This is a genomic window from Chryseobacterium sp. PET-29, assembly GCF_025736815.1.
In the GTDB taxonomy this organism is placed as follows: domain Bacteria; phylum Bacteroidota; class Bacteroidia; order Flavobacteriales; family Weeksellaceae; genus Chryseobacterium; species Chryseobacterium nepalense.
This window is the reverse complement of sequence record NZ_CP107053.1, coordinates 2,191,516-2,306,858: the sequence shown is the minus strand read 5'-3', so window position 1 is coordinate 2,306,858 and position 115,343 is coordinate 2,191,516. Positions and strand designations below refer to the sequence as shown.

Genomic DNA, 115,343 nt, shown 5'->3' with positions numbered 1-115,343 from the left:
GCTCTCTTGAATTTTGCCGGTAGCTCCACCATGTGTAATGATCAGGTTCATTGTTAAAAAACCTGAAGCTGTCAATCAATTCACATTCATTGATGAAATTCGTCATCCATTCTCTTTCCATTGGTAAGAAGCCGGAAACATTCTTTAATCCGATTGGATTGTGAATGTCAATCGCTTCATGACAGATATTAAAATCGCCTGAAATAATAAGGTTGGGAATTTCCTTCTTTAAATTTTTAATATACTCTAAAAAGTCATAGCAGAACTGCATTTTAAAATCCAGCCTTTCGATATTGGAAGCAGACGGAACATAAACGGAAATTGCAGAAAACCCATTAAAATCAGCACGGATTATCCTTCCTTCGTTATCATAGCTTTCAATACCGCAGCCGTATTCCACGTGATTGGGCTTTATTTTAGAAGCTATTCCAACCCCGCTGTAGCCTTTTTTAACAGCCGAATGCCAGTAACTGTGATAACCCAGCTTTTCGAGGCTTTCGATATCAATCTGATCGTTTCCCGCTTTGCTTTCCTGAATACAGATGATGTCAGGATCCGCAGATTTCAGCCATCCTAAAAAATCTTTGGTGAAAGCAGCCCGTATTCCATTAACGTTATAAGTAATTAATCTCAAAATTTAATTTTTTTCAAAAATACAAAGTCTTTATGGTCTTAAAATAGTTTCGGGCGGAAAAATCGAAGATTTTTCCGCCCGAAACATGATATTGATAAAGCCATTGGCAAACTGCCAAAACCATCTGCTATTTAGGTTCCAGAATGCTGATCGGGATAATGCACTCTTCCAGTGAAATTCCTCCGTGCTGATAAGTCTCTTTGTAATAATTCACAAAATGATTGTAATTTTTAGGATAGGCAAGGAAGATATTATTCTTGGCAAAAATATACTTTGAGCTTAAATTTCCTTTTGGTAAAAATAATTTTTCAGGATTGGTAATAGCCCATACATCACTGCTGTCGTATGTTAAGCTTTTTCCTGTCTTATAACGGATGTTGGTTGAAGTTTCTCTGTCACCTACTACCTTGCTTGGTTTTTTAACGTAAACCGTTCCGTGGTCTGTGGTTATCACAAGTTTAAATCCGTTTTCAGCTGCAACTTTAATAATTTTCATTAATGAAGAATTTTCAAACCAGTTTAAAGTAAGTGATCGGAAAGTCTTATCATCACGGATCAATTGATCAACAATATGGTTGTCTGTTTTCGCATGAGAAAGAATATCAATGAAATTATACACGATCACTAAAAGGTCATTGTTTTTATGCTGGTTAAAATCATCATAAATCTTTCGCTCAAAATCTGCATTCAGGACTTTAAGGTATTTCATGGACTTGGAGCCAAGGCCAATCCTTTTCATCTGATCTTCTAGGAAATCACGCTCATATTCATTTTTATTTCCTTCTTCGTTATCGTTAAACCATTTATCCGGGAAACGTTTTTCAATTTCTGAAGGCATAAGCCCTGCAAAAAATGAATTTCTCGCATATTGGGTCGCCGTAGGAAGAATACTGTAATAATAGTCCTCAGAAATCTTGTTGTAATATTTAGTGAATAACGGCTCAATTACTTTCCACTGATCATAACGCAGATTGTCGACCATCAACAGCAGAACTTTTTCCTTTTCTACTTCAGGCTTTACTTTTTCTTTAAAAAGTGTATGGCTCATGATCGGTTTGTCAGAATCGTGGAGCCAGTCTTCGTAGTTGTTTTCGATAAACTTGGCAAACTGGATATTCGCTTCTTCTTTCTGCGATTGTAAAAGATCCGCAAATTCATTGTCTGTAACCTTATCGAATTTAATTTCCCAATTTAAAATTTTCTTATAATATTCTGCCCATTCCTGATAGGTTCTCAGGTAAGAGAGTTCCATCGAAAGATTCCTGAATTCCTGCTGGTACTGAAGAATCGTCTTCTGTTCCACAAGATTTTCCTGTTGAAGATTTTTCTTTAAAGAAAGCAAAATCTGGTTGGGATTCACTGGTTTGAGAATATAATCTGCAATCTGTGATCCGATGGCCTCCTCCATAATGTGTTCTTCTTCACTTTTGGTTACCATTACTATTTTTAAGGAATTATCTTTATCCTTAATCATAGGAATAGCTTCAAGTCCGGAGATTCCGGGCATATTTTCATCAATTAGCGTTAATGCGAATTTTTCAGAATCCATCAGCTCCAAAGCCTCATTAACATTGTTTACAGGGGTTACCTGATAGCCCTTTTTTTCAAGGAATACAATGTGAGGTTTAAGGAGATCAATTTCATCATCTATCCATAATATCTTTTCCGACATAAATTTATTTTTTTACATGGTTATTGTATCAAATTGCCGACCAACTAACATTAAAATCTGCCAAAATGAACATGTGTAAAGTTAAATATAAGTTAATGAAAACTGCAATATTTCCGGATAATAATTATTCAGGAATTTCGGTCCGATTTTTTAATAATGTTTTAAACCATGTTCAATTTTAAAATCCTTAAATTTGTTTCTAAATTCAGACGTTTTCCATGCAGAATAAACTCAAAATCATTAATGATCCGGTTCACGGTTTTATCAGAATCCCACACGAAATCTTATTTGATATTATTGAGCATCCTTATTTTCAGCGGTTAAGAAGAATCGGGCAAACGGGCCTTCTGAATCTTATTTTTCCGGGAGCAACGCATACAAGATTTCATCATGCACTGGGAGCGATGCATCTCATGTTCACAGCACTTGAAACATTGAAACAAAAAGGTGTGAAAATATCAGAAAATGAAGAAAAAGGAGCAATGCTGGCAATTTTAATGCACGATATCGGTCACGGCCCTTTCTCTCATGCTTTAGAGAGTATGCTGATGGACGACTGGCATCACGAGACGCTGTCACTGCTGTTGATGAATCGACTGAATGTTGAGTTTGAAGGAGCGCTTTCCTGCGCTATTGAGATGTTTCAGGGAAGATATCACCGGAAATTTTTCAATCAGCTGATTTCTTCGCAGTTGGATGTAGACAGGCTTGATTATCTGAAACGCGACAGCTTTTTTACAGGAGTTTCGGAAGGCAGTATCAATACCCAGCGCATCATTTCCATGATGAATGTTTGTGAGGAGGGAGAATTGGTAATTGATGCAAAAGGAGTATATTCTATAGAAAATTTTTTAACAGCCAGAATGTTCATGTACTGGCAGGTATATTATCATAAAACATCGGCGCTTGCTGAATTTTTACTGGTGAAAATTCTGGAGCGCGCCAAATATCTTGTTTCTCAGGGAATAGATCTTCCTGCCGGAGATAATCTCAAATATTTCCTTTATCGTGAAAAAAGTGCAGCTACTGATGAAGACGTAAAACGATTTACTCAGCTGGACGATAATGATATTATTCATGCAATGAAACTGTGGCAGAATGCAGAAGATCATATATTGTCATATTGGTGCAAATGTATCATACAGAGGAACATTCCCAGAACAATTATCTCATCACATCCTTTTGAACAGGAATTCATTAAAGAAAAAATAAAAAAAACCAATGATTTTTTCGGAATTGATAATGGAGAAGAGCTTGTTCATGAAATTAAAAGAAAACTTCTGCCTTATGATACAGAAAAACAGCCTATTTATCTCCTTCAGAAAAGCGGAAAAAAAATAAGACTTGAAGAGTCGGAAGATCAGCTTTTATCAGGACTTATGATAAATAAGACCCAACGCTATATTCTCATGTATCCAAGGGATATTTAGAATACATTTTCTTAAATATTATTAAAATTTTACTTTCCGAAAACCAAAAAATGTTTGCGAATTACAGAATTTCTTATCTTTGCAGAATATGGAATTTACAGCTTCGCAAATTGCAAGTTTTATTGACGGAAAAATAATAGGTGACGAAAGTGCACTTATTACTGGAGTTTCACCTATTGAAAGCGGGGAAACAGGACATCTTTCTTTTATAGCACAAGATAGATTTACGCATTATTTGGATACCTCAAAGTGCTCCGTTATCATTGTTTCAGAAAGTCTTATTACAAAAGATTCTTATAATTCTACCATTATATCGGTGAAAGATGCCTATCTTTCTTTTCAGATACTCATGAACCTTTATCAGGAAATGCAGGGAAAAAAAGAAGGTATAGAGAATGGCTCTTCAATCCATGAAACGGCAGTAATCGGTGATAAAGCCTATATCGGGGCTTTTACCTATGTTTCAGAGAAAGCAAAAATAGGGGAAGGATCTCAGATCTACCCTCATGTTTATATAGGGAAGGGGGTAAAAATCGGTAAAAACTGCAAAATAGACAGCGGCGCCAGAATTTATGACTACTGCATCATCGGGGACAACTGTGTGATTCACTCCAATACGGTAATAGGTGGAGATGGATTTGGTTTCCAGCCGACACCTGAAGGATTTAAAAAAATTCCGCAGTTGGGGAATGTAATCATTGAAGATGATGTGGAAATAGGATCAAACTGTAGTATTGACCGCGCAACCATCGGATCTACCGTTATAGGAAAAGGTACAAAAATAGACAATCTGATTCAGATTGCACATAATGTAAAGATCGGTAAAAATAATGTAATTGCTGCACAGGCCGGTATTGCAGGCTCTACAACCATTGGCGACTGGAACCAGATCGGCGGCCAGGTAGGTATCGTAGGTCATATTAAAATAGGAAGTCAGGTGAAAATTCAGGCCCAGAGTGGCGTAAATTCCAGCGTTAATGATAAAGAAACGTTGTACGGCTCACCGGCAATTAATTATAATGATTATCTGAGAAACTACATTCATTTCAGAAACTTTACTGAAATTGTTAATAGAATAAAAAATCTTGAGAATAACTCAAAAGATTAAACTAATGAGTGATATGCAAAAAACGCTTCAGCAAGAAGTAACACTTTCCGGGATCGGACTTCATACTGGTAAAGAAGTAAAACTGACCATGAAACCTGCCAAAGAAAATACAGGTTTTGTTTTTGTAAGAACAGACCTTGAAGGACATCCGCAGGTAGAAGCAGATGTTAATTATGTAGTAGCTACGGAAAGAGGGACAACATTAGAAAAATTAGGTGTTAAAATTACAACTTGCGAGCATCTTTTAGCCGCATTGGTAGGTTGTGATATCGATAATGCGATTCTTGAAATGGATGCTTCGGAGCCTCCGATTCTCGATGGATCTTCAAAGTATTTTGTTGAAGCGATTGAAAGTGTTGGTGTAGTTGAACAGAATATTGCAAGAGAATATCTTGTTGTAAAAGAAGTGCTTACATACAATGATCCTGCTACGGGATCTGAAATTACCATTATCCCTTCTGATACCTACGAAGTGACAACTATGGTAGACTTTGGGACTAAGGTTCTGGGGACACAAAATGCCACTCTTAAAAATATTTCAGAATTTAAAGATGAGATTTCCTCAGCAAGAACATTCAGTTTCTTACATGAGCTGGAAATGCTGTTGGATCACGGCCTTATCAAAGGAGGTGATATATCAAACGCTATTGTATATGTAGATAAGGATCTTACGCCGGAAACCACAGAAAAGCTTAAAAAAGCCTTCGGTAAGGATAATGTTTCTATAAGACCAAACGGAATTCTTGACAATTTAAATTTAAATTATCCTAATGAAGCTGCAAGACACAAATTACTGGATGTGATTGGGGATCTGGCTTTGGCAGGAGTAAAAATAAAAGGAAAAGTTATTGCCAACAAACCGGGACATTATGTAAATACCCAGTTTGCGAAAAAACTTAACCGCCAGTGGAAACTGCAGAAAAAGAAAAATGTTCCGGACTTTGATCTTACCAAAGAACCGGTTTTTGACATCAACGGGATCATGAGGCTGATGCCGCACAGACCACCGTTTTTGCTGATTGATAAAATTCTTGAACTTTCAGATTCCCATGTTGTAGGGCTGAAAAATGTAACGATGAACGAACCATTCTTCGTAGGACATTTTCCAAAAGAGCCTGTAATGCCGGGCGTTTTACAGGTGGAAGCATTGGCACAGACAGGAGGTATTCTTGTATTGGCAAGTGTTCCAGATCCTGAAAATTACTCTACCTATTTCATAAAAATTGATAAAGTAAAATTCAAAAGAAAAGTAGTGCCGGGAGATACCATTATTTTCAAGATTGAATTGATCGAGCCGATCAGAAGAGGAATCGTCCACATGCAGGGCTACGGATATGTAGGGGATGCGGTTGCCGTAGAAGCAGAATTAATGGCTCAAGTTGCAAAAAATAAAGTTGATTAAATGATTCATCAATTAGCAGCCGTAGATAAGCGTGCGAAAATCAGCAAAAATGTAATCGTAGAACCTTTCACTACCATTGCAGGGGACGTAGAAATAGGAGAAGGAACATGGATTGGTCCCAATGTTACCATCATGGATGGAGCAAGAATTGGTAAAAACTGCAGAATTTTCCCGGGAACCGTAATTTCGGCAATTCCTCAGGATTTGAAATTCGATGGTGAAGATACTCAGGTTATCATCGGGGATGAAACCACCATCAGAGAATGTGTTACCGTAAACCGAGGGACAAAAGCACTCGGATATACTAAAATCGGTACCAACTGTCTCATCATGGCAACGTCGCACATTGCACATGACTGTGTGATAGGAGACCACGTTATCATTGTAAACGGTTGCGGGATCGCCGGACATGTAGAAATTGGTGATTATACCGTAATGGGGGGATTATCCGCAGTGCATCAGTTTGGGAAAATCGGAAAACATGTAATGATTTCCGGAGGTACACTGGTAAGAAAAGATATTCCACCTTATGTAAAAGTTGCGAGAGAGCCGATGTCTTATGCAGGAATCAATTCTGTAGGATTAAGAAGAAGAGGATTTACTAATGAGAAGATATTTGAAATCCAGAAAATCTACAGAGCTATTTTTCAGATGAAAATGAATGTTTCCCAAGCGATTTCACATATTGAAAAAGAAATGCTTCCTACTGCAGAGAGAGATGAGATCCTTCAGTTCATCCAAAACTCTCCGAGAGGAATCGTAAAAGGCTACGGAACCGGAAAAGAGTAATCAGCAAAATTAAAATATGAAAATTTTAATCTTTTTTTTCATGCTTTCAGCGACTTCTGTGTTTGGACAGCAAACGGAAGGATTAAAAACTCAGAAAACAACAAAGAATTCCATCCTGGAAAGAAAACTTCCCGAGAAGTCTCAAGACAGCCTCGCCAGAAGTAATTTTAAATCTATCCTGAAAAAGGATAATTCAAGCTCCGTTTTTGGAACGGCGAATCCTTATAATTCGGAAGTTCAGATGAATGTGAACCGTTTGCAGAATAATGTAAACACTTTTAATAACAATACATTCAACAGAATGATACCGCAGGGGGAGGGAATACAATTTAACAAAAGAAAATAATTATATACAAAATTAATGGCAACAAGTAACGATATCAGAAAAGGGCTTTGTATTGAGTACAGCAACGATATTTATAAAGTTATCGAATTTCTTCACGTAAAACCGGGAAAAGGTCCTGCTTTCGTTAGAACAAAGTTAAAATCTGTAACCAACGGAAAAGTAATTGATAATACTTTCTCTGCAGGTCACAAAATCGACGAAGTAAAAGTAATCACCAGAAAATATCAGTATCTTTATGATGATGAGAACGGATTCCACTTCATGAATAATGACGATTTTTCTCAGCTTTACCTGAATAAGGAAATGATTGAAAATTCAAACCTTATGAAAGCCGGTGAAGAAGTTACTATCATTCTTAAAGAAGCAGATGAAACACCTTTATCTGCAGAATTACCACAGTCTGTTTACCTTGAAGTAGTAGAGGCTGATCCTGGAGTAAAAGGTAATACAGCAACCAATGCTCTTAAAAACGCCATCGTTGAAACAGGAGCAAGAGTAATGGTTCCTTTATTTATTGAGCCGGGAGACAAAATTAAAGTAAGTACGGAAGACGGTTCTTATTTAGAAAGAGTTAAAGAATAATTTTAATAAAATTTACAGAAATTCGGAATGTGAAAGCAGACCGAATTTTTGTTTATAAAAGTCTCGCATAGTCCCAAAAGGAAGATTTATAAAATCGGATATAAGTCCGATAATATTTTGATAAAATTTAAACCTCATTAAAAATATGAAGTTTCATCAGCCACAAAAACTTAGAACAATTGCTGATATTATCGGAGCTAAATTCATAGGTCCTGAAGATTTTGAAGTACTGGGAACAAACGAAATTCATATGGTAAAACCAGGTGATATTGTTTTTGTAAACCATCCGAAATATTATGACAAAGCCCTGAATTCCGCAGCTACCATTATTCTTATTGATAAAGAAGTGGAATGTCCTGAAGGAAAAGCTCTTTTGGTTTCTGAAGACCCTTTCAGGGATTTTAATAAGATCAATACCCATTTTACAAGAATTTATAACTTCACGGAAGAACTTCATGATGTTGAAATTGGTGAAGGAACGCATATTCATCGTTCGGCAGTCATAGGAAACAATGTTAAAATAGGAAAAAACACCCTTATCTTCCCGAATGTTGTGATTGGCGACAGAACAGTCATCGGCGACAATGTTGTCATTCAGTCGAATACGGTTTTAGGTGGTGATGCATTCTATTACAGAAAACTGGACGGTAACTTTGATCGTTTAATCTCTGTTGGAAATGTAGTCATTGAAAGTAACGTTGAAATTGGAAACGGATGTACAATTGACAGAGGTGTGACGGATTCTACGGTTATCGGTGAAGGTTCTGTTTTAGATAACCAGATCCAGATAGGACATGATACGGTAATCGGTAAAAGATGCCTTATTGCTTCCCAGACGGGAATTGCAGGATGCTGTATCATTGAAGATGAAGTAACCATCTGGGGGCAGGTGGGGATCGCATCTGGTCTCAGAATAGAAAAAGGGACCGTTTTACTCGCAAAAGCCGGAGTGAACAGAGATTTAACTAAAGGAACATACTTCGGTTTCCTTGCAGAAGACTTCAGAACCTATCTGAAAAAAGAGGTTAAACTGAGAAATCTCAAATAAACAAATTGTTTAGATTTATCTTTAATCAAAGAAATTTAATTAAATTTGTGTGCATTTAAAAATTAATAAATAAATTAAATAAATAATAAAATGTCAATTTTAGTAAACAAAGATTCTAAAGTAATTGTACAAGGATTTACGGGGAATGAAGGTACTTTCCACGCAAGCCAGATGATCGAATACGGAACCAACGTTGTAGGTGGTGTTACTCCGGGAAAAGGAGGAAGCGAGCACCTTGGGAAACCTGTATTCAATACTGTAGCTGATGCTGTGGCAAAAGCCGGAGCAAACGTGAGTATCATTTTCGTACCCCCTGCATTTGCTGCTGATGCCATTATGGAAGCTGCCGAAGCGGGCATTAAAGTAATTGTATGTATTACCGAAGGTATTCCTGTAGCAGATATGGTGAAAGTAAAATCTTATATTGCCGACAGAGACTGCAGATTAATCGGTCCGAACTGCCCGGGAATCATTACTTCTGAAGAAGCTAAAATTGGTATTATGCCAGGTTTCGTTTTCAAAAAAGGTAAAGTAGGTATCGTTTCAAAATCCGGTACGCTTACTTATGAAGCAGCAGATCAGGTAGTAAGAGCCGGTTTTGGTATTTCTACAGCGATTGGTATCGGTGGAGATCCTATTATCGGAACTACGACCAGAGAAGCTTTGGAATTATTCATCAATGATCCTGAAACGGAAGCAGTTGTAATGATCGGAGAAATCGGTGGGGGTCTTGAAGCAGAAGCAGCAAGATGGTACAAAGCCAGCGGTTCTACAAAGCCGGTAGTAGGTTTCATTGCAGGACAAACTGCTCCTAAAGGAAGAACAATGGGACATGCAGGTGCTATCGTTGGTGGCGCTGAAGACACAGCCCAGGCAAAGATGGAGATCATGAGAGAAAACGGTATCAATGTAGTAGATTCCCCTGCTGATATTGGTGTTACCGTGGCTAAGGTTTTAGCATAATTTAAAAAATATACACAATGAAAAAAATTTTATTATCCTCCGCCTTGTTATTGTCGGTGATGTCTTTCGCACAAATAGACTTCAGCAGTACAAGATTCGGGGTGTCTGCCGGAGGTAATCTTTCGGCAGTAAAAAATGCTCACAATCCCTCAGGAAGAAGACTTACGGTACAGGCAGGATTTCTTGCTCTGATTCCTGTAGGCAGCACTAATCAGTTTTTCCTTCAGCCTGAAATACAATATTTCGGGGCAGGAGAAACAGGAAAAGATAAAGATTTTAAAGGTAAAGATGGTTATGATGCTGTCTATGCCAATAATTATCTTAGTGTACCAATCAGTTTTAAGGCCTATTTCTCCGAGGCAGAATCAGAATTCTTCGGATTGATAGGACCAAGATTTAATTTTTTGATAGACCAGCGGACAAAAAACGCTCCCGTATCAAGACCTTATTACGACCCGGATGTTACGGTATCGTCTTTGCCTAATGTCAATGGAAAAGCGAATAGCTTTAACCTTGGAATCGGCTTTGGAGTAGGCTACAGCTATAAAAGACAACTGGAAGTAGCTGCAAGATATGATTTTGGACTTTCCAATACGTATCCCGGTCTTGATTATGAACCGCAGGGAACTACTAAAAATAAATCTGAACAGGTTCTCAGTATAAGTCTGAACTATATTTTTAGATAAAAATTATGTAATTCAAGCATAAAAAATCCCGAACTTTACTTCGGGATTTTTATTTTAACTCTATCTACATTCATTATCCTTTAATCCATTTCCAGAGCTCTTTTAAGGTCGCTTTATTTCCATACATCAGGATACCCACCCTATATATTTTTCCGGCTAAGAAAATCATAAAAATAGTAGTTCCCAAGAGTAGGGCGATTGATAAAGCAATCTGCCATGCAGGAACTCCAAAAGGTATTCTTGCAATCATGGCGACAGGAGAAGTGAAAGGAATAATGGACAGCCAGAAGCCCAGCGGACCATCCGGATTATTCATTAAAGAAAAACTGCCGTACATGCCCAGCATTAAAGGAAGAATGGCAAAAAGTGTGAATTGCTGTGTTTCCGTCTCATTATCCACCGCAGATCCAATCGCTGCATATATGGAACTGTAAAAAATGTATCCCAAAAGGAAAAACACGATAAATACAAAAATGATCAGCGGAAAATTAAGCTCCAGCAAACTGTGGGAAACCTGGGTGGCAATCTGTGTAACATCTAGCTTATTAGCCAGTTCTTCATTTCCTCCGGGGATGTTTTTCTGAATCGATGAAAATCCTGTATTCAGAACCAGAGCACCAATTACAGACATAGTGATCCAGACAACAAACTGCGTTAAGGCTACAAGCGTAACGCCTAATATTTTCCCCATCATCAGCTCAAAAGGTTTAACTGAAGAAATGATTATTTCCACCACACGGTTATTTTTTTCTTCCAGCACGCTACGCATTACCCTTACTCCGTAAATAATGATAAACATGAAAGTGACATACATCAGAAGGATGCTCAACCCGCTTTTTACCCCAAACGCAAGATCAGAATCTTCCTTATTGTTTTCAGAAACATTAATCGTTTTAAGGGTAAAGCTTTTATCAAGATTGATGAGCTGGGTTTCTGCAATACCTAATTGCTTTATTTTTTCTTTTTTAATAACTTCATTAATGTCAGAAACAATTTTTTGCTTGGTATCAAAGCCTATTTTATTATTAATAACAAGCCTTGTGTTTTTCTGAAGATCATCGAAGTTCTTATTTTTAAGTTTCGGTAATACTAAGATACCATCTAATGATTCGTTACCTTTTAGATTGTTAATTTTCGACTTTTCATCTGCTGCCGAAACAAAAATGTATTTCAGCTGGTCTGAAGATTTCAGCTTATGGGTAAATAATCCGCTTTTATCAACAACTTCAATAACGCTGTGAGACTCATTAGCTTTGAACATAAGGCCGATAACCGCTCCGAATGCAACAAGGAGAATAGGCGCCAGAATCGTCAGTATAATGAAGGATTTTTTATTAACCTGCGTCAGAAATTCCCTTTTTGTAATTAAAAAAATATTATTCATAATTAAATATTGCTGCTTACTGCATTAATAAAAACTTCATTCATACTCGGGATCTTCTCTTCAAACGAACGTACTTTTCCTATATGTACCAGTTCAAGGAGAATATCATTTTGATTCGTTTCGTTTTTAAGATCAAAGGAAATAAGATTGTTTTCATTTACAATATTGAAAAGATCATATTTTCTTTTAAAATTATCAAACTGAATATCCTGTACTTCCGAAAGTGTAATTCCAAAAATATTTTTTTTGAATTTTTCCCTCACATCAAATACTCTTCCGTCAATAATTTTTTTAGAGTTATTAATAAGCGCAACATAATCACACATTTCTTCCACGCTTTCCATACGGTGTGTTGAAAGAATTATCGTGGTGCCATTGTTTTTAAGATCAATAATCTGGTCCTTAATAAGATTGGCATTCACAGGATCAAAACCCGAGAAAGGTTCGTCCAGAATCAATAAATTAGGTCTGTGAAGAACAGTAACCACAAACTGTATCTTTTGTGCCATACCTTTGGAAAGCTCAGACAGTTTCTTTTTCCACCACTGATCGATATGCAGCTTATCAAACCATTTCTTTGCTTCGTTCAAAGCGTCATTTTTAGTCATGCCCTTAAGTTCCCCAAAGTAAAGAAGCTGATCTCCTACGGTCATGTTTTTATAAAGCCCTCTTTCTTCAGGCATGTAGCCGATATCTTTAATATGATCCGGATTGAGTTTTTGTCCATTGATCATAATGTCTCCGGAATCTGCCTGGGTAATCTGGTTGATGATGCGGATAAATGAAGTTTTTCCGGCTCCGTTCGGTCCTAAAAGACCATACACGCTTCCTTTCGGAACATGGATGCTGAAATCGTCCAATGCTACTTTTTTGCCCGCATTGTAAGTCTTTCTGATATGTTCAGCTTTTAGCATTAAATTGTTTTTACTGATTAGTATGAAAAAGTTCCGAAAGTTACGGAATTATTGAAAACAGATTAATCTAAAAGAAAAAATCCTGATGATTATCAGGATTTAATTATTGTTTTACGATTTGTGTAACCTTCATGGTGTTGTCGCTCAATATGTAGCGGATCAAATATTTTCCGGGTTTTAATTTTTCAATATTAATTTCCCCCGAATTCATATTTACAGCATAATTGGCAACCTGAGTTCCCAAAATGGAATAGAAGGTCACACTTTTAATTTTAAGATTAGAGTCCTTCGCCTTTATAATCAGAAAGTCCTTAGCAGGATTCGGATAGGCTACAAGGACACCATCATCAGCTTTCTGAGAAAATGCTGAAGGCTCCTTTATCTGAGCTTTTGCATTATTGGAAAATCCAACAAAAGCGCCTAAAAAGATAAATAAAAGTAAAAGTTTTTTCATCAAATTACAATTTCTATAAATATATTAAAACAAAAGTAAACAATTCTACAATCTCCTGCAATACTTTTTTGTTTAAGTTGTAGTAAATTTGCATTAAATTTCATTCAAAAAGTATTCCAAATGATACATTCAAGAAATAGAAGACTGAGAGTAAATGAATCTGTCAGAAGTCTGGTAAGAGAATGCTCCCTTACTACAAGTGATTTCGTAATGCCAATCTTCGTAATGGAGGGCGAGAATAAAGAAGAACCAATTGCGTCAATGCCGGGGATTTTCAGGCGAAGCATTGATCTGACAGTGAAAGAATGTAAGGAATTATTTTCTTTGGGAGTAAAAGCAGTCAATCTGTATATGAAAGTTTCGGATGATCTTAAGGATAATACCGGAAAAGAAGCATGGAACAAAAACGGATTAATGCAGAACACGATCAGAGCGATAAAAGATGCTGTTCCCGAAATGGTAGTGATGCCCGATGTAGCACTTGATCCCTACTCAATTTACGGACACGACGGGATCATTGAAAATGGTAAAATTGTGAATGATGCAACCAATGATGCTTTGGCAAGAATGTCTGTCTCTCATGCAGAAGCCGGAGCAGATATTGTGGCACCGAGCGATATGATGGACGGAAGAGTTCAGGTGATCCGCGAAGCGTTGGAAGAGAGCGGATTTACCGATGTGGGGATTTTAAGTTATGCGGCAAAATATGCGAGCTCATTTTACGGACCTTTCAGAAGTGCTTTAGACAGTGCGCCGAAAGATAATATGGAAATTCCGAAAGATAAAAAAACATACCAGATGGATTTTCATAATTCACGTGAAGCATTGAACGAAGTTTTCAAGGATATTGAAGAAGGCGCAGATATTATCATGATTAAACCGGGACTTCCATACTTGGATATCGTCTCTAAAGTTCGTGAAGCTATTGATCTTCCGATAGCGGTATATAATGTAAGTGGTGAATATGCAATGGTAAAAGCTGCCGCACAGAACGGCTGGCTGGACAATGATAAAACGATTGTAGAAAGTCTTACCTGCTTTAAAAGAGCGGGAGCAGATATGATCTTTACCTATTTTGCGAAAGAAGCGGCAGTGATTTTAAACAGATAATTCCATCAGTGATAATTACTAAAAAACACCTCAACTGAGGTGTTTTTTTTATCCGAAACAAGCCTTGTAAAAAGGTGATCCGGGAACAATGGGATTTGCTCCGCCATTATCATTCACACAAATATTCGTTGGACACAAATACCAGCCTGCCGGGCAATTTCCGTTAGCGTCAGGAGGTCTTATGTTTCCTCCGTTCACATTCATCAATTCTTTTCTAGATAATTTTTTCATGATAAATATAATTTGGTAGAGCTAAATTAATGATTTTTTTCACAGGTTGTTGATAAAAGTTTAGAATATAAAATTTTTATTTAATGAATTAAGTTATTTAAAAAGGTTTCACGTACCACGTTCTATGAGCAAATTATAATTTAAATAATCTCAGAAAGAGGTTATTAAAATATGCTAAAACTTTGTTGCAATCACAGCAATCTGAAAATTGAATTCAAAAAAACTTTATCTTTGCCCTTATGATTTTACGAGGAGAAAACTTAATCAAAGAATACGGTCCGAAAAAAGTTGTAAAAGGCGTATCTGTACAGGTTCAGCAGGGAGAGATTGTTGGATTGCTCGGTCCGAACGGAGCCGGAAAAACCACATCTTTTTACATGATTGTAGGATTGGTTAAGCCTACTTCGGGAAAAATTTTTCTAGACAAACAGGAAATCACAACGGATGCGATGTATCGCAGGGCCCAAAAAGGTATCGGATACCTTGCACAGGAAGCTTCTGTCTTCCGAAAACTCTCTGTGGAAGAAAATATTATGGGAGTTTTGCAGCTGACAAAACTTTCAAAACGTGAACAGCAGATCAAATGTGACGAGCTGATTGAAGAATTTTCGTTACAGCATGTCCGCAAAAACAGGGGAGATCTTCTGTCCGGAGGGGAGAGGCGTAGAACGGAAATTGCGCGGTGTCTTGCCACGGATCCGAGTTTTATCCTTCTGGACGAACCTTTTGCCGGAGTAGACCCAATTGCTGTTGAAGACATCCAAAAAATCGTAAGAAGCCTGGTAGATAAAAATATCGGAATCCTTATTACCGACCATAATGTACAGCAGACGCTGGCTATTACGAATAAGACTTACATTATGTTTGAAGGACGAATCCTGAAAGAAGGTCTTCCGGAAGATCTTGCCAATGATCCGCAGGTACGGGAAGCGTATTTGGGAGAAAACTTCGTTTATCAGAGTATTTTGGATAAGCCCAAAAAGAAAAGTTATGCCTATAATATCTGGGCCGGAAACTTCGATTCTAAGGCACAGCTGCAGGAATTTGTGAATCAGAATTTCGCACAATTCGATGATCTGAGGTTAATGTACGGTTTTGAAGATATCAGTTTCGCATCATTAGGAAATTCGGAGATTCAGCATATTTTCAATGATGTAGTGGATAAAACGGCCAATAATGCTTTTGTATTTCAGAAAAAAGAAATCAATTCCCAATACTCACTGGAACAGGCGGAGGCCGAATCTAAAGCTGCGAGCAGAGAGGAACTGCATTATCTGACAACTTACATGTTCGAAAATTAATTAAAGCAATTATTTGCTGAAAAATAGAATAAAACGTACCTTTTTCATTGTAAAACGGTACGTTTTCATTTAAAAGAATTTGTATGGCAAAACCATTCAACAGAACGGTAACCTTATTCGGAATTTATAAACAGCTGGTTCCCTTTATCAGGCCATACCGTCTGATGATTTACGGGACCTTGTTTCTTACATTTTTGGGAGCGCTTGCTGCCCAGGTAAATCCTTTGGTACTGAAATACACCGTAGATGAAGTTACAAAGCTTACCCGTCTTCCGCATCCGATGTCGGAAGGAATTCATGTGCTGGTGGTAATCTCGGTAATTTTATTAGGGAAAGAACTTGTGAATATTTTTATCAATTTCGGACAGAAATTTTACGGTGAAAAAATAAGGATTAATGTAAGCTCGGTGTTGGCTCAATCAGCCATCGACAAGATTCTTACCTATCGTGTTGCTTACTTTAATGATGAAAATCACGAATCGGGAAAGCTGCAGATCAGGATAGACAGGGGAATTGAAAGTTTAACCAGGCTGGTTCAAAACTTTTTCATTGATATGCTGCCTCTTTTTTCAAATGCAATTATCGCTCTAATTATCATGTACTTGCAGAATATGTACGTCGGAATAGTTTCTACGATTATTGTTCCCATTTATTTTTATATCAGTTCTTTACAGGCGAAAAAACTGAGTGGTGTAAGGAGAACATTGAGAAACCAGCGTGAGCAGAAAACTTCGGGATTATTAAATCTGATTAATTCCATCATGGTTATTAAAAGTTTTGTAAGAGAAAAATTTGAAGGTAAAAAGCAATATGATCTTCAGATGCAGCTTATGGAAAGCCAGATGTTTACCCGGAAAACGAATTTTATTTATGACGGATTAAAAACTTTTATCGAACAGTTTGGTGTGGTCCTGATTATCCTTTTAACTGTTTACTTAGTGCTGGATCAGCAGATGACCATCGGAGCGATCATGCTGCACATTATGCTTTTTAATAATGTTTCGGCACCCATTCGCCAGCTTCACAGGATTTATGACGATATGAACGATGCCATGATTTATGCCGAAGGGTATTTCGATATATTAAATGCTGACAATGAAAAAGAACCCAATGGAAATTTCGTTGAAAAAGACATCAAAGGAAATTTTGAACTGAAAAATATCAATTTTACTTACCCAAACGGAACCCAGGCTTTATATGATGTTTCCATGAAAATCGAAAATGGAAAAACAACGGCATTGGTGGGTCTCAGTGGAGCCGGAAAATCTACCATTATCAACCTTTTATGTAAATTTTATCTTCCCGATTCAGGAGAAATTCTTTTGGATGGAGTTGATTTAAATAATTTTGACAATACTTTTCTTAGAAATGATCTTGGCTTGGTACTGCAGAAAAACCATATTTTCCAGGGAAGCATTGAAGACAATATCCGGTATGGCAATATGGATGCAACATTTCGGGAAATTGAAGAGGCCGCCAAAAAAGCATATCTCCATGAGCAGATTCTGGATTTACCCAACGGTTATAATCACGATGCTACCCAGCTTTCCGGAGGACAGCAGCAGAGAATTGCCATTGCCAGACTATTCTTAAAAGATCCGCCGATTATTTTCCTTGATGAACCCACAGCAAGTCTTGATGCCATTGCAACAGAACAAATTAAAAATTCTCTGGATGCTATAAAAGAAGGCAGAACGGTAATTATCATTTCGCATTCTTTATCACAGATTTTAGATTCGGATAAAATATATGTCATGAAAAGAGGAAGGGTAGTGGAAAGCGGAACCCACGATGAATTGGTACAGATTAACGGAACTTACCGCGAAATTTTCGATGCTTCCGCGAGAAGTTTAAATCTGGATAAACTGGTTAATAGTTTTAAAGATAATTAGATGTTTAATAATTAAAAAGTAAAAAGTGAAAAGTGAAAAGTGAAAAGTATTTTTGTTAACTTCCAACTTCCAACTTCCAACTTCCAACTTCTCACCCCTAATTACCCATGAATGATCATTATCTCAAAAAACTTGACCGGGTAACCGCAATTCTTACCCAATTACAGTCGAAACCGGTTGTAAGAGCGCACGATTTGGCGGCGAAATTCGATGTAAGTGTAAGAACGATTTACCGGGATATCAAAACATTGGAAAATGCCGGGATTCCCATTATCGGAGAAGCCGGAAGCGGCTATTCTTTAATGGATGGTTATAAACTTCCGCCCGTGATGTTTACCAAAGAAGAAGTGCTGAGTTTCATCACGGCTGAAAAGCTGATGCAGAAATTTTCCCATCAGAGTCTGGGAAACCACTACAGAACAGCCATGGAAAAAGTGCGCTCTGTTTTGAAATATTCAGATAAAAACCTCATTCAGAATATTGAAAAACAGATTGATATCTTTAATTATTATCCTGAAACAGAAGATCATATTAAAGATATTCTTCCGATAGTTTTGGAAAGTATTGCTGAAAAACGACAGCTTACCATGGAATATAAAACGATTGACGGTAGCGTTTCGATGAGGACTATTGAAGCGGTAGGCGTTTTCTTTGAGTTTAACTATTGGTATATTATGGCTTTCTGTACGTTGAGGAACGATTTCAGACAATTCAGGGTCGACAGGATTTTACAGATCTTTAAAACCCAGAATCCTTTTCTTCAGGAATATGGACAGATCAACGACTACAGGCAAAATGGAAACGGAAATAAGACCATCGTCAAACTTCTGGTTGAAAAAAAGATCATCAACCATCTTTCCAACTCCAAAAAATATTACGGACTCATCGATGAAAAAGAAACCGATCTGGGGATGGAACTTACCTTTGAAACCGAATGGATTACAGACGGATTTCCACGCTGGCTCATCACTTTTGCAGATTATGCAACCATCCTGGAACCGGAAATTCTCAAAACCAGACTGGCCGAGCTCATTGAAAATATTTCCGTAAAACACCAAAAAACCTCAGCCAATAGTTGATGCTGAGGTTATTGCAAAATTTTAATAATAGAATTGTAAGATTTTAAACAAACGATGTTCTATGTGTATTGTTAATCAATACCCGTAATCTGTAGAGAGGCATCAGAAAGCTTAAAATCTCTCCCAAAAAAAAGGCGGTTCCATTCCAAGTGCTCTCAGATAAACGTAGCCTTGTCCGCGGTGATGGATTTCATTGTCTACGAAATACAGAATATTCTGATAAACAGGAAATTCGTATTGTCCGAATAAATTGAATGTTTCCTGAAAACGCTCTTCTGAGATTTGCGCGAAATAACGGTTGATCACTTCTGTTTCCTCATCCCATTTCTTCAGCAACTCTGCTTTTGTTGTAGGATTAAAGCCTTCTTCATTGTAGCCTTCCATGTTTTTCTCTACAATTCCTTTTAAAGCAGGACCGCCGATACTGATGAGTTCAACCACAAGTTTTGCAAAAGGTCTCATTCCGCCAATGGAAAATTCAAAAAGCTCTTTTTCCGGGAAGGCCTCAATTACTCTTCTTGTAAGATTTCTGTGTCCCTGCCAATGTTCAAGTAGCTGTCCGGAAGTCATGAATTGGGTAGTGTTAATTGCTGTAGTTGTCATAATTTAATTTGTTTGTTATTGTTGATACAAAGATAAAACCGGTTGATGACAACAGTTTGTCAGTAGGAATTTCAGTATTGAAAATTTTTTAATTGTCTAAAATATTCTGCAGGTTTTTTGCGTTACAATTATGTATTATGCAATGTTAGGTAAATAATAATTTGAGAAGTGATCGGTCGCAGGGCCGGTCATTTATTTTAATTCGGAAAAGTGGAACTTCTAAGAACAATTTGATATCTACAAGCCGTTGATTATTTTATTTGAAGCTTTTCCTGCTCTCCGCACTCGCTTTTTTTATTTTCAGGCTGCGGCGGCGAAGCCGCCGCAGCCCGAAAATAAAAAAGAGCTCAGACAATTGCTGTGATCAGGGCTAGGGTATTTGTCGATGATACAAATACTGGTGAAAATCTTGAATAGAAACCGTTGATTGACTTTATAACATAACAACTGATGGCTGACTTAATATCTAACAGCCCGGGGACTGAGGCTCTCGAAGTCACCGATTCTTAATCAGAACTTGTAAACCTTGCCGGAAAAAAGTAATTTAGTACAATGAAAATTTACACGAAAACAGGAGACAAAGGTCAGACTGCATTGTACGGCGGAACAAGAGTTTCAAAAGCCAGTGCAAGAGTCGACAGTTACGGAAATATAGATGAGCTGAATTCATTCATCGGAATTGCCAAAAGCCATATCGGGGACGAAGAAGTTTTAAAACAACTGAAGAAAATTCAGTTTGATTTATTTACAGTTGGTTCAGAGGCGGCAACTCCGGTTGACAAACTGATGTTAGCCAACGGAAAATCCCGACTGCCATTGGTAATTTCCGATACCGAAATAGAAGAGCTGGAAAATTGGATGGATGCCTTCGACGAAAAATTAGAGCCGCTCCAGTATTTCATTCTTCCCGGTGGCGGAAAAGCAGCGACTTTTTTACATGCAGCAAGAACAATTTGCCGAAGAGCAGAGCGTTCTCTGGTTTTCCTGAATGAATCAGAAGAAGTAAGACCCGAGCTGATAAAGTATCTGAACAGGCTTTCAGATTATCTGTTCGTTCTCGCGAGATATATTTCAAAAATCAACAACGAACCGGAAGAATACTGGAACCCGAATGAAAGATAAAGCCTTACTTTTCATTAATGGCGACGTCCCGAAATCATTTCCCGATCCTGATGAATACAATCTCATTGCCTGTACAGACGGAGCCTTTCATTATCTGAAAGAACTTAATTTTCCTTTGGAAAAACTGGATTTTATTTCCGGGGATTTTGATTCACATTCGGGTTCAGATGAAAATATTTACCAGGACAAATTCATTTATACTCCGGATCAGGATAAAACCGATTTTCAGAAAGCGCTGGAAATCATCGCGGAAAAAGACATTGCCAGTGTTGATGTTTTCGGAGGAAGCGGAGGAGAGCAGGATCATTTTTTAGGAAATCTTACGGTAGCTTTTGGTTTTAAAGATCAGCTAAACATAAGTTTTTATGATGAATTTTCTGAATATTATTTTATTCCGAAAAAATTTACTGTAAAAAATCTAAAAGGTAAAATGGTTTCATTATATCCCTTTCCTTCCGTTGAAAATATTACAACCAAAGGGTTGAACTGGCCTCTAACTAATGGAAATTTAAGTATTACATCCAATATAGGAACCCGGAATTTTGCCGTTCATGATGAAGTTTCTGTTGAATATGAAAAGGGAGATTTATTAATTTTCATTGGTAAAAATTACCTGTAATTAATAATTTTAAACTTTAGGCATAAATTACGTGTAAATCAGCGTAATCTGTGGAAATTAAAATTTGTTCATAACTAACAGTTATTATTCAATTAAATAAATTCTAATCTGTGTAAATCCGTGAAACTAGCGGATTTAAAAAGCAATTAGCTTTACAGAATCAAAAAATGAAAAATTTAATCAAAATACTTTTTCTCATTGTTTCAATATATTGCGTAAGCTCATGCAAAACGCAAAACTTCTCTGCTCCTGAGTACGGAAGAAATATAAGTGAAAAAAATATCAAAATTAAAGAGGTTCATAATTTCAGATCTGTCAGTAACATCAGAAATATTGAGGGAAGAATCCTGAAAAGTGGAAAATTTTACCGAAGCGGAAATCTTCATCAACTGAAAAGAAAATCCTTTAAAGAATTGGAAAATCTTGGAATAAAAGAAACGATCGACCTAAGAAATTCCAGAGAAATTGCACAGAAACCGGATCATCTTCCGGAGCAGATGGTTTACAAAAATTATTCTGCTTTTGAGGATGAAGGCGATCAGTTGGACAAGGCTAGAAAATTAGTGCTGAAAGGAAAAGTAAAAGGTGAAGATGCCGACAGAAGAATGCTTGATTTTTACAGAGAATATATCACAGAAAATCCTGAAATAATCAGGGAAATTATCACTGAAATTTTAGATTCTGATCAGCCTGTTCTGTACCACTGTACTGCCGGAAAAGACCGTACAGGAATCATTACAGCACTTATTTTAACCATACTGAAATTCGATAAACAAACTATTTATAACGATTATCTGCTATCAAATAATTATAGAAAAAACTTAGTTAATCAAAGACTTAAACTTGCCAGAAATCTACATTTTCTGTACCCTAAGATGGATATTAGTGTACTTGAAAAACTCAGTTGGGTAGAAAAGGCTTATCTGGATGCTGCATTTAATGAAATCAATAAAAAATATGGTTCTGAAGATGCTTATATTCAACAGGTTTTAAAAATAAATGAAAATAAACGGGAAGAATATATCAGGAAGTTCACGGATTAATAATTAGCGCTGATTTCAAGATCGAAAACGATAAAAATTTATAATAACTTTAACGCTAAAAAACCAAACTTTTTTAGCAATTTTGCATTTCTTAATTCACTTGTTTAGAAATGAAAATAAAATACTCGGAACTAATTGATCAGACATTGTATTTTCCAACAGAAGAATTCAATGTATCTGAGAACAATTTGTTGTTTCACGACATTCCGTTGATGGATGTTGTTGAAAAATTTGGCACCCCGCTAAAAATTAGCTACCTGCCGAGAATTTCTCAAAATATCCAGAAGGCGAAAAGCTGGTTTAAGGAAGCTTTTGAGAAAACCGAATATAAAAAAAATTATACTTATTGCTACTGTACAAAATCAAGTCATTTCAAATTTGTACTGGAAGAAGCACTCAAAAATGATATTTCCATAGAAACTTCTTCCGCTTACGATATGGATATCGTAAAATCTCTTTACGAGAATGGAAAAGTGGATAAAAATATTGAAGTAATCTGCAACGGTTTCAAAACAGATGATTATCTGGCCAAGATTTCGGATATGATCAATAGCGGTTTTGAAAATATTACCCCGATTCTTGATAATTACCGTGAACTGGATAAACTTACGGAAAGCATTGATACTACATTCGACATCGGAATCAGAATTGCTTCTGAGGAAGAACCGAAGTTTGAATTTTATACCTCAAGGTTGGGAATAGGATACAAGGATATTATTCCTTATTACAGCCAGAAAATTGCAGAACACCCGAATGCAAGGCTTAAAATGCTTCACTTCTTCATTAATACCGGAATCAAAGACACTGCGTATTACTGGAATGAACTCTACAAATGTCTTCGTGTATATGCACGTCTGAAAAAAATCGCGCCGGAAGTTGATTCCTTAAATATTGGTGGCGGCTTTCCTATCAAAACTTCCCTGAACTTTGATTATGACTATCAGTACATGGTAGAGGAAATTGTTTCCCAGATCAAAAAATTCTGTGAAGAAGAAGGGGTTGAAGAACCTAATATTTACACAGAGTTCGGAAGCTTTACCGTAGGGGAAAGTGGCGCGAATATTTATAAGATCATTTCTCAGAAACGTCAAAACGATAGAGAAAAGTGGAATATGATCGACTCATCGTTTATGACCACGCTTCCTGATACCTGGGCCATTTCAAGACACTTCATCATGCTTCCGCTGAACCGTTGGGAAGATACCTATGAAAGAGTGTTTTTGGGTGGTCTGACTTGTGATTCGGATGATTATTATAATTCTGAGCAGCATACCAATGCCATTTATCTGCCTGTGTTCAGTGATACAAAACCTTTATATATCGGATTTTTCCACACGGGAGCATATCAGGAAACCATCAGTGGTTTTGGAGGAATTCACCACTGTCTGATGCCGCAGCCAAGACACGTCCTGATTCAGAAAGATGAAAACGGGGAGCTGCAATACGAGATTTTCCGTGAAAAGCAGGAGCCGGAAGATGTATTGAAAATCCTTGGGTATAAATAACTGTAAATTGTCATTGCAAGAAGCGAAGCGACGAAGCAATCTCAAAAATAGAGAAATTCTTTATCCCACACGTTCATTCAGAATGACAGCAATGAAATATAATAAAAAGCTCTCAGAACCAGACTGAGAGCTTTTTGCGTTTAAAAATATTGCGAGATTTTATCAATCTGAAGATCTTCGTAATCCGAAACTACCGTATCCGCCAATGTATAATCCTGGTTTTTAGAATGCGGACTTCTATATGCGGCACAGAAAATTTTTGCCCGGTGTGCCGCTAAAATACCATTGGTAGAATCTTCAATTACCATGCAGTTTTCAACGGGGTGTCCTGCCATTTCCGCAGCCAGCAGGAAAACCTCGGGATGAGGCTTTGATTCTTTCAAATCGGCACCGCTTATTTTACCGCTGAAATATTTTTCAAGCTCAAATTTCTCAAAAACCATATCAATAGTGGTCATCGTTGCAGACGATGCAAGAATCAGGGTGATGCCGTTTTCATAATAATGCTCAATCAGTTCTTTCACTCCGGAAATCAGGTCGAATTCCTCATCATTATAAAAATAATCCTTAAAATACTCCCTTTTAATTTTTGCTATTTCTTCAAAGGTTTGTTTTAGATTGAAATTTTTAATCAATGTATCACACACTCTTTTGGTAGAAGCTCCCGTAAATGAAGCATACAATTCCTCGGAAACATCAATTCCCAGTTCTTTAAATGTTTTAAAATAGGCTTTTCTGTGCAAGGGTTCTGTATCCACAATAACGCCATCCATATCGAACAGCACAGCTTTTAACGACATACAATTTTGTTTTTGTAAAGGTAAGGATTTTGGTGGGAAGCGGGAAGTTGGAGAATGGAAGTTTAAAATTGGAGGGCGTAATTTTATTAGGTTAATTATTTGAATTTAAAAATGATTTAGATCTAAAATTTCAACATTAATTATTCTTCATTATGTAAAACTTCCAGCACCTATCTTCCAGCTTCCCTCCACTTCTCCAAACTTCTTTGTATCTTTGCCGAAATCATTTAATTTCAGATAAAACATGAAAACATACGCAGGAATTCCTGAAGAAAATGCATCACTGGAAAACTCGAAAGTAGTGTTGGTAACGGTCCCTTACGATGGAACATCTACATGGGGAAAAGGAGCCGACAAAGGACCGGAATTGTTCCTGAACGCTTCAGAAAATATGGAACTTTACGATATTGAAACACAGACTGAACCTTATCTTGAAGGCGTGTATTTAGCAGGCGAAGTTTCTGAAAAAGCTACTCCTGAAGCCATGACGGAAGCGGTTTATCAAAAAACAAAAGAACTTTTAAGTCATGACGATAAATTGTTTACCCTTTTTGGCGGGGAACATTCCGTTTCTATCGGTTCGATTCGTGCAGTAGGAGAGAAGTTTGAGAATTTAACGGTTCTTCAGCTGGATGCTCACACCGACTTACGTCCGGAATTCCACGGTTCTACTTCCAATCACGCATGTGCAGTTTTTGAAGCCAGCCAGAAACATAACCTGGTACAGGTGGGAATCCGTTCTATGGATATTGAGGAAGCACAATATCTGCCGGAAGGAAGAGTGTTTTTTGCTCACGAAATTGCCAACAACGAAAATTGGGTAAATGATGTATTGGAAAAAGTTTCAGGTAATGTATATATCACCATCGATCTTGATGCTTTTGATCCTTCCATCGCACCTTCAACAGGAACACCGGAACCTGGAGGCTTACAATGGTATCCGACTTTGGAATTATTGAGAAAAGTATTTGAAAAATGTAATGTGGTGGCATTTGATATTGTAGAATTAATGGATTCTCCGATGGCAAAACCAAGTGCATTCCTTGCTGCAAAGCTTTACTACAAAATGCTTGCGTATTATCACCTTTATAAAAACAACTAAAATTCCGCAGGAATCGGATTTTTTCTACCGGATCTTCTTCGGAAATTTGTGAGGTAAAATTAATGATATGTCCACACAAAATCAGTTAGATTACGAAAGAATTGCCAAAGCGATAGAATATATCCGCAGCAATTTTAAGCTTCAGCCAAGTTTGGAAGAAGTGGCGGAGAAAATACACCTGAGTCCTGCACATTTTCAGAAAATGTTTTCGGATTGGGCAGGGACAAGTCCGAAGAAATTTCTACAGTTCATCAGCCTGGAGCACGCCAAATCTTTATTGAAAGAAGAAAAGGCAAGTTTATTTGATACGGCTTTTGAAACAGGTTTCTCCAGTACGAGCCGGCTGCACGATCTGTTTGTGAAAATCGAAGGAATGTCTCCTGCAGAATATAAAAATGGCGGAAAGAATCTGAACATCAATTACAGTTTTTCAGACAGCCCTTTTGGAAAATTAATTGCAGCTTCCACAGAAAAAGGAATCTGCTATATGGCTTTTGAAAATGATATCTATAAAGCATTGGGAGATTTACAGTCAAGATTTCCCAATGCTTCTTTTATTGAAAGGCCGGACGAGCTTCAGGCCAATGCCCTGTCCATATTCAATAAAGACTGGACTAAGCTAAATACCGTAAAATTACATTTAAAAGGCACGGATTTTCAGCTGAAAGTTTGGGAAAGCCTTCTTACCATTCCGATGGGGAAACTCTCTACTTATGGAAGCTTAGCCGGGAAAATAGGGCACCCGAATGCTTCAAGAGCGGTAGGGACGGCAATAGGCAGTAATCCTGTTGCGTTTTTGATCCCTTGTCACCGCGTGATCCAATCTTCCGGAAATATCGGGGGTTACATGTGGGGAACTGACCGAAAGCAGCTAATGATTGGCTGGGAAAGCTCGCAGGTTTATTCGGATTTTTAAACATAAAGGACGCAAATTTTCACGAATAAATACAAATTGATTTATTTAAATTTATAAAGCCAATAATTTCATCAATAGGAACGGGCTTTAGCCCATTTTAAAGATATAAATCAGAACCGGCTTTAGCCAAACTTCAACACGTCTTCATCTTCACCATTGTATAAGAATTAAGGTTTATGTATTAGATGTTAATTTTAATAATATCTTGCCTGGATTCTTACAGAATAACAAGATGAGATAATAAACATAAACCCTAAACACAAAACTCAGATTGTTATGCTCAATTTATTCGAAGATATATCAGATTATCCTTTAAACCTTCTTCCTGATGATGGAATCGCTCATTATTACGGAAAAATATTTTCCGGAGAAAAATCTGATTTTTATTATGATTATTTATTGAAAGAAATTCCGTGGGAAAATGACGAAGCCCTGATTTTCGGAAAATTGATCTTAACCAAAAGAAAAGTGGCGTGGTTTGGAGAGAAACCATTTGAGTACACGTATTCGAAAAGAACAAAGTATGCGAAGCCGTGGACGCCTGAACTGCTGGAATTAAAAAATAAATGTGAGCAGATGACAGGAGAAACCTATAATTCATGCCTTCTGAATTTATATCACGACGGCAGTGAAGGAATGGCTTACCACAGTGATGCCGAAAAGGATCTTAAAAAACATGGAGCCATTGCATCGCTGACATTCGGTGCAGAAAGAAAGTTCTTGTTTAAACATAAAACAACGAAAGAAAAAGTAGAAATATTCCTGGAAAACGGAAGTTTGCTCGTGATGAAAGGAACAACACAGGATCACTGGCTGCACAGGCTTCCGCCAACAACAAAAGTGAAAACCCCAAGAGTAAACCTGACTTTCAGAACGATTGAGGAGTAAAAATGGTGGCTGAGGTTCTCGAAGCCACCATTTTTAGGTGTAATTTAAAATATAACAATCTCGCTATCGGTGCTTAGGTCCTCGAAACCACAGTTCCATTTTTATTTCAACACCTTGACCTTGATCACAAAGTTTTTTATTTAAGCTTATTAAACGACCTGTCGCGGATCTTTGCTCCTTAAAAAGTATCCAATTATAATAGATCTTTGCATTTAGATAAGAAATAAAAAAAACAAAAAGCTGTTCAGACCGAACAGCTTTTAGAAATTTATTTCAAAACCTCAACTTCAATCGCACTGTCATCAAAAACTTTGATGAATGCTTTTGTGTAATCCTCTTTCGTCGCAAAATTTGGATTGTCTAAAAATTTTTGCGGATTGACTGCAAAAAGCGGAAACCAGGTTGAAGAAATCTGAATCTGAATTTTATGCCCCTTTTTAAAAGTATGAACAACATCCTGAAGTCTGAAATTCACAGCCGTTTTCTGGTCCGGAACCAAAGCTTCTGCTTTTTCTCTCGAATTCCTGAATCTTGCAGGCATAATTTCGCTGCGTACCATCTGATGGTAATTTCCGTAAATCACGCCTTCTTTTTTTGCGGCAGGCTTGAAATCTTCAGGATAAATATCAATCAGCTTCACGGCAAAATCTGCGTCGGTGGATGTAGAGGCAATATTTAATTTAGCCATGATCTCTCCTGCAAAAGTAACGTCTTCCGTCAGTACATCTGTTGTGAAAGTCAGAACGTCCGGTCTGCCCTCTGCAAAACGCTGGTCTTCCGACATGTAATTTTTCGGGGTAAAACCATTAAAATCTTTAAGCTTATCAGAACTTAAAACAGGATTATTCGGATCACTGTAATATTCCGAGAAACCTTGTCCTGCAGTGTTCTTCAATGTGCCGCCAGACAAATAGAAATTCACTTTCTGTGCTTCTTTCGGAGGGTATGTTGCAAATTCTCTCCATTGTTTGGCGCCGGTATCGTACATCAGTGCTTCCGGTAAGCCTGCATCCTGTTTTGCATTTCCTTTCAGATAATGACTGAAAAACTTTGTTTCCACATTTTTCTGATAATATGTTGCAATGCTGTCCCCAAAATAGATGTCATTATGAAAATGTTTTCCCTGTTCATAAGCCCAGGCCCCGTGTGAAAACGGTCCCATTACAATTGTATTTTTAGCTTTCGGGCTTGTCTTTTCAATGGTTTTATAAATATTCAGCGGTCCGGAAAGATCTTCCGCATCAAACCATCCGCCAACAGTCATTACCGCATGGTTTACATTTTTAAGATGAGGAAGAAGACTTCTTTTCTGCCAGAATTCATCGTAATTCGGATGATTCATAATTTCGGTCATAAAGAAATTATCCTTGTAGTATTTCTCGTACCCGTCTTTCAAAGTTCCCATATCTCTGTAAAATTTAAGGCCATCTTCAGAAGTAGGTTTAATCATGGTGTCGTTGTACCATGCTTTATTTTCCGGTTTTGTTTTCTGAACGCCGAAAACCGGGAAGGTCCTGAAATAGCCTAGCATTACTTTTCCGTTATGGAGAAAATCGTCATTCCAGAAATCTGAAATCGGAGCTTGCGGGGAAGAGGCAACCAAAGCAGGATGTTGTGCCAGAATTCCTGCAGCAGTATAAAATCCGGGATAAGAAGTTCCGTACTGGCCTACTTTTCCATTGTTTCCTTTGATGTTTTTCAGAAGATATTCGATGGTATCGTAAGTGTCCGTACTTTCATCGACATCTTTTTTGGTTTTCCGGTCAACCTGCGGGGTCATATTGGTAAATGTTCCTTCACTCATATATCTTCCACGTACATCCTGAAGTACAAAAATATATTTATCCTGCATCAGGTATTTGTTGGGACCAAGCCTTTCTCTGTATTCATTTTCACCGTATGGCGCAATACTGTAGCAGGTTCTCTGCATCAGGAAAGGATATTTGTTTTTATTGGAAATATCTTTCGGAACGTAGACCGCTGTATAAAGTTTCACCCCGTCACGCATCGGAATGTAAAATTCCTTTTTTGTAAAGTTATCTTTCACAAAATGATCTTCATCATCCGGATTCTGTGCGTTTCCAAAGACGAATAATAAAATAAACAAAATTGAAAAATGAATCTTCATATATAAAATTTGTGGCTAATTTAATGATAAATGATTTTATTTACTGTTGACTGGGACAAGATTCTGAAGAATTGGTATTAATAACCTTTGCTATAAGCAAAAACTTTGATAGGTCTTTCATTTGTTTTGATAACCGTTCCAACCTGTCAGAAGTAATGTTCATGCATTTTGTTGAAACGATCAATCGCTTCGATGAAACGTTCAGGCATTCCGAATAGGCGATCAACCGGTCCGGAGAAGCAACCAACTGGTCCGGAGAAGTAATCAATCGGTCCGAAGAGGCAATCAACTACTCCGGAGAGGCAATCAACCAGTCCGAAGAGGCGATCAAGTACAAATTGTTATATTTCAGTGTTTTATAGCTTGTTTTTAAATAGTGTTAATGATAGATATGCCTACTTACAAACCAAAAAAAAGCATCCCCGAAAAGAGGATGCCGCTGTGTAAATAATTTTAATCTATTGGGTTTTTGTCTTTTTTCCTGCGAATTTATTAAGCTTCATCGTTAGCGAGAACATGACATAACGCTTTAGGATCAGATCGTCACGGTCTTCAAAATACGTGTTTGAAATCACTCTTCTTACACTCTGGTTTTGATTTAATACATCATAGACTTTTACTTTGGCGGTCAGCTGCTTATTAAAGAATGAATAGCCTACGCTGGTGTTCCAGAAATAAAAATCTCTTTTAAAGCCGGGTGCAATATTGGTGCTGGTATTATATTCCACATCATTTCCTAAGATCAGCCTGCTTTTAAAAATGTAGTTGGTAAGTTCCAGCTTAAAAGCCTGATTGGTGGTATTTACATCATCGATGCTGTAATTTTTATATTTTGAAAAATTATATCCTATCGTATAAGAAGGTTTTACCGTTAGTTTTTCTTTGATTTCGTACGTTAAATTGATCCCGGGATTGATGTTGTATGACTGGCTTGTAAATTCCTGGCCGTTCACGAAACCTTTATTGAATGCATAATTGGTATTGAGTCTTGGGTTGATCGTCAGTTTATTTTCTTTCCATTTGAATGTTTTGCTGAAACCTCCTCCCAGGTTGAAATTTTTATTACCGCTGATATTGGCATAGGTGATCAGCTGCCTTCCGCTTTCATCGAATGAAGAGTAATTGATGATATCATTGTTCTTATAAGTAAATCCAATATTAAAGTAATAGCTGATAGTTTTTACCATATTAAAATTGTTGAAATAAAGATACGTGGAATTGCTCCATGTGTTTTTCAGATCCGGATTTCCCTGAAAGGCTACCAAAGGATTTGAAATATCCCGGTAAGGAGTAAGCTGTTCTGCAGTCGGGATGGTAAAGTCTGAATAATGATAAAGATTTAATCTTTTATTCTGGGAAAACTGATAGTTTAGTCCCACATTATAACCTGGAAGAATGAAGTTTTTCTGCAGATCGTAATTCTGACCGGTAAAGCTTGAATTGACGTTCATGTTCGAAATATCTGCATTCAGAGCTCCCCAGGCACTTATTTTCTTTTTGTTGAGTTCAAATGATAATTCGGGAGTAAACTCATCGATCTTCTGATTCATCCTGTTTGATAAAATATCGTTGTAGCTGGAATAATCCTGTGTTGCCGCATTGAAATCATTTACATCACGCAGGTTTCTCATATTCGATGAATTATAGCGTATGCCCAGGCCAATATTCAACGAGTCCGAAAGAGGCTCTGAATATCCTAAATTGAAGCGATAATTGTTGTTGAGATTTTTCCTTACAGAATACTGGTTTCTGTTATCAAAAGATTGAGGCTGTGTATAGAAAATATTTTCAGATCTGTTCAGTACATTTTCCTTTTTTTCTGAGATGCTGCTGCTCATACTCGCGTGCATTTCCCTGCCTTTTTTCCGGAATTTCTTTGAGAAATAAATATTTGGGCTAAAGGAGTTGTTCTCAGAATCTGTTTTGGTGTAATTATCACTTGTGTTCAGCAGGTCGTTGTCTTTGAATGTACGGGAATTGGAAGCGCTGAAATTATGTATCTCATTTCTTGAGAATGAAGGAGAGAAATAAATGCTTGTGAGAGAATCCAGTCGAATTCTTGCTGAGAGATCGAAATTATACTGCTTCGATTCATTTTCACCATTGTTTTCGGAATCTGTTTTTAAAATATAATCTGGCAATAAGGTTGTTCTTGATACTTTGGATCTTGTTTCGAGATTATTGTTGATGTGGATTAAGCTGAGGTTGTCCAGGTCGGTATCTTTTCCGAATTTATCACTGTAATTGAATCCAATAGTCGTTGACTTCTGAATACCTTTGGTGTTAGGTCCTGCTGAAGAATAATAGGTAACACCTCCGGAAGTGTATACGGAACCACCCTGCATCAGCCACGAATTTCTTCCGCGACCCATACTGTCGAAAACCTCATCGCTGGAAAAGCCCTGAGAATTTATATTATTTGAAGCCGCCAGGATACTTATTTTGGTGTCGTTTTTAAAATAACTCAGCAGTCCGCTGCCTTCATATCTCTTGTCAGAGCCATAGCCCAACGTAAGTCGTGAAATGAGCCCTTTGTTTTTCTTTTCATCAATATTGAAATTAATGGTGGCGTTGTTTGACTTTGATGCCTTGCCGCTCAGTTCCTCTTCTTTGGTTTTTGTAGTGGTAAACTGGATGTTTTTGATAATATCCGCAGGAAGATTCTGCAGTGCTATTCTCCCGTTTTTGTCAAAGAAAGGCTTTCCGTTGATGGTAATCTGGTCAACCTCTTTACCATTGATCGTGATTTTTCCGTCGTTATCAATCTGAACGCCGGGAATCTGCTTAAGAAGTTCTTCAATTTTACTGTCAGGACGAACCTTTATGGATGAAGCATTAAATTCAATCGTATCCTTTTTAATCTTTACCGGCGATGCCGTAAGCCTAACTTCCTCAATATTAGTTATCGAGTTTTTCTCCATCTCGATATCTCCTAACGAAAAAGATTTTTCAATTTTTTCAAGACGCTTGGAAAAAGAAAGCATTTTGTCGGCATCTATTTTCAGAATGCTGGGTTCGTTCAGTTCGTCTGCTTTCAGGGAAAACTTTCCCTCGCGGTTGGTTGCAGTATAATTGATAATAGAAGAATCTTTTTCCTTGAGAAGATAAACCGTTGCATTTTCAATAGGTTTTTTTTCTAGGCCGAGTATTTTTCCGTCGATGTTTAATTTTTGAGCGTTAAGAATCAAAATATTGAATGTCAGGATAAGCAGGATTGCTAATTTCTTCATGTATCATAGATTATTAGAGCTGCAAAAGTATAAAAAACATTATTTAATTCACAATTAATAGAGTTAAATACAGTTAATTTTTCCCCTGAAATTGGGGGTTAACTGTTAATTTTCCATAAAAATAAAACATCCCTTTGACAAAGGATGTTTTTTAATTATATAGATTGAGGATACTAAGCTCTCAAATATCTTGAATAAGCATAGCCCTCCTGTCCGTCAGAAGTTTTCACTTTCCACCAGTCATCGGAAGTCTGTTCTACAAGCGTGATGGAAGAACCTTTGCTTACTTTTCCGATAATAGCTGCATCCGTAGAAGGTTCCTGTCTGATATTGAGATTAGAATCATCCGTTGCTACAGTGAGTGCCGTTCCTTTAGTAAGTCCGGAAACCTGTACATCAATATTAATATCTGAAGCGGAATAAGTGGAATCAATGGTTCCCAAAGCATTCCATACCGCATCTTTGGCAGCGGTGTTTGAGGCACTTCCCGAAACATACAGAATACCATCCTGTTCCTGAACTTTAAGATCAGAAATTCCTGCAGCCTGTGCCGCAGAAACCACACTTGAATATTTGTCTTCTAAAGTACTCATCTCGTTATTTTTTAACTGTATAATTATAGTTTACCTTTCCTACTTTTAAAGCATCTACCGATTCTTTTACTTTTCTTGCATCTGAAGCAGAAATAGTTCCGGTTAAGGTTAGTTCTCCGTTTATGACCTCCAATTTTACTCCGGGAATATCTTTTACGGCATCCTGTAATTTTTGCTGTACGGCAGGATCCACAGCAGACTGCGTTTCTACAGGAGCAGGTGTTGCTGCGGCTGCAGGAGCTACCGTTGCCATATCATGTACGTCTTTAATTCCGTTGATGGCTTTAAGCTGTGTGATCATAGCGTCTTTTTCTTCCTGGGTTTCAAAGGTGCCACTGAGATGTGCAACACCATCTTTTACTTCTACAGAAGCTCCAGGATTAGAGGTTACCACCGTAGTAGCCTGCGTCTGCAGGTCGGTATCAGAAACCTTTTTTTTGCATGAAACTGATCCCAAAGAGATAGCTACAGCTAAGGCAGCCATTGCGATAGTTTTTTTCATAGTTGTATATTTTGATGTATTTAATATGATCAAGATAACAATAAAATTTATACCAAAAGATCATATTTAGGATTTATTTTCATGAAATTAAAAAAGAAATGTAATTCAGATTGATAAAATTGTTCTTTAAATAAAGACATTCTGAACTTAATATCTGATAACGGCTGTATTATATCTGATGTGGGATTGGAAGCAATTCTAAAAATATTATATTTGCCAAACTTGAATTATCTATATGAAAGGACAGAATAAACTATTTATAGCCATCGTTGTTGCCTTGATTCTGGGTGTGGCCATCGGCGGATTTGTACACATCCGTTATCCTGAAAGCGCAGAACCGTTTTCTAAAAACATAAAACTCTTAGGAACTGTTTTCATTCGTCTGGTGCAGATGATTATCGCACCTTTGGTATTTACGACCCTGGTGGTGGGAATTGCCAAAATGAGTGATATTAAGATGATCGGAAGGGTAGGTACAAAAGCGATGTTATGGTTCATCTCTGCTTCCTTGGTATCTCTGTTTATTGGTCTTATGTTGGTAAACTGGCTGGAGCCGGGACACGTCACAACACTCCCTATTCAGGATGCGGCTTCCGCAGATGAACTTCTGAAAAGCAGCAAAGGATTTTCCATGGAAGATTTTGTAAAGCACATTATTCCTAAAAGTGTTTTTGAAGCTTTTGCTACCAATGAAGTGCTGCAGATTGTGGTATTTTCTATCATGTTTGGGATTGCACTGGCCAATTTGGGAGACGAATATGCACAACCTGTTGTAAAGCTGTTTGATATTATCGCCCACGGAATCCTGAAAATGGTAGGTTATATTATGTGGTTTGCACCGCTGGGTGTCCTGGGAGCTATTGCAGCAGTAGTGGCAACCAATGGTTTTGAAATCTTTAAGGTGTATGCCATTTATCTCAGGGATTTTTTCTTTGCACTGGGCATTCTCTGGCTGGTTCTCTTACTTGTAGGATATTTAATCATCGGCAACCGGCTTTTTGAATTGCTGAGAAGAATTAAAGAACCTTTGCTTATTGCCTTTTCCACCACCAGTTCTGAAGCAGTTTTCCCAAAACTGGTAGAAGAGCTTGAGAGATTCGGCTGTAATAACAGGGTGGTATCATTTATTTTACCGTTAGGCTATTCTTTTAATCTGGATGGGAGTATGATGTACATGACCTTTGCTTCCATTTTCATTGCCCAGATTTATGGAATTGAAATGAGTATTGGTCAGCAAATCACTATGCTTTTAGTATTGATGCTTACTTCAAAAGGAATTGCAGGTGTTCCGAGAGCTTCTCTGGTAATCATTGTGGCCACATGTTCCATGTTCGGAATTCCTCCTGAAGGAATCGCCCTGATCCTTCCGATTGACCATTTCTGTGATATGGGAAGAAGTATGACCAACGTTCTTGGAAATGCTTTGGCAACTTCAGCAGTTTCCAAATGGGAAGGACAGCTGGATAATCATGGTGGTGATCTTTAAAATATGTAGTAAATAAAAAAAATGGTCAATAGTGCATTCACTGTTGGCTATTTTTTTAGGAGCTATTTGAATTGTATTTGTGAATTTTTTTAAGGAGCAGTTTGATTGCTTTGAAAAACAATATATTTTTGTTGGAACCTTTTTGACTTCGTCGAATTGTATTTATGAATTTTTTTTAGGAGCAGTTTCCCGCTCTCACTACTCGCTTTTCCGAGTTCTTTTCGCGGCGGCTTTGCCGCCGCGAAAAGAACTCGGAAAGAGCTCAGACATGCCGTTCGATCGGGGCTAATTGGTCATGCCGGAACTTTTCTTCATGAAATTATTACAAAATCATGAATTCTTTATAAGTCATACAATCCGTCATCCGCGGGAGAAAAAACATAAATTTTGAGTTATTATCCCTTTAATATTACGCTTTAAGCGAAGTCTTTTTTAAAATACTCTTGTTGAGATCCTTTCAGGATGACAAAATTGCTGCATGATTCCTAATTCAAAACAGTAATAACAGAGAATCTGCAAAATCTATGTGATCATTAAAAGAAAATCTTTGCATCTTTGCTTTTCAAAAAACTGTTTTTTAGAAAATGAATTTAGACCATCATAAAAACTCAATACAGGAAAATGGCTTTACCGTAATTAACAACGTTTTTTCGGAAGAAGAAATTAAAAAGATCGGAGAAATCATTCAAAATATAGATACCTCGAAAGAGACATTCAGAAAATCAGACGATCTTTTCGCGATCAGGCAGTTTTTAAAAGAAATTCCTCAAGTCAGGGAGCTGGTTTTCAATGAAAACATAAAGAACATCATCACAGAAATTTTCGGAGAAAAATATTTTGTGGTGAAAAGCATTTACTTTGATAAGCCTGAAAAATCAAATTGGTATGTGGCATATCATCAGGATCTTACGATTTCTGTTGATAAAAAAACAGATCTTCAGGGATTTGGTCCGTGGACTACGAAGCAGAATCAGTTTGCCGTTCAGCCGCCGATTGACATTCTGGAAAATATTTTTACTATTAGAATTCATCTGGATGATACCGATGAATACAACGGTGCGTTAAAAGTAATTCCAAAATCACACGCGAAAGGAATTTACCGGCCCGAAACCATCGACTGGTCCGTAGAAACAGAAACCATCTGCAAGGTGCATAAAGGCGGAATAATGCTCATGAAGCCTTTACTTCTTCATGGATCAAACCGTACTACAAATGGAAAGAAAAGAAGGGTGATTCATATCGAATTTTCAGACAGACAATTGCCGGAAGAGCTGAAGTGGTCGGAAAATATGAATTAAAATAAAAACCTCTTTCAAAAAAAGAGGTTTAGTTTTTTACCATTCAAAATTGATTATTTCTCCATATTTTGTATTGATATTATCCGGAAGGTATAAAAGTAATATCAAAAATTCTTCTCCGGGTTTATGATCGAAGAACATAGGGGTGTCGATAATCATATTCCTTTTAAGAATGTTTTCAATTTCCTGCTCTTTATCTCCGAAAGTTGTGACCGGAGTCAGTTCCTCAATTTTAGAATAATCATTAACTTTTACCTTATAAATTGCAAACGGATTTTTCGGCGAAAAGTTTTTTATTGCTGAAAGATCAGATTTGTCACCTTTTTGTAATTCATCAAAGCACGTCGCAAATTGCAGTCCTGTGAAAGCAAATTTATTTTTATCAATATAGGCGAATGTTTTTTCCAAAACTTCAGATGTTGCTTTTTCCTTCTCCATATCAAACCTGTATTTCGGAGAACAGGACGAAATAGAATATTCACCATTGTATTTATTCAATAAAATAAGATAGGTTTCACCAGGCTGTACATCTGTTTCGCATGCTCCTGAATACGGATTTCCGATAAGACCCCTTACAGTAAGCGTTTGGAATTCCTTACCTTTATAAATCTTTTCAAATTTTATATCTGCCTTATAAGTTCTCTGTTCCGCATTTTCGCCGTAGACCTTTATAATTCTGATAATTCCCGCAACATCTGCAGCCAGATAGTTTTCTGCTAACGGATCTGTTTTACATTTGCAGGCGTACAACGTTACAACGTTTAAAACTAAAAAGAAAAAAAATAACAGTTTTTTCATGATCAGTATTATTTCACGGAAATTTCATCCACAAAAATATAAGCATCGCCGCCCGCTCCCTGGTGCCATTCCGGAAGTTTACCGAAATGATAAGCTTTTACTTTGATAAATCGAGCCTGTGTAGGCAATACCTCAGCTGAAAAATCTTTTATCTGAACGGTTTCGTCTTTCGGATCAAGTGTATTGTCTACCGTTTTTAGCAGAATGTAATCTTTGCCGTTGTTTGAAACATAATATTCTACTTTTTTCGGCATTAAAATCCAAGCTCTGCTATCCTGAAGATAGGTGGAAGACAATTTTGTGAATTGCTGTGGAGATCTCATATCGATAACGGCTTCAAAAGTCTGTCCCTGGTAACCCAGCCATTCCCCTTTTCGCCAGTTGGTATCACCGCTGATGCCGTCAATTAAAGATAATTTTCCACTTGCGGTATACTGTGGAGTAGGATGGGAAAGTACCGAAATGTCCCAATTATTAGGTCTTCTGTTGAAGTCGGCTCTTACAATAGAGCTTTTTTCTCCTTTTCGCTCTGCGTAAGCGGCAACCTGCGTTGTTTTGGTAATGGTGAACGGACCTTTGTAAGGCATGAACATTTTTCTAACATTAGCATCTCCTTCGTCGAGTGTCATGTAGTAAATTTTATCATCAGGATTCATGGCAGTGATTTCTACTTTCGTATTAAGATCAAAGATTCTTGCTGCTGCAATCACGGGCGAAGCTGTTAATTCATCATATTTAAAATCTTTGTAGGATTTTGCATTTTCAAAACCAAGTTTTTTAAGTTCTTCTTTGCCTGTATTCTTAGTGATGGTTCTTGTGGTTCCGTCTTCCAGATGAATTTTAACCTCATCAAAATAAGGTTTTGTGGTCTGCCATTCGGGTAATCCGGGTGTTACGGAATAAATTCCCAGGGCACTCAGAATGTACCATGCGCTCATCTGTCCGCAGTCTTCATTTCCGATCAGGCCGTCCGGAGTATTTTTATAATAGTTATCGAGAATGAATTTAATCTTCGCATCTGTTTTTTCCGGCTTATCGACATAATTGTAAAGGTACGCAATATGGTGGCTCGGTTCATTTCCCTGGGCATATTGCCCGATCAGTCCGGTGATATCCACCTGTTCTCTTCCTGTGGTTTTATCCGGTGCAGAAAAAATAGCGTCAATAAACTGCTCAAACTTTTCCTTTCCGCCATGAGCTGCAATTAATCCCGGAATATCCTGCTGAACAGAATAAGAATAATGCCATGAATTTCCTTCCGTATAGTTATTGTTCACTTCACGAGGTTCAAAAGGCTCGTACCAGTTTCCGTTTTTTCTCGGCTGCATAAATCCGTTTTTAGGATTGTAGAGGTTTTTCCAGTTCTGAGAGCGCTTCATAAAATACTGGTAATCTTCTTTTTTGCCTAAAATTTTAGCCATTTGCGCAATACACCAGTCGTCATAGGCATATTCCACCGTTTTGGAAACACTTTCATGTTCATCATCAATACTGATGAAATTATTCTGTTTGTAGGCATTTAACCCGAAGATATCCAGCATGGCAGAATGTTTGGAAGCCTCGAATGCTTTTTCATAATCAAAACCGGTGATTCCCTTTGCCATGGCATCGGCAATAACCGATACTGCGTGATAACCGATCATACATTCCGTTTCGTTGGAAGCCAGTTCCCAAACGGGAAGTTTTCCGCCCTGCTCATACTGTTTGATAAAAGTATTGATGAAATCTGCCGTTCTTTTTCTGTCAATCAGTGTCATCAGAGGATGTGCTGCTCTGAAGGTGTCCCACAGTGAAAAAACCGAATAATAATCAAAACCGTTGGCCATATAGAATTTGTTGTCGCGGCCTCTGTATTTTCCGTCAACATCCATATTAATGTTCGGCTGTGTGAAAACATGATACATAGCTGTGTAAAAAACAGCTAGCTTATCTTTATTCGAAGATTTAACTTCGATTTTAGATAATTCTTTATCCCAGTCAGCTATGGCCTGTTTTCTTATCGCTTCAAAATCATTTGATTTACCTTCTGCAAGCATATTTTTGGTAGCGCCTTCATAACCGGTAGTGGAAATTGATACTTTTACGAGAATTTTCTCTCCTTTTTTAACTTTATTTGAAAAAGCAATCTGTATCTCATTCCCGTAATAAAAGTTATTTTCCTGCATCATGCCTCTTGGTGTAGCATTATGAGATTGTATTAATTTTGATTCGAGCATCGGTTTTGAAAACTCAATTCTGGCATAGATGTACTGGTTGGTTGCCCAGGCTTCACTTCTGCGGAAAACTTCGATCGTTTTGTCATTGATAATTCTTACCTCACCTTGCAATAATTTATCCCTGTGATTTAAGTCTAAAATAATATTGGCATTTCCGGCATTATTGAATGTGTATTCATGGTAACCTACTCTTTTTGTAGTGGTTAAACGTACATCAATATTGTGCTTATCTAATTTAACCGCATAAAATCCTGCTGAAGCTTTTTCGTTTTTATGTGAAAATTTCGAAGAATATTCTTTTGGAGTAAGTCCCGGGTTTCCCATCGTTGGCATCAGCATAATATCTCCGTAATCCGAAACTCCCGTTCCGTTAAGATGCGTATGAGAAAATCCATAAATCACGGAATCTGAGTAATGATAGCCGCTGCAGCCGTCCCAGCTTCCGTCGATTCTTGTATCCGGAGATAGCTGCACCATTCCGAAGGGAACAATTGCTCCCGGAAAAGTATGTCCGTGGCCGCCTGTTCCGATAAACGGATTCACATATTGCGAATAATTTTGTGAAAATGTATTATGGAATAAAATTCCTAAAAGAACGATGAATATTCTTTTCATGATCTATAAATTAAAATTCCCCTAAAATACTATAAAATTAGCTTTCGCAAAAGAAAATATCTATCTGTGTCTTTACTTATTCTAAATAGGTTAATTTTTCGTAAATTTGTGGACAATTTATTAGTTTATGTTGACGAAAGACAAGGTTCAGAATTTCCTTAAAGATATAGAAGTAGATGATTTGGTAAACAATCTTCAGATCATGGGTAATGAGGTTTATATTGATATGACGGCTCATTCACCTGCCATGCATGAAAAGAAAAAGCTTGAAGCAGCCATGAAACAGGCTTTTGCAAGCGAATTCGGAGAAGAAGTAAACCTGAAACTGAAAATCGTTTCTCCGGAACCGAGTGAAATTCAGCAAAGCCAGATTAAAGGAAAACAGATTCCCGGAATCCAGAACATCATTGCTATTGCTTCAGGAAAAGGAGGGGTAGGAAAGTCTACCGTTTCTGCGAACATAGCGGTAACACTGGCAAAAATGGGTTTCAAAGTAGGATTGCTGGATGCTGATATTTACGGTCCATCTGTTCCTACGATGTTTGATACGGAAGGGCAAAAACCGATTTCTGTAGAAATTGAAGGCAAAAATCTAATGAAACCGATCGAGAACTATGGTGTAAAAATGCTTTCTATAGGATACTTTTCAGGAGCAAATCAGGCGGTAGTTTGGAGAGGTCCGATGGCTTCAAAGGCATTAAACCAGATGATCAGAGATGCAGCGTGGGGAGAACTTGATTTTTTATTAATTGACCTTCCTCCGGGAACCGGAGACATTCACCTGTCTATTATCCAGGAAGTGCCTGTAACGGGTGCCGTGATTGTGAGCACACCGCAGCATGTAGCTTTGGCAGACGTAAGAAAAGGTATTGCAATGTTCCAAATGGAAAGTATTAATATTCCAGTTCTTGGATTAATCGAAAATATGGCGTACTTTACACCGGAAGAATTGCCTGAAAATAAATATTATATTTTTGGAAAACAAGGCGCTCAGTATCTTGCAGAAGATCTTGGTATTCCTGTACTGGGGGAAATTCCTTTGATTCAGAGCATCAGGGAAGCTGGAGATGTAGGAAGACCGGCAGCATTGCAGGAAAATTCTGTAATTGCAGAGGTGTATACGGAAACTGCCCGAAGAATGGTGGAAAGCCTTGTAGAAAGAAACAAAAATCTGCCTCCTACGGAAGCGGTTAAGATCACTACGATGGCAGGATGCTCCCCAAAAGCAAAATAATTTCAATAGTAATTGAAACCAAATTGAACTGAAAAAAATATGGAAACAAATATAACACACGAAGATACAGTAACAAGGGTATTGGAAGCTTTGGAAAGTATCCGTCCGTTTCTCAATAAAGACGGAGGGGATATCGAGCTTATCGATGTGAAGGATAATCTGGTTTATGTAAAACTTTTAGGAAACTGTTCCGGATGTTCGTTAAATTTTTCTACCCTGAAACTGGGTGTTGAGAACACGATTAAGCAGCATGCTCCGGAGATAGAAAAAGTTGTAAGCGTAGAATAAAAGAAAAAATTAAATATATTTTTCAGCAGACCTTTAATATTTAGAGGTCTGTTTTTTTATTTTAGATTTTTCATATACTTATAACTTTTAAAATTGCCAATCTTTACGCAGGATTTATCTTTACAAGGAAGGGATTTGAACAAAGATTCGGTTGGTTTTAAATTTATCACACTATTTTGATTTTTATGTGTAATCGTTTTCACTTGATTTATAAGAAATTATTTAGAAAATTTATGAAATATTTATAGTAATATTTCTACATGCCCATGAATATTTTATGTATTATTTTTGTAGAAAATATTTACAGCGCTAAGATAAGGATGAATGCTTGTAACATACTTTTTTATTCATTTAATTTATATGTTTAATAATTTTTAAAGATTTTATAAAAATTATTTTCAATTATTAGGTTCCTGAATTTCCGGAATCATAAAACCGTTGTAATAACTTTAATAAAACTCCTGATAGAAAGGTATGGATAGAAATGTATATGGTATTTGGTCTGTAACTTGTATTGAAAACATAACAATAAAGAGAAGCTGTTTCCCGTTTGACTGGGACTTTTATTTAAAAAACTAACTCTATGAAAAATATACTCATTGCTGACGGTCACTATGTAGTAAGAACAGGTACAGCTCTGGTGCTAAAGTCAAAACTCCAATATCATTGTAATATAGATTTTGCTGAAACATACTCCGATACAAAGGATATGGTTTCTGAAAAGGTATATGATCTTTTAATTATTGATATTGATATACCGGGAAGTATTTTTAGGGCAATGGTAAAAGATCTTAAGAAAAAGCAAAAACACCTTAAGATTTTATTTTTTTCAACTTATGATGACAATGTAGGGATACAATACATAGAAGAGGGAGCTGCCGGATATCTCAACAAAGGAGCCTCAGAATCTGAAATCATTACCGCGGTAAATTCCATGTTTGAGGAAGGCTATTATTATACCGTGGATATGATGAAGAAGCTGGTTACTCATACTGCGGGCAGCCATTCTGTAGAAAGACTTTCTAAAAGAGAATTTCAGATTTTTAAACTTCTCGCACAGGGAAACGGGAATATAGAAATTTCAAACATACTGAACCTTAAGATGTCTACCATAAGTACTTATAAGAAAAAAATCTTTGAAAAGCTGCAGGTGAAAAATGTAGTTGATCTTGTAAGAATTTATGACGATATGCATTAATTATAAATCCCGGCAGAGAAATTCGCCGGGATTGATTTTTTTAAAGAATATTTATTTTAAGGATAAAAAAGCCCGGTAAAGGGCTTATTCAAATCAACTAAATAATGTATTCTATTTTACAACAACTCTTTTTGTTTGTCCTTCTGAAGTTTTCAAAAGATAAACTCCTGTAGAAAGTTCAGAAGTATCAATAGTTAAAGCCTTTTTATCTTTTCTGATTAATTTTCCGGACATGTCGTACAGCTCATAATCCTGCATTCTGTTGAAATAAAGAGTATTTCCTTTGGTAACAGGATTTGGGAATACATTAAAGGTAGTCTTTTCTGTTTTTATCTCACCTGTTGCCAGAGTAGGGGCGCCCGCAACTTCATACATGGATAAAGTTCCGCTTATTTCGTTGGCGATGATTACATAGCCTTTACCTGTTGTTGTATTTTCAGGAGCTACGTAGATAATTCCTTCAGGTCCGTTATCGCCACCATAAGCAGAAGTCATACGCGAATGTTTGTAATCGGTAAATGTTGGATTATTAGGGTCTGTAATATTGTAAACCATCACACCGCCGGTTCTTTCCAAAGTAATAAAAGCATAAGTCTGCCCATTGATCGTTCCTAGAGCCACACCTTCCGGCTCCGGGCCTTTCGCGCGGCTTCTGTTCTTTACAGTATTTGATTCATTATCAGCATTGAAGATCAAAGGATGATTAGCTGCAATATACCGCTCAAACTGATCTCCACTGTCGTAAACAATCTGTCTTGTATCTGCATTAAATATAGAAAAAGAACGTGCGCCTAACGCTGCAATCTCTTCAAAATCTGCGTCGCCATCTGTATTTCCTGTAGCATTAGAAACTCTGAATCTGCCCAAATTATAAGAAGCTTTCAAAATCGCTGCCTGAGGAAACAAAGCTGGATCAGGACTATAATTATTTGCTCCCACCGTTGTTCTTTCGCTGAAGCCTGAAAGATCTTTTTCATCTCCTTCGTTGGCCGTAACAATATAATGAGTATTCCCCACTTTATAATTCTGAACCGCATCCGGAGTGTAGTACGCTTTTACAGGCCAGTTGGCGATTAAAATTTCATTATTGTTATCCGATGCATCGAAGCCGTTTCCGGGAATGCTCATGTCTTTTTTACCCAGTCCCCAGATTCCGGTAATTGTTTTTGTCGCTAAATTCACCTCTGCTACCGCATTGTTTTCCTGAAGCGTAACCCATGCTTTCTGACTGTCTGAACTGATCGTAATATATTCCGGTTCCAGATCCTGGGAAAGGGTGTTGTTCGTTCTCACTTTTCTTAGGCCTGTTGCTGTTAAAGCAGCAACCTGAGCATCAAATGCATTAAAATTTAGGGTTGTTACATTAGATTGGGTAAGGTTTGCAATTCCGCCTGAAATATCAATGATGCTGATTGTACCTTCAGGATCAACGGTGTAAGCATCATTCGGTTCTCCTTCGTTAGCGGTCATTACTTTTGTACCGTCCGGTGAGAAAGTAATCATATCCGGCAAAGCACCTACGGTTACCTGTTTCAGGAAATTCCCGTTGATATCAAAGAAAACTACGGAGCCATTCTGTTGCGGATTGGTATTCGGAGAAGCGGCAGCGATGATTCCGTTTTTTACGGCAATACTGGTAATACCTCCGTACGGAGCCATGTTGATAGTATTGATTACTGTTGGGGTTGTAGGATTGCTAAAGTTAATAATATCAAAAACATCCGTAATGGAGCTGATGGTAAATAATCTCTGAGTTGCGGGATCATGAACAACAATTTCCGTAGAACTGTTGTTGTTTCCGGAAGGATCAAAACTTCCGATATAGTTTAGGGCAATCTGATTTGACGGAACAGGTGCCTGCTTGTCGTTATCAATAATATAAATTGTTGCATTATTGTCTCCGGAAATGGTTGCCCCAACAGGACTTTCAAGACTCACTACAAAATATTCTGCCTGCTGTTCTTCAGCTATATCATCAATGATCGGAATATTCACGGTATAGCTTGTTGTAGAAGGATTAATCGTAATGGTCTGATTGGCCAATGTAAAATCATTACTGTCCGCAGTACTGAACGGAGCAGGTTTTACCACAAGATTCACGGTACCATTTGATGGATTTGCAATATTTAGCTTAAATGCTAATGTTCCTGCATTTTCATTGACTTTAATAAAATTTTTATCTAATGAAACGGAAGTTCCCGCAGTAGTAAAAGTGGAAGAAGTCACCGTACTTACGGCATTGTCACTCGTATCCTCAACGGTATTCGGCTTTAAAGCCAGAAAATAAGTCTGATTGGTCGCTAAACCAGAAACAGGAATTATGGTGATTGTATTATTCGCAAATGTTGTAGTGAAAGGAACCTGTGCTCCCAAAGCATCTGTTAACCGGAAATCAACCAGATTTTGTGCATTAGCATTGGTAATTGCAGAATTATCCAGCAGCCTTACATTTTCGTTGAATGTGATAGTAGGATTTGCGGTAGAAGAAGCATTATTTGTATTATTTGCCGGAAGATACGTTACTGTTGGTGGCGTTGTGTCGGCTCCGTTTACAGCAGTTGCATCTACGGTAAAATTATCAAACCGGTTATTTCCCACACTTCCGCCGCCAGTTGGAGAGAATTCAACTTTAAGCTTAAAATTTGGGTTGTTGGAAACGCCGCTCACTCCGGAAAAATCAAATGTAATCAGCTGCGGGTTGGCATCCTGCGGGGAAATGGTCTGGTATGTCTGAAATATCGTTCCGTCCGTAGAATAAGACCATGTCTGTGTTCCCGCTCCGGAACCGGATCTTCTTGTTGTAAATTTTACAACTACATTTTGATACCCTGTCGTAGGTAGATTGAACTGCAGGTTTCCGTTAATAGGGAAGTTATATCGTAAATGGGTTCCTGCGGCATCTCCGTTTCTGGCATTCAGATTTTCAACATTGAAATTCTGTCCTGTTCCGCCTGCAAAATCGATCTCTGTCGTCCCATTAATCACTGCGTTCAGTGATCCTCCTGTTAAGCTTACTGTAGGAGTGGTAATGGCAGCAACAGAAGTATTATTGTTAAAATTCCAGTAGTGGATAAGGGATGTCTGTCCAAAAACCGCTCCCTGAAGGAAAAATGCAGCTATAACAGAACCTTTCAAAAAATAGTTATTAATCATTTTTGCTGATATTAAATTTATGCAAAAATGGGGTTTCTACTTTTTAAATATTTTAAGGTAATTTTAATAAATGATTAATAAATAGGTTTAAGATGAATGGAAAAATATTACATCGCAGGCGATGAACCGTCATCAGAATTCTCTAAAACGATCTTTGAACTTCACGAAATATTAGTTTTTCCTACTTGGACACATGGCCCGAAAAATTCAGATTTTTTCCCGTTGCTTTTCTCCCGTCAAGAGGATGTTTCTGCATATAGAAAAAACCCGAAATAGCAGTCAGAACCAATAAAATAAAAGCAACCAGAAAAATTCTTTTTATCATTCCTTTCATATCGCCAGATTTTTAATGTCCTTGATTTCTAATGTTGAGGTGGGGTATCCTTTTTGTACTGCGTTGATCATTGCTCTACCCACTTCATGTAAAGTTAATGATTTTGAAGGAAATATCACCGGAAAAAATAAAATAAAAGGTTTAAAAAACCATTTTACATTCTTCTGCCCCTCAACAGGTTTCATAAATCCGGGCCGGAAATTGTATGCAGCACTGAATCCAAGCTTCCTCAACGTATTTTCCGTTTTCCCCTTTACTCTTGCCCACATGATCTTTCCGCTCTCTGTACTATCGGTATATGCACCTGAAACGTAGTTAAATACCATATCCGGATTCTGGCTGAGTGCAGCCTTGGCAAAATGGATCGTTGTATCAAAGGTTATTCTGGTATATTCCTCTTCGCTCATTCCCATACTGCTTATTCCTGCGCAAAAGAAAACAGCGTCATAACCTTTTAGGTTTTCATCATGAAGATTCATGGCGAGAAAATCGGGAATGATATATTCTTTCAGTTTAGCATGCTTTTTTCCGCTGGTCTTACGGCTTACACTCAGAACTTCCGAAATATTGGGGTTTTCAAGGCATTCCATCAGAACACCTTCGCCCACCATTCCGGTGGCTCCTGTGAGAATTACTTTAATTGAGTTCATTATTTAATATTGTATTATTGCTGACGTTCCGAACCCCAATTTTACTTTATGGAAGATGAAAAATTATATATATTGAGTTTTTTTAATTCCGTCGAATTGTATTTGTTATTTTTTTTAAGGAGTAATTTGATTGCATCGAAAAGCAATATATTTTTTTATTGGAAGCTTTTTGACTCCGTCGAATTGTATTTGTTATTTTTTTAAGGAGCAATTAGATTGCATCGAAAAGCAATATATTTTTTTATTGGAAGCTTTTTCTTGCTTTCGCTACTCGCTTTTTCCATTTCCATTTTGCGGCGGCTTCGCCGCCGCAAAATGGAAATGGAAAAGAGCTCAAACATACCGCTCAATCAAGGCTAGGGTGGTTGTCACTTCTTCACTATTTAAAAAAGAAACAAATTGAATCAACAAAAAAACCGATCACTGACCGGTTTTAATTCTATTGAGATAATTATTTTTTGTCCTGTAAAGTACTGTAAATATTATGGATCAAACCGTCTGCTACAGAGATCTTAGGGACAAAAATCCTATTGATTTCAGACCATGTCATCACGTTATTGAAAATTTTTAAGGCATGAACCAGCACATCTGCTCTGTCTTCGCGGAGATTGTATTTTGTCATTCTTTCATCCACGGTAAGGTCATTGAACTCTTTGTAGACTTTCTTAAGATGTGATGAGGACATCGGTTTGCCGTCTTTCGTTTTGCTCATCGAAAAAACTTTATTGATGTTCCCGCCTGAACCGATCGCAACAACAGGCTTTTTGCTGTTGATATTTTTCCTGATCTCTTCCTTCATGTCCTTCCAGTTATCGGGGGTTACCAAATTATTCAGTAAGCGGATCGTCCCGATGTTGAAAGATTTCTCATACAGCATTTTGCCGTTTTCATAGAAGGTAAGTTCAGTAGAGCCACCGCCAACATCAATGTAAAGGTAGGCAAAATCTTTATCAAGGCCTTCTGCAATGTGATTTTCAAAAACCAGGGAAGCTTCTTCGTCTCCCGAAATAATTTCAATATCAATTCCGGAGGTTTTTTTTACTTCATCAATGATGTCCCGGCCATTGGCAGCATCACGCATGGCACTTGTCGCGCAGGCTCTGTAATGTTCTACCTTATAAATTTTCATCAGGTCACTGAAGATCTTCATAGAATCAATCACCATTTTCTCACGCTCCTCACCGATTTTTCCAAGGGTGAACACATCCATTCCCAGTCTCAGAGGAATTCTCAAGAGATTGAGCTTGATGAATTCAGGCTGTTTATTATTAATCTTTACTTCATTAATCAGCAGTCTGGCCGCATTACTTCCGATGTCTATGGCTGCAATCTTCATTTTTTGTTTGTTTTAGCATGTAAGTATCGATAGGTTTCAATCTGGGAACGGCATTCTTCTTTATCATTATGAATGTACTCGTTACTCAATTTTTTGTCTAAAATACGAGCTTTTACATTATCTTTCAACTGTATGTCAAGAATATCTTTCAGTTCTTTCTTAAGGTTTTTATCGGTGACTTTGGCAGCGGCTTCAATTCTGTAATCCAAATTTCTGGTCATCCAGTCTGCTGATGAAATATACATATCTTCAGCACCTTTATTATAAAAATACATGACTCTGGCATGTTCCAGATATTCATCTACAATACTGATCGCCTTAATTTTTTCTTTAAAATCCTTCTGGTTTACCGCACAGTAAATACCTCTTACGATCATTCTGATATGAACTCCGGCGTTAGCAGCCTCATACAATTTTTCAATCAGCGATCTGTCACTCACCGAATTGGCTTTAATGATCATCTCCGCATGTCTTCCTGCTTTTGCTTCTTCAATTTCTTTATCGATATGATGAACGATCTTTTCCCTCATGAATTGCGGACATACCAAAAGATTTTTGCAGGTTTTAAGAACAGGCAGAAAGTCAACCTTTGGTTTTTTAAGGATATTGAACACTTTATTGATATCTGCCATGATTCCGCGGTCGGCTGTCATCAGCAAATGATCGCCGTAAATTCTTGCTGTTTTTTCATTAAAATTTCCGGTACTTATAAACCCGTACTGAATGGTTTTGTTGTGGGATCTTTTTTTGATGATACACAATTTGGCATGTACTTTCTTGTTCGGAATACCTATCAATACTGTAATTCCTTCCGGTTCCAGCATTTCTTTCCATTCGAGGTTAGACTCTTCATCAAACCTTGCCTGCAGCTCAAGCATAACGGTAACCTCTTTGCCGTTTCTTGCGGCATAAATTAATGCGTTGATTATTTTTGAATTACTCGCCAGACGATATGCCGTAATCTGAATGGATTTTACATCAGGGTCCATCGCCGCCTCCCGAAGGAGGTCAATAACGGGATTGTATTTATGATAAGGAAATGTTAAAAGAACATCCTGTTTTAAAATAACGTCTGTTACACGGTTACCGTTTTCAAAGTCAGGATGGGTAAAAGAAGTTCTTTCTACAGGCCTTTCATATTTCTCGAAAACATCCGGGAAATCCATAAAATGTTTGAAATTATGAATCTTTCCACCAGGAATAATACTGTCCTTTTTGGATAAATTCAATTTTCGGATCAGCATCTCGAGAAGTGCTTTATCCATATCTTTATCAAAAACAAAACGGGTAGGTTTTCCCTTTCTCCTGTTTTTTAATCCTTTTTCGATTTTTTCGGCAAAATTGGTTCTGATATCATTATCAAGATCCAGTTCCGCATCTTTGGTTACTTTAAAAGCATTCGCCGAAAATTCATCATATCCGAAATACGAAAAAATATGCGGTAGGTTGAACGTAATCACGTCTTCCAGAAGCATGACATCTTTTTCCTGCGGATCTTCAGTCGGAAGCAGGACAAATCTTCCTACAAAACGCGATGGAATCTCTATAATGGCATAATTGCTGGAATACTGCCAATCCTTTTTTCTCATGGCAACACCTAGATAGAGACTTTTGTCTCTCATATAAGGCATTGGGGTATTTTCATGGAGCAGAATCGGGATCACGTTTGATTCTACCACTTCATCAAAATAGTTTCTTACAAACTCTTTCTGTTTTGGGGTTAAGTTTTTGGGAGCTTTGATGAATACATGATGATCCGCCATTTCGCCCTGGATTTTCTTCCACGTTTTATCAAAATTCTGTTGCTGCCTCATAACAATATCATTGATTTTCTGAAGAATTTTTGAAGGAGGCTGATAAAAAGATTCGGCAATTACTTTTTCTTTGAAATCCATGGCACGTTTTAACCCGGCAACGCGAACTCTGAAAAATTCATCTAAATTATTTGAAAAAATTCCTAAAAAACGGATTCTCAAATGCAAAGGAACTTTCTCGTCCATTGCTTCCTGTAGCACCCTCTCATTGAAGGCAAGCCAGGTAATATCTCTCGGATTAAAATGTAATGACATTCGCTAGTTTATAATTTATCAAAAATAATAATTCACCTTTTTTTATTGAAGTATTTCAACGTTAAGCTTTAATTAAATTTAATAAAGCCCGATGCAATTAATTTTTTATAGTGATTAAAGTTATTAAAAAAACCTATGGAATAGAAATATGCTTATGAAATTAATAATATAAATTAAAAAGTGACATTTTGAACAGCAATACTGGTTAAAATCCACCTTTACAGTATCGTTATCATATGATCGGTTAGCTTTAAAATCTCATTGTTATTGCTGATTTCAAATGGGGTGTGTCAATTTGTCATAAAAATTTGAATGGTACAAATATTGAGAAATACAGAATGTAAATTAAAATTAAAAATAGAAAAAATAAAAATATTATGAGTAAAATAATCGGAATTGACTTAGGTACAACCAACTCTTGTGTTGCTGTAATGGAGGGCAAAGACCCTGTTGTTATCCCTAACGCAGAAGGTAAAAGAACAACTCCTTCTATTGTAGCATTTACAGAAGATGGTGAAAGAAAAGTGGGGGATCCTGCGAAAAGACAAGCAGTTACTAACCCTACAAAAACGGTGTACTCTATCAAAAGATTTATCGGAACACATTTTAAAGATGATGCCTCTGAAATCTCAAGAGTACCTTATAAAGTAGTAAGCGGGCCAAACGATACCGTAAAAGTAAAAATCGACGACAGAGAATATACTCCGCAGGAAATTTCTGCAATGACCCTTCAGAAAATGAAGAAAACTGCAGAAGATTATCTTGGTCAGGAAGTGACAAGAGCGGTAATTACTGTTCCTGCATACTTCAATGATGCACAAAGACAGGCTACCAAAGAAGCCGGTGAAATTGCAGGTCTTAAAGTAGAAAGAATTATCAACGAGCCTACTGCTGCAGCGTTAGCGTATGGTCTTGATAAAAACCATAAAGATCAGAAAATCGCAGTATATGACCTTGGTGGTGGTACTTTCGATATTTCTATCCTTGATTTAGGAGACGGTGTATTTGAAGTATTGTCTACAAATGGTGATACGCACTTAGGAGGTGACGACTTTGATGATGTGATCATCAACTGGATGGCAGATGAATTCAAAGCTGAAGAAGGCGTTGATTTAAAATCTGATGCTATCGCATTACAGAGATTAAAAGAAGCTGCTGAAAAAGCAAAAATCGAATTATCTTCTTCTCCACAAACAGAAATCAACCTTCCATATATTACCGCTACCGCTACAGGTCCTAAACACTTAGTGAAGACTTTAACGAAAGCGAAATTTGAGCAGTTATCTGCAGATCTTGTTAGAAGATCTATGGAGCCGGTTGCTAAAGCATTGAAAGATGCAGGTTTATCAACTTCAGATATCGATGAAGTAATCCTGGTAGGTGGTTCTACGAGAATCCCGATCATTCAGGAAGAAGTGGAAAAATTCTTCGGTAAAAAACCGTCTAAAGGAGTTAACCCGGATGAGGTTGTGGCAATTGGTGCTGCTATCCAGGGAGGGGTTTTAACAGGAGATGTAAAAGACGTTCTTTTATTAGACGTTACGCCGCTTTCTTTAGGTATCGAAACAATGGGTTCTGTTTTCACTAAATTAATTGAAGCAAACACAACGATCCCAACTAAAAAATCTGAAGTATTCTCAACAGCTTCTGATAATCAGCCTGCTGTAAGCATCAGAGTAGGACAGGGTGAAAGACCAATGTTCAATGATAACAAGGAAATCGGTAGATTCGATCTTACAGATATTCCACCGGCACCAAGAGGAGTTCCTCAAATTGAAGTAACTTTCGATATTGATGCGAATGGTATCCTAAGTGTTTCTGCGAAAGATAAAGGAACAGGTAAAGAGCAGTCTATCAAAATCCAGGCTTCTTCAGGTCTTTCTGATGAGGAAATCGAAAGAATGAAAAAAGAAGCTCAGGAAAATGCTTCTGCTGATGCTAAGAAAAAAGAAGAAGTTGAAATCTTCAATAAAGCAGACGGATTGATCTTCCAGACTGAAAAGCAACTGAAAGAGTTTGGTGATAAGTTATCTGCAGACAAAAAAGCAGCAATCGAAACTGCTCATGCAGAATTGAAAACCGCTTTTGAAGCTAAAAATGCAGATGATGTAAAAGCTAAAACAGAAGCACTTGATGCAGCATGGATGGCAGCTTCAGAAGAATTGTATGCAGCAGGACAGCAGCCTGGTGCCGATGCAGGAGCTCAAAACCCTGGTGGTAACAATGCAGGAGCAGATGATGTACAGGATGCAGACTTTGAAGAAGTAAAATAAGCATAACTTCATAAAAATAAAGGCCGCTTTAAACGCAAGTTTAAAGCGGTTTTTTTATGCTGGAAATTGACTTTATGACGTTAAAGATCATTATGTTTTATAACTCAGACACTTATAAAATTATAAATCGGAATTGGCTTAAAAACATTCACCAATAAACAAAATCTGCAGGATTTGTAATCGTGGTATGTTGCAAATTTTAATGCAAATTCAGTATAAATACTTAATTCAGCTAATACGGTAATGTTTAATTTTATCGGGAAAATAATTGCTGAGTCATATTGCTTTAAAAATGAATATAAATTAGAAATAATAAATTATTAACTAATTTTTTTTAATAAATAGCAATTATGTCAATAATAAATTTAAATTTGTAATAAGATGTGATTACTGTAAAGCAGTTTATCACTCATAAAACTAAAAAACTAAAATAAATAATCATGAAAATCATAGTAAACTATTCTTTTCCAAATTAATATCACATTTTCGGGACTAATAAGATCGTAAAATACGGGCTTTCAAACATTGTTTGAATTTTACTGTATGGATGCTTCTTTCACTCCGACATCTGCTGACAGCTTAACAATTTATTCAGGTTGGGATTCTATTTATCATTCTCCTGAGTAGGTTATACTTTAATAAATTTTCATTTTAAAAACAATAATTATGGACGGAACAATTGGAGAAATCCGACTTTTTGCCGCAAACTTTGCTCCCAAATCATGGCAGTATTGTAATGGCGCTTTATTGGCTATCAGGTCAAATACGGCCTTGTTTTCACTTCTAGGAAATACCTATGGAGGAGATGGGATAACTACCTTCGGTCTCCCGAACCTTGCGGGAAGGTCGGCTGTAGGTGCAGGGCAGGGTCCCGGTTTATCATATTACAGTTTGGGAGAAGCGACAGGTACAAACTCTGTAACTCTCACCATGTCAAATTTGCCTGCTCATACCCATAATTTGTCAGGGAATGTTGTAATTCCTGCTTATTCGGATGAAGGGGATTCGGGAACTCCGGCGAACAATATCCTCGCATCAAAGGCATCGATGTACAGCAATCAGGGTACCGACTCTACGACAAAACCAATTCCGATGGCATTGCAGGTAGGTGTTTCGGGGGGGAATAACGCGCTCACTATTGTTCAGCCTTCACTTGGAATGAATTATATTATTTGCCTTTACGGGACTTTTCCTCCAAGAGGATAATTACTGAAATTTAAAATAAAATTAATAACAATTAAAGATATCATTATGGAAGGTTATATAGGAGAAGTGCGTTTATTTGGTGGAAATTTTGCTCCGCTTGGCTGGGCTTTCTGCGACGGAACACTTTATAGTATCTCACAATTTGAGGCAGTATACACAATATTAGGAACTACTTTCGGTGGCGATGGCCGCAATACGTTCGGCGTTCCGGATCTTCGAGGAAGAGTTGCTGTAGGAACAGGCCAGGGAGCTGGTCTTACTCCTATAGATTTAGGAGAGGTAGGCGGAACTGAAACGGTTACCATGACTACCGCGCAAATGCCTGCGCACAGCCATACCGCAGCAGCAACAATTGCATTTCCATGTTTTTCAGATGAAGGTAATACGGGATCTCCGGCAGGTAACGTACTCGCAGGTTCAGCTGCAGCATATTCCACTCAGGCACCAGATACTTTTATCGCACCGGCTACCACAACAGGTTCTATATCTGCTGTTGGAAGCAATGTTCCATTTAGTATTATACAGCCTGTATTGGCAACCAACTACATTATTTGTCTTGAAGGGTATTATCCACCAAGACAGGATTAATTCATTTAACTATTAATAGAAAAACGATTATTATGGAAGGAACCATGTCAGAAATAAGAATGTTTGCCGGAAATTTTGCTCCCAAGTATTGGGCGTTTTGTCAGGGGCAGACAATATCGATTAGTACTAACCAGGCACTTTTTGCGCTTTTGGGTACAATGTACGGAGGTAACGGGACAACAACCTTCATGCTGCCGAATTTTGCAGGAAGAACAGCTGTGGGAACCGGTACCGGAGCAGGAACCAAAGTATTTCAATTAGGAATGACAGCAGGTACTGAAACGGTAACCTGCGATATACAGCACATGCCAACGCATACGCACACTGCAGGGTCTGAAACAGTTTCAATAAAAACATTTTCAGATGAAGGAAATACAGGTTCTCCTGCAGGCAGTACACTTGCATCATTACAGGGTTTGTATTCTAGCGAGCAGCCAGACAGCACCATGAAAGCAATACCTAATGCATTCGCGTTAAGCGTTTCAGGAGCAGGGCAGCCGATGAGTATTCGTCAGCCTTATCTGGGAATGAATTACATCATCTGTATGTACGGGATTTTTCCGTCAAGATCTTAATTAGCATTTATTAATTCAGTCTGCGGCAAAACAGTTTGCCGCAGACTGACTTTATTAAGAATATGAAAATAGCTTTACTTTTACCGCGCTCTGTTATTTATCCGTCTATTTCATTTGATATTATGGACGGTTTCAAACAATCCCTTAAGAATATGGGACTGGAAGGATACCATGAAATCATTTCAGCAGGAATTGGGGTTGCTGCAAAAAACGAGGAAATTTATGATCATTGCGAACAGTTTTTGCTCGCCGGTACAGATGTCATAATAGGATATATGAATCCTTTTTCAGCAGAATTTATACATCCTCTTTTTGAATCTTCGGGAAAAACCCTCATCGTTCTTGATAGTGGTTATCATTTTCCTAAATTCAGCAAAAAGCTTTCAAATGCATGGTTTATCTCTCTTCAGGGTGGCCTTTGTACACGTGTAATAACACATAAAGCCATTGAAGACGGATTCAGGAATTTTGCATTCAGCTGCTCTTTTTATGATGCAGGATACCGTCCTTCTTATGTATATGCAGCTGCTGCTGAAGAAAAAGGAGGATCTATAGTTTTTAACCACATTACTTCTTTAAAGCGTTCTGATTTTACATTGAAACCACTTACGGAATTTCTTGAAAAAGAACAGAACACTGCGGTACTTGCAACTTTTTGTGGTGATATGGCTGAAGACTTTTTTGCGGGAAGCAGCGAAATGTCCGGCCATTATAAAGTATATGGTACGGGATTTACTGCGGATGAAACCTGGTTGGGAAAAATACCATATCCCGGATATGATTGGAGTACAGCAATAGCCTGGTCAAGAAATTTGAAGATTCCTGAAAATGAAACTTTTGTAAATATAATGGATGGAATTAAATATGGTAAAGCCAACCTTTTCTCTTTATTGGGATGGGAAGCTGCACAGTTGATAGGACTGGAAAATACAGAGTTTAATGAAATGACCATTCATTCACCACGTGGAAAAGTATATATGAATCCTGAAAACGGATTTTCGGAGACTGAAGTTTATTATGCGACCGTTTCAAAAGATGACAAAACAGGAAACTGTCTTTTAAAAGACTGTTATGCAGCCTCGGTTACAGAAATGGAACGCGAAGCGTTAGAAAGGAATATTGAATATATAAGAACTGTAGAGGCCAATACGTGGCTTAATGCATATGCGTGCTTAGAATCATGACAGGTCCATTTAAAATAGCAGTTTTATGTAATAACCGGATGGCATTTCCGGCTTTGCAGGCTTTACATGCTGCAGGCCGGCTTTGTGCGTTAGGAGTGCCTGATAAGAATCCGGAAGTTATCGAATTTTGCTCCATGCTTTCAAAGCAGTCAGGAATACCTCTTTTTATTATGACATCCGAAAGCTGCACCGGTCAGATAAAAAATATGATGGAGGTTTCCGGCGCCAATACCGTTTTTACCATGACTTTTCCCTGGAAAATTTCTTCTGAAATTCTTGCGCTTTATTCTGGTAAATTTTACAACTTTCATTACGGGCTTTTGCCGGAAATGCGAGGGGCAGATCCTGTCTTTGAAACCATAAGAAGCCGTTCTGGACAATCGGGAATTACTGTTCATGTTATTGATCGGTATATCGATAAAGGAGCCATTATTCTTAAAAAAAATATTCCTGTTACTGCGGAAATGACACATGGGGCATTATGCACTCACTTGTCGTGGTTAGGCGCCAATCTTTTAAATGAACTTTTAAACCTTTTACAAAGAAATTTTTTAGGAACGGAACAAAACGAAGAAATGGCCCGGTATTATCCGAAACCAGGTGCTACAGATGTTTGTATTTCCTGGGAGAAGCAGGATGCTGAAACCATTGAAGCATTAATAAGAGCATGTAATCCCTGGAATAAAGGAGCGTATACTCAATGGAACGGATGGAATATCAGGCTAGTGGAAGCTACGTCCGTTGAGATTGCAAATCATCATACGGGAACTCCCGGAACCATACTTTCTTTGGATAAGGAAAATGGGTTAATTGTTAAATGTAATGATAATTCACATCTGAGACTAGATATCGTCTACGTCGAAGAGGGCTTCATGAGCGGACATAAATTATCTGCTTTCGGGCTTAGAAATGGTGAACAATTTTTGAACTTATAACTTAAATATAATTAAAAATGAAAAATTTTTATTCTACAATTAGAACGCTGGCGAAAACAGTCGTCATTATGGGAGCGTCGTTGCTGGGATATGCCCAGGCTCAGACGACGCTCTCTCCCGGAGGGATTGCGTTTACCTCTTATGATTCGAGTTCTACTTCGGTAGATGTATTTTCATTTGTTTTGCTTGCCCCTATTTCAAGCGGAACACAAATAAGCTTTACCGATCGGGGATATCAGGGAAGCAATGCCTGGCAAGCAGCCGGATCAACAGAATCTGCAATTACATGGACCAGCGGTACTGCGTTGCCGGCCGGTACTGAAGTGTATATTTCAGCGTTGTCAGCTTCTGTTTATAATCCTGCAACAAGTACATCTATACCCAATGGTACTGTAGCGCTTACCGACGGAACATCTTCCAATGGATTGGTTTTATCATCTGTGGGAGATCAGATTATAGCTTTCCAGGGAGGAAACGGTAGTGTTACAGGTGCTAATGTGACTTGTATTGCCGGTATCAATTATTTTTATACAGCAGGATCTACAACAGCTGCATGGAATAGTGATGCGGTTGGAAGTCCCAATGCTTCATTAATGCCACCAGGACTTACGGGAGGTACGAATGCATTTTATACAGGGCCGGTATCTGGTGTCACAGTGGCTAGATCCGGAAAGTTTAACTGTACCGGTGTTCCAACATCAACAGTTGCCAATATAAGAACAGCGGTCATGAATAATGCCAACTGGACACTTAGTACTGCTGCAGGATCGCAGTATTCAGGGTGTACGTTCTTGGCCAGTAATCCTGTAATTACGGCAAGTCCGGCAAACAGAACTATATGTGCAGGAGGCACTACTACCTTTACGGTTGCTGCTTCAGGGGCTAGTTCTTACCAGTGGTATCAGAATTCTGGTAGTGGATTTATTGCTTTGACTAACACCGCTCCTTATTCAGGAGTTACAACCAATACTTTGACCATCACGGGAGCTACTTCAGCCATGAACGGCTATCAGTATCGTGCCGTGGCTATCGGTTCAGGCTCTGCTACTTCTAATGCTGCTACATTAACGGTTGTAAGCATAAGTACCACAGGAAGCAAAACTGATGTATCCTGTAATGGCGGGTCCAATGGTGTTGCTACGGTAGTACCATCAGGTGGTGTTGCACCTTATACATATTCTTGGGCACCTTTCGGTGGCACCGCTGCAACGGCTACAGGTTTATCTGCCGGAACTTATACTGTAACGGTAACGGATAATTTGGGATGCCAATCTACAAGAACATTTACGATTGATCAGCCAGCAAGTGCAGTAAGCGGAACAACGGTAGTAACGAATGTAGCATGTAACGGCGCTTCTAATGGCGCGATCAACTTGACTCCGGCAGGAGGAACAGCACCTTATACATTCAACTGGGGTGGAGGAATCACAACCGAAGACAGAACAGGGCTAGCTGCCGGAACATACACGGTAATCATCACTGATGCCAACGGATGTACCGCAACAGTTAATGCCACAGTAACGCAGCCAGCAAGTGCAGTAAGCGGAACAACGGTAGTAACGAATGTAGCATGTAACGGCGCTTCCAACGGAGCGATCAACTTGACTCCGGCAGGAGGAACAGCACCTTATACATTCAACTGGGGTGGAGGAATCACAACGGAAGACAGAACAGGACTAGCTGCCGGAACATATACGGTAATCATCACTGATGCCAATGGATGTACTGCAACAGTTAATGCCACAGTAACGCAGCCAGCAAGTGCAGTAAGCGGAACAACGGTAGTAACGAATGTAGCATGTAACGGCGCTTCTAACGGCGCGATCAACTTGACTCCAGCAGGAGGAACAGCACCTTATACATTCAACTGGGGTGGTGGAATCACAACGGAAGACAGAACAGGACTAGCTGCCGGAACATACACGGTAATCATCACTGATGCCAACGGATGCACCGCAACAGTTAATGCCACAGTAACGCAGCCAGCAAGTGCAGTAAGCGGAACAACGGTAGTAACAAACGTAGCATGTAACGGAGCTTCCAACGGAGCGATCAACTTGACTCCGGCAGGAGGAACAGCACCTTATACATTCAACTGGGGTGGTGGAATCACAACGGAAGACAGAACAGGACTAGCTGCCGGAACATACACGGTAACTATCACTGATGCCAACGGATGTACTGCAACAGTTAATGCCACAGTAACGCAGCCAGCAAGTGCAGTAAGCGGAACAACGGTAGTAACAAACGTAGCATGTAACGGAGCTTCCAACGGAGCGATCAACTTAACTCCGGCAGGAGGAACAGCACCTTATACATTCAACTGGGGTGGTGGAATCACAACGGAAGACAGAACAGGACTAGCTGCCGGAACATACACGGTAACTATTACTGATGCCAACGGATGTACCGCAACAGTGAGTAGAACAGTGACCCAGCCTACAGCTCTTAGTGCCACTACTTCCCAGACGAATATCGCATGTAATGGGGGGTCTACAGGAGTAGCAACTGTTAACGTTTCAGGAGGAACAGCACCTTATACGTATTCATGGTCTCCATCAGGAGGAACAGCTGCAACGGCTACAGGATTATCTGCCGGAACTTACACCGTGACTGTTACTGATGCTAATGCATGTACATTAACCAGAACATTCACTATTACTCAGCCTACAGCTCTTAGTGCCACTACTTCCCAGACGAATATCGCATGTAATGGCGGATCTACAGGAGTAGCAACTGTTAACGTTTCAGGAGGAACAGCGCCTTATACGTATTCATGGTCTCCATCAGGAGGAACAGCTGCAACGGCTACAGGATTATCTGCCGGAACTTACACCGTGACTGTTACTGATGCTAATGCATGTACATTAACAAGAACATTCACTATTACTCAGCCTACAGCTCTTAGTGCCACTACTTCCCAGACGAATATCGCATGTAATGGCGGGTCTACAGGAGTAGCAACTGTTAACGTTTCAGGAGGAACAGCACCTTATACGTATTCATGGTCTCCATCAGGGGGAACAGCTGCAACGGCTACGGGCTTATCTGCCGGAACTTACACCGTGACTGTTACTGATGCTAATGCATGTACATTAACCAGAACATTCACTATTACTCAGCCTACAGCACTTAGTGCTACTACTTCCCAGACGAATATCGCATGTAATGGCGGGTCTACAGGAGTAGCAACTGTTAACGTTTCAGGAGGAACAGCACCTTATACGTATTCATGGTCTCCATCAGGGGGAACAGCTGCAACGGCTACGGGCTTATCTGCCGGAACTTATACAGTAACTGTTACTGATGCTAACGCATGTACCTTAACCAGAACATTCACTATTACACAGCCAACGGCTCTTAGTGCTACTACTTCCCAGACAAATATCGCATGTAATGGCGGATCTACAGGAGTAGCAACTGTTAACGTTTCAGGAGGAACAGCACCTTATACGTATTCATGGTCTCCATCAGGAGGAACAGCTGCAACGGCTACAGGATTATCAGCTGGAACCTATACTGTGACTGTTACTAGTGCAAATGGATGTACATTAACAAGAACATTCACTATTACGCAGCCAGCAAGTGCAGTAAGCGGAACAACGGTAGTAACAAACGTAGCATGTAACGGCGCTTCCAACGGAGCGATCAACTTGACTCCGGCAGGAGGAACAGCACCTTATACATTCAACTGGGGTGGAGGAATCACAACCGAAGACAGAACAGGGCTAGCTGCCGGAACATACACGGTAATCATCACTGATGCCAACGGATGTACCGCAACAGTTAATGCCACAGTAACGCAGCCAGCAAGTGCAGTAAGCGGAACAACGGTAGTAACAAACGTAGCATGTAACGGCGCTTCCAACGGCGCGATCAACTTGACTCCAGCAGGAGGAACAGCACCTTATACATTCAACTGGGGTGGTGGAATCACAACCGAAGACAGAACAGGACTAGCTGCCGGAACATACACGGTAATCATCACTGATGCCAACGGATGTACCGCAACAGTTAATGCCACAGTAACGCAGCCAGCAAGTGCAGTAAGCGGAACAACGGTAGTAACAAACGTAGCATGTAACGGCGCTTCCAACGGAGCGATCAACTTGACTCCGGCAGGAGGAACAGCACCTTATACATTCAACTGGGGTGGAGGAATCACAACTGAAGACAGAACAGGACTAGCTGCCGGAACATATACGGTAATCATCACTGATGCCAATGGATGTACTGCAACAGTTAATGCCACAGTAACGCAGCCAGCAAGTGCAGTAAGCGGAACAACGGTAGTAACGAATGTAGCATGTAACGGCGCTTCTAACGGCGCGATCAACTTGACTCCAGCAGGAGGAACAGCACCTTATACATTCAACTGGGGTGGAGGAATCACAACCGAAGACAGAACAGGGCTAGCTGCCGGAACATATACGGTAATCATCACTGATGCCAACGGATGTACTGCAACAGTTAGTAGAATAGTAACGCAGCCTACAGCTCTTAGTGCCACTACTTCCCAGACGAATATCGCATGTAATGGCGGATCTACAGGAGTAGCAACTGTTAACGTTTCAGGAGGAACAGCACCTTATACGTATTCATGGTCTCCATCAGGAGGAACAGCTGCAACGGCTACAGGCTTATCTGCCGGAACTTACACCGTGACTGTTACTGATGCTAATGCATGTACTTTAACCAGAACATTCACTATTACTCAGCCTACAGCACTTAGTGCCACTACTTCCCAGACGAATATCGCATGTAATGGCGGATCTACAGGAGTAGCAACTGTTAACGTTTCAGGAGGAACAGCACCTTATACGTATTCATGGTCTCCATCAGGAGGAACAGCTGCGACGGCTACAGGATTATCAGCTGGAACTTACACTGTGACTGTTACTGATGCTAATGCATGTACTTTAACCAGAACATTCACTATTACACAATCAGCTCCGGTAGCGGCTCCGACAGGAACTTCACCTCAGAATTTTGCTCCTGGAAGTACTCTGAGTGCTTTGGTAGTAACTGGTCAGAATATCAAGTGGTATGCTTCATCTTCAGACGCACAGAACCATGTAAACAGTCTGCCGCTTAGCACAGCTTTGGTGCACAATACTACTTATTATGCTACACAGACTGTAGGATCATGTGAGTCTATAGCTTCTTTAGCAGTAGTGGCAATTAATACTACTCTTGGTGTTGCTGATAATACAAAAACAAAATCTCAGCTTCAGATTTATCCTAATCCGGTAAGAGATATTTTGAATTTCAGCGGACAGGAAGTGATCACCAAAGCAGTAATTTTTGCTGCAGATGGAAGAAGAGTAACTGAAAAGAAACTACAATCAGGGGAAAGAAGCATTGATGTTCACGCTTTACCTCAGGGAGTATATCTGATTCAGGTATTTACAGATAATGGTATGCAAACCTTTAAATTCATTAAGAAATAGTTTCATACATTTAATCAATTATAATAAAGGGACTGTCTAATTTTAGGCAGTCCTTTTTATTAATCTTAGATATTATTATGAAATATTTGGTAAACCTGTATAATGGTTCCGTAAATTCAGGAGTGGCGAGGTAATTTTCACTCATAATTCATAATTTTTTTAATAGTTTTCTAAAATAATATGATTTATTCATAAAGTGAAATAATGTCAGTACTTAAAAGAAGAACTCTTAACTTTAGTAATCTATTCATATGCTATGACTTACAATATACCTGAAAACTTAAAAGGACTTACAGAAGCCGAAGTTGAACTTTCCAGAAAAAAATACGGATACAACACTTTGGGAGAAGTTCAGAAAGAAACATGGATGAATGTTCTTGTCAGCATTCTGAAGGAACCGATGCTTATTTTACTGATTTGTGTTTCATTTATTTATATTCTGATAGGAGATTACGGGGAAGCGCTATTTATGTTTGCTGCCATACTTGCCGTTACGGCAATCTCTTTTTATCAGGATAACCGAAGCAAAAAAGCGCTGAAAGAACTGGAAAAGCTTAATGAACCTTTAAGCAAAGTAATCCGGAATTCAAAAATCATAGAAATTCCAACTTTTGAAATTGTGGTGGGGGATTTATGTATTACTGAAGAAGGAAATCTGATTAATGCAGACGGAAGAATTGTACACAGTAATGATTTCTCAGTCAATGAATCTTCTCTTACCGGAGAAAGTTATTCTGTATTTAAAGACAGCGAATCTGAAGATAATGAGATATTCAGCGGAACAGTAACCGTTTCCGGTCTTGCAGTATATAGGGTAGACCGTATTGGCAGAGAAACGAGAGTAGGAAAAATAGGACAGTCTATTATCAATATCAAAGAAGAAGAATCGCCGCTGCAGATCCAGATCCGGAAGTTTGTAAAAGGAATGGCGATCATCGGAATCATTATTTTTCTGGGAGTCTGTACTTTCAGTTTCATCAAAACGGGAAATTTTCTTGGCAGTCTTTTGAACGGTCTTACGCTGGCTATGTCCGTGCTTCCTGAGGAAATTCCTGTGGCTTTTACAACTTTTATGGCATTGGGAGCCTGGAAGCTGATGCGAAACGGTATTATCATCAAGCGGAGCAGTATTGTGGAAACTTTGGGAAGTGTAACGGTAATCTGCACCGATAAAACAGGAACAATCACTGAAAATGTTATGCAGCTTAAATATCTTTATGATTACCGCTCAGATATGGTGTACGGACAGGAAGAATTTAATTCGGAAAAACTAAACCGGCTGATTGATTATGCTATGTGGAGCAGTGAGCCTGTTCCTTTTGATCCTATGGAAATTACGCTTCACAAAACCTATGAGCAGAACCGTCCTGATGATGAAAGAAAAAGCTATAAACTTTTTCATGAATATCCGTTGGAAGGTAAGCCTCCGATGATGACCCATCTGTTTGAAAATGAACAGAAAGAAAGAATTGTTGCTGCGAAAGGAGCACCGGAAGCTATCATTAATGTTTCCAGACTTTCAGAAGAAGAAAAAATTAAAATACGTGGAGTAGTAAAAAAATTCGGAGAACAGGGATACCGGGTTTTGGGAGTGTCGATGTCAGGCTTTGAAGGAAATGATTTCCCGGAAAAACAACAGGATTTCAGTTTTGACTTCCTTGGATTAACCGTATTTTATGATCCTCCTAAAAAAGAAATTAAAAAAGTATTGGAACAGATCTATAATGCGGGGATAAAAATAAAAGTAATTACAGGAGATAATAGCGATACAACACAGGCTATCGCCCTGCAGGCGGGAATTAAAAACAGTACGGCCGCGGTGAACGGTAATGATGTTGCATCGGCTTCAGAAGAGGGATTGATGAAAATTGCCGAAGAGAAAACCTTATTTACCAGAATGTTTCCTGAAGCAAAACTTAAAATAATCACGGCCTTAAAAAAGCAGGGTCAGGTAGTAGCCATGCTTGGAGACGGTGTAAATGACGGACCGGCCTTAAAAGCAGCACATATTGGTGTGGCAATGGGAAATAAGGGAACTGAAATTGCCAAATCGGCAGCAGCAATGGTGCTTATGAATGATGATCTGGAAAAATTGGTTGTTGGGATTGCTGCGGGGCGGAGAATTTATGCCAATATTAAAAAAGCGGTTCAGTATATTATTTCTATTCACATTCCCATTATACTTACCGTTTCGCTGCCTCTGTTTTTAGGCTGGGTATTTCCCGGTATTTTTACTCCGGTACATGTTATATTTTTAGAGCTGGTTATGGGACCTGCCTGCTCTATTGTCTACGAAAATGAACCTATGGAGAAAAATACCATGAATAATCCGCCAAGAAACCTTACGGATACTTTCCTCAACTGGAAAGAACTTACCATAAGTATTATTCAGGGATTGGTAATAACGGCCGGAATATTAGGCATCTATCAATATTCCGTCTATCTTGGAAATGATGAAATCAAAACCAGGGCGCTCGTTTTCAGTACTCTGATTTTTGCCAATATATTGCTCAGTCTTGTAAACAGGTCTTTTTATTACAGCTTTATAGAAAGTTTTAAAAACCGTAATTCGCTGCTTGCGGGGATTACGGTATTGGTATTGGTACTGCTTTTTGTTATTCTGTATATAGATCCTGTTTCAAGGTTCTTTAATGTAACATCTCTGAATATCAATGAGCTATTGCTGGTAGTGGCTACAGCTGCTGTTTCGGTACTATGGTTTGAACTTTATAAATTTGTTAAAAGAATTTCAGTTTGATATCGACAATATTATCATTACATTATGGATTATATTAAAACTTCGGGCGGAACCAAAGGTTCCGCCCGAAGTTTATTGTAAATACTTTATTTACCGAAAAATAGTTTGTCTTGTTTTCGTTGCTCATCATAAATTTCCTGGAAGCTTACCGGCATATATTGATAAAGAAGTTTCCAATGCTGAATTTTAGCATGTTTTTTAAAACTTTCAAAAGATCTTACAAAGAGATTTTCAATGATATCTTTTATGTAAGAATTCCCGTTTCGGTAGATCAGATGCATCAGTTTCATATGATGGGAAATGATATTTATCTTTGCTTCCAACAGGAGACTTTTCAAATAATTGATAGTGGCCTGAATGATACCTGCAAAATTATTCTGTACGGAAAGTTGGGAGATTTCGGTGCGCAACGGCGGGTAAAAAAACTTTAAATATTCAACAGCTATTTTTTGATCAATAGTTTGCATTGGTGCATTCATCATAATTAATTTCAAGTACTTTATTTAAACGAAAACCGTACCAAAGTTTATAAATTCTGTGGAAACAGTCTGAAAATAAAATATAATCAGATACTGTGGCTGTAAATCTGTCGGGCATACACTTTTTGAAGGTCAGGTGAAAGACGACTGAAAATCAGATCACGGTATTCTTTAGCACAGAAAGCGGTACAGCTGTCCAGTGAATACACAAAAGAATTTTCAATTGCACTTTTTACCATCTTATCTCCTTTGTTGTACAATTCATTCATTTTTCCAAGGCATTTAAATAAACAGCTGGTGTTGTTCTGCCGGATCATGTTTTTTACTTTATCGGTTAAAAAACCAATAATATGATACGAATTCTCTATTTTTTTTTCATTAAGATCATTGCAGATTTCCGGAATTGCAACGGTTATTTCCTGAGTGGCTTGTAAATAGTTCATATATTTTGTGGTTGGTTAAAAAAATATTATCAATAGATTTAATAATAGTTGAAAGGCTATCAGAAGGATATTCACAATCATAATGCCAAATTTCAGGTTGGTGTGGGGTATTCAAATGTATTGTTTTGATAGTCAGGTTATTATTTATAAATAGCTAATCCGGTCACCAGACCGGCCACTCCCAAATTGACAAGGTTTTTTTATCAAAATGAAATGGTGCTGATTCTCTGATATTATTAATATCTTTGCAGTCCAAAAATATTCAGGAGATGTTTTCAAAAATCGTAATGCACAGAGTAGGAAATAAAATCAACGGAGAATCGTTAATGCTTTCTCAGGAAGAACTTCAGCTTGATGAGGGAATGGCAGAGCTGCTGGAGAATTATTTTCTTGGATCTTTCAAATCAGAAGAAACGTTTCATTTTTACAGCGATTCTTATCTGGTGAATAATCCGGTCTACAGTTCCGTATCTGAAATTTTTGATGACAAGGCCAAATTTCTCTGGGAAGCGGAAAATATTGCCAAACATCTTTTTGAAGCAGCCGAAAATCCAAGAGTTCAGGGAGGAGAATTATTTATCATTTATTTTGAAGATGAAAGAGAAGGCACTGAAAAAGTTGACAAAATCGGGATCTTTAAAATGGAAAAAAGAGAATCTTTCCTTAAAATTTCTCCTCAGGAAGACAGTTTCGTGATAGAAAAAGATCAGGGTATCGGTCTTTCCAAAATAGATAAGGCGGCTCTTATTTATAATAATGATAAAGAAACGGGGTACGTACTTTCTGTAGTGGACAACAATAAAAACGGGGATATGTATTACTGGTTTGAAGATTTTCTGAAGGTAAAACAGCGTGATGACGAATATTTCCACACCCAGGAAGCATTGATGGTATATAAAGATTATATCACCAAGCAGCTTCCGCAGGAATTTGAAGTTTCCAGGGCAGATCAGGCAGATTTTCTAAACAAATCCATCAATTTCTTTAAAGAAAAAGAAGAATTTAATCTGGATGATTTTAATAAAGAAGTACTTCAGGATGAGCATGTTATTGAAAGTTTTGTGAATTTTAAAACCGATTATGAGCAGGATATGCAGATCAATATCGCAGAAGAATTCCCGATCAACGAAACGGCTGTCAAGAAAACCCAGAGGCATTTTAAAAGCATTATTAAATTAGACAAGAATTTCCATATCTATATCCACGGCGACCGCCAAAAAATCGCACAGGGAGAAGATGAAAAAGGAAAATATTATATGCTATACTTCGAAAAAGAAGTGTAATGTTAACAGTTGTGTATTTTGCAAAATAGTTAGCGAACAAGCTGCTACGGCAAAAATGTTGCTATTTTAAAATAAACCAAATAAAAAAGGCTATTAAACTGTATATAAATTATTCCATTAAAAATAGAAAGCTGAATAATTTTTTTCTAATTTTTTTAATCGATTATCACAGTTTAGAGTAATATTTTTTGTGTGGTATCTCTTTCATTTAAAAAAATACCACAGCTTTAAAATTTTTTTTATATTTGATTGATCAAAGTATTATATGAATTTTGTAGAGTGTCATGAAGAGCCTATCCATATTCCGGGCTACGTACAAAGTTTTGGCTATCTGATTGGCATTGACGCAGAATCTCATTCCATCACTTTTTTCAGCAAGAATATTGAGGATATTTTTAAAATCGAAAGTTCTGAAGAGCTTTTCGGTAAAAAACTTACGGATTTTCCGGAAGCTTTCGGCAGTATTATTAGCTCCGATATATTTAAATCCCTACCTAATTTCACGCGGAGAGATAATGAAACGTTCTTTGATAAAGTATTTATCGGAGACAATCAGTATCACTTATCGGCATTCAGAAGTAAAGGGAATATTTTTCTTGAATTTGAAAAGGTTCTTGTAAATCCCAATAAGCAGATTACCAACAAATATGATAATTTTTATATTGTTGAAAATGAACAGGAAATTTGGGATCAGCTGCTTAATATATTATCTAAAATTGTGAATTATGACCGTATGATGGTCTACAAATTCATGATGGACGGTTCCGGGAAAGTTGTGGCAGAAAAAACAAACGATAACCTCGAAAGCTATCTTGGCCTTCACTATCCGGAATCTGATATTCCCATCCAGGCGAGAGAATTGTATCTTAAAAAAAGAAAAAGAATATTCAGCAATGTGCATGAGGAACCGGTACCGCTGCTAAGCAGAACGAAGGAAAGTATAGACCTTACTTATTCAACTTCACGGGCCATGTCTCCCATCCACGGACAGTATATTAAAAATTCGGGTGCGTCTTCAAGTTTCAGTGTTTCCATTATTATTGATGATTATCTCTGGGGTCTTGTTACCTGCCAGAATTCGGAACCAAAGCATATTGATCTGGAAGACCGTGTGCAGGCCGGGATTTTCACGGCACTGGCATCCAATGCTTTTTCATCTTTCAAATCGAAAAATGAACTGAATTACCGCCTCCAGCTTAATGAGGAAGTTTTACGTCTAAAAGCGGAATTTTTAAAACACGATACTTTACTTGAGTCCTTAACGGAAAATAAGGCGGAACTAAGAAAACTTCTTGATGCAGACGGTCTTGCAGTGGTTGCAGATGAACATACCATCACAGAAGGAATCACGCCCGAACCATCTGTCATTGAAAAAATCACCAAATGGGCCCATGAAAATATTGAAGACACTATTTACCTGAGCCGAAGTTTCCTTAAAGACTACGGTCAGCAACTTGGGCTTGATGAAAGGGCCGCGGGTGTTATTATTTATTTCATGGAACGGAATAAAAACAATGTCCTGATCTGGTTCCGTAAAGAGTTTGATGAACACATCAACTGGGCTGGGAATCCGGAGAAAAAAGTTGAGGTGGTGAATAACAACGGAGAAGAAAAAATGATGGTTTCCCCGAGGACCTCTTTCAAAATATTTACAGAAGATATTAAAGGAAGTTCTAAAAGATGGAGTTCCAGGAATATTCTGGCGCTTCAGGGAGTGCGGGACCTTATTTTAGAAGCATTACACAAAGACTATAATACGATTAAAAGGCTCAACGACGAGCTTAAAAAAGTAAATGAAGAACTCGACAGTTTTTCATATACTATTTCTCATGACCTGGGAACACCGCTTACGGTGATGAAGCTGAATGCACAGATGCTTCTTAAAACTTTGATAGACGAATCTGAGAAAAGCCGTAATAAAATTAATTCTATCATCGAAGAGATAGACAATATGGCGGAAATGATGCATGATGTTTTACAGCTCAGCCGTGCTAAACATAGTGAAATCCAGCTTGAAAAACTTGAAACGGTGCAAACCATCGAAAAGATTTGTGAAAATGCCAAAATTACTTTCGGAACTCCGAAAAGTGAAGTTATCATTAAGGCATGTCCGGAAGTTCTTGCTGATAAAACAATGCTCCATCAGGTGTTTTTAAATATCATCAACAACGCGATAAAATACTCTTCCCAACAGGAAAAACCGGTGGTGGAGATTGAAGGGACCGAACAGGGCGAGATGGTGATCTACAGAATTTCAGACAACGGAATCGGTATTCCTGAAGAAAATAAACACAAAATGTTTAAAATTTTCAACAGGATGGATAATGCCAAAAAATTCAAAGGAAATGGAGTAGGGCTATCAATTGTCCACAGAATTATGAAACGGATCGGCGGTAATGTAGAATACGAAAGTTCTCCGGAAGGCACTTCATTTATCCTAACATTTAAAAAACCTTAATGATTATTTAGGGAATATCAAAATCCTTATGACTGTATCAGAATATTTAAAACAAAATACGGCATCATATCACGATGCTGCCGAAAAGCTTTTCAACTCAAAAAAAATTTTCAGTAAAACATTTACTCTTGAAGATTATAAAAAAATTATTCACAGCAATTATTTGATGCTTTTGCATTCTGAAGATAAGATCTTTAAGAAACTTGACAAATATTCGGAAAAGCTGCAGCTCAGCGACAGAATGAAGCTGCCTTTAATTGAGAAAGATCTTAAAAGCCTTTTACTGAAAAAAGCTGTTGCCGGCAGTGAACTGGAATTGACCAGTCAGCATGAAGCACTTGGAGCCATGTATGTGATAGAAGGTTCAACTTTGGGTGGAAATGTCATTGCTAAACAACTTTCCAAAACCGACGGCTTTGATGGAATTACCTTCAACTTTTTCGGCTGTTACCACGAAAACACCGGTGCTATGTGGAAAAGCTTCAAAGAAACCCTTGATGCCGAAGTCCATGAAAATAATTATGATGAGGTATTATCCGGTGCCAAAAAGCTTTATTCATTCCTGCTGAACGTCAGCTAAACAGATTTTATATTCTAAATAACGTTTTTAAGATAATTAAATTCCTGAAAGATTGCTCAATTTTTCAGGAATTGTTAAATTTGGGAGCTTTCAATTTTAAGCTAAATAAATAATTCTAATAAATAATTTAAAAGTTATATTATGAAACGGTAAAGTTCATAATACCTTTAAAAACAATAAATAAATATAAATATATTATGAAAGTAACTGTAGTAGGTGCAGGCGCTGTAGGAGCAAGCTGTGCAGAATACATCGCTATGAAAAACTTCTGTTCGGAAGTGGTTTTGGTAGATATTAAAGAAGGATTTGCTGAAGGTAAGGCAATGGATCTGATGCAGACGGCATCTCTTAACGGATTCGATACGAAAATTACCGGTACAACAGGAGATTACAGCAAAACTGCAGGTTCTCATGTAGCCGTTATTACATCTGGTATTCCAAGAAAACCTGGGATGACGAGAGAAGAACTGATCGGTATCAATGCAGGAATTGTAAAAGAAGTTACTGAAAATTTAGTAAAACATTCTCCGGAGGTAATCATCATTGTTGTTTCCAATCCAATGGATACAATGGCTTACCTTGTACACAAAACTTCCGGTCTTCCTAAGCACAAAATCATCGGAATGGGTGGAGCGCTGGATTCTGCAAGATTCAAATACAGATTGGCTGAAGCATTAGAAGCTCCAATTTCTGACGTAGACGGAATGGTAATCGCTGCTCACAGTGATACAGGAATGCTTCCTCTATTGAGTAAAGCTACAAGAAACGGGGTTCCTGTAACTGAATTCCTTGATGCCGAACAACAAAAATATGTAATCGAAGAAACAAAAGTAGGAGGCGCAACGCTTACCAAATTATTGGGAACTTCTGCATGGTATGCTCCCGGAGCTGCTGTTTCCGTAATGGTTCAGGCAATCGCTTGCGATCAGAAAAAAATGATCCCTTGTTCATTAATGCTTGAAGGAGAATACGGACAAAATGATATCTGTCTTGGTGTTCCTGCCATCATCGGAGCAAACGGTGTTGAAAAAATCGTAAACGTAACCCTTACTGCTGAAGAGCAATTGAAATTCGCTGAAGCAGCCAATGCAGTAAGAGAAGTGAACGGAGATCTTAAGTTTTAATAGATAAACTTTTTACCTTATATATGAACTCCGCGCCCGAAGGGCGCGGAGTTTTATTGAATACATTCATAATTCTTATACAATGCTTTCACATAAATCTTTTAATTAAAAATTACAGGGGCGTAAGAGCAGTATTTGCAGAAACTTTAATCATATTCTCCTGAGAAGTATACCAACCTACAAATCTTTCATATTCTTCCTTATGTGAACTTAGCCATGTAGTAAAAGCCTCCTTATCCCCCATTTGAAAAATATAAAAATTGTAAGCATCGAATACTTTATTATCTTCCATTTTTTTGAAATAATCAAATAAAACATTTGGATAATCTTTTTTTAATTTATCATTGTAAAGAATAAGGAATTTATTTCGGATTTCAGCAAAACTATTGAGACTGAATTCTTTTTGATCTATTGCAGCCAAAGCGAGATTAGCTTCAAACAACATACAAAAAGGCATTTTTAATTTTTTCTCAGGATAAAGCTTAATCGACTTACATATCGATATTTCTAAAGACTTACTATTTTTAAAATTTATCGAAGCTTTATAAGTGTCATAAAGCTTTTTGCTCATTTCCTGTGACCTTTTAGTCGTTCTTTCAAGGTTTAAAAATATTTCGCCATAAATGAGTCCGGATAATTTATTATCAGAATTTAAGAAAATATTTGCAGCCCTATAATAATTTGAAGAATACATTGGTTCGGCTTTCATTCCTTGCTCATACAATTCTATTGCAGTATTATAATCTTGATCCGATTCAAAAATTACTCCCTTTTCAAGATATAATCTTCCTGAATTCGGAAACTTTTTCAGGCCTTCGTCATAAATAGCTATTGCCTTTTTAGGATTGTTATCATAATCATATGTATTTCCTAAAAGTTGATAATAATCTGATTTTATGTCTTGGTAATTCTTAATTTTTTCGAGTTTTGAGATAGCACTTTTATATTCTTTTTTACCTATTAAAGCGTAAGCAATTTCGTAGGGATAGGTATAATCACTGGAATCAACTTTTTCACATTCTTCAAGAATAGCAATGGCTTCATCAAATTCTGACTGATCAATGAGCTTAACTGCATCATATACTTTCTCACATTTGAAAGTTTTTTTCTGGGCATTGCAAAAATGGAAAGAAGTAATTATTATTACAATTAAAGTAGTTTTCATGAAATTAGCTTTGCCCAAAACTACACAAATTTAAATAATCGTAGTGCTTTTGATTGAAAATATTTTCAATCTACTGTTAACCTCAACCCCGCAGCTCCGAGGGCGAAATACCAAATTCTTTTTTAAAGACATAAGAAAAATGGGAAAGATCCTCGAAACCCAGGTCAATATAAATATCCGAAGGTTTCCGATGCTCCTTATCCAGAAGAAAGTATGCTTCCTGAAGGCGTTTTTTAATGAGCCATTTGCCCGGAGCCATATTGAAGGCCGCTTTGAAATCCCTTTTAAAGGTAGATAAACTTCTGCCAGTCATAAATGCAAAGCGCTCTAAACTGATATTGAATTTATAATTCTCATTCATGAAATGCTCCAGGTTTATTTTATGCGGAATACTGAAATTGAAAAAAATATTCTTAAGTTCCGGATTGTTCTTCAGCAGAATCATCATGAGCTCTTCCCGTTTGATGTCTACAAAATAATCATCAAGCTGTTCCGTACCATCATAGTAAGGTTCCAGAGAACGGATAAAATTTTTAACCAAATGATCTTCTTTAATGAAGATAAATGAATCGTCGTTATCTGCTGTTTCAGCAGTGTAGGAATGGCGCTCCAGAAATTTTTTAAGGAAAGCCTCATCGAAAGTTATAATTACTTTTTCAAACTGCCCTTCGTCTTTATATTTGGTGTACCGCACCAGATGGTTTTTCCGGGCAATACAATAATCACCGGGCTGTATCTGGTAATGTTTGTTTCCGTCATAGGCGATCATCGAACCTTTTAGCAGAAACAAAAAGAAATGCTCCGGAATGAACTGTTCCGGAGAAATTTCAGGTCCTAAATGGCAAGACTGCAGATTGTTGAATTTCATGTTGTATTAAAGATACGATAAATCTATCAATGATTCATAAGACTATCAGCGCTTGCCAGTAGTGCCTCCTCTCTGCTTCTGGGGTTCCAGTGGAGTATTGTTGTTGCTTTTTTGTTGGATATCTGTTTATAGAATTCATCACCAATCGGTTCCAGTTTTTTAATATGAGAAGTATATTGTGGCCTTTGTTTTTTAAACAGTTCGGCAACATCGTAAAAACTCATCACACCTTCTGCGGTTGCAATAAAACGCTCTCCCGCAGCTTCAGGATTTAGCATAGCTTTTATATGAATATCTGCAACATCTCTTACATCTACGATACCCATGGTAAAAGTAGGAGTATATTCCAGATTACCTTCCAAAATGCCGGAAACGGCAATATCCAGTGAAGCAGAGGTAATTCCGCCAAGTGCAGGACCGAATATTCCTACAGGATTAATAACGGATAATTCCAGTCCATTTCCTTCTTTTTCAATAAATTCCCAGGCTGCTTTTTCTGCCACGGTTTTCGATTTGATGTAAGCCGGAAGCTCTGTATTGATATCCGTCCAGTCATTTTCTGTAAAAACATGATTTTCAGTATTAATGCTGTAACCGACTGCCGCAAAAGATGAGGTTAAAACCACTCTTTTAACACCGGCGTTTCTTGCTGCTTTCAATACACGCAAAGCACCGTCTCTTGCCGGAATGATCAGTTCATTTTCATCTTTCGGGTCCTGAGCCGGGAAAGGGGAGGCCACATGAAGAATATAGTCACAGCCTTTTACAGCTTCATCCCAATTGTTGTCACTGGTGAGATCCGCTTCAAAGAAAGTGAGGTTTGAAAAATCTGAAATTCCGCCTTCTTCCAACGCTTTAATGATGCTGTCCTTTTTTGAAAGTGAACGAAGTGTCGTTCTCACATCATATCCTTGCTGTAATAATTGTAATACAGTATGAACTCCAAGAAATCCTGTTCCTCCCGTCACCAAAACTGTTGTCTTTGTATTTTCCATTATTTTAAATTTTACAATACAAAGTTGGGTAATATCCGGAGTTAAGAATTTGTTGTACGGTTCAAATTTTGTTTGTTGTGGAGTTCAGATTAATACAAAATCTCCTACGGGAAAATCCGCAGGAGAAAAATATATGAAATCTAACTTCGATCAGTTTTGTTTAATTCTTATTAAAAGTGACAAAAGCATCTTCGGCAGCGGCAAAAAAGTTATCGTATAACACTCCTGTATTTCCAACACGAATTTCATAAATATCTTCCTGAAGGGCTTTCACCAGATCGTTCGCAACATCCGAAGCCGGAATTCCGTTTTCCCGACCACCGATTTCTACGGAAAAATCTGTATTTACCAAAGGCGGCATCAGTTCGAAAACTTTTACGTTGGTGTCTTTTGCCAGTTCATATCTCAACGATTGGGTATGAGAGTGCAGCGCTGCTTTGGAATCTGAATACGTTGGAAGATAAACACCGGGAACAAAACCCACAATAGATGAAACATTTACGATAGCCGCTTCGCTTTGCTGTTTTAGTAGCGGAAGAAATTTTTCCGATAATCTGATGGGCGCAAAATAATTGGTGGTGAACTCCGTAACCGCTTTACTGTAAGCGTCCCCGTCTTTTGCAACATTGTATACATAGGCGCTGCCGGCGTTGTTAATTAAGATATTCAGCCCGCCAAAATTTATTTTCACTTCTTCCACCAGACGGTCTATATCTTTTTCGTTGGTTATATCAGCCTGGATCGTGTGAACATTGTGCAGGTCTTTCGCTGCGGCTTCTAATTTTTCTTTTGTTCTGCCGACGATAATAATGGTATTGTCCGGACTCAATGCTTTGGCAATTGCTAATCCGATCCCGGAACCTCCTCCGGTAATTAAAATGGTGTTGTTTGTAAGGTTCATAATAATTTGCTTTTTTTAAAGTTATCTGATTTGTAAATTGTACTATTTGGTACAAAATTGATTAAAGTTTATTAATATTTAAGAGTTGTAAGTATAGGATGGTATTAAATTATATTTAAAATTAGGGTATCTTTATTCGAGGATTCTCAAATTCATTTCAATCATCGATCTGAGTGTTTCGTGGGAGGCTTCCATGCGTCTTGTTACATGAATTCCGTTCCAGAGATTGGTAAGATGCCATGCCAGAACTTCAGGATCATCACTGTTTTCAAGCGTTCCGTTTTCTTGGGCTTTACGAATGACTGTTGCAAAAATTTTCTGGAGGTTTTTTAATAATCCTGCAGTGATTTTTTTAATATCCTCGTCTTTCTCAGAAAGCTGAACCAGTGCATTTCCAAGATAGCAGCCTCTGTCTATATCACAGTTTTCAGCATCAGCCAGAACCAAAAAAAAACGTCTGATAAACTGGATCTGATCATCCGAATGTTCAATTGCAGAAATAATTTTTTTACTAAATTCTTCAGCGAATTGCTTTAATGAACGAATATAAAGTTCCTGCTTTCCCCCTTTGAAGGCAAGGTAAAAACTGCCTTTACCGATTCCCATGGCATTTAGCAGCTCATCTGCGGAAGCCGTATCGTAGCCTTTATTTCTAAAGACTTCTGTTGCTTTATCTATCGCTTCTTTTTCGTCGAATATTTTCGGTCTTCCTGCCATTTTTGTATTTTGTTGAGACAAAGGTATTAAATTGTACTGTTTAGTACAAAATTAATTTTCAAATATCTTTTATAGTTTTTGTCGATAATTATTGAAGTGAATTTAAAACCCTTTCGAACTCAAGGTCACGGTTATCGAGAATATCCTGATCCGTATATTTGATTAATTCATTGATTCTGATTCCTTTTTGCTGAGTCTGCGAATTATCAGGATAAAAGATTCCATTTCCAGTAAATTCCAGAAGGTAATCACCGGGAAGATTGATTTTAACCACATCTCCATCTGCACCTGAAGTTTGCTGCCCGATTGTTATCGATTGTGGGAAAATTTTCTGCAGGCTCATAGAATACCATTCACTTGCACTGCGTGTATCGGGATTTACAAGTATAAAGACTTTTCCGGAATAGGAATGCGTTGTTTTATTTTCAATTTCCGGATAATTATATTTTGGATCCCGGAGATTAAAGGTGCCTAAATTTTTCAAATCAGGTTCATAATATTTATAAAAATAATTTTCGACAGGCGAGAAGTATTTATAAACATAATGAAAAATGAAGCCACCCCAATCCGGATAACCCCTCATATCAAAAACAATGGCCTTTTTACGCGAGGCATTTTCCAGAATGCTGTCCATTTTGGCATCTAATTTATCATCGTCAACATTCTCCATGAAATGCATCGTTGCATCGGTTTTAAAATAGGCAATATCCTTGTTGTCTAAACGGCGGTTTTCTATTGTCCTGTTTTTATGGTTGATATAATTAACAAGAGCAGAAACTTGTGATTTATCAGTTGCATTGATTAATTCAATTTCTGTAGAGAATTTTTTGGAACCGGAGCGTACCGCTAAAGTTTTCCTGGGTAAATTATCGGGCCAGATCAAATTGTATTCGTAGGTTGAAAGAACGTATAGTAATTTCTGATGATTGGAAACCGAAAGTAATCTCCCTTTTTCCTTAATAATTTCAGAGACTTTTTTTCCATTAATTTCAGTTATCTTATCACCGGTTTTTATACCGGCTTTATTGCATATTTCAGGGAAAATGAGATGTGTAACCAACAAATGATCTCCCACAATCTGAAAATCAAATGGTGAATAATATGAAACATTGAATAATATCCCGTCTTTGTAATTGAGCTGACGGTAAAAAGAAAAAGCGTGACTATCCTGAAATTGTGAAACGGTTTTTGCTAAGACCCTTTCAAAATCTTTCCGTGTTGATGATTGTACAGCTTCATCCAGTAAAATATTAAAGTAAGAATCGAAATTTTTATCCATTAAATATTTGTGTGGAAAAAGATAATCAACAGTACCCTGTATTTTTGCCATGGTCAATAGCCTGTACTTCAGCGGTAGATTTTCTTCTTTGGGGAAGGGGTATTCTTTCTCATCACTTACTGATTTTCCTTTTGGTAAAAGTCCGTAATCAAAGCGGTTTTTGTAGATGTTGTTCAAAAGGTTTTTATTTTCTGCCGTAATCTTTTTATTTTTTTGAAACCAGTCGAAATTTTGATTTACAAAAAGGATATCTTTATTGTTATCAATAATAGGTGGCGAAGAAAATTGGGTATTTAAATTCTGTGTTATTAAAGTAATGATTTCGTTGAAATTCTGTTTCGGCTTAACTTTTTCGATATTGACTAAAAACAAACTATCGGCATCGATTTTTCCACTGGCAAGATCGCGATGATAATATTTCACGAAATTCCATGTCTTAATGAAATCTGCATATTGATTTTTCTGGGCGAAAATAAATTGCTGAATTGTAATAAATAGTGTAAAAATGGCTATTTTTTTCATGATAATAAGTAGTTTATAAATATAGTATATATATTTTAATAAAAATTATTTATTACCATAATGGGCTGAGTGTTCTTATATTAATAGATCAAAACTCATAAAAATTGCCGTTTCAGTAGAATCATTGTATAGTTTTGTGTTGATACCGGTTATTGAAAATCCGGCTTTCTGAAAGAATTTGATCGCATGGTAATTGGTGTTTTGGGTTTCAACTTCTACCATCCGGCATTGTAAATACCGTGCTTCACGATTAATTGCTTTAATGAGCAGCTTTCCGATATTCTGTCCTCTGAAGTCTTCACTTACCAAAAGGGTTTCAATAAAAAGACTATTGTTCCATGCTCTGAAATCACAAACCGTCCAGGCTATCAGCTCTCCGTTATGGAACGCTCCGAAAGAATGTCCCCGGCTGATAATGGAGTTGAGCCGTTCAAAATTCTCCTCATGATTCCAAATTTTACTGTAATACTGGTTTTTTTCTCTTAAACTGAATTCAAAAGTATTTCCTGCTTCAATAGCAGATACTACATATATTTTATCGGTAGTATAGCCGTCTAAGCTCCAATCCAGTATGGGACTGCCGGGAAAGCTTTCAAGTTTTCGTATTTCCATCGATGAAATGAGGATGTTGATTGATTCTATTTGAAACCATTTCTAGCGCGTAGTTTTGGTACTGAACATATTGCTGCCCGTTACATAAAGCAAAACCTGTAAAATAATAAGAACCGAAATTACAGCTACCCTGATCATCGCGTTTTCGGCAAACCGGTTTCTGATGGTTTCCATATAGTTGATCTTCTCGATCGCAAATTCCTTAAGGCGGGCAATGTCCGTAAATTCATTTACTTTTTTGATCTCCGAATTGATTTCAGCTTCGTTGAGTGTGGTGGCCACATTGATCAGGTTGATATTGCTTATAAAAAGCCATGCAAATAAAATGATGGAAACTGATAAAAGAAAAGGTCGGAGAAGTTTCATTTTTCTGTGTATTAATAAGGATTTGATATTTCTCAAATTTAACTAATTTGAAACAAACTCCATACAAATAATATACCTTAAACTTTTTTAAGACAATTATTTACCATTTTAAAAGGAAAAATTACCGAATAATACATCTTATAAACAGCAGGAAACTGAAATTTAAACAAAATTTCATATACCAAAAATTCAAAACCCGTAAATTTGCTCACAATAAAATGTAATTCAATGCTTAGGAAAATTTCGATTGCAACAGCAGTTATTGTATCTGTAACGGCAATCAACGCGCAGAAGATTAAAAATTCCAGACTGGAAAGGCCGAAGTTGGTGGTAGGACTGGTGGTAGACCAGATGAGATGGGATTATTTATACCGTTATTATAACAAATACGGCAATGATGGTTTTAAAAGATTACTGAATACGGGCTATTCTCTGAATAACGTTCATATCCCTTATATACCCACTGTTACGGCATTGGGACACACCTGCATCTATACGGGATCAGTTCCGGCCATTCACGGTATTGCGGGAAATGACTGGACAGATAAGGAAACCGGCAAAAATGTGTACTGTACCACAGACGAGTCGGTAACACCGGTTGGGACTACCAATACAAAAGTAGGAAGCCACTCTCCGAAGAATTTATGGTCAACCACTATCAGTGACGAACTGAGAATGGCTACTAATTTTCAGGGTAAAGTAATTGGTGTTTCTCTTAAAGACAGGGCTTCTATTCTACCGGCAGGTCATAACCCGAACGGTGCTTTCTGGTTTGATGATTCTACGGGAGATTTTATTACGAGCAGCTGGTATATGAATGATCTTCCGCAGTGGGTAAAAGCTTTCAATGCGCAGAAAATGCCGGAAAAATTGGTTGCTAATGGATGGAGTACCCTTCTTCCTATTGATCAGTATACTGAAAGCTCACCGGATAATTCTGCGTGGGAAGGATTATTAGGAAGTGCAAAAACACCTGTTTTTCCTTACAGCAATCTGGCTTCGGATTATAAAGATAAAAAAGATAATATCCGGTATACGCCATTCGGGAATACACTGACCCTGAAACTTGCCGAAGCGGCAGTAGAAGGAGAAAAGCTGGGAAGTGATGATGTGGTGGATATGTTGGCCGTAAACCTTGCTTCCACAGATTACGCAGGACATAAATTCGGACCCAACTCTATTGAGGTTGAAGATGTATATTTAAGGCTGGATCAAGATCTTGCAAAGTTTTTTAATTATCTTGACTCTAAAGTAGGAAAAGGGCAGTACACTGTTTTTCTTTCCGCAGATCATGGCGGTGCACATTCTGTAGGCTTTCTGCAGGAACATAAAATTACTACCGGATTTTTTGGCGACGGAATGGAAAAAAATATGAATGATAAGCTGAAAGAAAAATTCGGAGTTGATAAACTTATTAATGCCATTGATAATTATCAGATCTATTTCGACAGGAAACTTCTTAAAGAACATAAACTTGATCTGGATGTGGTAAGAGATTTCACCGTTGAGGAAATTGAAAATGATCCGAATGACCTTTACGCCGTTTCGGTGACAAAGGTACAGCAATCTACGATTCCGGAACCGATTAAACAAAGAATTATCAACGGGATCAACAGACAGCGAAGCGGAGATATTCAGCTGATCTCACACGATTCAATGCTTCCGCCTTATTCTAAAACAGGAACAACGCATAGTGTATGGAATTCTTATGATTCACATATTCCTTTGATTTTTATGGGCTGGGGAATTCAACATGGCGAAAGCAATAAAGCATATTTCATGACGGATATTGCTCCTACGGTTTCTTCTTTACTGAAAATACAGTTTCCAAGCGGGAACATAGGAAATCCCATAACGGAAGTAATCGGGAAATAATTTTTTTGAAAAACTGTCTAAGCTTTTTACCTCAAAAAGTACAAAGAATAATATAGTTTTAAAGCTTATCATTGCGTGATTAAAAGAATCTCAAAGTTTTAAAAATCTTTGATTTTTATTTTTTTGAAAGCTTTATTAACGAAGATTTGCAATAACTTTTGTCTCTTTTGCGGTTAAAAATATATTAGCATAAAAAATCCTTAACAAATTTGTTAAGGATTTTTTTATTCAGACGAATATTTTAGTGCCGTCTATTTTCAGCATATTCTGTTTCTCCATCTTTTTAATGGCCCGGATCACCGTTTCTATCCGCATTCCGGTAAGTGATGCAAGCTGCTGCCTGGTATACGGAATATGAAATGAAAATTTGTCATTAAACCCGAAATGGTTTTTCACATGGTTCAAAATAAGATTGAGCTTCGTTACGGGATCCTGAAAAGAAAACGGTGCAGAGGTAATGTGCTTATAACGCATACGGTCTGCCGTATAAGAGTACATGCTGAAGATCAGCTGAGGCTTTTTCAGAAGGAGTTCAATTAGTCTGTTCTTTTCAAGTTTTATAATTTCGCAGTAAGTAACGGCAATTGCATTAACCGCATATTTTTTATCATGAAAAAGATAGGTTTCGGCCAGACAATGACCATCGAAAGGTATCCCGTGGATAAACTCTTTACCGTCTTCCAGGAAGCTGCTTATTTTTACAGTACCGGTTTTTATTTGCAAATAATACTTCGGAGTGCTCTCTTCTTCAAAGATATATTCACCGGAATTATAATTTTGTTGCTCGGCACCATGTGAAAACAAGAGGTTTTCGCATATGATCATATTCTAACTGTTATTTGTTTGAGATAAAATTAACAAATAAACATGTTGATTAAAAATTTATTAATACCACATACATGCCTTATACAGGGAGATACAGAGAATAACTCTAAAAATTGAAATACCTATTATGAACGGTATGATAACAACCATTTTTTGTATATTATTGATTAGTTCATACCAAACGGATAAAATTAAATGGCAGTACACAATCTGTATACCGCCATTTAGATTTTATAGAATTATAAAAAATTAATCTTCATCATCTTCAGGTTCGTCTTCATCATCGTATTGCTCCAGAAAATACGTAAAAGTAAATTCTTCCATCTGATCTTCCGCATCTTCCAGTACGGTAAGAAGATCTTCAAAAATTTCGAGCTGATCCACCGTCATATTAACGAATTCAATATGAATCGGCATTTCAAGTCCGCCGGTAATAATATCCGATAGCGCATCCAAATTATCTCCGAAATATTCCGGAAGCGGAAGCTTTGTTTTTAATTGTGCATAGAAGTCTTCATAATCTCCTATGTCTGTAAAATCAATATATATTGTTTTCATATTCAACTGAATTTCCAGTTTTTATTCATTAAAATTTGTTTGCATTTTTTACAAAATTCCTTTTCTTCATCAGTAGGGTTTTTACCTTCTGCATTCCTCATAAAACATTTTTTTTCAGGACAATGCTGCAGTCCCTGTGTATGGCCAAGCTTATGTATTGCAACTTTAAAAAACTGCTCGTTCCGGTTCTTTTTATTAAGCCTGAAACTTGATGCAACGCAGGCAGTTCCCGGTCTGAAACCTAATCCCATAATCCCGAAATCTTTTATATTTCCTTTGGCCGCACTAATGTCTTTTGATGTTAAACCAATCGTTACAAAATTGTGGTTTGTATTTTTGCTTAAAAAAGAAATGATTGAATCTGCACGGTAACGATTTCGGGGTTTATAATAGCAATTTTTCGGCAAATCGATAGGATCGAGTATTTTTACTTTTGGATACATTTTTTTAATTTCTTTTACCAAAAATTCTACATCTCCGGAATTCATATCTTTAAAAGGCTGTACTAAAATCGTAACAGCTTCAATATCTTTTATTGCTTTTTCCCTTTGTTCTGAACATGAGCATAAAGCATATAAATACAATAGATAAACTAAAATAGTCCTGAATCTTAAAATCTTTTTAGTCTTGTCCATTACTGCTTTTCAAAGCTTTTGTAATGATTTTTTGTGAGATACACATCACCGTTTTTTGTAAAAATAATACGGTCTGCATTTCTGTTTCCGCAATGATAATTAACATCGGCCTCAAAATAGATTTGTCCTTCAGGTAAAGCTTTTTCCCGGTTCCCGAATGAATCTCCGCCAATCGCTTTTCCAGGCAATACTTCGCAAAGATTTCCTTCAGAAGGCTTCCATCCCATTTTTCTGGCTTCACTTTTAGTAATGTAATAGTCCGGAAGCTTATGATTTTGCTTAACAAACCGGATAACCGTATTTTGTTCCGTAAGCTGATCTACAGATTGCTGCTGTTCTGAAGAATTATCTGGTGCTGAAGACCCGGCACTGCTGTATTCTACAACGGGTTTTGCATGATCTTTTTGATCTTCAATGAAATTCCGGTAAATATACATCGCCGACATCCCGAAAAGAAGTCCGAGGCAGATGAAAAACAGAGATCTTGTTTTACTGTTCATAGTTTTTAATTTAAAAAAAATATAACAATCTAAGAATCTAACAATGTAAAAATTAAAAGATGTAATAATATTTAATAAAATAACTAAAGATCCTCAGAGTTTGAAAACTCACTTTATTACATTGTTACACTATCAAATTGTTCCATTAAATTATCCTCTCCATTCTTCCGGAATATCACAGATCGGAATAGGAACCATTTTATGTTTTGCCGCTTTATGCATTCTGTCGAAGATCATGAATACTTCCTTCTCGCGGCCTTCATAATCTTCCACCGCTTTTATGCCGTATTCTTTCTGAATTTTTTCAAGCTCGGGATAAGTTGCTCCAATCTGGTCTTCATCAGTTCTGTCTGCATCCCAAAGTCCGTCGGTAGGAATCGCATTCTGAATACTTTCTATAAGGTTAAGAGATCTTGCCAGCTCGTACACCTCAGTTTTATAAAGATCGGCGATAGGCGAAACATCTACACCGCCGTCTCCGTATTTTGTGTAAAATCCTATTCCGAAATCTTCCACTTTATTTCCCGTTCCGCAAACCAGAAGTCCGTGAAGCTGCCCGAAATAATAAAGCGTAAGCATTCTGAAACGCGATCTTGTATTGGCCAGAGCCAGATTATTGCTCCATCTTCCTTCCACATGATCATGAACAATTCCTTCAAAACTTTCGAAAACTGGAGTCAGGTTAATGGTTTTTCCCTGCACATTAGGAAATTTTTTCTTTAGATCTTCAATATGATCCTGTGCGCGGTTTACCTGGTCTTCTTTCTGACGGATAGGCATTTCCAACAGTAAAACCTCAAGTCCTGTCATTGCGCAAAGGGTAGAAACCACTCCGGAATCCACACCTCCCGAAACCCCGATTACATATCCTTTTGCATTAGCTTTTACCGCATAATCTTTCAGCCAGTTGACAATATGGTCTATTACTTTTTGTGTCTGCATTGTTATATTTTTTAATCTGTTTATAAGAATTTCAAAATTAAATGTTTTGAAAATAGTATTAAAAATAATTTTTATGATTCAGCTCGTACCAGAAACAAATACCGTCCGGTTCTGTAAAATCTCCGGTTTTTATGAAACCCAGTTTTTTCAGAACATAATGGGAAGCATGGTTTTCAGAATGAGCATGGGCGTAAATAACATCAATTTTTAAACCATTAAAGCCAAAATCAAGCGAAGCCCTTGCAGATTCTGAGGCATATCCTTTTCCCCAATATTCAGGCATGAAACGATAGCCGAGATCATAAACATTTTTATAGCCGTTCACTTCCCGGGTTAGAAATTTAAGTCCGCTCCATCCGATCAACAGTCCGCTTTGTTTTTCGATAACGGCAAGTCTTCCCACTCCATAATCTTTATATTGCTGCCGGATCATGGTAATAATGTTTTCAGTTTCACGGATATGGGTGAGAGTTGGCATTCCGATGTATTTCATGACTTCAGGACGGGAATCCATCAGAAACATACGCTCTGCGTCTGTTTCTTCAAATTTTCTCATGATCAGTCTTTCGGTTTCCAGTTGCATTTTTATTGTTGGTGAAATCCAAAAATGGTCACATCTTTAGCTCCTTTTTTAATATCATCTTCCCGGATGGGATTTTGTTTTATATTCAGGGTTTCTAAATTCGGATTTTGAGAAATGTCCAGTTTTCGGATAAAATTATGTTCCAGATTTATATTTTTAAGATTTCTAAGGCCGCTGATATCAATGGCTTTAATTTTATTTAAAGATACGGTTAATTGGGTAATTGCAGGAGTTGATTTCAATAAAATATTTTGAATCATATTATCATCAAGATACAGCGAGGTAAGGTTTTTAAGGTTTTCGGCACTGAAGGAAGAAATCTTACACCGGGTACAGGAAAACAGCCTGAGGCTGCCCATGTTTTTTACAGAAATTACGGAAATCTTATTATCATCCAATACGATCATTTTTGCATTCTTAAAATACGGAAGGTCTTCCGTTGAGGTAATGCCTTTTCCTACCAGAAAAAGATTTTCAACGTGATCGGCTTCAGACTGAACAATATTTCCGTCTTTATTAAGATCAAAGTTTTCGATAATGGCTTTTTCAAAGTTTTTATCTTTAAATATAATTTTCTGAGCATTGAAAAAAGGGAATAACGAAATCAAAAGCCAGAAGGATATTATTTTATTTTTCATTATCATTTTATGTTTAAATCACTATTTTTGTAGACTTAATTTCATGTAAAAATATGAAGATTTTCAGAATTGTTGCACTTTCACTAGTATTCGTTTTGGGATTAAATTCCTGTAAAAAAGAACCTGAAAATAAATGGAAAGTTGAAGTAAAGAATCCTGCTGAAAAAGTAGAAATTATCGATATTTCCAAAAACTTTTATGATCAGAATTTTCCTTTAACACAATTTAAATCAGAATTTCCGTGGTTCCAGGGAACAGTAAATGATGCGGATTTTGTTAAACGCAGAGCGGATCAGGAAGAAATAAAAATTTACAAGGAAGCTATTGCTAAAATAGATGAGAAAAAACTTCAGACAGACCTTCAGGATCTCTTTTCCCATATAAAATATTATTTCCCGGCATTCAAAAGTCCGAAAGTATATCTCTTTTCGTCTGCCTTGCAGATGGTTCAGGATCCTATTTTTTACGATCCGAAAGGAAATCTGCTGTTTGTTGATGTCACAGGTTTTATGGGAGAGGGAAATCCTAATTATAAAGGGCTTGAGATGTATTTCCAGAAATCGATGAACCCCAATAATATCGTACCGAAAGTTGCCCAGATTTTTGCAGAAGGTTTTGTGAAAGAATCTCCCGACCATCAGAAATTTATAGACATGATCATTCTTAATGGTAAGATCATGATTCTGAAAGATGCATTTCTGCCGACTTATCCGGATTATCTGAAAATGAACTATACCCAGAAGCAATATGAATGGGCGGTAGCCAATGAAGCCAATATCTGGAATTATTTTGTAGAAAATAATATCATTTTTGGAGATGATCACCGATTGGAAGACCGTTTTATTGCTCCCGGACCGTTCTCAAAATTTTATACGGAAATTGATAATGAATCTTCACCACAGGTGGGAATTTTCACGGGATGGCAGATTTGCAAAGCGTATCTTAATCAAAAACCTGACATTAAACTTCAGGATTTCCTGAATACGGATGCTACGGTTATTTTTAATCAGTCTGGGTACAAACCGAAATTATAAGAAATAAGCTGTAAAATATACGGCTGATAAATATAGAAATTTAGAAAATAGAATGTTATGAGAAAAACTCAGATTACCATAGATGTAGAATTGGATGAAAATCATATCCCCGAAAATATCACCTGGAATGCTCAGGACGGAGGAATTGAAAAAGAACCTACAAAAGCAACCATGATTTCAGTGTGGGATGACAAAGCCATGGAGGCTCTGAGGATCGATCTTTGGACCAAAGAAATGCCGGTAGACCAAATGAAAATGTTTATCCATCAGATTTTGGTTTCTCTCGGAAACACTTATCAGAGAGCAACCGGTGAAGAAGATGTAGCACAGTGGATGGAAGAAATAGCAGAAGAGTTTGCCGTAAAATCGGCGATAAAAATGTAAGAATTAATATAACAATGTATCAGTCTAGCAATGTAACAAATATTGGTAAACTGGTACATTGATGCATTGTTAAATTATTAAGATTATGAATTTCAATACAAAAGTAATACACGGTGGCCAACACCACGAATCTGCAACAGGATCTGTAAATGTTCCTGTATTTTTAACATCAACATTCGCCCAGAAAAGTCCGGGTGTACATTCCGGATACGAATATTCAAGAGCGGCAAATCCTACAAGACAGGCTTTGGAAGATTCTCTGGCAAGCATTGAAAACGGCGCGAGAGGTTTGGCCTTCGGGTCTGGCTTAGCGGCTATTGATTGTGTTTTAAAATTATTAAACCCAGGAGATGAGGTTATTGCAGTGGATGATTTGTACGGGGGAACCTACAGAATGTTTACCAGGCTTTTCGAAAAATATCAGCTCAAATTTACCTTTGTGAGTTTTGATGATGCTTCAAAAATTGCCGATGTCATTACCGATAAAACAAAATTAATCTGGGTTGAAACACCAACCAATCCTTTAATGAAGCTGGTTGATATCAAAGCGGTAGTTGAAGTGGCAAAGGGTAAAGATATCCTGGTTGCGGTTGACAATACCTTTGCGACTCCTTATCTCCAGAGACCGATTGACCTGGGCGCCGATATCGTAATGCACTCTGCAACCAAATATTTGGGTGGGCACTCCGATGTTATCGCAGGAGCTTTGGTGGCGAAAGATGCTGAATTAGGTGAAAAACTTCATTTTATCCAGTTTGCGAGCGGTGGTATTTTGGGGCCTCATGATTCATACCTTGTACTAAGAGGAATCAAAACATTGGCATTAAGAGTTCAGAGACATTCAGAAAACGGAATGGCTGTTGCCCAATATCTTGAATCTCATCCTGCTGTGGATAAGGTGATTTATCCCGGTTTGGAATCTCATCCTCAATATGAATTGGCCAAATCCCAAATGAAAGATTTTGGAGGAATGGTTTCTTTTACGTTTAAATCGGGAAAAAAAGAAGATGCGATTAAATTTTTAGAAAAAGTAAAAGTATTCACATTGGCTGAATCATTGGGTGGAGTAGAGTCTCTGGCTAATCATCCTGCTTTAATGACCCACGCTTCCATCCCGGCGGTAAAACGTGCAGAATTGGGAATTACCGATGATCTGGTACGTTTAAGTGTTGGAATCGAAGATGCGGAAGACCTTATCGCAGATCTTGAAAGAGCTTTTTCGTAACATCACTTTTTAAAAGCATTTTGATTTGTATCGAAAAGCAGTATTGATTTTATTTGAAGCTTTTTGACTCCGTCGAATTGTATTTGCAAATTTTTTAAGGAGCAATTTCCCGCTTTCGCTACTCGCTTTTTCTGTTTTTGGCTCGGCGGCAAAGCCGCCGAGCCAAAAACAGAAAAGAGCTCAGACATGTCGCTCAACCGGGGCTAGGGTGGAGGTCTTTGTTTAAACATTTGAAAACCGTACAAAGTTTTTAGATATTGATTTAATAAAAATTGAGCTTTATGGTCTTTGTTAAGTAAAAAGGCTTTGAGACCTTAAAAACATTTAGTAGTCATAATTCTAGCGGCTTTGCATTTAAAATAAATTATTAATAAAAACATTATGAGAAAGATTCAGATTGTATTGTTACTGATTGTAAGTCAGATCATGTTTTCTCAGGTAAAGAATACCGATGAGCTCTATAAAACGGCAAAAAAATTAGACAGTCTGATATTCGATATCGGATTTAATGCATGCGATCTTTCTCATTATGATTCAATCGTCAGCGACGATCTTGAATTTTACCACGACAAAGGCGGGATTACCTCCGGAAAAGCAGCATTCATTGCGTCCATTAAAAACAATATCTGCGGCGGTCCCAACAAAGTAAGGCGCGAACTGGTTCCCGGCAGCATGAAAATTTATCCTTTGTACAATAATAATGTTCTGTATGCTTTCATTCAGGAAGGAGAACATGATTTTGCTGAATTTTATAAAGGAAAATGGAATAAAGGAAGCCGCGCAAAATTTACTATTCTCTGGACTCTGGAAGATAAAAACTGGAAAATGAAAAGGGTTTTAAGTTACGATCACCATCTATAAATTACTTTATCAAACATATATTTTCATAGCTTTATCTTTGACAATATTTTCAAATTCAATAAAAATGACAAGAAAAGCAACGGCCGCAGATTTGCAGCAATTGGCTGAACTGTTTGATCAATATAGAATATTTTACCATAAAGAATCTGATATTCAGGCAGCAGAAAAATTTTTAGCAGAAAGGATCGGAAATAAAGATTCTGAAATTTTTGTCGCTGAATATAACGGCAGGCTGGTAGGTTTCGTACAGCTTTATCCGCTGTTTTCTTCTACAAGAATGAAGCGTTACTGGCTGCTGAATGATTTGTATGTCAATGAAAATTATCGTGGAAAAGGGTATTCAAAGGCTCTTATCGAAGAAGCTAAGAAAATGGCGAAATCTTCTGATGCATGCGGAATTCTTCTTGAAACCGGGAAATCCAACGATATCGGAAATCAATTATACCCCGCCTGCGGATTTGAAATCTATGATGAAGTGAATTTTTACGAATGGACAAATGAATAAATTAATGCACCAATGAAATAAATGTAACAGTCTGGCAATAATTAAGCTCTATATTATTAAACTGATACATTGTTACACTGTTAAACTGCTACATTATTAAATCATAAACAATGACTGATTTTCAAAAATATATACAAAGATATTTAGACTTAATCCCATCCGAAAACTGGTTGGAAGAATTAAAAAAAACCGGAGAACAAACGGTTGAACTCTATGCTCAGCTTTCGGAGGAACAGTCTTCGTTTGCTTATGCAGAAGGAAAATGGACCCTGAAGGAGCTATTGTTGCATTTATCAGATACCGAAAGAGTATTTCAATACAGAATTCTGGCGTTCTTAAGAAGCGATCAAAATGAGTTGCCCGGTTTCGATGAAGAACTATATGCGAGCCAGTCTTTTGCCAATGAAAGAACCGTAAGCTCACTGTTGGAAGAATATCAGCTGATCAGAAAATCTTCTCAGGTTTTATTGGAAACCGCTCATTTATCGGCATTAAAAAATGTTGGCACAGCAAACGGAAACCAGATTTCCGCAGAAACAATCGGGAAATTGATTGTGGGACACAATGTGCATCACCTGAATATTATTAAAGAAAGATATTTGGTAGAATTGTGAAGTTTTTTAATTTTATTGTCATTGAGAGAAGCGAAGCGACGAAGCAATCTAATAATTTAAAATTTAACACAAATGAAGCCAGGCTTTGTATACATCATGACAAATAAAAATAATACGGTTTTATATACTGGTATAACATCTTAAAAGAGTTAATGAACACAAAAAACATTTTTTTGAATTAAGTTTTACTTCAAAATATAATATAGATAAACTTATTTATTGGGAATCTTTTCAGGAAATAGGTGATGCAATTTATAGAGAAAAAAAGATTAAAGCAGGTTCAAGACAGAAAAAAATAGATCTGATAAATTCAATCAATTCAGAATGGAGAGATTTGACTGAAGATATTAAGGATATCATGAATCCTTTTTGAGATTGCTTCGTCGCTTCGCTCCTCGCAATGACAAATAATTATGGAAAACATTATACAAATACTAAAATCAGGCGGTACTATTTTATATCCTACCGATACTATTTGGGGAATCGGTTGTGATGCCACCAATATAGAAGCGGTCAATAAAATTTTTGAAATCAAAAAACGGGAAAAGAATAAATCCATGATTATTCTCGTAGAGTCTGAGAAAAGGCTGCAGGATTTGGTGGACGTTCCTGAAATGGCTTGGGAAATCATTGATTTGAGCGAAAAACCCGTTACCATCGTCTATGAAAATCCGAGAGGTCTGCCAAAAGAACTGTTGGCGGAAGACGGAAGCATCGGGATTCGTCTGGTAAAAAATGATTTTTGTAAGAAACTCATTACCAAACTTAATAAACCATTGGTTTCCACCTCTGCAAATTTCAGTGGTGAAAAAAGTCCTTTGAAGTTTTCGGACATTTCACGGGAGATTATTGATCTGGTAGATTATGCAGTGGAAGAAGACAGGGAAAAAGTGTCTCAGTATTCAGGCTCTTCGGTTATCAAAATCTGGAGTGATAACAGAATAAAAGTACTTCGCGAATAAGAAAAAAGATTTAATTATCTTTGTAAAATCATTCAGCCATTAAGAAGTCGGAAACTTAGTTTTTACACTAAAATCTGATTTCTTAGTGGTTTTAAATTAAATAATAGTTGAGCTTTAATCTATTGTTTATCAGTATCATCTAACATCTAAAAAAATGTTCATCAATCTTAATCAAAATAGAAACCTTAAACTTTTTAAAATAATTTCTGAAGTCGCGGAAAAAAATGGCCAGTCGGTGTATATCGTTGGAGGGTATGTTCGTGATTTGCTGATGAAAAGAAAAGCTTCTACGGATATTGATTTTGTGACTGAACAGAGCGGCATCGAGCTGGCCCAAAATGTGGGAAAAGAAATTGATCCGAAGATGAAAGTTTCCGTCTTTAAAACGTATGGTACGGCAATGATAAGGTACAAAGACCTTGAGCTTGAATTTGTAGGTGCCAGAAAAGAAAGTTATACGGAAGACAGCCGGAAGCCGGAAGTGGAAGGCGGTACCATAGAAGACGATCAGAAGAGACGGGATTTTACGATCAATGCAATGGCAATTTCTCTAAATAAAGATAATTTCGGTGAATTAATTGATCCGTTTAACGGAGTGGAAGATCTCGAAAAAGGAATTCTCAGAACACCGTTGGAACCTGCTCAAACCTATTCTGATGATCCGTTGCGAATGATGAGAGCCATTCGTTTTGCTTCCACATTACAGTTTCAGATTGAAGAAAAATCCCTGGAAGCTATTAAACAGGAAGCAGAAAGAATAAAAATCGTTTCGATGGAAAGAATTATGGTGGAATTTAACAAAATCATGCTTTCCCAAAAACCTTCTGTCGGACTCAGGCTGATGGAAGAAACCGGTTTGATGAAATTGATTATTCCTGAACTCATTGATCTGAAAGGAATAGAAGAAGTGGAAGGGCAGACCCATAAAGACAATTTTTACCACACCTTGGAAGTCGTAGATAATATTTCACAAAATACCGACAATCTTTGGCTGCGTTGGGCGGCATTGCTTCACGATATCGGAAAAGCACCGACGAAAAAGTTTGTGGAAGGAACGGGCTGGACATTCCACGGACACGAGTTTTTAGGTTCAAAGATGGTGAAAACTTTGTTCCAGAGACTGAAACTGCCTTTAGGGCCGGATATGAAATATGTTCAGAAAATGGTAAAGCTTTCTTCACGTCCGATTGCTCTTATTACTGATGATGCTTCAGATTCTGCACTGAGAAGGCTTTTATTTGATTCCGGGGAAGATCTGGAAGATCTTTTTACACTTTGTAAAGCAGATATCACTACGAAAAATTCTAAAAAGCAGGAAAAATTTAAAAAGAATTTTGAATATGTAGCGGTAAAAATCAAAGAAGTGGAAGAGAAAGATCAGGTAAGAAATTTTCAGCCGCCGATTTCTGGAGAGGAGATTATGGCACTGTTTAACCTGAAGCCGGGCCGTGAAATCGGAATTTTAAAAGAAAAAGTAAAAGAGGCCATCCTGGAGGGAGAAATTGAAAATGACAGCGAAAAGGCAAAACAATTCGTTATTGCAGAAGGAGAAAAACTGGGGCTAACACTTGTTTAAATGTTTTTTGGACCATTTGATTGTATGATATTGATAATCATTGTAATTTTCAATATTATAGTTTGGAAATATGAAATCATAAAGAAACGCAATTGGGTATTTTACCTGATTGCGTTTTTGCTTTTCAGCTTTATTATTCCTGTTTTTTCTATTTATTTCGAAGTTCAGAGAGCGATAAAAGGCCAGCCGTTTGTAGATAATTTTACATTGTTATATACGTATTTCAGATTTCCCATTTGGTGGATGATAGGTGTGCTTGAGGTAATTTGGTTAAAATATTATCTTAAAATAAAAATCCGGGCGGTTTCGAAGAAACCGCCCGGAAAAAAACACAAATGATGAAAAAATAAATTGTATTTATTGGTAAATACAAATGTTCTTAGTTCCAGTATGCGCCGTTGGTACCTTTACCCGCTGTAAAAGTTTTCAGAAGAGAACCGTTCGTAGAATACACGCTGACTTTACTGTCTTCAGTAAATCCGTTGGCATCAGAAACAAAAATTCTGTCGTTTACAACGCTGAATCCATATAGATTAGAGTACGGATCAACACTGTTGTTTACTGTAAACAGTGGAGTAGTAGGCGCCGTAGAAGCAGTTAAATCCATCGCGTATACTTTTAGCCCTGAAGTAAAGTAAAATTTGCCCTTTTCAATTTCAAGATTCGTAGCATCGCTAATTCCTGTTAAAGTAAATGTTTTGGTAATGCTCCCCGTATTTGAAATCTGGTAGATATAAGAATCTGCAGTTCCTGCGGCGATAGCATATACCGTTCCGTTGCTGGCAATCATTTTATTGATGTTTCCATTCGGTATCGTGATCGTAGACTGTATTTCGTTATTAGATGTTGTAATATAGGTAATCTTATTTCCAAAACCGAAAGAAGCATTCTGTACGAAAATATTATTTCCGGCTTCAACGATTCTTTCAACACTGTCGGTGAAGTTTATTTTCTTAACAAAAGATAAATCGGATGTTTTATAAATGCTTACATATTTGTCACCTCCGTATTTGTCATTGGTTACATAAATATTATTGTTGGCAAAAGCCATGAATCGTGGAGAGTTCAGCTGAGCGGTAATTTCGCCTGTTCTCTTAAAGTTCGATCTGTTGACGATCTGAATTTTGTTTGAATTATTCAGCAACAGGTATGCATGGTCTCCATTAAAGCTGATCATCTGCAAAACATCACCAAGGTTAGAGCCTCCGTTGTTGGCAGAGAAAATATTGTCCTGTTTCATGTTCAGGTCAGAAGTAATATACGTTACATCTGCATTTGGTTTTCCGAAATTTCCCTCGTTGCTTAGTAAAAATCCGTTTCCGTAGTACGTTTCATCGCTTATAGTATCATCACTGCTACACGAAATATTGAACAGTAATGCAAAAGCAAAAACAAGGGTCAGAAGTTTAGTTATTTTCATAATATGTTAAATGTTAAAAATTAATATTGATATAAACACTGTAATTTCTTTTGGGCAAAGGATAATAAGAAACGGTCTGATAAACAACGTCTGTAATATTATTTACCTTAAATCCTAAAGTGTAATGGTTTAAAAATTTTGTGGAAATTCCGGTGTTCAAAACGAAATAAGGATCAATGGCATCCGCTCTTTTTTCGTCGGTAGTGGTATAAGTAAGCCCGTTGAAAAGCCCCTGAACATAAACACTTAGGAAACGGTAGCGGTAATCGATATTTCCGGTAGCCTTATGAAGCGGAACATACATCATCTGCATTCCTGTAAGCTTATTGGTAGATCTGGAATACGTATATCCGCCGTTAAACGTAAAATGATGATTTCCAAAATCTTTCTGATAAGTGATCCGCGAATCAAGCCCGTAAATTTCTACGCTGTAGGTATTGAATGCAGCCCAGTAACCTGCAGCTGTCGGAAGCCAGTTGATATAGTTTTTAATATCCATATAATACGGACTCACCGTCAGTTTCAAATCTCCGAATGTCAATTCATGATCCATATCCAGGTTTGTAGATGTTTCCGGAACCAGATCAGGATTTCCTCCCTGTTGCCAGTACAGATCATTGAAAGTGGGAAACTTAAAATTTCTTGAGAAGCTTGCGCCTGCCTGATACCATTTTACAGGCTGCCATTTTCCTGAAAAAGAATAGAGGACAGGAGAAGATATATTTTCTACAAAATCTTTTTTAATACCTGCTTCAAAACGAAGATCAGAAGTAACGAAATATCGGATAAGACCTGCTGCAGAACCAACATTTCTGCTGATATCTCCAATGCCCGATTGATAACCCGACCCTTTATTTACCTGAAATTCCCCAATGGCATTGACGTTGATTTTCGGAGTGATGAAATAATTAAAATCATTTCTGAAAATATAATTTTTACCTTCCGCACCACTTTCCTTTGGTTTGTCAATATCTCCGAAATACTGGAAATTATCCTCCGTGTAAGCCACTTTCAGGCTGTTGGAAAAATCATTTCTTGTAACATCCCAGGAAAGAAGACTGCGCAACGTCTGGGCTTTATATTTTGTTTTGTTACCGTTCTCTGTGAAAATAGGATAATGTTGGGATCCGTCAAATAGCTGGTTTTGCCACGAAATCGTTTGATGCGGTGCAATTTTATACGAAGCTCCGATGTTGATCGACAAATTGTAAAACCTGCCGTTTCTGTTGATGTACTCCTTCTCCGGAACTTCATAATCGTTCTGGCTGATGACATAATTTCCCGAAACCTTCATACTGAACTTTTCATTGCTGAAGGAAGACCTCAGGAAATTATTAAAGGTCCCGAACGATGCTGCTTCCGAATAAAGAAAAGCATGGGCACCCTTGTTAAACTCCAGGTTATTATTAAGATGAATACTCCCTCCGATGGCAGAACTTCCATATTGTACACTTCCGCCGCCGGCTTTTACTTCAAGCTCATCATACCCGAAAAGCGGCATATTATTCACATCACCTTGTCCGAGAAAGGCTGAGTTGATGTTAATGCCGTTCCACACAAAAGCTGTGTGCCCTGCACTGGTTCCCCTGAAGGATGGCGATGAAACTGCACCCCGTCCGTTTTCTTTAATATAAAGCTGAGACTGGAACCGCAAAAGTTCGGAAAGATTGGTAGTATTTTTTTCGAAATCTTTCGGACGGATTGTATTGACACTATGAAAAAGTTTTACTTTATTCATTTGGTTATCAAAGATATATACCGTATCAATGGCTTTCTCCTGTGCAGAAAGAAAGCAGCTGTAAGCCGAAAAAATCAGTACTAAAGATTTTTTTATATCCATTCTATTTTACTTTTCCTCCGAAAGCAATGTATTTAGTTACAATTCTGGCAGGTCTCCTGACTTTCGCGTTTCTACACCTTCCCGTTTGCACAGTGGTTTGTCGTAGAAACTTTTCTTGCGATCTACAGTTGCGGGGACAGTCCGGGATTTACACCCGATTCCCTTTTCATTCCAAATGATTGGAAACCAAAATTTTTTGCAAAGATAAACTTATTCGTCAAAAAAGCAAAAACAGAGAAATAATTAAAGTATGATGACGATTTTATAAAGGTTGTTTTATTTTTCAGGAGCCGGGAACCTGCTTTCCACTGCAATTCCTCATTACGCGGCTCCACCCGGCCTGGCTTGGGCCTACGACGGGCTCCGCCGCTCCACTCCGGGATTTTCGTTGCAATCAGGGCTAGGATTTCTGTGACGGCTGAGGTTTTTCGGAGCCACCACAGAAATCTCAGTTTTCTAAATGGTAAGAATTCTCCTCACTTGGTGGGGTGGATTAATTTTCAGAGAAATTAGATGATTTAAAAAGGCTAATCCAAAGTCAATTGTGAACTGTCAATTTGCTACGTTTGTCAATTTGTCAATTTTCTTAAATTCACCATTTACTTGCAAAGCAGAATTCATCATTCACCAAAAATCGCTACAAAAACGTCCCGTCAAAATAAAACGGCAGCAGATCCTTAATCGAATGTACCTTCACCACCTCCTCATTCATGCTTGAGAAATAAAGATCAATGTTTTCATTTTGCTTGGTCTCAAATTCAATCAAACTTTGCCTGCAGGCTCCGCAGGGTGGAATAGGAGGATTTTTCTCAGGAAATTCCCTATGGCCTCCCACAATGAAAATCTTTTTAATTTTCACAGCCGGAAAATTGGCAGCTACCCAGAATAAGGTTGTTCTTTCGGCACAAAGTCCCGATGGAAATGCCGCGTTCTCCTGGTTGTTCCCGGAATACATTTCGCCATTTTCAAGCAGCACAGAACATCCTACCAGAAAGTTGGAGTAAGGAGCGTATGCATTCTCGCGCGCATCCTTTGCCTTTTGAAATAATTCTTTTTCTATATCGTTCAGCTCGCTGCTATTCTTAAAATATTCGTAACTGATCTGAGTTTCTTTTTTCATATATTGTGGATTAAAAAAAGGGGGATAAAATTACTTCTTTTTCACGAGGTAGGCAATAAAGGCCTGCTCTTTGCAATTCTCAATTTTTAAAAATAAAAATGAACATGTTATATACTCCAGTTACTTTCAGAAATGTTGAATTAAAAAACCGTTGGGTAATGTCGCCAATGTGTATGTATTCCAGTGAAGATGGACTTCCCAATGACTTCCATTTTGTTCACTATGGAAGCCGCGCTCAGGGTGGAGCAGGGCTTCTTATCGTAGAAGCAACCGGTGTGGAGCCCCGCGGAAGAATTACCAATCACTGTATGGGAATATGGAACGATGAGCAGGCAAAGCAGCTTCAGAGAATTGTAAAGTTTGTTCATAAAAATTCAGAAAGCAAAATAGGAATTCAGCTTTCGCATTCCGGAAGAAAAGGATCTACCTGGAATACCAAACAAATTTCCGTTGAAGAAGGATGGGAAACCATCGCGCCAAGTCCCATTCCTTATCATCCGACAGAGAGAATTCCGCATGTTTTAACCCAGGAAGAAATTAAGGAACAAGTTCTGAATTTTAGAGAAGCTGCCAGAAGAGCAGTAGAGGCAGGTTTTGATGTCATTGAAATTCATGCGGCTCATGGCTATCTTATTCATCAGTTTTTATCGCCGCTTTCAAACATCAGGACTGATGAATACGGTGGAAGCTTTGAAAACAGAATCCGTTTTTTAGTTGAAATTGTAGATGCTGTAAACCAAGAATTGAATGACAATGTTGCTTTGTTTGTAAGAATTTCAGGAACAGAATATGCAGAAAACGGCTGGGAGATTACCGACAGTGTTGAATTGTCAAAAGTCTTGAAGAATCACTCTGTTGATCTGGTTGATGTTTCCAGTGGCGGAAATATTTACGGCGTAAAGATTCCTCTTTTCGATGGCTATCAGGTTCCATTAGCTTCACAGGTAAGAAATGAAGCCGATGTAAAAACAGGAGCTGTAGGACTGATTAAAAAAGTTTCCCATGCGGAAGAGATTCTTCAGAAAGGAGATGCCGATCTCATTTTTATTGCCAGGGAAATGTTGAGAAACCCTTATCTTGCAGTTCAGGGATCATTTGAAATGAATGAAGAATGCTTTTTCCCACATCAATATCTGAGAGCGAAAATATAATCTTAATTTTTATATATTTGATCAACAAAAAATCAGAATATGAAAGCAGAAGATTTTATGCTGCCCTGTCCTATCAAAAAATTCTTTGGGGTAGAATGCTTCGGATGCGGCACTCAGAGAGCGATTGTAATGGTTTTTGAAGGCAGATTTGCTGAAGCTTTTCATATGTTTCCTGCAGTGTATACTGTATTGCTGTTTTTTGTGGCAGTCATCTTAAACTTTGTGGATAGAAAAAGGAATTACAGTAATATCTTAGTTTTTTTAGCAATAACAAACGCTATTATTATGGTAATTTCATACTTTTATAAACATTTATTTCTAAACATAACTTAAACTAAATTATAAACTATGGATCAACAAAAATTACCCAACGCAACCGCAGTATTAATTCTTGGAATTGTATCAATTGTAGGTTGCTGCTGCTATGGCCTTCCGGGGCTTATATCTGGAATTATTGCTCTTGTTCTCGCCAAGAAAGATGGTCAATTGTATAAACAAAATCCAACAATGTACTCAAATTATAGCCAGCTGAATGCCGGTAAAATTATGGCGATTATTGGGATTTCATTAAGTGTATTGTACTTTATTTATGTGATTGTACTATTATCGACAGTTGGTTGGGAAGCAATGAAAGACCCTCAACTGATGCAGGAGAAAATGAGAGATTTGCTTGGACAATAATCTAAATGATAGTTAATAATAAAAGCCTTCGTCATCTATGATGAAGGCTTTTATTTTAAAGTTAAGATATATTTATTTAACAATAAACTTCATTACCGCATCATCTACTTTCAGAATATAGACTCCTGAAGGAAGATTTTTTATTCTGATAGAATTTCTGTTGTTCCTGAATGGCTGTTCAAAAGACTGCATTATTTTTCCCTGGAGATTATAAATTTCAGCTTTCGTAATGTTCCGTGTTTCACCTTTTACAAAAATTTCATTATTCACAATCGGATTTGGGGAGATCTGCATCTGGTTTTGAGGTAAGATCGTTTCTGCATAAACACTCTGAATGTTTCTTGATGTTCCGGAATAACAGGTCCAGCTTAGGTTGTCTATGGCTACTCTGTTGCTGGTTGAGTTGTTTTCCAGCTCTACAACTACATTTCCTGAAATGTTGATATTATTAATCGTAGTAGTTGTTGAATTAGTGCTGTAAGGTACGGTTCCTACGGCTGTTCCGTTTACTTTCACAGTAAATGTTCCGTTCGATCCTGTAAATTTCAATTGGGTGGTTACCGTTAATGACCCGATTCCGTTACCCGAACTTCCTGATGTTAAAGCACCGTCTCTTATGGTAATGGCTTTTGTAGAAATAGTCTGGTCGGTTCTGGCATCTGTGGCAGTCCATGAAATTCCGCCGTTGCTCCAGGTTCTTGTTAAATAAGAAGCAGAACTTGCTGTTGGAATGGTTTCGAAAGTTTCGTTCGCACAACCGGTCGTTGTGGGAGGAGTTGTAGTTCCGCCGCCTCCTGTAGATCCGGATCCCCAAATTAAATTCACATAATTCGGATTGTCAATAAAAGGATTTCTGTTTCCCTGAAAAGCATAAGAAGCATTATTTCTGTTGATTTCAGCCAGCGATACAGGATCCTGATTGTGCCATGCGAGCAAAACATTCAGTTCCCAGGTCTGTAATCCTGGAAAGGTGGAATTGCCCAGCATATTTCCTGAAGCGAAAGTGGAAAGTTTGCCTTGATAGCGTGTTACAAAATAGAAGATCATTCTCGCGACATCCCCTTTAAATTCATCAATCGGCTCAAAAACGGTTCCCGAATATCCGGAAGAAACCGAGTTTCCAAGTTTGGATCCGTTTTTAGAGGTGAATGTTGCGGTACCAACCTTTCCGAAAGGATAATTGGATCGCATCCCGTTTACTTTTCCATCGGTTGCCCTGATAAAATGTATATCGGAAACCATTGGTGAAGATTCATTAAATAAACTTTGGGGAACAATATGTTCTCTGTTGTAACAATTTCCTTCTACGGAATAGGTCCCGCACTGGCTGGTTCCCGGTGTATATTTGTAAGGGTCAGTGCCTGCAGGCTTTTCGGAATAAATATCCAGAATTGAACCGTCATTTTCATAATTCTTGTCAATATCGGTTGTTTTGTAGCCGGTCCACAATCCGCTATATCCTTTGTCCTGATGCCCGTTTGTAATGATTGCGCTTAAAGCTGTTTTTAAAGAAGCTCCCGATAGCCCGTTGGCCGAATTGTAGTATCCTGAAGGAGCCTGTGCATTCGCCAGAAAAGAGACAAATGCTAAAATGAACAGTGTTTTTTTCATGTCAATATTTTAGGTGGTAAGATTAATATAAAATTACGGATAAGAAATTACGGAATTGTTAATTTTCTAAATAATATTGATATCATGATAAATTATTAATATTAATAATTATTTATTACATGTGTTTTAATTTTTAATTACTTGAGAAAAATCATAAAAATATAAATCAATAATATGAGAGAAAAGAATTACTTTCGTTGTTATTATTTTTATTTAGAATGGTTAAAAATTTATATTTTAAAATGAGTATGCCTGTATTAGGGCTTATAGGCGGAGTTTTCTTTGCCGGTGCACAGTGTAATCCGGTAAGCAGTTTATCTGAAAATTTTGATGCATATTCCTGTTGCAGCATGGGAGTCGTGCCTACATGCTGGGATAGTGTGATTTTGGGCGGGGCAAGCCAGATTATTTCAAGTACACAGCCTGCCTCCGGAACAAGTCAGATTTATCAGACCGGCTATGGCACAGGCAAAATATCCATCGTTATTTTGCCGACAATGACAAATCTTTCAGACGGTACGCATCGGCTTCGTGTGAAGATGAAAGCAAACGGAGCGGGTTATCTGGAATTAGGCTACATAAAAGATGCAATTCCCGAAACTTTTGTAGTTCTTCAGCCTATTACCATCACCAATACTTCCTATGACAGCACATCGGAAAGGATTTTTACGATACCAACTACGATTCCCGCAGGAATGAGGCTGGCCATACGCAATCCCGGAACTTCTTTTGCCGGACATTACTGGGACGATGTAGTCTGGGAACCTATACCGAATCTGGCAACCGGCGAAACGGAAAATCTGCCTAAGATAGGTCTTTATCCGAATCCTGTTCACGATGAACTGCATATTTCTAATGTGAAAAATGTAGAAACACTTATAATAACGGAAACGTCAGGAAGGGTCTTAAAAGTCATTAATAAACCTTCTGATATCATATTATTAACTGATCTTGAAAAAGGAGTGTATTTTATTTTACTGCATTTCAAAAGCGGAGAAGAGACATCATACAAAATAATCAAGGACTAATTGGTCTACCCGATAAGGTTTTATTAAATAAAAAAGCCAATACAAAATGTATTGGCTTTCTATATATCTGATTGTGTTACTCTTATTTTCTTTGTGGAGGGTAATTCTTCATGATTTCACCCACAATTTCAGGAATTTGTTTTTGCTTGGCTTTCGGGCGGTCTACGGAAATTCCGCTTCCGATCCCCTGCCAAACCAGTTTATTTGATCTTGCATCTACCATATCTACAATAATGGCTCCTTCATTATAATTGCTGGTCCATGTTCTGTTCATCCCGATTCCCCATCCGAAAGGTCCGCCCCATCCCCATGCTCCATAAGGAGAACTGGTAGTTATATCCGTAATTTTTTTATGATTGGCTTTCACGTTGATGATCAGATCCGGGCTGTCTCCCGACTGAAGACCTTTCATCTGAAGCTGTTTTGATAATTCGTTTAAAACTCTGTCTTTGTCTATGTCATTCAGTTTCAGATCATCAATTCTTAGCTTATAGGTTCTGTAATTCGTAAAGTTTGCGGTTTCCGCATAATCAGAACGTACATTAAAAGGACTGCAGGATGTTAAACCCAAAGTAGCCGCGGCTAACAAAATAAAAATATATTTCTTCATTTTACTTATTTTTTTTATCGTTTTTAATAAATGTGTCCGTTTTTTTATCGTATCCGTAAGGACAATGTCTACAGCCACTTTTACAGCAATGTCCTCTCTTCAGATGAAATTTTTCTGTAAAAACCTTATACCCCTGCTCATTGTAGTAAAAATCTTCACCTTCTTTGATGTCAAAAAGTGCCATAAGTTAAATCGCTAAGTCAAAAAACTTTATATTTGTTATTATGATAATTGTATGCCAAAAACTTTTGAAATTCCTAAAAATCAGCGGCATCGCTCTTTTTCCTTTTATCTTAATAAGGAATTCCGAAGATAAGAAAAATAAAATATTGATCAACCACGAAAAGATTCATTTAAGACAGCAAATCGAAATGCTGGTCATATTTTTCTATTTATTTTATCTCATTGAATATTATTACTGGCTTTTTAAACTGAAAAATGCATTTCACGCTTACCAGAGAATTTCTTTTGAAAGAGAAGCATATGCCAACGAACATGATCTGAATTATCTTAAAAAAAGGAAATTCTGGAGCTTCAGAAAATATCTTTAATAAAATTTTTCTCATACATTAAAAATTCCCTTCCTCTGGAGGGTGGTTTAAATTCACAAAAAATTAAATTTTTATTAAAACGACAACGTTAAATCCATAGAAAAGTTTAAAAAAACAAAAAATACTATTTTTGTACAATAGATTCAGGATACAATGATATTACAGCTTCCGGCACAAAAAATCCCGATCCAGGAAATCCCGATTGATAAAAAGGTTAAACTTTTCATCAAAAGAGAAGACCTCATTCATCCTGATATTTCAGGAAACAAATACTGGAAGCTATTTTTTAATATCAATAATTATTTGACCCAAAACCCGGAAAAGCCTTATATCATTACTTTTGGAGGTGCATTTTCCAATCATATTGCGGCAGTTTCTGCAGTAGGAAATCTCACCGGAATTCCTACTTTAGGTATGATCAGGGGAGAAGAGCTTAAAGACAAATGGCGTGAAAATCCAACCTTAGTTTTTGCCAGAAAAAACGGAATGAACCTTCAGTTTGTAAGCCGTGAAGAATACAGGCACAAGGAAAAACTTACCGAATTTTTAAAATCCGAATTTCCGGACGCGCTTGTCGTTCCCGAAGGTGGCACCAACGAAGAGGCGGTAAAAGGCATAAAAATGATGCTCAATGACGAAACAAAAGATTTTGATTATCTTTGCACCGCAGTTGGAACGGGAGGAACCATTTCAGGAATCTCAGAATTTTGTGAAGAGAATCAGAAAGTTATGGGATTTCAGGCGGTGATGGATCGTAGTTTGGAAGAAACGATTGCTAAATTAACTTCAAAGCGGAATTTCAGTCTAATAAATTCTTCCTTTGGGGGTTATGGTAAAATAAATGATGAGAATATCCGTTTTATCAATGATTTTAAGAGAGATTACGGAATTCCGCTGGAACCGATCTATACAGGAAAAATGATGCAGAAGGTTTTAGAAATGATTGAAGAAGGATATTTTCCCGAGAATAGTAAAATTTTGTGCTTCCACACCGGTGGATTACAGGGAATTGAAGGCGCAAATTTATTGTTGGAAAAACAGAACAGAAATTTAATTATATAAGTAAAATTGAAAATAGGAAACACTAAGTGTCCCATCTTTCAGTTTAAAACAATAAAAATTATAAGATGAAAAGACTTTTCTTACTCGTAAGCCTTTTAGTTTTATCAAAATTTTCGGCTCAGACCTGGGCAACTGAAGATCAATACATCCAGAAATTTGCCAAATATGCTGTAGAAGAAATGGAAAAGTATAAAATTCCTGCTTCTATTACCCTTGCACAGGGACTTCTGGAGACAGGTGGCGGACAAAGCCGGCTGGCGCTGGAAGGCAAGAACCATTTCGGAATCAAATGCAAAGATGACTGGACCGGAAAAACGATGAAGCACACCGATGACGCTCCCAATGAGTGTTTCCGGGTATATGACGATCCGCGTCAGTCGTATGAAGATCATTCCATATTTTTGTCGACAAGAAAATACTACGCCAATCTTTTCAACCTGGATATGAAGGATTACAAAGCGTGGGCAACCGGACTTAAAAAAGCAGGATACGCAACCAATCCGAGATATGCTTCCATACTAATCGGTAAAATAGAAAAATACAGGTTATACGAATTTGATAATACCAGCTCAAAAGAAGTGCTGTATGCGGTGCTAAAAATGTATCCGAATCTTAAGGATGACAGAACCTTTATGGCACAGCTGGAAACGGAAAAATATACCAAAAAAACAAAAGAGCCTGTAATCGTTGAAGTGCCCTATAAACAGACTTCTTATGCGCAACAGCAGAAAAGGGTGGAAAGAATCAGAACAAAATCGGAAGTTCTTAATTCTATTCTCATTAAAACCCACCCGAACGACGGCCTGAAATACATTGTAATTCCTGAAGATACCAATCTGGAATTTATCGCGAAAAAATTTAAAATAAGCGAAAGCAAACTTATAAAATGGAACGAGCTGGAAGGTGATGTTCTATACAAAAATGATATTGTATTCCTGGAATCTAAAAATTCTGATGGAAATACAGCAACCTATAAAGCCGAAGCAGGGGAAGATATGCATGATATCGCCCAGAAATTCGGGATCAAATTGAATAAACTGTACGCTAAAAACAGGATGGATGCAGGGCAGAAGCCTTCTGCCGGACAATTGATTTATTTAATTGATAAAAAACCAAGAAATTAATTCGTTGATGGTCATTGTTGTTGGTTGATTGATAAACTGACAACAATCAGCCATTAACCAACAACTATATATGAAATACCAAAGAAGTTCAGCTTTATTTGATGAAGCGTACCAATACATTCCGGGAGGAGTAAATTCCCCGGTCCGGGCATTCAAATCCGTAGGAGGAGTTCCGGTTTTTATGAAATCTGCAAAAGGGGCTTATCTTACCGACGCCGATGACAACACGTATATTGATTATATTAATTCCTGGGGACCTGCTATTTTAGGCCATACCCATCCCGAAGTTTTAGAAGAATTGAAAATTCAGGCAGAGAAAGGTTTTTCCTTCGGAGCTCCTACAGAACTGGAAACTGAAATTGCAAAATTCATCGTGGAAAATGTTCCGAATATAGACCAGATCAGAATGGTTTCTTCGGGAACGGAAGCATGCATGAGTGCAGTGCGTCTGGCGAGAGGTTTTACAGGAAGAGATAAAATCGTAAAATTCGAAGGCTGTTATCACGGGCATTCAGATTCATTCCTGATAAAGGCGGGGAGTGGTGCTGCTACCTTCGGAAATCCGAATTCTCCGGGAGTAACGGCAGGAACGGCAAAAGATACGTTACTGGCAAGATATAACGATTTTGAGCAGGTAGAAGATCTTTTTAGGCATAATCAGGGTGAAATTGCAGCAGTCATTATTGAACCTGTAGCCGGAAATATGGGCTGTGTTCTTCCTGAAAACGAATTTCTTCAGAAATTGAGAACCATCTGTGATGAAAACGGAGCTTTATTAATCTTCGATGAGGTAATGACTGGTTTCAGGCTTGCTTTCGGAGGTGCTCAGGAGCTTTTTAATGTAAAAGCTGATTTGGTAACCTATGGAAAAGTAATCGGTGGTGGACTTCCGGTAGGCGCTTTTGCAGGAAGAAACGAGATCATGGATCATCTTGCTCCAAAAGGAGGTGTTTATCAGGCAGGAACACTTAGCGGAAATCCTCTGGCCATGAGAGCCGGATTAAAAACGCTTCAGCTGATTAAAAATGATCCTGAATTTTTCAATCGCCTGGCAAAAACAACCGAAACACTGGATTTTGAAATCGGAAAAATTTTAAATGAAAAAGGAATTCCTCATAAAATCAACCGAAAAGGGTCAATGATGTCTGTGTTTTTCGATATTAACAGGGTTTCTAATTTTGATGAAGCGCAGGAAGCCAATCATGCCTTGTTTAATAATTTCTTCCATCAGATGCTGACGAACGGAATTTATCTTCCGCCAAGCGGCTATGAAACGTACTTTATCAGTGATGCCATCAGGGATAAAGAAATCGATAGGACGCTGGAAGCCGTACGAAAATTTGAATATTCTTAAATAATAAAAGGACCTCTTTCAAACTTTTGAAAGAGGTTTTATTTAAATTATGCACACTGAATACCGCACTCGAGTGAGCAGAGTAAAACGCCTGTTGAAGTAGGCTTGTCATAACATCCGTTAGTTCGATGACACTTGGTTACACATTGAGTAGGTGTTTCACTAACGGTTTCTAAAGCTTTATCCGGACCGGATAAAAGGCTTTTAAGATTTTTTATTGTTGAATCTGAAATTTTTTTATCTCCATCATTTGCATAATATGTCGCAATTGGTTTTTCATTTTTATCCAACACAACTTTAAAGTAAAAACCTTCGCCGTGAGAATTTTCTTTGTAGATAACATAATAAGAATCACCTAAGGCTTCGGAGTTTTTAGTAAGAACAATGAATTTCTTATTTTCAGGTTGTTCATTTTTCTTAAACGAGCTGAAATACTCTTTGTCGTTTCTAACTATGTCATTAGTATTCGCTTTAATTGTAGCAAGTGTGCATAGTAAAAGTAAGAATGCAATTAAAAAATTATTTTTCATAATAGTTGTTTTTAAAGTTCAATTTTGTTTTCATTTTTATATTCTTCAATCATTTTTCTTTGAGTTTCGCCAAGTACTTTCCTTATATCAATGATGTTACCATTTGCATCTTTTTTTTCATAAATCTGGTTACTATTCATCATCTCAAACATTCTCTTTAACGGAGCTTCAGTATGGTTTTTTCTCATTTCAATAAATTTTTCTTTTGAAGTTTCAATATATTTTCTTTTTATAATATGATCATCAATAGAAATTTTCTTTTCTTTTGAAATACCAATTGCCAAAAAATGATGGTCGTTTTTTTCATCAAATATTTCGAGAATTAAACCAGGTAATCCACAAAACTTATAAGGTCCATCCTGAATAGGTAGTTCTGTTGTAAAATATGCATAATATTTTCTTCCTGCATATTTTGTGGAAGCAGCATATGCTTTAAACCCTAAAATTTCTTTGCTTTCTTTAGCTATTTCCCATTTAAAACTAGGATTTTCCTCATAATTATATTCATGCTCATCAAACTCATCAGAATAGTAAATGATTTTTTTAGATGGTATATCCTTTTTAATATAACACCCAAGCAAATCTCCAGGTAATGCTTTAAAATTTATTTTTCTACCGGCTTTTTGATCTGATGCTATTATTGAATCAGATAAATATGGTGCTTCACTAAAAAAAGTAGAAGTATTTTCTTTAATGTTTAAAAAGGTATTTTGTGAAGTGATTTTAATGCTATCCTTCATTATTCGCTTTGAATAAACATATTGTACCACTAATGATTGTGCATCCACAAAACATGAGGAATAGAGGAAAAAAAGAAATATTATAATGCTACTTTTCATTAGGCACCACTACATTCTAATGCACAATCTAAAGCACATAATGCCGTACCTGTTTCAGTGGGCTTATCATAGCAATGCCATGTAGCTGTGCACCTTGATACACAATTTCCAACAGTAGATACTGGACCAGCAGCAAGTGTTCTCACTGTATTCAAATTTGAAATAATGTTTTTAATATTTTGATTGATTTTTTCTCGGTTAGCTAGTAAAGCTTTTTCCAAAGATTTATCATTTCCCAAAACCTCAATTGATAAAGAAGATAATTTTCCTAAAAAACTTTCTCCTACAGTAACTCTTAAATCATAAACTTTATTATTGTATTCTTTTTGCACAATAACAATGTTAGTTTTAATTTCCTTTAAATCATTTTTGTAAAATAGGTTATTGTCATTGCAGTAATAAAAACTGAAAGCCAGTAAGGCGATAAATAGAAAAAATTGTTTTTTCATCGTAATATAGAATTTTTAATTAATAAATTGTTTGCTTATACTGAATTACGTACTTCAAAAAGCTTTTAATGTTATCAATATTGATTTATCAAATATCTAAAAAAGATTAGTAACACATATGAGATATATTTGCGATTTTTTTGCAATTATTTTGTACAATTTGCGCAAATTTTCAGATATTTGTAAAAAACATTATGATGGTGTATGAAAAACTAAGGAATATTAGAAAACAAAAAGGTATATCCCAGAAGAATATGGCAAAAATATTATCGACAGATACGTCAAATTATTCTCGTAAAGAAAGAGGTGAGACAAAAATTTTCAATGATGAATGGGAGAAAATAGCAGCAGCTCTGGAAGTTCCTGTAGAAGAAATTCAAGAAAATTCAAGAAATTTGATCAGAAACGAAAATTCAACTTTCAATGATAACTCGGGAAATTATAACAAGTATTACTCATTTTCTGAACATGTAAATGATTATATAACTTTGTTGAAAGAACAGAATGAAATGTTAAAAGAGGAAAATTTAAGATTAAAAAAGGAACTTGAAACTTTAAAGAAATAATTAATAATAAAAGGATGAGGTTAAACTTCATCCTTTTTTATTTAATGCTGCATATAGCTGATGTTGTTTTAGGGGTTCCGACAGGTTATTCAACGTGTATTTTGATATTCGAAACCTCGTAGATGACGTTCGTGAAACCGGCAATGAAGTATTATACATCTCGGCAGGGATACATTATAATTTCGGATCTATTTTTAAAAGGGCTGGCAATGTTTATTACATATCTGTGGCGTTTTTTACAGGTTCTGAAAGATTATTCAAAGCAGCGGCACCGGATCTTCCGGTGCCGCTGCCATTATTATTTAAACAAATTTATTGTAGGGTAGACCATCCAATTGCCCAGGCCGGGCTCGCCAGCTTGTTTCCTGCACCGGTAGCATCAGATTTTTCGGTGTACGTTGATGGCAGAATGGTTACCGTGGAACCATCGGTTGCTTTCGCTGTCATTTTGTTGGTAACATTGGTATCAAAAAAGACATTCTGGATTTTGCTCTGCCCATTGATATAGGTTACCGTGGAATTATTTTCAAGGCTGAAACCGTCTGTCCAGTTAGAAAGCACTACATTGTCAAAATTGGCATATGTTCCTGAATACAGTCTTATTGCCTGCGATTCTCCTGATGTCCCGCCAAGAATGGTAACATTTTTAATAATCGGATTAGACCTTGGAGAGGCATCTGCGTTTGTTGCATTATTGAGTCCTTTGATCCCGGTATTTCCTGTACCGCTGGTTCTTCTTTTGGTATAGAGATTGGTAGCAGTTCCTATCCATCCGTCTGTCCAGACAAAGGCATCGTCTGCATTGCTGATGGAAACAATATTGGAAATATTTACTGTTCCGCCATACATTTGGATCCCGTCTTCAGCGCCATTTACAACGGCTATATTTTCAACTTTCGTATCACTTCCTACACCATACAGTGACAGGCCATTGAAGTTTTTATCGGTAGCGTAGCTGATTCCTGCGTTTTCAATTCTCACATACGTTAATGATCCCGAATTGTCTGTAGCAGCTGTTCCGCCATACGAAGCATTTCCAACTTCGGAAGTAGCTGTTGTACCGGTATTGATGGGTGCTCTGCCACATATCATGACGCCTCCCCATGTTCCTGCAGCCGCTGCCGAGGAATTGAATGTTACGGGAGATGCCGGGGTTCCATTAGCAAAGATCTGTCCGCCCTGTTCTATTACAACATAGGATTCTGCTCCTGCTGTAGCCACGATTCTTGTTCCTGCCGGAATCACAAGCTTACCACCGGATTTCACCCGTACTGCTCCATTGAGTACATACACTTTTGTCGCATCAAGAGTAACCACCTGGCCATCGGTAACCTCACCTTTGAAATTTGCCGGATCCTGTGCAATTCCCACCACTTCAATGGTGGCTGTGTCTTCATCTTCCGAACATGAGTGGATGATGGATGAAAAGCTTATAACGGCAGCTGCAATGAAGAGCTTCAGATAGTTTTTTCTCATAATATTGTAAGGTTATTATGCTTAATGGAGTTTTTAAATGCTGTTTTATTTCAGAAGACCAAATTACCATTTTTCTCTGTATTTCCATAATCCGGATCAGCAGAAATACAGATTTATTCAATAAACACAAAACGGCACCGGAAAAATTCCGATGCCGTTTTTTTTAATTTGATATGATAAAACTAATTACTAATTCATAGCATCTGTTACGTCGAAGCTGGAAAGGCCAGTCCACCCTTTAGCCCAATCTGGTAAAGCTGTTCCGCTACCTGCACCTGTTGCAGATGTATTTTCAGTGTATACAGAACTGATATCTACGGCTGTACCGGCAGTATTTTTAGCTTTAGATTTTGTAGCAACATTTACAAATCTCAGGTTTTTGATGTAAGAACCACCCTGGAACCATGTTAAAGTTCTGTCTGTTTCGAAATCAAGACCTGTTGAATAGTTTGCCAAAACGATGTTGTCAAACTGACCGTTAGATCCTGCTCTTACTTTCATGCCCTGAGATTCAGATCCTCCCGTGTTTCCTAAGAACGTGGCGTTGTTGATGACAGGATTAGAAGCACCGTTTCCGAAAGTAGTGTTCGGGTTTGTATCCTGAGTATCTGCTTCAATACCTCTGTTTCCTGGTTCTGCAGCGGTTTGATATGCTTTCATTCTGGCAGCGTAAATGTAATTTACAGTACCTCTGTATCCTTCAGTCCAGTCGAAAGAATCATCACCCACACCTGTTACAACAATGTGATCAAGGTTTGCGTTTCCTCCGAAACATTCAATACCATCATCAGCACCTACAGTTACGTATACATAAGAAATTGTAGTTCCGCTGCCCACTCCGAAAAGAGAAAGTCCGTTAAATTCTTTTTCAGGATTATATTTGAATCCGCTGTCTTTAATAATAAGATACTTAATAATACCTGAATTATCAGCTGTGTTTGTTCCTCCGTACGTTAAATCACCCAATTCTGAAGTTGATGTTCCGGATGAAGTTCTGTTACTAGGAGCATTTCCTAAGATAACAATACCCCCCCAGTGTCCTTGTTTGTGGGCAGTACCCTCAAAAACAACCGGGTTTGAAGCAGTACCGTTTACAAAGATTTTACCACCTCTGTCTACGATTAAATAATTGGCACCTTCTGCTACAGTAATTCTTGTTCCTGCAGGGATGATAAGGCTTGCACCGTTCTCAACCATTAATTTACCGGTGATGGTATATACTTTTGAAGGGTCTAATGTTACGGTAGTTCCCGCAGCAATATTTCCTTTAAAGTTGCTTGGATCGATGGTAGAAATTGTTTCTGTAGAGTCGTCGTCATCAGAATTGCTACAAGAAACGGCTACTGATGAAAATGCTCCAACTAATGAAAAGAAAAGAGCTGCTTTTAAGATTGTTTTTTTCATAACTTTTATAGATTTTTATTTTTATTAAAATTTATACGACAGGTTTAATCCTAACTGACGACCTTTTGTATAGTCTTTGTGGATGAAGGTCTGCGTGGTATTTTCCTGCTCAATTTTGAAGTGAGGATTCAATAAATTTTTTGCAGAAATCCCGATACCGATTTTGTTTAATGTGAAACTTAAATTCATATCAAGAATCTCTCTGGGTACTTCATAAAAATTTCCGATAAATCCTGTTCCCACGGAATAAAGACTTCTTCCGATGTGTGAATAAGAAACTACAAAATCTAAACTGTTTACATTATTCCATTTGTAGTTGTATCCTAAGTTTACGTTGGCAATAAGATCTGCAACTCCCTGGATTTTATCTTTTTCAGTATTGAATACAATGGTTTTGCCTCCGTTTTCTTTTGCAATTTCGTTCTCAGATTTAAATTCCTGTTCAGAATGCATGTAAGTAGCATTAAGGAATGTATAAATTTTAGAGTCATTCCAGGAATAAAGGTCTTTTCTGAATTCGGCTTCCGCTCCTACAATATACCCCCAATCTGAAATGTTGAAATATGTCATGTCACTTGGAGCCGAACTAGCATAGCTTGTTCTTGCAATGGCATTCTGGATGTATTTTCCAAAAGCTGTAACTGAAATAACCTCACCGGATCTTGGGAATAATTCCCACTTAAGGTCTGCATTGTAATTGTCGGACGGATTAAGGAACTGGTTACCGTAGGTATTCGTTGTTACATCATAGTAAGCAATAGGAATAATTTCTTTTGCCTGAGGTAATGTATATGATTTGGAGAAGGCAAATCTCAAATTCTGCTTGTCGTTGATGCTGTATTTCGCGTTCAAGGCAGGTAAGAATTTGTTGTATTGCTTGTTCTTTTTACCATCCTGTGCAATGGGATCCAGCCATTTCATCTGCATGTCGATATAATCAAAACGGCCACCAACCTGGATGATAAATTTATCTGAAAGGGTAATATCCACATTGGCTAAACCGGACTGGATATTCTGCTTTGCAGTATAATAAAAAGGATTGAATAATTTATCAGTTGGCTGGAAAGTGATATAGGAGAATAATGAATTGTTTCCTGCATTGATATATCCGTCGATATTATTAGGATCTACCGGTACTACATTGCTGAAGTTCATTCCAATGGTAGTATTTTCAAATTTTCTGTCCTTATACTGTCCGTCATATCCTACGGTTACTTTGAATTTTTCAAACGTTTTGGTAAGATAAGCGTGTCCTAATACTGTATTGTCTTTCAGTTCATCAAAATACCTGTGGTTGTTGATGGCGCTTCCTGCAATGAGCTGAGAGTTTGTGGCATCAATGGTATTCTGAAGACGGTCCGGCCTTTTACTGTTCAGCATATTGTAACCTAAAGCCCAGTCTGCAGACCATGTGTCTCCCAATTTATGGGTTCCTAATAACTGGTTTACCCATGTGGTTGTGATCTTGTTATCACCACGGTTGATAATCACATTTCTGTCTACATCATAGGAATATCCTTTATAAATTTTCGCTGACTGGTCAGACGAGTGGATATAGTTTGAGGTAAAGCTTATTTTATGGTTGGCATTAATTTTATATCCTAAGTTTACTAGAGCTGTAGTATTGGTTTTATAATTAAAACGCTGTACGTCTGTGTAGTTCTTACTCGGCGTATTGTCAAAGAAGTAGTACCCTTCCTGTCCCTGGCTGTATTCATAAGAGTTTTCAAATCCGGCATAAGCAAATAAGGAAAGCTTTCCGAAAGTAGCACCCCCTTCAATATTCATATCTGTGTTGAAAGGATTTTGTGCATTTTTAAAATTCCATGTCGTCTGGAAAGGATATTTCTGATAAGGATTTCCTTTGGTAAAAGTGGTTTCCTTATATCCGAAGAATCCCGGAGCACCGTCCTGCACTTTGAAATCTTTTTTGTCAAATGTCTGAAGGTTAATACTGCTTCCCAAACCTATTTTGAAATAAGGCTTTCCTGAATGCTCTCTGGAAACGATATTTACATTCGCTCCACCAAAGTCTCCAAGCATTTTCGGGTTGTACACTTTATCTAACGAAATATATTCAATCATTGACGTCTTAAAGATCTCAAGATTGATGTTTTTGTATTCCGGATCGTCGGAAGGAATTGGCAATCCGTTTAATGTAGTACTGTTATATCTGTCACCAAGACCTCTTACGAAAATTTGTCCGCTTCCTTCTTGTTTAGTGGTTCCGGTAGCTTTGGTTACAGCTGTTGCTGCATCACCGACCCCTTGTTTTGCAAGCTGTACAGAACCTACACGTTCAATTACTTCTACAGATTTTTTTTGCAAATTGATAAGATTGGCTTCAGTTCCTTTTTTAGTAGATCCTTTAATGACTACACCTTCGATTTTTTTCTCTTTCTTTAGGGTGTCGTTCGTGGTCTCTTGAGCGTAAAGTACAGTTCCCGATGTTGTTAAAAACAAAACTGCGATACTCAGTTTTCTAAAATTCATTTCTTTTTTACTATATAACTTTCGGTGCAAAGGAAGAAAGAATCTGTGGGGTAAATGGTTTAGGGAAATTTAATTTTTTCTTAACTAAACATTAAGAAAAAGATATTATTGTTAACTTTATGTGAACGATGTTCCTTTTATTAAACTGTGATTAAAATATTATTAACTTTGACGCGTAAAAATTAGAAATGAACCAAAAGAAAATCCTCTTAATAGACGATGAATTGGATATTTTAGAGATTCTGTCTTACAATCTGGAAAAGGAAGGCTATGATATCTATACGGCCACAAATGGTAACGAAGGTATCGATAAAGCCAAAGAAATTGTTCCCGATCTTATACTATTGGATGTCATGATGCCGGAGAAAGACGGTATTGAAACATGTCAGGAACTTCGTAAGATTAAGGAACTTCAGAAAACACTGATCGTTTTTCTTTCAGCAAGAAGCGAAGAATTCTCTCAGCTGGCAGGTTTTCAGGCAGGAGCAAACGATTATATCGTAAAGCTTATCAAACCGAAAATCCTTATTTCTAAAGTAAATGCTTTATTACAGCTTACTTCTCAGGTTTCGGACAATTCCAAGCTTATTGAGATCGGTGATCTGATCATTGATAAAGACAATTTCAGAGTATCGAAAAGCGGGCAGCAGTTTCTGCTTCCGAAAAAGGAGTTTGATCTTCTTTACTTACTTGCTTCCAATACGGAGAAAGTATTCAAAAGAGAAGAAATCCTGGAAAAGGTGTGGGGAAATGACGTGATCGTGGGAGAGAGAACGATTGACGTACATATCAGAAGATTAAGAGA

The 115,343-nt window shown here is 37.5% G+C and carries 104 protein-coding genes, 1 pseudogene and 1 riboswitch (2 of these 106 only partly in view); of the genes and pseudogenes, 57 read left to right on the top strand and 48 right to left on the bottom strand.

Annotated features, from left to right (window positions below; translation table 11 throughout):
• Together ODE14_RS10190 and ODE14_RS10185 are read right to left on the bottom strand one after the other, a co-directional pair.
• Positions 1 to 634 carry the 5' portion of an exodeoxyribonuclease III gene (locus ODE14_RS10190; protein ID WP_263601370.1) on the bottom strand. 131 nt of this gene lie to the left of the window's left edge, so only the first 634 of its 765 coding nucleotides appear in the window; its start codon is at positions 632 to 634; the stop codon falls past the left edge of the window.
• A 127-nt stretch (positions 635 to 761) separates the two neighbouring features.
• Entirely contained in the window at positions 762 to 2,306 is a 1,545-nt protein-coding gene (locus ODE14_RS10185; RefSeq protein WP_263601369.1) for a bifunctional response regulator/alkaline phosphatase family protein, read from the bottom strand.
• Positions 2,307 to 2,524: 218 nt separating this feature from the next.
• Here ODE14_RS10185 and ODE14_RS10180 point away from each other — a divergent pair, with 218 nt between their 5' ends.
• The 9 genes from ODE14_RS10180 (at position 2,525) to ODE14_RS10140 (ending at position 10,660) form a co-directional block, all read left to right on the top strand.
• Positions 2,525 to 3,736: an HD domain-containing protein gene (locus ODE14_RS10180; protein WP_248391380.1), complete on the top strand. Its 1,212-nt coding sequence runs from the start codon at positions 2,525 to 2,527 to the stop codon at positions 3,734 to 3,736.
• A gap of 88 nt (positions 3,737 to 3,824) precedes the next feature.
• Positions 3,825 to 4,844 (top strand): UDP-3-O-(3-hydroxymyristoyl)glucosamine N-acyltransferase, encoded by a 1,020-nt coding sequence (gene lpxD / locus ODE14_RS10175; RefSeq protein ID WP_248391382.1) that lies wholly within the window; start codon positions 3,825 to 3,827, stop codon positions 4,842 to 4,844.
• 4 nt (positions 4,845 to 4,848) lie between these two features.
• Positions 4,849 to 6,246 carry a bifunctional UDP-3-O-[3-hydroxymyristoyl] N-acetylglucosamine deacetylase/3-hydroxyacyl-ACP dehydratase gene (locus ODE14_RS10170; RefSeq protein WP_263601368.1) on the top strand — a complete coding sequence of 466 codons (1,398 nt, stop codon included), beginning with the start codon at positions 4,849 to 4,851 and terminating at the stop codon, positions 6,244 to 6,246.
• A complete protein-coding gene (lpxA, locus tag ODE14_RS10165) occupies positions 6,247 to 7,035 on the top strand; it encodes an acyl-ACP--UDP-N-acetylglucosamine O-acyltransferase (protein ID WP_248391384.1) in 789 nt (262 codons plus the stop codon).
• A gap of 16 nt (positions 7,036 to 7,051) precedes the next feature.
• Entirely contained in the window at positions 7,052 to 7,381 is a 330-nt protein-coding gene (locus tag ODE14_RS10160; protein WP_263601367.1) for a hypothetical protein, read from the top strand.
• A gap of 15 nt (positions 7,382 to 7,396) precedes the next feature.
• Entirely contained in the window at positions 7,397 to 7,963 is a 567-nt protein-coding gene (gene efp, locus ODE14_RS10155; RefSeq protein ID WP_027379799.1) for an elongation factor P, read from the top strand.
• A gap of 145 nt (positions 7,964 to 8,108) precedes the next feature.
• Entirely contained in the window at positions 8,109 to 9,011 is a 903-nt protein-coding gene (locus ODE14_RS10150; RefSeq protein ID WP_248391388.1) for an LpxD N-terminal domain-containing protein, read from the top strand.
• A gap of 90 nt (positions 9,012 to 9,101) precedes the next feature.
• On the top strand, positions 9,102 to 9,974 hold the full coding sequence (gene sucD / locus ODE14_RS10145; protein ID WP_029294782.1) for a succinate--CoA ligase subunit alpha: 873 nt from the start codon (positions 9,102 to 9,104) through the stop codon (positions 9,972 to 9,974).
• A gap of 17 nt (positions 9,975 to 9,991) precedes the next feature.
• The gene (locus ODE14_RS10140) at positions 9,992 to 10,660 is read left to right on the top strand and encodes a porin family protein (RefSeq protein WP_263601366.1); all 669 of its coding nucleotides are present in this window, start codon (positions 9,992 to 9,994) and stop codon (positions 10,658 to 10,660) included.
• Between the two features lie 73 nt (positions 10,661 to 10,733).
• On the opposite strand, the gene ODE14_RS10135 is transcribed toward ODE14_RS10140, so the two are convergent.
• The 3 genes from ODE14_RS10135 to ODE14_RS10125 form a co-directional block, all read right to left on the bottom strand.
• Positions 10,734 to 12,044: an ABC transporter permease gene (locus tag ODE14_RS10135; RefSeq protein ID WP_263601365.1), complete on the bottom strand. Its 1,311-nt coding sequence runs from the start codon at positions 12,042 to 12,044 to the stop codon at positions 10,734 to 10,736.
• Between the two features lie 2 nt (positions 12,045 to 12,046).
• Entirely contained in the window at positions 12,047 to 12,958 is a 912-nt protein-coding gene (locus ODE14_RS10130; RefSeq protein ID WP_248391394.1) for an ABC transporter ATP-binding protein, read from the bottom strand.
• Positions 12,959 to 13,061: 103 nt separating this feature from the next.
• On the bottom strand, positions 13,062 to 13,412 hold the full coding sequence (locus tag ODE14_RS10125; RefSeq protein WP_248391396.1) for a T9SS type A sorting domain-containing protein: 351 nt from the start codon (positions 13,410 to 13,412) through the stop codon (positions 13,062 to 13,064).
• Between the two features lie 120 nt (positions 13,413 to 13,532).
• On the opposite strand from ODE14_RS10125, the gene hemB reads away from it, so the two are divergent.
• Positions 13,533 to 14,522: a porphobilinogen synthase gene (gene hemB, locus ODE14_RS10120; protein ID WP_263601364.1), complete on the top strand. Its 990-nt coding sequence runs from the start codon at positions 13,533 to 13,535 to the stop codon at positions 14,520 to 14,522.
• 48 nt (positions 14,523 to 14,570) lie between these two features.
• Here the strand turns inward: hemB and ODE14_RS10115 are convergent, their stop codons facing one another.
• The gene (locus tag ODE14_RS10115) at positions 14,571 to 14,753 is read right to left on the bottom strand and encodes a hypothetical protein (RefSeq protein ID WP_072885197.1); all 183 of its coding nucleotides are present in this window, start codon (positions 14,751 to 14,753) and stop codon (positions 14,571 to 14,573) included.
• Positions 14,754 to 14,992: 239 nt separating this feature from the next.
• Here ODE14_RS10115 and lptB point away from each other — a divergent pair.
• The 3 genes and pseudogenes from lptB to ODE14_RS10100 all read left to right on the top strand — a co-directional run.
• Positions 14,993 to 15,718, top strand: a pseudogene (gene lptB, locus ODE14_RS10110) (LPS export ABC transporter ATP-binding protein); the annotation flags it as partial.
• Between the two features lie 500 nt (positions 15,719 to 16,218).
• On the top strand, positions 16,219 to 17,946 hold the full coding sequence (locus ODE14_RS10105) for an ABC transporter ATP-binding protein (RefSeq protein WP_263603833.1): 1,728 nt from the start codon (positions 16,219 to 16,221) through the stop codon (positions 17,944 to 17,946).
• A 107-nt stretch (positions 17,947 to 18,053) separates the two neighbouring features.
• A complete protein-coding gene (locus tag ODE14_RS10100) occupies positions 18,054 to 19,025 on the top strand; it encodes a helix-turn-helix transcriptional regulator (protein WP_248391402.1) in 972 nt (323 codons plus the stop codon).
• Between the two features lie 111 nt (positions 19,026 to 19,136).
• On the opposite strand, the gene ODE14_RS10095 is transcribed toward ODE14_RS10100, so the two are convergent.
• Positions 19,137 to 19,628, bottom strand: a complete 492-nt coding sequence (locus ODE14_RS10095) for a DinB family protein (RefSeq protein ID WP_263601362.1) — start codon at positions 19,626 to 19,628, stop codon at positions 19,137 to 19,139.
• A gap of 552 nt (positions 19,629 to 20,180) precedes the next feature.
• On the opposite strand from ODE14_RS10095, the gene ODE14_RS10090 reads away from it, so the two are divergent.
• From ODE14_RS10090 to ODE14_RS10075, 4 genes are all read left to right on the top strand, one after another.
• Positions 20,181 to 20,750 carry a cob(I)yrinic acid a,c-diamide adenosyltransferase gene (locus ODE14_RS10090; protein WP_263601361.1) on the top strand — a complete coding sequence of 190 codons (570 nt, stop codon included), beginning with the start codon at positions 20,181 to 20,183 and terminating at the stop codon, positions 20,748 to 20,750.
• Positions 20,740 to 21,369 carry a thiamine diphosphokinase gene (locus ODE14_RS10085; protein WP_263601360.1) on the top strand — a complete coding sequence of 210 codons (630 nt, stop codon included), beginning with the start codon at positions 20,740 to 20,742 and terminating at the stop codon, positions 21,367 to 21,369. Before ODE14_RS10090 ends, ODE14_RS10085 begins: the two co-directional genes overlap by 11 nt.
• Positions 21,370 to 21,536: 167 nt before the next feature.
• Entirely contained in the window at positions 21,537 to 22,412 is an 876-nt protein-coding gene (locus ODE14_RS10080) for a tyrosine-protein phosphatase (protein ID WP_263601359.1), read from the top strand.
• Positions 22,413 to 22,522: 110 nt separating this feature from the next.
• Positions 22,523 to 23,917, top strand: a complete 1,395-nt coding sequence (locus tag ODE14_RS10075; protein WP_248391419.1) for an arginine decarboxylase — start codon at positions 22,523 to 22,525, stop codon at positions 23,915 to 23,917.
• 140 nt (positions 23,918 to 24,057) lie between these two features.
• On the opposite strand, the gene ODE14_RS10070 is transcribed toward ODE14_RS10075, so the two are convergent.
• Entirely contained in the window at positions 24,058 to 24,717 is a 660-nt protein-coding gene (locus ODE14_RS10070; protein ID WP_263601358.1) for an HAD family hydrolase, read from the bottom strand.
• 244 nt (positions 24,718 to 24,961) lie between these two features.
• On the opposite strand from ODE14_RS10070, the gene speB reads away from it, so the two are divergent.
• The 3 genes from speB to ODE14_RS10055 all read left to right on the top strand — a co-directional run bounded on the left by speB (position 24,962) and on the right by ODE14_RS10055 (position 27,623).
• Positions 24,962 to 25,819, top strand: a complete 858-nt coding sequence (speB, locus tag ODE14_RS10065) for an agmatinase (protein WP_263601357.1) — start codon at positions 24,962 to 24,964, stop codon at positions 25,817 to 25,819.
• 67 nt (positions 25,820 to 25,886) lie between these two features.
• Positions 25,887 to 26,735, top strand: coding sequence for a bifunctional helix-turn-helix domain-containing protein/methylated-DNA--[protein]-cysteine S-methyltransferase (locus ODE14_RS10060; protein ID WP_263601356.1), 849 nt, complete (start codon positions 25,887 to 25,889; stop codon positions 26,733 to 26,735).
• 276 nt (positions 26,736 to 27,011) lie between these two features.
• On the top strand, positions 27,012 to 27,623 hold the full coding sequence (locus ODE14_RS10055) for an alpha-ketoglutarate-dependent dioxygenase AlkB family protein (RefSeq protein WP_263601355.1): 612 nt from the start codon (positions 27,012 to 27,014) through the stop codon (positions 27,621 to 27,623).
• 268 nt (positions 27,624 to 27,891) lie between these two features.
• Here the strand turns inward: ODE14_RS10055 and ODE14_RS10050 are convergent, their stop codons facing one another.
• From ODE14_RS10050 to ODE14_RS10035, 4 genes are all read right to left on the bottom strand, one after another.
• On the bottom strand, positions 27,892 to 29,751 hold the full coding sequence (locus ODE14_RS10050; RefSeq protein ID WP_263601354.1) for a CocE/NonD family hydrolase: 1,860 nt from the start codon (positions 29,749 to 29,751) through the stop codon (positions 27,892 to 27,894).
• Between the two features lie 458 nt (positions 29,752 to 30,209).
• Positions 30,210 to 32,981, bottom strand: coding sequence for a TonB-dependent receptor (locus ODE14_RS10045; RefSeq protein WP_263601353.1), 2,772 nt, complete (start codon positions 32,979 to 32,981; stop codon positions 30,210 to 30,212).
• A gap of 173 nt (positions 32,982 to 33,154) precedes the next feature.
• Complete coding sequence (locus ODE14_RS10040; protein WP_263601352.1) at positions 33,155 to 33,574, bottom strand: SH3 domain-containing protein; 420 nt, start codon at positions 33,572 to 33,574, stop codon at positions 33,155 to 33,157.
• Positions 33,575 to 33,578: 4 nt separating this feature from the next.
• Complete coding sequence (locus tag ODE14_RS10035; protein WP_263601351.1) at positions 33,579 to 34,076, bottom strand: BON domain-containing protein; 498 nt, start codon at positions 34,074 to 34,076, stop codon at positions 33,579 to 33,581.
• Between the two features lie 235 nt (positions 34,077 to 34,311).
• On the opposite strand from ODE14_RS10035, the gene ODE14_RS10030 reads away from it, so the two are divergent.
• A complete protein-coding gene (locus ODE14_RS10030; protein WP_248391439.1) occupies positions 34,312 to 35,562 on the top strand; it encodes a dicarboxylate/amino acid:cation symporter in 1,251 nt (416 codons plus the stop codon).
• Positions 35,563 to 36,146: 584 nt separating this feature from the next.
• Positions 36,147 to 36,860, top strand: coding sequence for a phytanoyl-CoA dioxygenase family protein (locus ODE14_RS10025; protein WP_263601350.1), 714 nt, complete (start codon positions 36,147 to 36,149; stop codon positions 36,858 to 36,860).
• Positions 36,861 to 36,896: 36 nt separating this feature from the next.
• Here the strand turns inward: ODE14_RS10025 and ODE14_RS10020 are convergent, their stop codons facing one another.
• Both ODE14_RS10020 and ODE14_RS10015 read right to left on the bottom strand, forming a co-directional pair.
• Positions 36,897 to 37,658, bottom strand: a complete 762-nt coding sequence (locus ODE14_RS10020; RefSeq protein ID WP_263601349.1) for a hypothetical protein — start codon at positions 37,656 to 37,658, stop codon at positions 36,897 to 36,899.
• Between the two features lie 8 nt (positions 37,659 to 37,666).
• A complete protein-coding gene (locus tag ODE14_RS10015; RefSeq protein ID WP_263601348.1) occupies positions 37,667 to 40,489 on the bottom strand; it encodes a GH92 family glycosyl hydrolase in 2,823 nt (940 codons plus the stop codon).
• A gap of 127 nt (positions 40,490 to 40,616) precedes the next feature.
• Between ODE14_RS10015 and ODE14_RS10010 the strand changes: the two genes are divergently transcribed.
• The 3 genes from ODE14_RS10010 (at position 40,617) to ODE14_RS10000 (ending at position 43,209) form a co-directional block, all read left to right on the top strand.
• A complete protein-coding gene (locus tag ODE14_RS10010; RefSeq protein WP_248391447.1) occupies positions 40,617 to 41,723 on the top strand; it encodes an Mrp/NBP35 family ATP-binding protein in 1,107 nt (368 codons plus the stop codon).
• Between the two features lie 39 nt (positions 41,724 to 41,762).
• Positions 41,763 to 42,011, top strand: a complete 249-nt coding sequence (locus ODE14_RS10005; RefSeq protein ID WP_169229467.1) for a NifU family protein — start codon at positions 41,763 to 41,765, stop codon at positions 42,009 to 42,011.
• Between the two features lie 583 nt (positions 42,012 to 42,594).
• A complete protein-coding gene (locus ODE14_RS10000) occupies positions 42,595 to 43,209 on the top strand; it encodes a response regulator transcription factor (RefSeq protein ID WP_248391449.1) in 615 nt (204 codons plus the stop codon).
• A gap of 111 nt (positions 43,210 to 43,320) precedes the next feature.
• Here ODE14_RS10000 and ODE14_RS09995 read toward each other — a convergent pair whose 3' ends face one another.
• The 5 genes from ODE14_RS09995 to ppk1 all read right to left on the bottom strand — a co-directional run bounded on the left by ODE14_RS09995 (position 43,321) and on the right by ppk1 (position 50,751).
• Positions 43,321 to 46,362 carry a choice-of-anchor I family protein gene (locus ODE14_RS09995; RefSeq protein ID WP_263601347.1) on the bottom strand — a complete coding sequence of 1,014 codons (3,042 nt, stop codon included), beginning with the start codon at positions 46,360 to 46,362 and terminating at the stop codon, positions 43,321 to 43,323.
• Between the two features lie 181 nt (positions 46,363 to 46,543).
• Positions 46,544 to 46,696 carry a hypothetical protein gene (locus ODE14_RS09990; protein ID WP_248391453.1) on the bottom strand — a complete coding sequence of 51 codons (153 nt, stop codon included), beginning with the start codon at positions 46,694 to 46,696 and terminating at the stop codon, positions 46,544 to 46,546.
• Positions 46,693 to 47,346, bottom strand: coding sequence for an NAD-dependent epimerase/dehydratase family protein (locus ODE14_RS09985; RefSeq protein ID WP_248391455.1), 654 nt, complete (start codon positions 47,344 to 47,346; stop codon positions 46,693 to 46,695). Before ODE14_RS09985 ends, ODE14_RS09990 begins: the two co-directional genes overlap by 4 nt.
• Before the next feature lie 451 nt (positions 47,347 to 47,797).
• Positions 47,798 to 48,682 (bottom strand): exopolyphosphatase, encoded by an 885-nt coding sequence (locus tag ODE14_RS09980; protein ID WP_248391457.1) that lies wholly within the window; start codon positions 48,680 to 48,682, stop codon positions 47,798 to 47,800.
• Positions 48,679 to 50,751: a polyphosphate kinase 1 gene (gene ppk1 / locus ODE14_RS09975; RefSeq protein ID WP_248391459.1), complete on the bottom strand. Its 2,073-nt coding sequence runs from the start codon at positions 50,749 to 50,751 to the stop codon at positions 48,679 to 48,681. Before ppk1 ends, ODE14_RS09980 begins: the two co-directional genes overlap by 4 nt.
• Before the next feature lie 377 nt (positions 50,752 to 51,128).
• On the opposite strand from ppk1, the gene dnaK reads away from it, so the two are divergent.
• From dnaK to ODE14_RS09935, 8 genes are all read left to right on the top strand, one after another.
• Positions 51,129 to 53,024, top strand: coding sequence for a molecular chaperone DnaK (dnaK, locus tag ODE14_RS09970; RefSeq protein ID WP_263601346.1), 1,896 nt, complete (start codon positions 51,129 to 51,131; stop codon positions 53,022 to 53,024).
• 666 nt (positions 53,025 to 53,690) lie between these two features.
• A complete protein-coding gene (locus ODE14_RS09965) occupies positions 53,691 to 54,230 on the top strand; it encodes a phage tail protein (protein WP_248391463.1) in 540 nt (179 codons plus the stop codon).
• Positions 54,231 to 54,275: 45 nt separating this feature from the next.
• Positions 54,276 to 54,818, top strand: coding sequence for a phage tail protein (locus ODE14_RS09960; RefSeq protein WP_248391474.1), 543 nt, complete (start codon positions 54,276 to 54,278; stop codon positions 54,816 to 54,818).
• Positions 54,819 to 54,850: 32 nt separating this feature from the next.
• On the top strand, positions 54,851 to 55,393 hold the full coding sequence (locus tag ODE14_RS09955; protein WP_248391476.1) for a phage tail protein: 543 nt from the start codon (positions 54,851 to 54,853) through the stop codon (positions 55,391 to 55,393).
• Between the two features lie 62 nt (positions 55,394 to 55,455).
• On the top strand, positions 55,456 to 56,577 hold the full coding sequence (locus ODE14_RS09950; RefSeq protein ID WP_263601345.1) for a hypothetical protein: 1,122 nt from the start codon (positions 55,456 to 55,458) through the stop codon (positions 56,575 to 56,577).
• On the top strand, positions 56,574 to 57,512 hold the full coding sequence (locus tag ODE14_RS09945) for a formyltransferase family protein (protein ID WP_263601344.1): 939 nt from the start codon (positions 56,574 to 56,576) through the stop codon (positions 57,510 to 57,512). Before ODE14_RS09950 ends, ODE14_RS09945 begins: the two co-directional genes overlap by 4 nt.
• Before the next feature lie 17 nt (positions 57,513 to 57,529).
• Entirely contained in the window at positions 57,530 to 62,962 is a 5,433-nt protein-coding gene (locus ODE14_RS09940) for a T9SS type A sorting domain-containing protein (RefSeq protein WP_263601343.1), read from the top strand.
• A 256-nt stretch (positions 62,963 to 63,218) separates the two neighbouring features.
• Positions 63,219 to 65,720, top strand: coding sequence for a cation-translocating P-type ATPase (locus ODE14_RS09935; RefSeq protein WP_263601342.1), 2,502 nt, complete (start codon positions 63,219 to 63,221; stop codon positions 65,718 to 65,720).
• 86 nt (positions 65,721 to 65,806) lie between these two features.
• Here ODE14_RS09935 and ODE14_RS09930 read toward each other — a convergent pair whose 3' ends face one another.
• Positions 65,807 to 66,214 (bottom strand): hypothetical protein, encoded by a 408-nt coding sequence (locus ODE14_RS09930; RefSeq protein ID WP_248391486.1) that lies wholly within the window; start codon positions 66,212 to 66,214, stop codon positions 65,807 to 65,809.
• 71 nt (positions 66,215 to 66,285) lie between these two features.
• Entirely contained in the window at positions 66,286 to 66,642 is a 357-nt protein-coding gene (locus tag ODE14_RS09925; protein ID WP_263601341.1) for a hypothetical protein, read from the bottom strand.
• A 269-nt stretch (positions 66,643 to 66,911) separates the two neighbouring features.
• Here ODE14_RS09925 and ODE14_RS09920 point away from each other — a divergent pair, with 269 nt between their 5' ends.
• The 4 genes from ODE14_RS09920 to ODE14_RS09905 all read left to right on the top strand — a co-directional run bounded on the left by ODE14_RS09920 (position 66,912) and on the right by ODE14_RS09905 (position 72,087).
• A complete protein-coding gene (locus ODE14_RS09920; RefSeq protein WP_263601340.1) occupies positions 66,912 to 67,925 on the top strand; it encodes a nucleoid-associated protein in 1,014 nt (337 codons plus the stop codon).
• A 265-nt stretch (positions 67,926 to 68,190) separates the two neighbouring features.
• A complete protein-coding gene (locus ODE14_RS09915) occupies positions 68,191 to 70,383 on the top strand; it encodes an ATP-binding protein (RefSeq protein ID WP_263601339.1) in 2,193 nt (730 codons plus the stop codon).
• A 28-nt stretch (positions 70,384 to 70,411) separates the two neighbouring features.
• The gene (locus ODE14_RS09910; RefSeq protein ID WP_263601338.1) at positions 70,412 to 70,963 is read left to right on the top strand and encodes a biliverdin-producing heme oxygenase; all 552 of its coding nucleotides are present in this window, start codon (positions 70,412 to 70,414) and stop codon (positions 70,961 to 70,963) included.
• 197 nt (positions 70,964 to 71,160) lie between these two features.
• Positions 71,161 to 72,087, top strand: coding sequence for a malate dehydrogenase (locus tag ODE14_RS09905; RefSeq protein ID WP_029294870.1), 927 nt, complete (start codon positions 71,161 to 71,163; stop codon positions 72,085 to 72,087).
• A gap of 112 nt (positions 72,088 to 72,199) precedes the next feature.
• Here the strand turns inward: ODE14_RS09905 and ODE14_RS09900 are convergent, their stop codons facing one another.
• The 8 genes from ODE14_RS09900 to ODE14_RS09865 all read right to left on the bottom strand — a co-directional run bounded on the left by ODE14_RS09900 (position 72,200) and on the right by ODE14_RS09865 (position 79,512).
• Positions 72,200 to 73,252 carry a tetratricopeptide repeat protein gene (locus ODE14_RS09900; protein ID WP_263601337.1) on the bottom strand — a complete coding sequence of 351 codons (1,053 nt, stop codon included), beginning with the start codon at positions 73,250 to 73,252 and terminating at the stop codon, positions 72,200 to 72,202.
• Positions 73,253 to 73,334: 82 nt separating this feature from the next.
• Complete coding sequence (locus ODE14_RS09895) at positions 73,335 to 74,120, bottom strand: helix-turn-helix domain-containing protein (protein WP_263601336.1); 786 nt, start codon at positions 74,118 to 74,120, stop codon at positions 73,335 to 73,337.
• A gap of 26 nt (positions 74,121 to 74,146) precedes the next feature.
• Positions 74,147 to 75,115, bottom strand: coding sequence for an SDR family oxidoreductase (locus ODE14_RS09890; protein ID WP_263601335.1), 969 nt, complete (start codon positions 75,113 to 75,115; stop codon positions 74,147 to 74,149).
• A gap of 160 nt (positions 75,116 to 75,275) precedes the next feature.
• Positions 75,276 to 76,016, bottom strand: a complete 741-nt coding sequence (locus ODE14_RS09885; protein ID WP_263601334.1) for an SDR family oxidoreductase — start codon at positions 76,014 to 76,016, stop codon at positions 75,276 to 75,278.
• Between the two features lie 132 nt (positions 76,017 to 76,148).
• Entirely contained in the window at positions 76,149 to 76,733 is a 585-nt protein-coding gene (locus tag ODE14_RS09880; protein ID WP_263601333.1) for a TetR/AcrR family transcriptional regulator, read from the bottom strand.
• An 88-nt stretch (positions 76,734 to 76,821) separates the two neighbouring features.
• Positions 76,822 to 78,534 (bottom strand): S41 family peptidase, encoded by a 1,713-nt coding sequence (locus ODE14_RS09875; RefSeq protein ID WP_263601332.1) that lies wholly within the window; start codon positions 78,532 to 78,534, stop codon positions 76,822 to 76,824.
• 75 nt (positions 78,535 to 78,609) lie between these two features.
• A complete protein-coding gene (locus ODE14_RS09870; protein WP_263601331.1) occupies positions 78,610 to 79,146 on the bottom strand; it encodes a GNAT family N-acetyltransferase in 537 nt (178 codons plus the stop codon).
• A gap of 42 nt (positions 79,147 to 79,188) precedes the next feature.
• The gene (locus ODE14_RS09865) at positions 79,189 to 79,512 is read right to left on the bottom strand and encodes a hypothetical protein (protein ID WP_248391506.1); all 324 of its coding nucleotides are present in this window, start codon (positions 79,510 to 79,512) and stop codon (positions 79,189 to 79,191) included.
• 228 nt (positions 79,513 to 79,740) lie between these two features.
• Here ODE14_RS09865 and pafA point away from each other — a divergent pair, with 228 nt between their 5' ends.
• Positions 79,741 to 81,387, top strand: coding sequence for an alkaline phosphatase PafA (pafA, locus tag ODE14_RS09860; RefSeq protein ID WP_263601329.1), 1,647 nt, complete (start codon positions 79,741 to 79,743; stop codon positions 81,385 to 81,387).
• A gap of 228 nt (positions 81,388 to 81,615) precedes the next feature.
• On the opposite strand, the gene ODE14_RS09855 is transcribed toward pafA, so the two are convergent.
• From ODE14_RS09855 to ODE14_RS09825, 7 genes are all read right to left on the bottom strand, one after another.
• A complete protein-coding gene (locus ODE14_RS09855; RefSeq protein ID WP_248391509.1) occupies positions 81,616 to 82,212 on the bottom strand; it encodes a Crp/Fnr family transcriptional regulator in 597 nt (198 codons plus the stop codon).
• 249 nt (positions 82,213 to 82,461) lie between these two features.
• Positions 82,462 to 82,770, bottom strand: a complete 309-nt coding sequence (locus ODE14_RS09850) for a barstar family protein (protein ID WP_263601328.1) — start codon at positions 82,768 to 82,770, stop codon at positions 82,462 to 82,464.
• 2 nt (positions 82,771 to 82,772) lie between these two features.
• Entirely contained in the window at positions 82,773 to 83,405 is a 633-nt protein-coding gene (locus ODE14_RS09845; protein ID WP_263601327.1) for a matrixin family metalloprotease, read from the bottom strand.
• Positions 83,405 to 83,905 (bottom strand): ribonuclease domain-containing protein, encoded by a 501-nt coding sequence (locus ODE14_RS09840; RefSeq protein WP_263601326.1) that lies wholly within the window; start codon positions 83,903 to 83,905, stop codon positions 83,405 to 83,407. Before ODE14_RS09840 ends, ODE14_RS09845 begins: the two co-directional genes overlap by 1 nt.
• A 150-nt stretch (positions 83,906 to 84,055) precedes the next feature.
• Positions 84,056 to 84,847, bottom strand: a complete 792-nt coding sequence (gene nadE / locus ODE14_RS09835) for an NAD(+) synthase (protein WP_263601325.1) — start codon at positions 84,845 to 84,847, stop codon at positions 84,056 to 84,058.
• A 58-nt stretch (positions 84,848 to 84,905) separates the two neighbouring features.
• Positions 84,906 to 85,430: a GNAT family N-acetyltransferase gene (locus ODE14_RS09830; protein ID WP_263601324.1), complete on the bottom strand. Its 525-nt coding sequence runs from the start codon at positions 85,428 to 85,430 to the stop codon at positions 84,906 to 84,908.
• A gap of 2 nt (positions 85,431 to 85,432) precedes the next feature.
• Complete coding sequence (locus ODE14_RS09825) at positions 85,433 to 86,068, bottom strand: leucine-rich repeat domain-containing protein (RefSeq protein WP_263601323.1); 636 nt, start codon at positions 86,066 to 86,068, stop codon at positions 85,433 to 85,435.
• A gap of 53 nt (positions 86,069 to 86,121) precedes the next feature.
• Here ODE14_RS09825 and ODE14_RS09820 point away from each other — a divergent pair, with 53 nt between their 5' ends.
• The 9 genes from ODE14_RS09820 (at position 86,122) to ODE14_RS09780 (ending at position 93,229) form a co-directional block, all read left to right on the top strand.
• Complete coding sequence (locus ODE14_RS09820; RefSeq protein WP_263601322.1) at positions 86,122 to 87,102, top strand: gliding motility protein GldB; 981 nt, start codon at positions 86,122 to 86,124, stop codon at positions 87,100 to 87,102.
• A 57-nt stretch (positions 87,103 to 87,159) separates the two neighbouring features.
• Positions 87,160 to 87,486, top strand: coding sequence for a gliding motility protein GldC (gene gldC, locus ODE14_RS09815; RefSeq protein ID WP_263601321.1), 327 nt, complete (start codon positions 87,160 to 87,162; stop codon positions 87,484 to 87,486).
• Positions 87,487 to 87,571: 85 nt separating this feature from the next.
• The gene (locus ODE14_RS09810; protein ID WP_263601320.1) at positions 87,572 to 88,711 is read left to right on the top strand and encodes a cystathionine gamma-synthase; all 1,140 of its coding nucleotides are present in this window, start codon (positions 87,572 to 87,574) and stop codon (positions 88,709 to 88,711) included.
• 381 nt (positions 88,712 to 89,092) lie between these two features.
• A complete protein-coding gene (locus ODE14_RS09805) occupies positions 89,093 to 89,572 on the top strand; it encodes a nuclear transport factor 2 family protein (protein WP_248391528.1) in 480 nt (159 codons plus the stop codon).
• 64 nt (positions 89,573 to 89,636) lie between these two features.
• On the top strand, positions 89,637 to 90,077 hold the full coding sequence (locus tag ODE14_RS09800) for a GNAT family N-acetyltransferase (protein WP_263601319.1): 441 nt from the start codon (positions 89,637 to 89,639) through the stop codon (positions 90,075 to 90,077).
• A 110-nt stretch (positions 90,078 to 90,187) separates the two neighbouring features.
• Complete coding sequence (locus ODE14_RS09795) at positions 90,188 to 90,691, top strand: DinB family protein (RefSeq protein ID WP_263601318.1); 504 nt, start codon at positions 90,188 to 90,190, stop codon at positions 90,689 to 90,691.
• 72 nt (positions 90,692 to 90,763) lie between these two features.
• The gene (locus ODE14_RS18735; RefSeq protein WP_412059355.1) at positions 90,764 to 90,835 is read left to right on the top strand and encodes a GIY-YIG nuclease family protein; all 72 of its coding nucleotides are present in this window, start codon (positions 90,764 to 90,766) and stop codon (positions 90,833 to 90,835) included.
• Positions 90,836 to 91,104: 269 nt separating this feature from the next.
• On the top strand, positions 91,105 to 91,653 hold the full coding sequence (locus ODE14_RS09785; RefSeq protein ID WP_248391534.1) for an L-threonylcarbamoyladenylate synthase: 549 nt from the start codon (positions 91,105 to 91,107) through the stop codon (positions 91,651 to 91,653).
• 154 nt (positions 91,654 to 91,807) lie between these two features.
• Positions 91,808 to 93,229 (top strand): CCA tRNA nucleotidyltransferase, encoded by a 1,422-nt coding sequence (locus tag ODE14_RS09780; RefSeq protein WP_263601317.1) that lies wholly within the window; start codon positions 91,808 to 91,810, stop codon positions 93,227 to 93,229.
• Positions 93,230 to 93,608: 379 nt separating this feature from the next.
• On the opposite strand, the gene ODE14_RS09775 is transcribed toward ODE14_RS09780, so the two are convergent.
• The 3 genes from ODE14_RS09775 to ODE14_RS09765 all read right to left on the bottom strand — a co-directional run bounded on the left by ODE14_RS09775 (position 93,609) and on the right by ODE14_RS09765 (position 97,609).
• Positions 93,609 to 94,649: a hypothetical protein gene (locus tag ODE14_RS09775; RefSeq protein ID WP_263601316.1), complete on the bottom strand. Its 1,041-nt coding sequence runs from the start codon at positions 94,647 to 94,649 to the stop codon at positions 93,609 to 93,611.
• A gap of 13 nt (positions 94,650 to 94,662) precedes the next feature.
• Entirely contained in the window at positions 94,663 to 96,489 is a 1,827-nt protein-coding gene (locus ODE14_RS09770; protein ID WP_263601315.1) for a TonB-dependent receptor plug domain-containing protein, read from the bottom strand.
• Positions 96,490 to 96,517: 28 nt separating this feature from the next.
• A riboswitch (cobalamin riboswitch) is annotated at positions 96,518 to 96,695 on the bottom strand.
• Between the two features lie 431 nt (positions 96,696 to 97,126).
• The gene (locus ODE14_RS09765) at positions 97,127 to 97,609 is read right to left on the bottom strand and encodes a cytidine deaminase (RefSeq protein WP_248391543.1); all 483 of its coding nucleotides are present in this window, start codon (positions 97,607 to 97,609) and stop codon (positions 97,127 to 97,129) included.
• 104 nt (positions 97,610 to 97,713) lie between these two features.
• On the opposite strand from ODE14_RS09765, the gene ODE14_RS09760 reads away from it, so the two are divergent.
• The 3 genes from ODE14_RS09760 to ODE14_RS09750 are packed head-to-tail and all read left to right on the top strand — an operon-like array spanning position 97,714 to position 99,441.
• Positions 97,714 to 98,760, top strand: a complete 1,047-nt coding sequence (locus tag ODE14_RS09760) for an NADH:flavin oxidoreductase/NADH oxidase (protein ID WP_263601314.1) — start codon at positions 97,714 to 97,716, stop codon at positions 98,758 to 98,760.
• Positions 98,761 to 98,799: 39 nt separating this feature from the next.
• Positions 98,800 to 99,093 (top strand): DUF2752 domain-containing protein, encoded by a 294-nt coding sequence (locus ODE14_RS09755; protein WP_248391545.1) that lies wholly within the window; start codon positions 98,800 to 98,802, stop codon positions 99,091 to 99,093.
• A gap of 15 nt (positions 99,094 to 99,108) precedes the next feature.
• Positions 99,109 to 99,441 (top strand): CCC motif membrane protein, encoded by a 333-nt coding sequence (locus tag ODE14_RS09750; RefSeq protein WP_248391547.1) that lies wholly within the window; start codon positions 99,109 to 99,111, stop codon positions 99,439 to 99,441.
• 72 nt (positions 99,442 to 99,513) lie between these two features.
• Here the strand turns inward: ODE14_RS09750 and ODE14_RS09745 are convergent, their stop codons facing one another.
• Entirely contained in the window at positions 99,514 to 101,052 is a 1,539-nt protein-coding gene (locus ODE14_RS09745) for an endonuclease (RefSeq protein ID WP_263601313.1), read from the bottom strand.
• 248 nt (positions 101,053 to 101,300) lie between these two features.
• Here ODE14_RS09745 and ODE14_RS09740 point away from each other — a divergent pair, with 248 nt between their 5' ends.
• Positions 101,301 to 102,080 (top strand): T9SS type A sorting domain-containing protein, encoded by a 780-nt coding sequence (locus tag ODE14_RS09740; protein ID WP_263601312.1) that lies wholly within the window; start codon positions 101,301 to 101,303, stop codon positions 102,078 to 102,080.
• Positions 102,081 to 102,162: 82 nt separating this feature from the next.
• Here the strand turns inward: ODE14_RS09740 and ODE14_RS09735 are convergent, their stop codons facing one another.
• Together ODE14_RS09735 and ODE14_RS09730 are read right to left on the bottom strand one after the other, a co-directional pair.
• Positions 102,163 to 102,690: a DUF4136 domain-containing protein gene (locus tag ODE14_RS09735; protein ID WP_248391553.1), complete on the bottom strand. Its 528-nt coding sequence runs from the start codon at positions 102,688 to 102,690 to the stop codon at positions 102,163 to 102,165.
• Between the two features lies 1 nt (position 102,691).
• Entirely contained in the window at positions 102,692 to 102,874 is a 183-nt protein-coding gene (locus ODE14_RS09730; RefSeq protein ID WP_029294953.1) for a DUF5522 domain-containing protein, read from the bottom strand.
• 40 nt (positions 102,875 to 102,914) lie between these two features.
• Between ODE14_RS09730 and ODE14_RS09725 the strand changes: the two genes are divergently transcribed.
• The 4 genes from ODE14_RS09725 (at position 102,915) to hemL (ending at position 106,781) form a co-directional block, all read left to right on the top strand.
• Complete coding sequence (locus ODE14_RS09725; RefSeq protein WP_263601311.1) at positions 102,915 to 103,241, top strand: hypothetical protein; 327 nt, start codon at positions 102,915 to 102,917, stop codon at positions 103,239 to 103,241.
• Positions 103,242 to 103,394: 153 nt separating this feature from the next.
• Positions 103,395 to 104,303, top strand: a complete 909-nt coding sequence (locus ODE14_RS09720; RefSeq protein ID WP_263601310.1) for a 1-aminocyclopropane-1-carboxylate deaminase/D-cysteine desulfhydrase — start codon at positions 103,395 to 103,397, stop codon at positions 104,301 to 104,303.
• A 65-nt stretch (positions 104,304 to 104,368) separates the two neighbouring features.
• Positions 104,369 to 105,427: a glucosaminidase domain-containing protein gene (locus ODE14_RS09715; RefSeq protein WP_263601309.1), complete on the top strand. Its 1,059-nt coding sequence runs from the start codon at positions 104,369 to 104,371 to the stop codon at positions 105,425 to 105,427.
• Between the two features lie 70 nt (positions 105,428 to 105,497).
• Positions 105,498 to 106,781, top strand: coding sequence for a glutamate-1-semialdehyde 2,1-aminomutase (gene hemL, locus ODE14_RS09710; RefSeq protein WP_263601308.1), 1,284 nt, complete (start codon positions 105,498 to 105,500; stop codon positions 106,779 to 106,781).
• A 47-nt stretch (positions 106,782 to 106,828) separates the two neighbouring features.
• On the opposite strand, the gene ODE14_RS09705 is transcribed toward hemL, so the two are convergent.
• Genes ODE14_RS09705 through ODE14_RS09695 form a run of 3 tightly spaced genes read right to left on the bottom strand, consistent with a single transcriptional unit; the run spans position 106,829 to position 108,599 of the window.
• Positions 106,829 to 107,311: a hypothetical protein gene (locus ODE14_RS09705; protein WP_263601307.1), complete on the bottom strand. Its 483-nt coding sequence runs from the start codon at positions 107,309 to 107,311 to the stop codon at positions 106,829 to 106,831.
• A gap of 11 nt (positions 107,312 to 107,322) precedes the next feature.
• Positions 107,323 to 108,150, bottom strand: a complete 828-nt coding sequence (locus ODE14_RS09700) for a GLPGLI family protein (RefSeq protein ID WP_263601306.1) — start codon at positions 108,148 to 108,150, stop codon at positions 107,323 to 107,325.
• Positions 108,150 to 108,599, bottom strand: coding sequence for a hypothetical protein (locus ODE14_RS09695; protein WP_263601305.1), 450 nt, complete (start codon positions 108,597 to 108,599; stop codon positions 108,150 to 108,152). The genes ODE14_RS09700 and ODE14_RS09695 overlap by 1 nt, the downstream gene beginning before the upstream one ends.
• A gap of 194 nt (positions 108,600 to 108,793) precedes the next feature.
• Between ODE14_RS09695 and ODE14_RS09690 the strand changes: the two genes are divergently transcribed.
• On the top strand, positions 108,794 to 109,165 hold the full coding sequence (locus ODE14_RS09690; RefSeq protein ID WP_318173648.1) for a helix-turn-helix domain-containing protein: 372 nt from the start codon (positions 108,794 to 108,796) through the stop codon (positions 109,163 to 109,165).
• A 312-nt stretch (positions 109,166 to 109,477) separates the two neighbouring features.
• Here the strand turns inward: ODE14_RS09690 and ODE14_RS09685 are convergent, their stop codons facing one another.
• The 3 genes from ODE14_RS09685 to ODE14_RS09675 form a co-directional block, all read right to left on the bottom strand.
• Entirely contained in the window at positions 109,478 to 110,641 is a 1,164-nt protein-coding gene (locus ODE14_RS09685; protein ID WP_263601304.1) for a hypothetical protein, read from the bottom strand.
• A 189-nt stretch (positions 110,642 to 110,830) separates the two neighbouring features.
• On the bottom strand, positions 110,831 to 112,045 hold the full coding sequence (locus ODE14_RS09680) for a hypothetical protein (RefSeq protein WP_263601303.1): 1,215 nt from the start codon (positions 112,043 to 112,045) through the stop codon (positions 110,831 to 110,833).
• Between the two features lie 24 nt (positions 112,046 to 112,069).
• Positions 112,070 to 114,538 (bottom strand): TonB-dependent receptor domain-containing protein, encoded by a 2,469-nt coding sequence (locus ODE14_RS09675; protein WP_263601302.1) that lies wholly within the window; start codon positions 114,536 to 114,538, stop codon positions 112,070 to 112,072.
• Between the two features lie 188 nt (positions 114,539 to 114,726).
• Here ODE14_RS09675 and ODE14_RS09670 point away from each other — a divergent pair, with 188 nt between their 5' ends.
• Positions 114,727 to 115,343: the 5' portion of a response regulator gene (locus tag ODE14_RS09670; protein ID WP_072885369.1), read on the top strand. It continues 61 nt past the right edge of the window; the window shows 617 of its 678 coding nt (coding positions 1-617); the start codon lies at positions 114,727 to 114,729; its stop codon lies off the right edge, out of view.

Bases quoted from the DNA above. Each gene is read 5' to 3' on its own strand.
- ODE14_RS10185 (WP_263601369.1), bottom strand. From the start codon at position 2,306: ATGTCGGAAAAGATATTATGGATAGATGATGAAATTGATCTCCTTAAA.
- ODE14_RS10180 (WP_248391380.1), top strand. From the start codon at position 2,525: ATGCAGAATAAACTCAAAATCATTAATGATCCGGTTCACGGTTTTATC.
- lpxD (WP_248391382.1), top strand. From the start codon at position 3,825: ATGGAATTTACAGCTTCGCAAATTGCAAGTTTTATTGACGGAAAAATA.
- ODE14_RS10170 (WP_263601368.1), top strand. From the start codon at position 4,849: ATGAGTGATATGCAAAAAACGCTTCAGCAAGAAGTAACACTTTCCGGG.
- lpxA (WP_248391384.1), top strand. From the start codon at position 6,247: ATGATTCATCAATTAGCAGCCGTAGATAAGCGTGCGAAAATCAGCAAA.
- ODE14_RS10160 (WP_263601367.1), top strand. From the start codon at position 7,052: ATGAAAATTTTAATCTTTTTTTTCATGCTTTCAGCGACTTCTGTGTTT.
- efp (WP_027379799.1), top strand. From the start codon at position 7,397: ATGGCAACAAGTAACGATATCAGAAAAGGGCTTTGTATTGAGTACAGC.
- ODE14_RS10150 (WP_248391388.1), top strand. From the start codon at position 8,109: ATGAAGTTTCATCAGCCACAAAAACTTAGAACAATTGCTGATATTATC.
- sucD (WP_029294782.1), top strand. From the start codon at position 9,102: ATGTCAATTTTAGTAAACAAAGATTCTAAAGTAATTGTACAAGGATTT.
- ODE14_RS10140 (WP_263601366.1), top strand. From the start codon at position 9,992: ATGAAAAAAATTTTATTATCCTCCGCCTTGTTATTGTCGGTGATGTCT.
- ODE14_RS10135 (WP_263601365.1), bottom strand. From the start codon at position 12,044: ATGAATAATATTTTTTTAATTACAAAAAGGGAATTTCTGACGCAGGTT.
- ODE14_RS10130 (WP_248391394.1), bottom strand. From the start codon at position 12,958: ATGCTAAAAGCTGAACATATCAGAAAGACTTACAATGCGGGCAAAAAA.
- ODE14_RS10125 (WP_248391396.1), bottom strand. From the start codon at position 13,412: ATGAAAAAACTTTTACTTTTATTTATCTTTTTAGGCGCTTTTGTTGGA.
- hemB (WP_263601364.1), top strand. From the start codon at position 13,533: ATGATACATTCAAGAAATAGAAGACTGAGAGTAAATGAATCTGTCAGA.
- ODE14_RS10115 (WP_072885197.1), bottom strand. From the start codon at position 14,753: ATGAAAAAATTATCTAGAAAAGAATTGATGAATGTGAACGGAGGAAAC.
- ODE14_RS10105 (WP_263603833.1), top strand. From the start codon at position 16,219: ATGATTTACGGGACCTTGTTTCTTACATTTTTGGGAGCGCTTGCTGCC.
- ODE14_RS10100 (WP_248391402.1), top strand. From the start codon at position 18,054: ATGAATGATCATTATCTCAAAAAACTTGACCGGGTAACCGCAATTCTT.
- ODE14_RS10095 (WP_263601362.1), bottom strand. From the start codon at position 19,628: ATGACAACTACAGCAATTAACACTACCCAATTCATGACTTCCGGACAG.
- ODE14_RS10090 (WP_263601361.1), top strand. From the start codon at position 20,181: ATGAAAATTTACACGAAAACAGGAGACAAAGGTCAGACTGCATTGTAC.
- ODE14_RS10085 (WP_263601360.1), top strand. From the start codon at position 20,740: ATGAAAGATAAAGCCTTACTTTTCATTAATGGCGACGTCCCGAAATCA.
- ODE14_RS10080 (WP_263601359.1), top strand. From the start codon at position 21,537: ATGAAAAATTTAATCAAAATACTTTTTCTCATTGTTTCAATATATTGC.
- ODE14_RS10075 (WP_248391419.1), top strand. From the start codon at position 22,523: ATGAAAATAAAATACTCGGAACTAATTGATCAGACATTGTATTTTCCA.
- ODE14_RS10070 (WP_263601358.1), bottom strand. From the start codon at position 24,717: ATGTCGTTAAAAGCTGTGCTGTTCGATATGGATGGCGTTATTGTGGAT.
- speB (WP_263601357.1), top strand. From the start codon at position 24,962: ATGAAAACATACGCAGGAATTCCTGAAGAAAATGCATCACTGGAAAAC.
- ODE14_RS10060 (WP_263601356.1), top strand. From the start codon at position 25,887: ATGTCCACACAAAATCAGTTAGATTACGAAAGAATTGCCAAAGCGATA.
- ODE14_RS10055 (WP_263601355.1), top strand. From the start codon at position 27,012: ATGCTCAATTTATTCGAAGATATATCAGATTATCCTTTAAACCTTCTT.
- ODE14_RS10050 (WP_263601354.1), bottom strand. From the start codon at position 29,751: ATGAAGATTCATTTTTCAATTTTGTTTATTTTATTATTCGTCTTTGGA.
- ODE14_RS10045 (WP_263601353.1), bottom strand. From the start codon at position 32,981: ATGAAGAAATTAGCAATCCTGCTTATCCTGACATTCAATATTTTGATT.
- ODE14_RS10040 (WP_263601352.1), bottom strand. From the start codon at position 33,574: ATGAGTACTTTAGAAGACAAATATTCAAGTGTGGTTTCTGCGGCACAG.
- ODE14_RS10035 (WP_263601351.1), bottom strand. From the start codon at position 34,076: ATGAAAAAAACTATCGCAATGGCTGCCTTAGCTGTAGCTATCTCTTTG.
- ODE14_RS10030 (WP_248391439.1), top strand. From the start codon at position 34,312: ATGAAAGGACAGAATAAACTATTTATAGCCATCGTTGTTGCCTTGATT.
- ODE14_RS10025 (WP_263601350.1), top strand. From the start codon at position 36,147: ATGAATTTAGACCATCATAAAAACTCAATACAGGAAAATGGCTTTACC.
- ODE14_RS10020 (WP_263601349.1), bottom strand. From the start codon at position 37,658: ATGAAAAAACTGTTATTTTTTTTCTTTTTAGTTTTAAACGTTGTAACG.
- ODE14_RS10015 (WP_263601348.1), bottom strand. From the start codon at position 40,489: ATGAAAAGAATATTCATCGTTCTTTTAGGAATTTTATTCCATAATACA.
- ODE14_RS10010 (WP_248391447.1), top strand. From the start codon at position 40,617: ATGTTGACGAAAGACAAGGTTCAGAATTTCCTTAAAGATATAGAAGTA.
- ODE14_RS10005 (WP_169229467.1), top strand. From the start codon at position 41,763: ATGGAAACAAATATAACACACGAAGATACAGTAACAAGGGTATTGGAA.
- ODE14_RS10000 (WP_248391449.1), top strand. From the start codon at position 42,595: ATGAAAAATATACTCATTGCTGACGGTCACTATGTAGTAAGAACAGGT.
- ODE14_RS09995 (WP_263601347.1), bottom strand. From the start codon at position 46,362: ATGATTAATAACTATTTTTTGAAAGGTTCTGTTATAGCTGCATTTTTC.
- ODE14_RS09990 (WP_248391453.1), bottom strand. From the start codon at position 46,696: ATGAAAGGAATGATAAAAAGAATTTTTCTGGTTGCTTTTATTTTATTG.
- ODE14_RS09985 (WP_248391455.1), bottom strand. From the start codon at position 47,346: ATGAACTCAATTAAAGTAATTCTCACAGGAGCCACCGGAATGGTGGGC.
- ODE14_RS09980 (WP_248391457.1), bottom strand. From the start codon at position 48,682: ATGAAGATTGCAGCCATAGACATCGGAAGTAATGCGGCCAGACTGCTG.
- ppk1 (WP_248391459.1), bottom strand. From the start codon at position 50,751: ATGTCATTACATTTTAATCCGAGAGATATTACCTGGCTTGCCTTCAAT.
- dnaK (WP_263601346.1), top strand. From the start codon at position 51,129: ATGAGTAAAATAATCGGAATTGACTTAGGTACAACCAACTCTTGTGTT.
- ODE14_RS09965 (WP_248391463.1), top strand. From the start codon at position 53,691: ATGGACGGAACAATTGGAGAAATCCGACTTTTTGCCGCAAACTTTGCT.
- ODE14_RS09960 (WP_248391474.1), top strand. From the start codon at position 54,276: ATGGAAGGTTATATAGGAGAAGTGCGTTTATTTGGTGGAAATTTTGCT.
- ODE14_RS09955 (WP_248391476.1), top strand. From the start codon at position 54,851: ATGGAAGGAACCATGTCAGAAATAAGAATGTTTGCCGGAAATTTTGCT.
- ODE14_RS09950 (WP_263601345.1), top strand. From the start codon at position 55,456: ATGAAAATAGCTTTACTTTTACCGCGCTCTGTTATTTATCCGTCTATT.
- ODE14_RS09945 (WP_263601344.1), top strand. From the start codon at position 56,574: ATGACAGGTCCATTTAAAATAGCAGTTTTATGTAATAACCGGATGGCA.
- ODE14_RS09940 (WP_263601343.1), top strand. From the start codon at position 57,530: ATGAAAAATTTTTATTCTACAATTAGAACGCTGGCGAAAACAGTCGTC.
- ODE14_RS09935 (WP_263601342.1), top strand. From the start codon at position 63,219: ATGACTTACAATATACCTGAAAACTTAAAAGGACTTACAGAAGCCGAA.
- ODE14_RS09925 (WP_263601341.1), bottom strand. From the start codon at position 66,642: ATGAACTATTTACAAGCCACTCAGGAAATAACCGTTGCAATTCCGGAA.
- ODE14_RS09920 (WP_263601340.1), top strand. From the start codon at position 66,912: ATGTTTTCAAAAATCGTAATGCACAGAGTAGGAAATAAAATCAACGGA.
- ODE14_RS09915 (WP_263601339.1), top strand. From the start codon at position 68,191: ATGAATTTTGTAGAGTGTCATGAAGAGCCTATCCATATTCCGGGCTAC.
- ODE14_RS09910 (WP_263601338.1), top strand. From the start codon at position 70,412: ATGACTGTATCAGAATATTTAAAACAAAATACGGCATCATATCACGAT.
- ODE14_RS09905 (WP_029294870.1), top strand. From the start codon at position 71,161: ATGAAAGTAACTGTAGTAGGTGCAGGCGCTGTAGGAGCAAGCTGTGCA.
- ODE14_RS09900 (WP_263601337.1), bottom strand. From the start codon at position 73,252: ATGAAAACTACTTTAATTGTAATAATAATTACTTCTTTCCATTTTTGC.
- ODE14_RS09895 (WP_263601336.1), bottom strand. From the start codon at position 74,120: ATGAAATTCAACAATCTGCAGTCTTGCCATTTAGGACCTGAAATTTCT.
- ODE14_RS09890 (WP_263601335.1), bottom strand. From the start codon at position 75,115: ATGGAAAATACAAAGACAACAGTTTTGGTGACGGGAGGAACAGGATTT.
- ODE14_RS09885 (WP_263601334.1), bottom strand. From the start codon at position 76,016: ATGAACCTTACAAACAACACCATTTTAATTACCGGAGGAGGTTCCGGG.
- ODE14_RS09880 (WP_263601333.1), bottom strand. From the start codon at position 76,733: ATGGCAGGAAGACCGAAAATATTCGACGAAAAAGAAGCGATAGATAAA.
- ODE14_RS09875 (WP_263601332.1), bottom strand. From the start codon at position 78,534: ATGAAAAAAATAGCCATTTTTACACTATTTATTACAATTCAGCAATTT.
- ODE14_RS09870 (WP_263601331.1), bottom strand. From the start codon at position 79,146: ATGGAAATACGAAAACTTGAAAGCTTTCCCGGCAGTCCCATACTGGAT.
- ODE14_RS09865 (WP_248391506.1), bottom strand. From the start codon at position 79,512: ATGAAACTTCTCCGACCTTTTCTTTTATCAGTTTCCATCATTTTATTT.
- pafA (WP_263601329.1), top strand. From the start codon at position 79,741: ATGCTTAGGAAAATTTCGATTGCAACAGCAGTTATTGTATCTGTAACG.
- ODE14_RS09855 (WP_248391509.1), bottom strand. From the start codon at position 82,212: ATGATCATATGCGAAAACCTCTTGTTTTCACATGGTGCCGAGCAACAA.
- ODE14_RS09850 (WP_263601328.1), bottom strand. From the start codon at position 82,770: ATGAAAACAATATATATTGATTTTACAGACATAGGAGATTATGAAGAC.
- ODE14_RS09845 (WP_263601327.1), bottom strand. From the start codon at position 83,405: ATGGACAAGACTAAAAAGATTTTAAGATTCAGGACTATTTTAGTTTAT.
- ODE14_RS09840 (WP_263601326.1), bottom strand. From the start codon at position 83,905: ATGAACAGTAAAACAAGATCTCTGTTTTTCATCTGCCTCGGACTTCTT.
- nadE (WP_263601325.1), bottom strand. From the start codon at position 84,847: ATGCAGACACAAAAAGTAATAGACCATATTGTCAACTGGCTGAAAGAT.
- ODE14_RS09830 (WP_263601324.1), bottom strand. From the start codon at position 85,430: ATGCAACTGGAAACCGAAAGACTGATCATGAGAAAATTTGAAGAAACA.
- ODE14_RS09825 (WP_263601323.1), bottom strand. From the start codon at position 86,068: ATGAAAAATAAAATAATATCCTTCTGGCTTTTGATTTCGTTATTCCCT.
- ODE14_RS09820 (WP_263601322.1), top strand. From the start codon at position 86,122: ATGAAGATTTTCAGAATTGTTGCACTTTCACTAGTATTCGTTTTGGGA.
- gldC (WP_263601321.1), top strand. From the start codon at position 87,160: ATGAGAAAAACTCAGATTACCATAGATGTAGAATTGGATGAAAATCAT.
- ODE14_RS09810 (WP_263601320.1), top strand. From the start codon at position 87,572: ATGAATTTCAATACAAAAGTAATACACGGTGGCCAACACCACGAATCT.
- ODE14_RS09805 (WP_248391528.1), top strand. From the start codon at position 89,093: ATGAGAAAGATTCAGATTGTATTGTTACTGATTGTAAGTCAGATCATG.
- ODE14_RS09800 (WP_263601319.1), top strand. From the start codon at position 89,637: ATGACAAGAAAAGCAACGGCCGCAGATTTGCAGCAATTGGCTGAACTG.
- ODE14_RS09795 (WP_263601318.1), top strand. From the start codon at position 90,188: ATGACTGATTTTCAAAAATATATACAAAGATATTTAGACTTAATCCCA.
- ODE14_RS09785 (WP_248391534.1), top strand. From the start codon at position 91,105: ATGGAAAACATTATACAAATACTAAAATCAGGCGGTACTATTTTATAT.
- ODE14_RS09780 (WP_263601317.1), top strand. From the start codon at position 91,808: ATGTTCATCAATCTTAATCAAAATAGAAACCTTAAACTTTTTAAAATA.
- ODE14_RS09775 (WP_263601316.1), bottom strand. From the start codon at position 94,649: ATGAAAATAACTAAACTTCTGACCCTTGTTTTTGCTTTTGCATTACTG.
- ODE14_RS09770 (WP_263601315.1), bottom strand. From the start codon at position 96,489: ATGGATATAAAAAAATCTTTAGTACTGATTTTTTCGGCTTACAGCTGC.
- ODE14_RS09765 (WP_248391543.1), bottom strand. From the start codon at position 97,609: ATGAAAAAAGAAACTCAGATCAGTTACGAATATTTTAAGAATAGCAGC.
- ODE14_RS09760 (WP_263601314.1), top strand. From the start codon at position 97,714: ATGTTATATACTCCAGTTACTTTCAGAAATGTTGAATTAAAAAACCGT.
- ODE14_RS09755 (WP_248391545.1), top strand. From the start codon at position 98,800: ATGAAAGCAGAAGATTTTATGCTGCCCTGTCCTATCAAAAAATTCTTT.
- ODE14_RS09750 (WP_248391547.1), top strand. From the start codon at position 99,109: ATGGATCAACAAAAATTACCCAACGCAACCGCAGTATTAATTCTTGGA.
- ODE14_RS09745 (WP_263601313.1), bottom strand. From the start codon at position 101,052: ATGAAAAAAACACTGTTCATTTTAGCATTTGTCTCTTTTCTGGCGAAT.
- ODE14_RS09740 (WP_263601312.1), top strand. From the start codon at position 101,301: ATGCCTGTATTAGGGCTTATAGGCGGAGTTTTCTTTGCCGGTGCACAG.
- ODE14_RS09735 (WP_248391553.1), bottom strand. From the start codon at position 102,690: ATGAAGAAATATATTTTTATTTTGTTAGCCGCGGCTACTTTGGGTTTA.
- ODE14_RS09730 (WP_029294953.1), bottom strand. From the start codon at position 102,874: ATGGCACTTTTTGACATCAAAGAAGGTGAAGATTTTTACTACAATGAG.
- ODE14_RS09725 (WP_263601311.1), top strand. From the start codon at position 102,915: ATGATAATTGTATGCCAAAAACTTTTGAAATTCCTAAAAATCAGCGGC.
- ODE14_RS09720 (WP_263601310.1), top strand. From the start codon at position 103,395: ATGATATTACAGCTTCCGGCACAAAAAATCCCGATCCAGGAAATCCCG.
- ODE14_RS09715 (WP_263601309.1), top strand. From the start codon at position 104,369: ATGAAAAGACTTTTCTTACTCGTAAGCCTTTTAGTTTTATCAAAATTT.
- hemL (WP_263601308.1), top strand. From the start codon at position 105,498: ATGAAATACCAAAGAAGTTCAGCTTTATTTGATGAAGCGTACCAATAC.
- ODE14_RS09705 (WP_263601307.1), bottom strand. From the start codon at position 107,311: ATGAAAAATAATTTTTTAATTGCATTCTTACTTTTACTATGCACACTT.
- ODE14_RS09700 (WP_263601306.1), bottom strand. From the start codon at position 108,150: ATGAAAAGTAGCATTATAATATTTCTTTTTTTCCTCTATTCCTCATGT.
- ODE14_RS09695 (WP_263601305.1), bottom strand. From the start codon at position 108,599: ATGAAAAAACAATTTTTTCTATTTATCGCCTTACTGGCTTTCAGTTTT.
- ODE14_RS09690 (WP_318173648.1), top strand. From the start codon at position 108,794: ATGATGGTGTATGAAAAACTAAGGAATATTAGAAAACAAAAAGGTATA.
- ODE14_RS09685 (WP_263601304.1), bottom strand. From the start codon at position 110,641: ATGAGAAAAAACTATCTGAAGCTCTTCATTGCAGCTGCCGTTATAAGC.
- ODE14_RS09680 (WP_263601303.1), bottom strand. From the start codon at position 112,045: ATGAAAAAAACAATCTTAAAAGCAGCTCTTTTCTTTTCATTAGTTGGA.
- ODE14_RS09675 (WP_263601302.1), bottom strand. From the start codon at position 114,538: ATGAATTTTAGAAAACTGAGTATCGCAGTTTTGTTTTTAACAACATCG.